Here is a 114,945-nt window from a genome sequence, read left to right on the forward strand (position 1 = left end):
GACCGCGCCGGTGAGGGGATCCGCGGTGTTGCCCGCGTGGATCGCGAGGGTCTCGAAGTGCTGACTGATGTGCCTGTCGCTCATGGGTACTGAGCGTAGTGCGCCCGGCCGAATGGTGGTGTCCCCCGCCCCCGGGCCGGCCCGGGGGCGGGGGCAGGGCGGGGCCGGGGGGACGGCCGGGACCGGGGTGCCCGCGGTCCGGCGGCGCGCGGGTCGTCCACGGGTCGGCGGTGGGCGGCCGGGTCCTCCACCGGTCCGGCCGCGGGGGTTGGCCAAGTGCCGGCGGCGTCTGGTTCGCTTGTGGCATGGCGATTCTCTGGCTGCTCGTGGCGGTGCTCATGGCGGGCTTCGTACTGCTCCCGGTGTTCCGGCGCGGGCGCGGGGCGGGCGGGCGGCCTCGCGCGGGCCACCGGGGCGCCCCGGACCCGGCGGCGTACGGGTTCGTCCGCCAGGAGGAGCTGGACGTGCGGATGCCCGGCCCCGACCAGGACCTGCTGGACGCCCTGGACGTGGTGCAGCGCACCCAGGACTACACCGCGGCTGCCCGGCTGCTGGCGGTCACCGGGGCCGGGGACGAGTGGCGCTGGCAGCGCGTGCAGGCGCTCGCCGGAGCCGCCGCCCTGGAGCTGCGGCAGCGGCCGGGCGGGGTGCACGAGACCCCGGGCGGCCAGTGGCTCAGGGTGTGGCGGGCCGAGCGGCCCAAGGACGCGGGCGGGACCGCGGTGCACGCCGAGTTCCTGGCGCAGCAGGCGTGGCGGACCTCCGCACCGGGCACGGACGAATTCCGGATCATCATGGAGGAGGCCCGCGAGGCCTGCGCGCAGGCCGCCCTGTGCGCGGCCCCCGACGACCCGGTCCCGTACCTGATCGAGCTGTCCGTCGCCCGCGGCCTCGCCTGTCCGCCGCCGGAGTTCGAAAAGCTCTGGCAGGACGTCACGGAGCGCGCCCCGCACCACATGGGCGCCCACCTGGCCGCGCTGCAGTACTGGTGCGAGAAGTGGCACGGCTCGCGCGCGCAGGCGTACGCCTTCGCCGAGGCCGCCGCCGCCCGCGCCCCCGAGGGCTCGCTGCTCGCCGCGCTGCCGCTGTTCGCGGTCTTCGAGCACCTGCCCGAGGTGAACCTGGTCGCCGGCTTCCACCGGAGCGAGGTCGTCACCAGGGCCGTCCACGGCGCGCTCCACGCGGTGCACACGGCCGACCCCGACGACCCGGTGGCCGCGCACGTCCGCCACCTGCTCGTCTTCTTCCTGGTGCGCGCCGAACGCTGGGCGGAGGCCCTGGACCAGCTGGTGCACGTCGACGGACACGTCGGCGCGCTGCCCTGGATCCTGGACGACGCCCCGGCCGCCGCGTTCGCCCGCTACCGCGCCCTGGCGATGGCCGGCTACGAGGCCGGCGGCGGCCGTCCGGTGCCCCTGCCCGGCTGACGGACCGGACCCGGACCACCCTGCTGGCCTGCGGCAGGGCGCACTCCGCGTGCCCCGGGCCCGGCCCGCAGGCGTGCTCGGCGCCCCTGCGCGCCCATTGGCCGCACCGGCCCACCGGTCGCGTGCGGGAAGGGAGCGGAACCCCGCCGCACGCGGCGTCGCCGAGCCGGCCGCGAAGCCGCCGCCGGCGCGCGTGACCGGCCGGCGGGAGCGGGGCGCCGCTGCACTCCGTGGCCTCCCCGGAGCCGGCCGGAATGCGGCAGCGGCCCCGGCCGTTGTACGAGTGCCGCCCGCCGCGGGGCCGGCGGCCCGCACCACGAGCCCGTTCCGCCATCCCCAGGAGACCCCATGCTCTTCGGCCGCACACCCCAGCTGCCCACCCCCGAGCAGGCGCTCAAGGGCCGCGCCGTGCCCGCCTTCGAGGTCCCCGACCGGCACACCGTCCTCGGCACCCCCCTCCTCGGCCCGTACCCGGAGGGTCTGGAGACCGCCGACTTCGGCCTGGGCTGCTTCTGGGGCGCCGAGCGCGCGTTCTGGCGGCTCCCGGCGGGCGTGTACACGACCCTGGTCGGCTACCAGGGCGGCTTCACCGAGAACCCCACGTACGAGGAGGTCTGTTCGGGCCTGACCGGCCACACGGAGGCCGTCCGCGTGGTCTACGACCCGGAGCTGCTCTCCTACGACCGCCTGCTGAAGACCTTCTGGGAGTCCCACAACCCGACCCAGGGCTTCCGCCAGGGCAACGACGTGGGCACCCAGTACCGCTCCGCGATCTACACCCACACCCCCGCCCAGGCCGCCGCGGCCGAGGCCTCCCGCGCCGCCTACCAGGAGGTCCTGACCTCCTCCGGCCACGGCACGATCACCACGGAGATCCTCCCGGCGCAGGACCGCCCCTTCTACCCGGCCGAGGACCACCACCAGCAGTACCTGGACAAGAACCCCGCGGGCTACTGCGGGCTGGGCGGGACCGGGGTCGAGCTGGGCGACCCGTTCGAGACGAACTGGGGGGCGTCCTGCCCGACGGGCGTCGCGCCGGCTCCGGAGCCGACCGAGAAGTGAGCGGCGGCCGCGCTCACGAGGTCTGAGCGGTCCCCCGTGGTCCCTGGTCGTCCGACCGGGGACCGCACGCGTTCACGTCGGACGCCGGCCGCGCCGGGATCCTTTTCGGTCGGCGGGCCAGGACCCAGCACGCGGTCCCCCACGTCCCGCCACTACGAAGGACACGGCGGCTTCGGGGGCAGGAGCAAGGGGCAGCCGGCCCGTCGTCCGGCAGCGGGTCCGCCGCGGCCCCCGCGATCAGCCGGGAGACCGTCAAGACCGGGTCTGTCAAACGAACGGTGTAACCAGGGTGGTGGGGGTTACTGACGGACTGCGGAGAGTGTCCGGTCCCGGTAGATGCTTGACACTTCGGTCCCAGCTGATGGTTGACGGTGGCCGTGTTCGGCTCTTCTCCTGTGCGCGTCGTTGCGGCGTGTGTGGGGAGGCCGGGATTGGCTCTGGTGGAGTTGTCGGTCGTCGAGCAGAGATATCGGGCTGTGCTTGCGGTGCTGGCGGGTGCGACGGTGACGGAGGTCGCCGCGTCGCTGGGGGTGTCGCGGCAGACGGTCAGCGGGTGGAAGTCGAGGTATGAGGCCTCCGGCCTGGCGGGATTGGTGGATCGTTCGCGTCGGCCGGCGTCGTGTCCGCATCGGGCCTCTGCGGAGGTGGAGGCGGCGGTGTGTGAGCTGCGGCGCAAGCATCCTCGCTGGGGTCCGCGGTGGATCGCGTTTGTGCTGGAGCGGGCCGGTCAGGTGGATCCGGTGCCGTCGCGGATGACCGTGTATCGGATCCTGGTCCGTCATGGGCTGGTGGTGCCGGGGGTGCGGCGGCGGAAGCGGTCGGATTACAAGTGCTGGCAGCGGGACCGTCCGATGCAGTTGTGGCAGATGGACATCGTCGGCGGCGTGATGCTGGTCGACCCGGTGACGGGCGAGTTGACCGAGGCCAAGGTCGTGACCGGGGTGGACGATCATTCCCGGTACTGCGTGATCGCATCGGTGGTCGAGCGGGCGACCGGGCGGGGGTCTGCTCGGCGTTCGTCCGGGCCTTGCAGAGGTTCGGGGTGCCGGAGGAGGTGCTGACCGACAACGGCAAGCAGTTCACCGACCGGTTCGGGCAGGGCGGTGAGGTGTTGTTCGACCGGATCTGCCGGGAGAACGGGATCGCTCACCGGCTCACCCAGCCTGCTTCCCCGACCACGACGGGCAAGGTCGAGCGGTTCCATCAGACGCTGCGGCGTGAACTCCTCGACGAGTGCGGCGCGTTTGAGAGTATCGAGCAGGCTCAGACGGCGCTGGATGCGTGGGTGGAGGAGTACAACTCCTCGCGGCCGCATCAGGCGCTGGACATGCAGTCCCCGGGAGACCGGTTCGCCTCGGTTGCCGAGGAGGAGCGGGACATCCTGGGCTTGAAGCTCCCTGGAGTGCTGGCGCTGGTGCCGCAGCAGCGGACACCTCGGGCGGGCCCGGATCCGGACCCGGGGGCGGCTCGGGCTGAAGAGCCGACTGTGTCTGCTGCTCTGCCTGAGGTGTCGGCGGTGGTGCCGGTGGAGCCCGGTGGGCCTGTGGAGTTCGAGCGGGTGGTGCCTGCGAGTGGGAATCTGCAGGTGGCGGGCAAGCAGTTCTGGCTCGGACCGGCCCGCTCAGGGCTGACTGTGACGTTCTGGGCGGACACGCAGGTGATCCATCTGCTGATCGCCGGGGCGCGGATCAAGACCGTGCGGTCGCACTTGTCGGTGGCGGATCTGGGACGGCTGGCCGCCCGGGGCGGACGTGCGGCCGGATTGGCCCCGCTTCCGGCCGGCGACGGGGCGGCGTTCGAGGTGGACCGGGTGGTGAACAACAGCGGCCTGGTGGGTCTGGGCGGGCACCAGGTGCTGGCGGCGGAGATCCTCGGAGGCCGCCAGGTGGGCATCCGGATCGACGGCGAGACGCTGTCGTTCTTCGACCTGTCCTCGCGGGAACTGCTGCGGGCGCGGCCCAACCCGCTGACCGGTGGGGAAGTGCGCAGGCTGCGGGGCCTGCGTCCGGCCGGACCGCCGCCGCGTCCGGGTATCGAGCCCGTGCGGGTGCAGCGGCGTGTCAGCGCGACAGGCACGATCATGGTCTGCCGCCAGGTCGTCTCCCTCGGCCGCCCCTACGCAGGCCAGACCGTGACCGTGCGCGTGTCGGACACGACGGTCAGCGTCGAGCTGGACGGCCAGGTCCGGGTGATCCGGCGCACGACCGACGTCCCTATCCGCAACGTGAAGGCGAACAAGCCCCACAAGGTTTCCGATGTTGTCTAGGCCCACCGTCAAGCATCACCCGGGACCAGAACGTCAGCCATCACCTGGGACTAGACACAGCGCGGACTGATCCACTTCCACGCCGTCATCCGCCTCGACGGCCCCGCAGGCACTTACACCCCGCCACCCGCATGGGCCACACCCGAACTTCTGGCCGACGCCATCCGGCTCGCGGCCACCCGTGCCCACATCGACGGGCCCGAGGTCAACGGCCGCGCCCGCTCCTTCGCGTTCGGCGAGCAGATCGACACCAGGATCATCCGGTCCACGGCCTTCCAGGCAGGGACCACAATCACGGAGGGCAAGGTCGCCGGATACGTCGCCAAGTACGCCACCAAGGGCACCGAAGCCGCGACCGGCACCCTCGACCACCGGCTGCAGAGGATCACCGTCCTCTGGTTCGAGTCCGTGCCCGAGCACGCCACCCGCATGATCCGCACCGCCTGGGCCCTCGGCGCCCGAGACAACCTCAAGCACCTGAACCTGCGCAAGTGGGCCCACATGCTCGGCTTCCGCGGCCACTTCTCCACCAAAACCCGCGCCTACTCCACCACCCTCAGCGCACTCCGGGCCGCCCGTGCCGCCTGGCACCGCCGCCACACACCGCCGACCTCTCCTACCACCCTCGTCCTCGCCCACTGGGCCTACGACGGCACCGGCCTCACCCCCGACCTCGAACGCCTCGCCGCCCTCATCCACGGCGGCCCGACACGGGAACAGGCGGTGACAGCTGGTGCGTGACGACGAACTCCTCACCGTCCCCGAGGTCATGGCCCGCCTCAAGATCGGCCGCTCCGCCCTCTACGACCTCCTGCGCACCCGCCGCCTGGCCTCGCTCACCATCGGCCGCGCCCGCCGCATCCCCACCCACGCCCTCGCTGACTATGTCCAGCGCCGCCTGGAAGAGGCCGCCTGATGACCGCCCCCAAGCGCAAGAAGGCCCGCGCCAACGGCGAAGGCACCATCTACCAGCGCAAGGACGGCCGCTGGGAAGCTGCCGGCTATGTCCTCGCCGCCAACGGCACCCGCAAACGCGTCCGCGTCTACGGCAGCACCCGGAGAGAAGCCGCCGACAAACTCGCCGAGAAGATCGCCGCCAGCAACCGCGGACTGCCCGTCGCCACCGCAGACAGCACCGTCGGCGACTACCTCACCTACTGGCTGAACGACGTCGCCGTCCACCGGCTCCGCGAGAACACCCACACGCGCTACGCCGCCTGTGTCCGCCTCCACCTCATCCCCGGACTCGGCACCAAGAAGATCGCCCGCCTCACCGCCAAAGAAGTCCGCACCTTCCTCGACCGCCTCCGCACCACCTGCCAGTGCTGTACCCAGGGCCTGGACACCGAACGGAAGAGGTGCTGCGCCATCGGCGAGTGCTGCCAGAAGCAGCTGTCCGCTTTGACCGTGACCTACGTGCACTCGGTGCTCAAGTCGGCACTGGAACACGCCGTCCGCGAAGACGAACTGCCCCGAAACGTCGCCCGCAACGTCAAGACCACCACGCACCAGCCCAGGCGCTTCCGTCCGCTCACCGCAGTAGAGGCCCGTCAGTTCCTCGACGCGGCCCGCGTCGACCCGCTCCACGCGCTGTATGAACTCGCCCTACGCACCGGCCTCCGCAAAAGCGAACTACTGGGCCTCCACTGGGAAGAGCTCGACCTCAACACAGGAACGGCCACCATCCGACACTCACTCCAGCGCACCCGCACCGGCGGCCTCACCCATCTGCCCACCAAGACCCGAGCGTCCGAGCGCCGCATCGCGCTTCCGACCGAATGCATCCACTCCCTCAAGAAGCACAAGGAACGGCAGGACAGGGAGCAGGGAGAGGCCGGGGTGGGATGGAAGGACAGCGGCCTCGTCTTCGCCACCCCGACCGGTGGACCTCTCGACCCGGCAAACCTCACTCGCCGATTCCGCAGCTTTCTCAACCGGGCCGGCCTCCGGCGCATCCGCTTCCACGACCTGCGGCACTCGACCGCCACCCTGCTCCTGGAGCAAGGCGTCGACCTCGTCGTCATCAAGGAACTCCTCGGCCACGCCCACATCGGCGTCACCGCTGGCGTCTACGCCCACGTCCGACTCCGCCTCCAACGCCAAGCCATCGACACCTTGGGCAGCGCCCTCGGTAGCAAGGCTGCCAGCCAGTAGCACTGCACTCATCCAGAACGGCCGACGGCCCCACGAGAAGACTCGTGGGGCCGTCGACGTCCGGCTGCGTTGCCGTCAGCGTTGCCGTCAAAGCAGCTCAGAGGACCGCTGGCGCAATGCCAGAAGACCATTGGCACGTTTGCTTAGCACGCCGTTCACGGTAGACCTATTCCGCCCAGCCCTGTGCATTCGACATTGATTCAATGGGGAATCCGCCGACCGTCACCATTTCACTGCAGAATTTCTTCTTGTAAACGCTAGGAGCGAGATAGAGAAGCCCCTCGGCGGCCTGGAAGAATGGCCTGACGAAACACGTGAACTCTGAGGTCGATCTCAAGACCGCATCGTACGCATCCCTGCCACCCAAGATGCACGCGCAACGCGCATACAGGAAGTGGTCACTTGTTTGCGGCAGCTCCAATCCAACCGCCAACACCACCGGGATCTCCACTAGCTCCCGCCTGTCAATCCTATAAAGAGCCTCATGCAGCTCTTCGGAAAACTTGACCAAATCGGTCGTATCCAGCCGATCAAGTCGCCCAGAGACCCGATCGAGAGCTGACCGCACATCGTCTCCCGACTGAGCGGGATTCGACCCGATGATGCTCCAGAAGTCGGTCACGCGATCCACCCTCACCAGAGCTCCAATTGCTGGAACCCTCTTTGTTGCAGTTACGCAGACGCCTCGCCAGACACTGCCTGACGGGGCGTCAAATTCGCTTGCACACATCGACAAGCAAATGGAAGTTCAACAAACAGCGACATCAATGCGAAATTCGCGCATAACCTCCATGATCGAGTAATAAATACCGTCTCACCGAAAGGGAGATTCCATCTTTCGCCACCGAGAACCTTCATCAGTGCAATGGGTGCCGTGTACCCGAATCTTTGCACCACGGATCCTGACAGTAGGAAGGTGTCACATCTGCCTGTCCATTCAGAGAGTGGTACGCGTCAAAGTCACCACGATCCCAGCAAATCGCCGTAGGCCTCTGACCGCTTCTTAGTTCGCAAAATTCCTCGACGGCCGCACGAATATCAGATATCGGCAGCGTATTGCGGGGCTCGAACAGCCTCCAATCGCCCAAATCAGCAACAACGTTTTGATCCAACGCCGGCGGTTCCGGATTCCTAGAGATCCATACACTCCTCGCAATCTCCCGATCCACTCGAACTACGGAATCCTCGGGAACTTGCCACCTCAATGCGCCATATCCTGTAAGCGGATTTGTCGAGACCTGAAGATAGCTGTCAAAATACCGATCTGATTTCATCGGATCCCTATGTGGCGCCAAGAGCACAAACGTTGCAAGAATGCCACCCTTTGGCTGTCCAACCACATCTGGCTCTCGGCCGGGCCCGCCGGTCACCAACTCGCCAATCAAGCGCCTAAGAATAGCTCCCGATGCTGCATGATATGTCATACCGCCAGTGAAAATAGTCAGAATCATTAATATCCTCCAACGTTCGCAGGTGAGGCGATGCGGAAAACTGAAATTAGACCGGCCCCACCCCGGAGGATTCTACCCCAGGGCAGGGCCGGCCAGATATTACACCTCTTGAGATTAACCGCCGCCCAGCATAGTTACCCCATGCCAGCCCTCTTCAGTGCGCCAAACGGATGTCAGGCTAGACCCTCTTGGTAGAATTGCAGACACCCCAGTCATACATGAATAAGGACCAGAACAAACCCCGTCAGAATTGTTGATTACGACTGTCGCCCTCTGAACGCCATTGCTTCTCATAGCCAAAGCGATCTTGGTTTCTACATGAGATGCGGCCGCGAACCCACCTGCAGCGTCGTGAGGCACGCCAGATTTTCTGAGCGCGTCCCTCACTTGCACGAATGAACCATTCTCACCGCTTGATACAGGAGCTCCGACTCTATTTCCAGCATCATCAACGACCTGACCAGTCGTAATCTTGCTGCCTGCCAACTCGTCCGCGATACCGTCGAGCGGATTGCAGTTGTGTACCAGGACCGGCGTGGCCCCCGCCAGCACATAGTACGTGTGCTACGCGGCCCCTCTCTATCTGCGTATTCGCAGATCAGCGGCGGTTTCGGGTTCCGCTGGTGTCCGTGGCTGTGCGGGGGAATCCGTGGGTGTTGCCGTCGCTACTGCCGTCAGGCGGTTCAGCCCAGGTACGGCTTCTCGCGGTGTTCCAGGAAGTGCTGGAGCCTGAGTCGTTGGGTGTGGTGCATCGGCAACTGCTCGATCTCTTCGGGCGGTACGAACCGGAGTTCGGTGGACTCGTCGGAGATCTCCAGTTGGCCGCCGGTGATGCGGGCGGTGAAGCAGACGTTGAACTGGCGGCGGACCTCGCCGTCGGTGTAGGCGATGACGTGTTTCGGGTCGGTGTAGGTGCCGACCAGACCGGTGATCTCAACGTCGAGGCCGGTCTCTTCCTTGACCTCGCGGACGGCCGTGCCGGGCAGGGAGTCGGTGAGTTCCATACCGCCGCCGGGCAGCGCCCACAAGTCGTTGTCTCGGCGGCGCTGGAGGAGGATGCGCCCGTGGTCGTCGGTGACGACGGCGGAGGCGGCGACGACCATGCTGTTCGGCTTGGGCGCGTTCGGGTCGTCGTAGTACTCGGTGCGGGCCACAGTCAGCCTTCCTCTCGTGCGGGCGTTGCCGTCGTCCACACAGCGTCGAAGCTCTCGGCGTAGGTGTCGAACATGCCGCCTGTCTCGTGTCGGCGAAGATGCCATACGGGGGCGGCGTAGGCGTTGACGCCCCAGACGTGTGCGTTGACGAGTTGCTGGTCGTCGGCGCGGTAGAGGGAGTTGTAGAGCGTGGTGGCGTGGGTGCGGACTTCGATGCCGGGGGTGCCGGCGAGTGGCCTGTAGTGCATGAGGGCGAGGCGGCAGCGGGATTCGATGCCGTGGCCGAACCGTTCCTCCTGGCCGCGGGCTTGGACGGTGTCGCTGTCGGCGTCTCCGATCGCGATGCGGACGGTGCAGCCTTGGGCGGCGCGTTCGGTGAGGAGTTCGTTCAGCCGGGGGTACGCCTCGTGGAGGAAGACGGCCGCGTAGACGAGGATGTCGATCCGTTCCCGGGCCTGGGCCATCAGGTCGGTGAACGCCGAGACGGGGATGTCGGCCCGCTGCTCGTAGAGCGCCACCAGCTCAGGGCTGATGGCGCGGGCGGGGCGGGCCTGGCGGAGCGCCGGCCAGAGTGCGTGCACGTCTTCTCCCAGGGCCTTGGCCGCCTGGAGGGCGGTGGCACGACGTGGGATACGCCCGAGGTTCACCCAGCGCTCGACCGACTTGGGGTCGACCTCGACCTGCTGAGCGAGTGCGGCGTACGTCCAGCCTCCCGCCGCCATGACGGCTCGTAGTCTCTCGTTCGGCACGAGTCTCCCCCTTCGTCTCAGGACGGCACTAGGGACGTTCTACACGGTGCAGGACGTCCCGAAGTGGGGTTTGGCGGAGGTTCCTTCGTCCCGGTGACCGGCGTGAGGATCGGTGCCGACCCTGTGGCACCAACAGGCCCAGGGGCACGCATCCACGCCGCCGAGGAGCGTCACCGTGCGAAAGAGCACCACGCCATGTGTTCCTGCCCTGCGACTGGACGCCCGGTCGCGCGCCGCCTCGCCGGGGTGGTCACGATGACGGCCCCCACCCCTGATGCCGACGGGCACACCGTCTCGCCCGATGCCGGCGCCCTGGTGGTCGACCGGCGGAGCGGCAAGGTGGGCGTGGTGATGGGGCATGTGGGGCCGCACGTGCAGCTTCGGCCGCCGCGCGGTGGCCGGGAGTGGGACGTGCCACCCGAGGACGTACGTACGCCGACTCCGACGGAGGAGTTGAGCGCGAAGGTGGCCGTGGCCAACCGGAGGTGGGGACGGTGACCCCTCGCTCGGTCCTGCGCTACGAGACCTGGACGCTCCAGCCCGACCGCGAGCCGGACGCGGAGCCGGTCCTGTACGCGATGCAGTGCGCCGTGGACGGAGAGACCTCACCGACAAGCGAGGACTTCGCCGAACCGCAGGACTGGGTGCTGCGGCACTGCGGTCAGAACCCGTCGCACCACACCTACCGGGAGATCATCACCCGCCCCTGGCGGACCTGGCGCCAGACGTGAGCCACTCTCCTCGCCCAGGCGCCGCACCGCGCTGACCCACCCGACTCCCGTCCCTGCCGGGCGCAGCCGATCGAGGCTCCCCCGCACTCGTCAGCCCCGGCAGGGACGGGCCCTCACCTGCGTGCCGGGCCCATGGTCATGAGGTTCTGGCCTCTGCCACAGAAAGTCAGCCACGACGGCGGGCGTGCCGACCGATCACCCGCCACGTGTGTCTCGCTCAACCCCGCACCGGCATCAGCCCAGTTATCTCCATCGTCACGGCCCCCAGCCAGGCAGCAAGCATGGGCGTCCGGGACGGCGCAAGCCCGCCGGGCGTCCTCTCAGGTGCCCGGCCAGTCTGCTGCTGAGCGGTCGGACCGGGGCTTCCGATTGGTAGTCCGGCCTACGCTCCCGGGCTCTGCGCGCCGAGTGGTCGGCGGCCGTCGCCAGCGGGGCGGCAGACAGGAGCGGGCGGCGGTCACCGACCGCCGACGCGCGGCGGCCCGCGTCAGCGGGACGCCCTTGATCAAGTAAAGAAACTCTGAACAGCTCACCCCGTCCAACCCACCGGCCGGGCTGCCGGGTCGCTGGTCAGGACCGCCGTTGCCGGCGCTTCTTCGATTCGGCCAGTGCGGCTTCGAGTTTCTCGCGCGGCGATGCGTCCGAGTCGGCGTCGGCGTCATGGAGGGGGGGCAGGAACAGGCCGCGTCGGCTTGTCTCGCGTTTGATCTTCCGGCGCTCGTTGAAGATCCGTTGGTGTTCCTCACGGATCGTGGCCCATCGCTGGTCGAGTTCTGCTTCCCGTGCCAGGAGCTCGTCATCGGTGAGGTCGGCGAAGTCGGCGGCGGCTGCGCGGGCCTCGCGGGCGATCTCTTCCCGTAGCAGGTAGTTCGTGATCGGCCCGTGGTGCTTGCCCGGTTCCGGGGTCTGGCGCACGAAGACACCGCGGCCCTTGACCGAGTACACGAGTCCTTCCTGCTTGAGGCTTCGGTAGGCGTTCTGCGCGGTGGAGTTGGCTACTTGGAAGCGCTCTTGGATCTCACGGGCGGGCGGGAGCTGGGAGCCCGGAGGGTAGGTGCCTTCTGCGATGTCGCGGCGGAGGAAGTCGGCGACCTGAACGTAGGGCGGGCGGCTGTCGTCGTTGCGGATGAGGTCGGCCGGCCAGTCCGGGCCTGACTCCTCTCCGTCTTCGTCCGCTGGGGAGTCCGGGGCATCGCTCCCGCTGTCCGTCGAGCTCACGAAGCTGCCCCGGCCGAGTTGGGAGTAGACCAGCCCTTCCTGTTTGAGGACCCGCAGGGCGTTCTGGACGGTGGAGCTGGAGACGCCGAACCGCTCGCCGAGCACGTTCGCCGAGGGCAGTCGCTCGCCCGATGTGAACTCGCCGGTCAGAATCGCGTCCCGCAGGGCAGCAGCGGCCTGGAGATACGGCGGTCGGGAGTCCTCGTCCAAGGGCAGGGTCATGACCCCACGGTATCGCCTGCCCGGTAGGTCGCTACGGACAGATCACTGTGCTTCCCGCCTGATCGCCCACCCACCTCATCGGTTTCACAACTTCATCGGGGTTGCAAGTTCTGCGATTATCTCCCTATGCTCATGCCGAGCCGATCAAGCGGCTCCATCGAACGAGGATGTGATGGCATGGCCATGACTCGAATCCGGGTTGCTCTGCTGCCGTCGGCGGTGTGCATCGCGGGCACCGAACCGGCGCTGAAGATCAAGGACCAGCAGACCGGGGAGGTCGCCACCGACCGGGAGACCGGCGCGTCGCTGTACACGGTGACCGTGATGCTCATGGAGGACGGTCGCGCCGAAGTCCTGAAGATCACCGTCCCGGAGACGGGCCTTGCGGCCGGGCTGAAGCCGGGGGCGATGGTGCGGCCGGTGGACCTTTTCGCGACCCCGTGGGCGCGGATCTTCAACGGTCAGCTCTCCGACGGCGTCGCCTACCGGGCTTCCCGCCTGGAACTGGTGACGGTGGAGGCGAACCAGTGACCCGCTTCGAACGCCACCTGTCGGAGCGGGAGTTGTCCTCGCTCCGGCCCCTGCCTGATACGGAAGGCAAGGCCACCTTCGCCGTCTCGGCTGCCGTGCTCGATGTCCTCGGCCTGGCCCCGGAACAGGCGGCCTACCTCGACCTGGGCGACGTGTTCCGCCTGATACGCGAAGAGGGGGCCTGACATGGAAGCCATCACGGGATACGCCTCGTACGCGCTGCCGATCACTACGGCGCTCATCGGTGTGTGGCTGGTGTGGACGGTGGTGCGCTACGTGCGGGCCGACAAGGGCACGCGGGTCAGCATGCGGCAGGCCGTCCGGGTCCGCTGGGGCTGGGTACGCCTCGCGCGGATGGCCGGACTGACGGTCACCGACAAGACCCCGAGCCTGCTCACGCAGATCACCGCCCAGAAGGACAGTCCCCCGCCCGCTCCCCGGATCCTGACGCCGAAGATCAAGGTCAAGCCCGACCAGTACGGCGTGATCGTGCAGGCCCGGACGCTGCCACAGGTCGGACTGGAGGAGTACCAGAAGTCGGCGCGGTTCCTGGCGGACGCCTGGCGGTGCACGCGGGTCTCCGTGCTGCCGGACGGCCCCGGCAAGGTGCTGATCCGGGGCGTGCGCTCCGATCCGCTGACCACGCCGACCCGCCATCGGCCCACCGGCCGCCCGCTCGCGGACCTGACGCGCTGGGAGCTGGGAGTGGACGAGTACGCCGCCCGGGTGTGCGTGTCCCTGGCCAACGTGCCCGGAGTGACGGTGGCCGGCGTCCCGGGTGCGGGCAAGACCTCGGGGGTCAACAAGTTCGTCTGCGACTTCGCACCGTCCCCGGCCGTGCAGATCGCGACTGCGGACGGAAAGGTGTCACGGGCCTCGGAGGGCGACTATGCCGACCTGGTCAAGCGGATGTTCGCGTTCTGCGGCGACGACCTCGACGAGGCGAACGCGCTGTTCAAGCGCCTGGTGGAGCTGCGCAAGCGGCGCTCGGCGACCATCCGGGACGTGCTGGGCGTGAAGAACATGTGGCACGTCGCCCCCTCTCCGGAGTGGCCGCTCACGGTCCTGATCATCGATGAGGCGCACACGTTCTTCCGCGAGTACAAGGGCAGCGACGCCACCACGAAGCGCTTGGCCGCGTTGACGGCGGAGAATGCCCGGCTGGTGGAGGACCTGGTCAAGAAGGGCCGCAGTGTCGGCATTCTGGTGATCCTGATCAGCCAGAAGACCACCGGGGATGCGATCCCCACCTTCATCCGCGACGTGTGCCCCATCGGGCTGTCCTTCGCGCAGAAGACGGTGGAGGCCGCGGTGGCCGCGCTGGGTGAGGACATCCGCAACTGGCCCGACGCCAGCCCGGTCACCTTGCAGGACCCCGCCTACGTCGGCGTCGCGGTCATGGCGATGCAGGGCCGCCCCGGCTACACCCGCATCCGCACCCCCTACGTCTCGGATGCCGATGCCGCCCGCATCGCCGAGGAGACCTCGCACCTGACCGCCGACCCGGATCTGTGCCTGGACGCCCTTCTCCGTAAGACCGGCCGGACGGCAGTGTCCACGCCCTCGCTCACCAAGTGATCCAGAACAGCACGCGACAGAAGGGAGGTTGAGGTCATGGCGGAGGAACGGTTCACCCGGCGCACCGTGACCGTGGTCATGGCGGTCATCGCGGCCCTGGCCTTCGTCTTCTCCTTCGGCAACGTCTGGGCGCTCGCCCTGCGCCTCGGTGTCCCCCGCCCGATCGCACCGCTGATCGCGCCCATGGTGGATCTGTCCGTCGTCGGGCTCCTGGTCGCCCTGCGGTTCCTGGCCATGCGCGGCGTACCCAAGGCGGAGTTGCGGTCCGGTACCCGGCTGCTGCACCTGTGCGGGCTGCTCACCCTCGCACTGAACACCGCCGAACCGCTGCTGACCGGACGCTACGGCCGGGCTTGCCTGGACACCGTCGCCCCGCTCCTGCTCCTCGGCTGGGGCCACGTCGGCCCCGCCTTCCTCGCCCAGTTCCACACCCCCACCCACCCCGTCCCGCAGCTGGAGGCCGTACCCACCACTGTCCCCAAGCCGGTGCCCGACGAGGCACCCGCCCCCGAATCGGCACCCCCGACTCTCATCCCGGACGTCGTTACCGCCCCGGCCGAGGAATCGCAGCCCGCCCCGGCTCCGGCCGCGGCTCTGCCCGTCACCGTCGCGAAGACGGCTCGACCCGCCTCTGGCCCGGCCCTGCCGACTGCCCTGCTGGACGCGGCCCGGCGCATCGCAGATACCCACCGCACCGAGCACGAAGCGCCGATCACAGCAGCCCAGTTGGGGACTCGCATGGGCGTCGCCCTGCCGGTGGCCACCGCCGCCCTCGCTCAGCTCTGAGCCCGGCCCTCACCAGCGGCACCCCCTCGCTCAGCCCCACGCCCGTCCATGGGCCTGGTTCGTCATGCCCCAAGCAGCACCAACACACCTCCGCACCTGGCTGGTTGCTGCTCGGGGCCGCCCACCCGAACTGAAGGGACACGCCCCGAATGGTCACCCTGGACCTGCGCCACGTGGCAAGCCCCGCCGTACGGGACCTGCTTCAGCTAGTCAACCAACCCGACTTCGACCGGACACGGCAGCAGATCGAACGCCTCGGCGGCTGCACCGAACCCGTCCGCCTGAACGGCCACACCACCACCCTCAACACGACGACCGGGGAGGTGCTGCGCTCCTACAGCTCCGCCGAGGAGCCCACGGGCAGTCTGCTCACCCCGTGCGGCAATCGCCGCTCCTCGCGCTGCCCGGCCTGCTCCCGCCTCTACGCCGCCGACACCTACCACCTCATCCGCGCCGGCCTCTCCGGCGGCAAGACTGTCCCCGACACCGTCCGCACCCACCCCCGCGTCTTCGCCACCCTCACCGCACCCTCCTTCGGCCCCGTCCACAACCGCCCCGACGCACGGCCCTGCCGCTGCGGCACCCGCCACGACTCAACGGATCCGCTGCTCGGTACGCCGCTCAATCCGGCGACGTACGACTACACGGGCGCAGTCCTCTTCAACGCCCACGCCTCCGCCCTGTGGGCCCGCTTCACCACCTACCTGCGCCGCGAGCTCGCCGCCCGGCTCGGCCTCACCCAGAAGGCCGCCCGCGCCGTACTGCGGGTGTCCTTCGCCAAGGTCGCCGAGTACCAGAAGCGCGGCCTGGTCCACTTCCACGCCGTGATCCGACTCGACGGCCCCGACGGCAGCACCCAGTCCCCGCCCCCGTACGCCACCGTCGCCGTGCTCACGGACGCCATCCGCGCCGCCGCGCCACGCGCCCGCATCTCCGTCGACTCCGACGCGGTCGGGGAACGCGAACTTGGCTGGGGCCAGCAGCTCGACGTGCGCGAGATCGCCGCCTTCGGCACCGACACCGAATTCAGCGATCAGGCCGTGGCCGCCTACGTGGCGAAGTACGCCACCAAGTCCGCCGACGCCTCCGGCACCCTCGACCGCGCCCTGTTCTGCCGCCCCTGCCAGGGACGCGGCGCCACCCTCCTGCCCCACGGGACCCCGCTTCCGTGCAGCGCGTGCGACGGCACCGGGCAGGCCCGGCCGTTGCCCCGCCTCGTCGTCGCCCGGCACGTCCGGCAGATGATCCGCACCTGCTGGGAGCTGGGCCGCCTGCCGGAGTTCGCCGATCTCAAGCTCTGGAAGTGGGCGCACATGCTCGGCTTCCGGGGTCACTTCTCCACCAAGTCCCGTTCCTACTCCGTCACGCTCGGCGCGCTGCGCGACGCCCGCCGCGCCTGGCGTACCGAACAGGCCCGCGCCCACGCCGGCCTTCCCGAACCCGACCCGACGACCACTCTCGTCATCGGCCACTGGGACTACCTCGGCTCGGGCTACAGCCCCGGCGCGAACCTCCTCGCCGCCGCTGTATGGCACCGCAGGGAACTGGACCGGCAGTTCACGGCCGAAGGGGGCTGCTGATGGCCTCGCCCCCGCCCGCCGTCCTCCACGCGGATGCGGGCCGGGCTCCGGAGTTGCTGACGGTTCCCCAGGTCATGGCCCGCCTCCAGCTCGGCCGCTCCGCCGTCTACGACCTTCTCCGCACCGGCCAGCTCGCCTCGATCACCCTCGGCCGCTCCCGTCGCATCCCCACCCACGCCCTCACCGACTTCATCCACGCTCGCCTCGAACAGGAAGCCGCCTGATGACCACGCCCCGCGACACCCCCGTCTCCCGCCGTACCCGAGCCAACGGAGACGGCACGATCTACCAGCGCAAGGACGGCCGTTGGGAGGCCGCCGGATACGTCCTCGCGCCGGGCAATACCCGTCGCCGCGTCCGCGTCTACGACACCACCCGCAAGGAAGCCCTGGCCAAGCTCACCGAGAAGATCGCGGCCAGCAACCGCGGCCTCCCCGTACCGTCCGCGCAGGGCAGCGTGGCCGCGTACCTGACGTACTGGCTGGAGAACGTCGCCATCCACCACCTGCGAGAGAACACGTACACCCGCTACACCGCAGTCGCCGGGCTCTACCTCATCCCCGGCCTCGGACGGAAGAAGGTCGCAAAGCTCACCGCCAAAGACGTCCGCACCTGGCTCAACCAGCTCCGCACCACCTGCCAGTGCTGCACTCGCCGCCTCGACGCCGGCCGAGATAAGCCCCGCTGCTGCGCCGCCGGAAACTGCTGTTCCAAGCGGCTCTCGCCCCTGACCCTGGCCTACGTCCACTCCGTCCTCAAGTCCGCCCTGGAGCACGCGGTACGAGAGGAGGAGATCCCGCGCAACGTCGCCCGCAACGTCCGCATCGGCACACCCCGGCCCCGACGCTTCGAACCCCTCACCGCCGGAGAAGCCCGGCAGTTGCTCGCCGCCGCCCAGGGCCACCGGCTGCACGCGCTGTTCGAACTCGCCCTCCACACCGGACTCCGCAAGGGCGAGCTCCTTGGCCTGCGCTGGGAGGACCTCGACCTCGACGCGGGCACCGCCGCCATTCGCCGCACCCTGCAGCGAACCGCCGCAGGCGGGCTCACCACGCTGCCCACCAAGACGCGGGCCTCCGAGCGCCGCATCGCCCTCCCCACCCGCTGCGTCCAGTCGTTGAAGCTCCACCACGAACAGCAGAAGCGCGAGCGTGAGGCCGCGGGCACCACATGGCAGCACGACGGGCACGTGTTCACCACAGCGCAGGGTCGACCGATCGACCCGACCAACCTCACCCGCGCCTTCATCACGGTCCTCCACAAGGCCGGCCTCCGCCGCATTCGCTTCCACGACCTCCGCCACTCGACCGCCACCCTGCTCCTGGAACAGGGCGTCGAACTCGTCGTGATCAAGGAACTCCTCGGCCACGCCCACATCGGCGTCACCGCCACCGTCTACGCCCACGTCCGACTCCGCCTCCAGCGCGACGCCATCAACACCCTCAGCACCGCACTCGGCAGCCCGGAGACCGCCGAGACGGCAAGCGGCGACGGCGACGAACCGCCGCCCTGCGCCGCCCTCGTCCGCTGACGTTGCCGTCAACTACTGCCGTCATGGCCCACGGGAGCCCCACCTACGGGGCTCCCGTTTTGCTTTAGCGATTTACAGGTCAACTCACGTCGACACCCGGCATGTAGCGCATAATGTCTCACATGAACTCTCTCGCTCCCACGGACAACCCGGGCCTGCTGCGATTTCTGCGGAGGTGGTACGGCGCCCCGCAATCACCCAATGTGAGACTGGGAGAATCACCTGAAGCGCCCAGGGAGCTTGTCGAGTGGCATGAAATCTCTGCCCAGTGGGGCGGGGAGATCACCTCGCACAACTACGCCATCCCCCTTTCGAAACTCGCGGTGGAAGACGGAAAGATTCCGTTCTGGGTTGAGAACCAAGGAACTTGGGTCTGGGCATTCGACCCGGCCAGTGAAGATCGCTCTGTGTACGAGCGAGAGCCGTCCGACGAACCGACCCCATGGCGACGGACTGACGAGCAGCTCTCAGATTTCTTGATTCATGCCACGATCCTAGAGGCAATCCTGGGGGCTCCTGCGACGAAAGTAGCGCAAGGAGTCCCGGCAGATTGGCTCTGGTCTCGGGAAGGAAGTCATGAGCTCCCCTTCCCTGCGTGGAACTGGCCAGCCAACGATTCGCGCATCCTCTTCGGCGAGAGCTGGCTGGCGCTCGTCCACCCGAGCGATGATCCCGACGAAGGTCATGACGTCACCCTGGCGGCGAGGGCGCCAGGCGATCTCTCCTGGGCGGATAATATGCCAGGAGTCAAGTGGCGCTCATACTCCGGCGCTCAGGACCACACAACCGATGAACCACTGCCCTGGTAGACAGGGAAACACGAATCGGCGGCCGATCCACCTGGATGGGCCGCCGATTCCTTTCCTAACTCAGTCAGGAAGTCCCGTGAATTTTTCAGTCCTACGCGGTGAGATCACCCACAGCTGAGCACCTTCGGGCAGCATGTCAGGCAATGTACTTCTGCATGTTCCGCAGGCCCCCGTCGGGTAGTCGATGTAGAGCACGGCCTTTCTGACACCCGGGTTCATACGCAAGAAAGCTGCTGCGTGAGTCTCCACGTGCTCCCCGTTGGCCTTCGTACGACCTGGGAGGTTCTTGAGGAGTCCAGACTGACCGCCTGGACCACTGATCATCGGCAGCTGATCGCCCCCGACATCAAGAATTCCCACAGTGCGCCGCGGGTAGTCCTTCTGCAAATCCTTCAGGGACGGGCCGCAGTTGCTGTTGTGAACAAGGACCGGAGTCTGCCCCGCCAGCACATAGTACGTGTGCTACGCAGCACCCCTCTACCTGCTTCTTCGCAGGTCAGCACCTGATTTGCGTTCCGCTGACGTCCGTGGATGTGCGGGGAAATCCGTGGCTGTTGCCGTCGCTACTGCCGTCAGGAGTCGGGCGGCGGTGCTGGTGCCATTCTCGCTCCGCCGGTCACCGCGAATTTTGTCGGGCCACCGTGTATGCGGTGGGGCCAGTAAGCCCTGTCCCTGTGCCGTCGAACATGTCCAGGACCTCGAAGCCCGCGCCCTCCGCATAGCGTTCCAGTTCGCGGGGGAACAGGACGCGTCTGCGGATCTCGTCTCGGGCCTCGTCGCCCGAGGGGAGACTCCAGTGCCGGTGCATGGTGTTGATCTGGGTCCGCAGGTCCCACGTGTGGCGGATGGTGACGGTCGCGGGTCCCCTCGGGGTGTCGACCGGGGCGGTGGTCGGCTCGGTCCGGGTGATCGGGGCGACGGGGGAACACAGCACGAGCAGCGCTCCTGGCCGGGCGTGGGCGGCGAAGGTGGCGAAGACCTGGCTGATCGCCTCGTTGTCGTGCACGTAGGCGAGGCTGTTGCCCAGGCAGGTCACCACGTCCATGCGGCTGCCGAGTCGTGCGGTGCGCATGTCGCCGGTGCGGATGTCCAGCCCTGGCCGGGCCTGGTGGGCGTAGTCGACCATGCCGGGCTGGAGGTCCACGCCGATGCACTCGAAGCGCTTGGCGAGGATCTCCAGGTCGCGGCCGGTGCCGCATCCGAAGTCGACCAGGGTCCGGGCGTCCGGCCTGTGCCGCTCGATCAGGGTCTGGCACATTCCGGCGCTCGTGCTGTCGGACTGGACCACGTCGTAGAGTGCCGGATCGCGGTACAGGAGGTTGGTGGCTTCCACGTGCTCGGCTTCCGTGTCGGGGCTGGTCACATGAGGCTTCGCAGTCCGACCTCCAGGGCGAGCACATCGCACAGCAGGTCGGGGACGACCGGCGCAGCGTCGGCGTCCCTCCGCGCCTTGGCGAGAGCCTTCCCATCAACGTAGCCGAGGTCCACGAGGATGGACTCTTTCAGCATGTCGTCCAGTACGGGCAGACCGTAGGAACGCAGGCCCTTTTCCAGAACGGCCAGGAAGTTCTCCGGTTCGGCCGGCGCGGCCACCCACTCGGGTAGCCCGGCCCGTCTGATCCGGTCGCGGAACAGCGCCTTGCCGCGCTTGTGCTCGCGCGGCAGTTGCTCCATGAACCGCACGATCCGCGGGTGCACGAGTGGGCTCACTGGCCAGATTCCGGCCCGGAGGAATCCGGGGTTGTGCATCCCGAACGCCATCAGGGTCGGTACGGGCAGTACCGGGATGGGCGCCAAATGCTCGTTCACCTCGGCGAGTGCTCGGGCTGCCTTGACTCCGAGCCACGGTACGGGTTCGGGTGTCGGCAGTTCGGCCTGGGTCCTGGAGTGGTGGGCGTTGATCTCGTCGCCGCCGCTGCCGGTGAACATGACCTCGCAGCGCCGGGCGGCTGCCTGCTCGCGCACGACATCGAACGCCTCCTGATAGAACGCTCCCGCCGGGTCGTGCGGCTTGCACAGATCGCGCACGCCTCCAGCGCAGAAGGGTGGGTGCTGCATGGCGGGGGTGGCCGTGTCCCGGAAGCCGCAGTGCTCCACAAGGACCCGCCGGCGCTCGCGCTGTTGCCTGCCGGTGCTTCCTCCCACCAGCAGGCCGAAGCTGTACACCTCGGGGAAGCGGGCCGCCTTGATGGCCAGGGCGACGTTCCCGGAGTCCGCGCCGCCGGACAGTTCGACGCCCACGCATCCGGTTGCTGTCGGCGCTTGGCGGGTTACGTCGGTCAGCAACTCGTCCAGAGCGGCGAGTGGATCAACGCCGGGACGCAGCGTACGTGGCTCAAGTACGTGTTCGGCGGGGTCGGGGTAGTGGATGCTGAGTCCCGAAGGGGTGAACGTGGCCGCTGCCCGTTCGGTGAGGCGGTAGACGCCTTGGAAGAGCGTCTCGGACGTGTAGCGGTGCTGCCTCGTCAGCGTGCGGGCGACGACACGCGGCACCAGGCGGTCGGCCTGCAGATGCGGTCGCAGCAGTGTCAGGTCCCACGAGGCGTGCAGTTCGCCGGCCTTCTCTGTCAGATAGAGCGGGGCTGTGCCGAAGACGCCCGCCGCCAGGCGGGCTTGTCCGGGCTCCATGGTGAGTTCGACGAAGTCGGCCTCGTCCCGCTTGCACTCCTTCACCCGGACCCGTACGCGCGGCGCTTGGTCGTCGTTGACCTCCATGACGAGAGTGGACACGTTCGCGGGCTCGATCCAGCTCTCGCCGTTGGTCCAACGGCCGCCCTGCGATCTCCACTTGGGCTCCTGGAGATCGGCCAGGCGCAGACGCATCGACAGCATGTCGTCCCTTTCCGATGTCGTGCGGCGGGGCGGGGCCGCGTACGGCCCCGCCCCGCCTGGCGTCAGCCCTGGATCACTTGCTGCAGTGGTCGCCGTTGTTGTCGCCGCCGCCCGGCATCTTGTCGAGCAGCGCGGCTTCGACGGCCGGGACGCCGGTGATCAGGTCGCCGGTGAACAACTCGTCCACGTTCATCGTTTTCTCCCTTACGGTTTTCAGTGGACTCCGCGGCGGACGCTGCGGAGTTGGACCCGTCCGGCTGCCGGACCCTTGCGAAGAAGGCAGCCGGACGGGGTGCCCACCGCTTCCGACGGCGGGCCCTCCCTCATCACAGGTGGGGAGCCTGGATGCGTGACGGGGAGGAGTCAGGTGGGGGTGGATGCGGCGGCGACGCCCAGGACGAAGCCGGCCGATCCCGAGATGGTGATGATCAGGAGTGGTCCGGCGTAGCGGCCGACGGCTGCGGCTAACCGGTTCACAGCCGCTCTCCGCGGCTGCGCTGGTTGGCCTCGCGTACTGCGACGCTCAGCTTCTCCGCGCCGTACTCGGGCGTGGCCCTGCCGTGCTGCGGGCAGAGACACGGCGAGAACCGGTTCGAACCCGGCGGCAGGTCCGCGCCCTCGTAGGAGTCGATCCTCAACACCCCGTCCGTGCCCCGCTCCTCGGTCATCCGAGCCAGACGGGCCCGTGCTTCACTTCTCATCCCTCAGCCCTTCAGACGACGGCTGCGGCGAGGACTCGCCGTTGCCTGCTGTCTCTACGCAACCGCACGACCACGCTCAGCGGTACCGTTGCCGCAGCACCAGGACTTGAAAGCCTTGAAAGTCCGCAAGGTCACGGGGAGTTGAGGGCATGGCCAAGCGTGAACCGAACGCGGCGCTCGGGCGCCTGCTCACCGAGAGCCGCTGGACTCACCGCCAGTTCGCACGGGCGGTAAACCGCGTCGGTACGGAGACCGGGATCCTCCTGCGTTACGACGAGTCGGCGGTGAGCCACTGGCTGGGCGGCACCGTCCCTCGGGGTGCGGTGCGCGGATGCATCCTCGAAGCTCTCTCCCGCCGCCTCGGCCGCCCCGTCACCCATGCCGAGGCTGGGCTGCCCGTTCCACGCAATCGCTCCTCCGCGGCTGCGGATACCGTGGAAGGGGTGATTGACCTGGGGAGGCTGGATATGGACCCGTCCCGCCGGAGTGTCCTGGGTGCCGGCCTGTTCTCCGTGGCCGTCACCATTCCCGGCTGGCCTGATGTAGTCGGGCGTGCCGATGCCATTCAGTCTGGCCGCACGAGTCGCATCGGTATGAACGAAGTGGACATGGTCATCGCCATGACCGAGCGTGTTTCGGAACTGGACGACGAGTTCGGCGGCCGTCACGCACGCCCCATGGCGGCCTCGTTCATGGTCAACACCGTGGCCTCCTACCTGCGCGCCGACGCACCCGAGGGCGTACGCAAGGCAATGCTGTCCGCCGCCTCGGACCTGCTCTACCTGACCGGCTACATGGCCGTGGACGAAGGTCTGCACGGTCTCGCGCAGCGCTACTACGTCAAGGCCCTGGAGCTGGCGGGCGCGGCGGAGGACCACCTGACGTACTGCACCACCCTGCGGGGCATGAGCGTCCAGGCGGTCGACCTCCGCCACGGGGCGAAGGCCATGGAGCTGGCCGACGCCGCTGCCGCCGCCTCCCCGAAGGCCGGCCCTCGGATGCTGGCCTTCCTCGTCGGCCAGCAGGCACACGCCGCCGCGCAGACCGGCGACCGTACGGGTGCGCTGCGCCGCATCCGGGAGGCCGAGGCGGCCATGGACCGTGCCGAGTCACGCGGCAAGGCGTTCGGCTCGTATGACCCCTCTTCGCTCAACTACCACGTCAGCCAGGTCCGTTACGAACTCGGTGACAAGGCCGGAGCCGTCGACGCCATGCAGCAGGCGGACCGGCTCCGCCCAAGCGTGTACCAGCGCACACGAGTACACCGTCGTGGCCTGTTGGCAGAGCGGCAGTTGGAACTCGGCCACCTGGAAGCGGCCTGCGCCACCTGGCACCAGGCCCTCGACGACTACCCCAAGGTGCAGTCCGGCCGCGCCGACGACCGCGTGAAGGCGATGTTCGGTCTCCTTCGCCCTCATCTGAAGAACGCGACGGCGCTCGACCTGTACGACCGAGCACGGACGATCGCACCACCGTCGCTGGTCGCCTGATCCCCGTCGCACCTTCAACCTCAGCCACAGAAAGTCAGCCACGACGGCGGGCGCGCCGAGAGATCACCCGCCACGTGTGCTTCCAGCAACCCCGCACCGGCCTCAACCACGCCTCTTCCTTCCGTCACAGCATCCGCCCCGCTCCGGCCTGGCCGCTCGGCAGCGGGATGGGCTGCTCGATCTGTGGCTTCGCCTGTGACCCACGCCGACGACGATCGATCGCGGCCTTCGGTTGCCGCAGCCTGACGTGGTGCTGTGCGGCGTTCGGCGAGTCGGCCTGGCGGCGCCGCTGCGGTTGCTTCAGGGATCGGAGTCGGCTCGCTTGTCTGCCACTGCGCGCCGAGTGGCCGGTGGCCGTCGCCAGCGGGGCGGCAGACAGGAGCGGGCGGCGGCCACCGGCCGCCGACGCGCGGCGGCCCGCGCAAGCGGGACGCCCTTCTTGATCAAGTAAAGAAACTCTGAACAGCTCACCCACTGGCCGAGCTGTCAGCCTGGTCGTCAGGGGCCCTGCTGGCGGTGCTTCTTCGCGTCGGCGAGTCTGTCTTCGAGTTCCTTGCGAGCGGCTGCGGGATCGTCGTGGAGCGGTGGCGCAAGTTGGCCACGGTGGGCCAGTTCGCGGGTGATCTTCCGGCCCTTCTCAAGCGCTGCTTGGTACGCCGTGCGGGCCTGGTTGAGCTCGTCATGGATTTGGTTGGCAAGCGCTTTGAGCTCGGCGTCGGAGAGGTGCGCAAATTCGCCGGCGGTTCTGCGGGCCTGGCGTTCGATCTCCTCGCGCTGGAGGTGCTGGACGACCTTGGAGCTGTAGTTCTTGCCGGGTGTCGGGGCGGTGCGGACGAAGACGCCGCGTCCCTTGACGGCGTAGATCAGCCCCTCGCTCTTGAGAAGACGAAGGGCGTTCTGCGCAGTGGAGTTGGCGATGGTGAACCGCTCTTGCAACTCACGAGCGGAGGGCAGCTTGCTGCCCGGGGGGAAGAGTCCTTCCTTGATCTCTTCGCGCAGGGTGTCCGCGGTCCGGACGAAGGGGGGGCGGTTGTCCTCTGCGCGGGCCGAACGCCACCCAGGAGGGAAGGGGCCGTCTCCTGCCGCGCCTTCGTCGCCGTCCTTTTCTTCGGTGTCCTGTTGGTCGAGGGGCAGGCTGACGTAGCTGCCCCGGCCGAGGACGGAGTGGACGAGCCCTTCCTGCCTCAGGACGCGCAGGGCGTTTTGGACGGTGGAGCTGGCGACACCGAACCGCTCTTGGAGATCGCGCGCCGACGGCAGGCGCTCGCCGGGCTGAAGCTCGCCGCTCAGGATGGCGGCCCGCAGCACTTCGGCGGCCTGGAGGTAGGGGGGCCGCGGGTCGTCGTCCAGGGGCAGGGTCATGGGCCAACCGTAGCGTCCGTAGCGCCTGCTGCACACGCCCGCACCACCGCCCTTATCGACCGTCCCACCTATGCGTGCGTTGCATCTGTATCGCCGTAGCGCTATGGTCATCGTCGAGTCGATCAAGCGGCTCCATCTCGAACGATGAGGATGTGATGGCATGGCCATGTCTCGAATCCGTGTTGCTCTGCTGCCGTCGGCGGTGTGCATCGCGGGCACCGAGCCGGTGCTGAAGATCAAGGACCAGCAGACCGGAGAGGTCGCCACCGACCGGGAAACCGGCGCATCGCTGTACACGGTGACCGTGATGCTCATGGAGGACGGCCGGGCCGAAGTCCTGAAGATCACCGTCCCGGAGACGGGCCTGGCGGCCGGGCTGAAGCCGGGCGTGATGGTCCGGCCGGTGGAGCTGTTCGCCACCCCGTGGGCGCGGATCTTCAACGGTCAGCTCTCCGACGGCGTCGCCTACCGCGCCGCCCGCCTGGAGCTGGTCGCGACGGAGGCCACCCAGTGACCGGCTTTGGCAGCCGGGGGCCGCAGCGGGAGCTGCATGTGCTGCGGCCCCTGCCGGGCACCGAGGGCAAGGCCACGCTCTCCGCATCTGGTGCGGTGCTCGGCTTGCTCGGCCTGACCTCGGCGGATGCGGCCTCGCTGGACCTGGCCGAAATCCTCCGCCTGATATCCGAGACCGAGGGGGACTGACATGGAGAACTTGACCGATCACATGCCGCAGGTACTGCTGGTCGTGGCCGTGCTGGCGGGCTCCTGGCTGTGCTGCGGCGTCGTGCGCTACGTGCGCGCCGACCGGGGCACGAGGGTCAGCATGCGGCAGGCGGTCCGGGTCCGCTGGGGCTGGGTGCGCCTGGCGCGGATGGCCGGGCTGACGGTCACCGACAAGACCCCCGGCCTGCTCGCGCAGCTCACCGCCCAGAAGGACGGTCCCGCCCCCGCGCCCCGGGTGCTGACTCCCAGGATCAAGGTGAAGCCGGACCGGTTCGGGGTGATCGTGCGGGCCAGGACGCTGCCGCGGGTCGGATTGGAGGAGTACCAGAAGGCGGCACGCTTTCTGGCGGATGCCTGGCGGTGCACGCGGGTCTCCGTCCTGCCGGACGGGCCCGGCCGGGTGGTGATCCGTGGCGTGCGCTCCGATCCTTTGACCACGCCGACCAAGCACCGGCCCACCGGCGGACCGCTGGAGGACGTGGCGCGCTGGGGGCTGGGCGTGGACGAGTACGCGGCGCCGGTGTGCGTGTCCCTGGCGAACGTGCCCGGGGTGACCGTGGCCGGCACCCCGGGTGCGGGCAAGACCTCGGGGATCAACAAGTTCGTCTGTGACCTCGCGCCGTCGGCGGCTGTGCAGATCGTGGGCTTCGACGGGAAGGTATCGCGGGCCGAAGAGGGCGACTACGCGGACCTGGGCAAGCGGATGTTCGCGTTCTGCGGAGACGACCTGAACGAGGCCAACGCGCTGTTCAAGCGCCTGGTGGCGCTGCGCCGACGGCGGTCCTCGGTGATCCGGGACGTGCTGGGCGTGAAGAACATGTGGCACGTCGGCCCCTCGCGGCTGTGGCCGCTCACGGTGGTGCTCATCGATGAGGCGCACACGTTCTTCCGCGAGTACAAGGGCAGCGACGCCGAGACGAAACGTTTGGCCGCGCTGACGGCGGAGAACGCCCGGCTGGTGGAGGACCTGGTCAAGGAGGGCCGCAGCGTCGGCATCCTGACCATCCTGATCAGTCAGAAGACCACCGGCGACGCCATCCCGACCTTCATCCGCGACGTGTGCCCGCTCGGACTGTCCTTCGCGCAGAAGACCGTGGAAGCCGCGGTGGCCGCGCTGGGCGACGACATCCGCAACTGGCCCGATGCCAGCCCGGTGACGTTGCAGGACCCCGCCTATGTCGGGGTCGCGGTGATGGCGATGCAGGGCCGCCCCGGCTTCACCCGCATCCGCACCCCCTACGTCTCCGACGCCGACGCCGCCCGTATCGCGGAAGCCACCTCCCACCTGACCGCCGACCCCGCACTGTGCCTGGACGCCCTCCTCGACACCGCCGACCACACGGGCCCCGGCGACGACGACGGCCCGGCCGTCTCCCTGGCCAAGCCCTGAACACCCCCGATCCCCACGCCCCGAGAGGAGGCCCCGCGCATGGCGGAGGAACGGTTCACCCGGCACACCGTGACCATGGTCATGGCGGTCATCGCGGCCCTGGCCTTCGTCTTCTCCTTCGGCAACGTCTGGGCGCTCGCCCTGCGCCTCGGCGTCCCCCGCCCGATCGCGCCGCTGATCGCGCCCATGGTGGACCTGTCCGTCGTCGGCCTCCTGGTCGCCCTGCGGTTCCTGGCCCTGCGCGGCGTCCCCGAGGCGGAGTTGAAGGCCGGCACCCGGCTGCTGCACCTGTGCGGGCTGCTCACCCTCGCCCTGAACACCGCCGAACCCCTGCTGACCGGACGCTACGGACGGGCCTGCCTGGACACCGTCGCCCCGCTCCTGCTCCTGGGCTGGGGCCACGTCGGCCCCGCCTTCCTCGCCCACTTCCACACCACAGCACATCCGGAGGCCACCACAGCCACCACAGCCCCCGCGCCCATCGCTGAGCCGGTGCCCACCTCCGCGCCCGCTCCCGAAACGGCAACCCCAGCCCCTGAGTCGATCCCCACCGCGACACCTACGCCGCCTCCGGCCGCAGTGCCTACCGTGCTCAAAGTCCCCGACTCCGCCTCCGCCCCGGCTGTCACCACGGCGCCTGCCACCGGCTCCCGCCCGGTCCTCCCCGCCGCACTGCTGAGTGCGGCCCGGCGCATCGCGGACACCCACCACGCCGAGCACGGAACACCAGTCACCGCCGCCCAGCTCGCAACCCGCATGGGCGTCGCCCTGCCGGTGGCCACCGCCGCCCTCGCTCAGCTCTGAGCCACCCCGGCCACCCGCCGGATCGCCTCTCCCCTGAAATCCACGCCCACCCGATGGGCCTGGTTCGTCATGCCCCGAGCAGCACCAACACGCCTTCGTGCCTGGCTTGTTGCTGCTCGGGGCCGCCCACCCGACAGAAGGGACACGCCCCGAATGGTCACCCTGGACCTGCGCCACGTGGCAAGCCCCGCCGTGCGGGACCTGCTCCACCTCGTCAACCACCCCGACTTCGACCGCGCACAGCAGCAGATCGAACACCTCGGCGGCTGCACCGAACCCGTACGCCTGACCGGCCACACCACCACCGTCGACACCATGACCGGTGAGGTGCTGCGCTCCTACACCACCTCCGACGAACCCACCGGCAGCCTGCTCACCACCTGCGGCAACCGCCGCTCCTCCCGCTGCCCCGCCTGCTCCCGCCTCTACGCCGCTGACACCTACCACCTCATCCGCGCCGGCCTCTCGGGCGGCAAGACCGTCCCCGACAGCGTCCGCACCCACCCCCGGGTCTTCGTCACTCTCACCCCGCCGTCCTTCGGCCCCGTCCACAACCGCCCCACCACCCCCGGCGGCGACATCCGGCCCTGCCGCTGCCGCAAGCTCCACGAGCCCACGGACGCCCTGCTCGGGACGCCGCTGAACCCGCAGACGTACGACTACGCGGGCGCGGTCCTCTTCAACGCCCACGCCGGAGCCCTGTGGGCCCGCTTCACCACCTACCTGCGCCGGGAGCTCGCCGCCCGGCTCGGCATGACCCAGAAGGCCGCCCACGCGGTGCTGCGGGTCTCTTTCGCCAAGGTCGCCGAGTACCAGCAGCGCGGCCTGGTCCACTTCCACGCCGTCATCCGACTCGACGGCCCGGACGGCACCAGTCAGCCCCCGCCGCCGTACGCCACCGTCGCCGTGCTCTCGGACGCCGTCCGCGCCGCCGCCTCGCGGGTCCGCGTCAGGGTCGAGTCGGACGCGGTCGGGGAACGCGAACTCTCCTGGGGCGAACAGCTCGACGTGCGCGAGATCGCCGCCTTCGGCACCGACACCGAATTCAGCGATCAGGCCGTGGCCGCCTACGTGGCGAAGTACGCCACCAAGTCCGCCGACGCCTCCGGCGCCCTCGACCGCGCCCTGTTCTGCCGCCCCTGCCAGGGACGCGGCGCCACCCTCCTGCCCCAGGGAACCCCGCTCCCCTGCACCGCGTGCGACGGTACCGGACAGGCCCGGCCCCTGCCCCGCCTCGGCGTCGCCCGGCACGTGCGGCAGATGATCCGCACCTGCTGGGAGCTGGGCAGGCTGCCGGAGTTCGCCGACCTCAAGCTCTGGAAGTGGGCTCACATGCTCGGCTTCCGGGGCCACTTCTCCACCAAGTCCCGCGCCTACTCCACCACCCTCGGCGCGCTGCGCGCCGCCCGCCGCGCCTGGCGCACCGAACAGGCCCGCGCCCACGCCGGCCTGCCCGAGCCGGACCCGGACACCACCCTCGTCGTCGGCCACTGGGCCTACCAGGGCTCGGGCTACAGCCCCGGCGCTGCCCTCCTCGCCGCCCACGTCTGGCACCGCAGGGAACTGGAACGCCGGTTCATCGCCGAAGGGGGCTGCGAATGAACGCGCAGGAACCCGCCCCGACCCGGCAGGGGCCGAGCACGCCGGAAGAACTGCTGACGGTTCCCCAGGTCATGGCCCGCCTTCAGCTCGGCCGCTCCGCCGTCTACGACCTGCTCCGCAGCGGCCAGCTCGCCTCGATCACCCTCGGCCGTGCCCGCCGCATCCCCGCCCGCGCGCTCACCGACTTCATCCGTGTCCGTCTCGAACAGGAAGCCGCCTGATGACCACGCCGCGCTCCTCCTCATTCCGCCGCACCCGCTCCCGCGCCAACGGCGACGGAACCGTCTATCAGCGCAAGGACGGCCGCTGGGAAGCCGCCGGGTACGTCCTCGCCCCCGGCAACACCCGCAAGCGCGTCCGCGTCTACGGCACCACCCGCAAGGATGCCCTCGCCAAGCTCACCGAGAAGATCGCCGCCAGCGACCTTGGCTTGCCCGTCGCGGCGGCCGACAGCACCGTCAGCACGTACCTGACGTACTGGCTGAACAGTGTCGCCATCCACCAGGTGCGGGAGAACACCCACACCCGCTACGCCGCCTGCGTCCGCCTCCATCTCAACCCCGGGCTCGGGGCAAAGAAGCTCGCCCGACTCACTGCCCGCGACGTCCGTACCTTCCTCGACCGCCTTCGCGTCGCTTGCCAGTGCTGCACCCAGGAACGCGACACCGACCGGCGCTCCTGCTGCGCCATCGGCCAGTGCTGCAGTAAGCGGCTCTCCCCGCTGACCGTGACCTACGTCCACTCGGTCCTCAAGTCCGCCCTGGAACACGCCGTCCGCGAAGACGACCTTCCCCGTAACGTCGCCCGAAATGTCAAGACCCCGGCGCCCCGCCCCCGGCGCTTCAAGCCGTTCACCGCGAGCGAGGCCCGGCAGTTCCTCCACGCAGCCAGCAGCGACCGGCTCCACGCCCTGTACGAACTCGCCCTGCGCACCGGGCTCCGCAAGGGCGAACTCCTCGGGCTGCACTGGGACGACCTCGACCTCAACACGGGAACCGCCGCCATCCACCGTTCCCTCCAGCGCACCCGCACCGGCGGCCTGACCGTCCTGCACACCAAGACCCGCGCCTCCGAACGTCGCATCGTCCTCCCCACCGAATGCGTCAACTCGCTGAAGACTCACCGGGAACGGCAGGAGGAAGCACGCCGGGCCGCGGGCACAAGCTGGTCGGACAACGGCCTCGTGTTCACCACCACCACCACCGGCAGCCCTCTCGAACCCGCGAACCTCACCCGCAGCTTCAGCCGACTCCTCAACGGCGCAGGACTTCGCCGCATCCGGTTTCACGACCTACGGCACTCGACCGCCACCCTGCTTCTGGAACAGGGCGTCGACCTCGTCGTGATCAAGGAACTCCTGGGGCACGCCCACATCGGCGTCACCGCCGGCGTCTACGCCCACGTAAGGCTCCGCCTCCAACGCCAGGCCATCGACACCCTCGGCAACGCCCTCAGGTCGACCGATGGCGACCACGACGACCCACCCGCCACAGCCGTCGTCCGCTGACGTTGCCGTCACCGTTGCCGTCAAACACCGCAGAAGCCCCGCCGGGACGAAATCCGGCGGGGCTTCTCGCGAATCCAATTAACGGTCAGACTCTGGCAATCCGAGCCCATCGCGATGGGCCCTCGCTAGAGCACCCTCTTCGATGCCGATTTTGCCTTCATCGGCAACACGAAGGAGAGCAACTCTCATGGACGCATAATCAACGTGCGGCGGCACATCGATTGCCCACAAGTACCCCGTCGTATCGATCTCCCAGGAACACTCAAAGCTGCGGAGCATGGCGTCAATCATGTCCCTCGCGTCGTCATCCTTGATGATGACGCGGACCGTCGAATGCCCGGCCTCCGACACGAACTCCTCGAACACGAACTCTCTTCGCTCGTGATCAGCTCTGACTCGCACAATGTCCCCGAAGGCGATTCCCTTCACGTAGAAGGGAGTGTTCCGAACTTGGACCTCCATCTGTACGGAGGTCTTCCCAGTCCAGAGACGTTCCGCAGAGGCGCGGGCCCAACCGGCAATCTCGTCAGGGAGGTCGAAGGCTACCCTGTACAGCCTCTCGGGCTTACTCGCCGGCACCGACTCACCGCCGCTAGGGGTCGAGGAAGTCTCTGAGCTCATCGTCCCAATCCTCCAAAGCCTTCGTGGATTTATCCCTGTTACATCGACGGCAGGCCACCGCTCCATTGTGGTCGCCGCCATGCCCACCACTGGCCTTCGGTTCTATGTGGTCGATCTGGGCATCGTCGGGCCTCCCCTTGACGGCGTTTCCATTAGCGTCTCGCGATGCGCGCCGCTCCACCGTCTGCCCACAGTAGTCACACTTGTACTCGCCGCCATTCTTCGCGGCGTTGGCGTCGTAAACCTTCTGCCTCTCAGCATCAGTGAAATCCAAACCGGCTCTGTTGCAGTTATGAACCAGGACCGGTGTAGTGCCCGCCAGCACATAGTACGTGTGCAGGGTGTCGACGGTGAGGTCGTAGGTCGTCTTGTGCTGGTGGAAGTTGTGGACCGTCTTGACGGTGACCGTCGTGCCATCGGGGCGGCGGAGTTCGGTGCCGGGGGTGAGGTTGTGGGCGTCGGTCCAGCGGTGGTGGCCGGCGTCCCAGAAGGGGTGATGCCAGGTGGTCGTCAGGGTCTGGGGCCGGTGCTTGCCGGTGTGGGGTGGGCCGCGGACTGGGGTGGTGTCCAGGGTGAGGGTGGTGAAGTCGCGGTCCGTGTGGGTGACGATGACCCTCTGAACCGTTTCCGGTGCGGTGATGCCGGTCTGCGGGTCGGTGGCGAGGACGGTGTCGCCTGGCTTGATGTGGCTGATCGGTCTGGAAGTGCCATCGGCCAGGCGGACGGCTGTGCTGGCGAGGAAGCTGTGCACGGCGCAGCTGGCGGCTTCTGTGCCGGCGCTCTCGATTTCTCTGGTCTCGGCGAGTGCGCGTTCGGCGTCCAGGGCGCCGTTGGCGATTTTCGCGGCTTCTTCGGCGTCCTTGACGGCGGTGTAGGCGCGGTCGAGGGCGCGCCAGACCTTGAAGGCCTCCACACCGACCTTGATGGCCTTGAAGACCTTCCCCCAGGGGACGGCGGTCAGGGCGGTGTTGATGCAGCCCATGACGTCGCCCTTGGTGAAGCAGTTGTAGGCGTCGGTGAGGCCGATGACGTCGGCGACCAGGTTGAGTATGTGGTGCTTGAGGCCGGAGATCTGCTTTTTCGCGGCGGCGGCCGACGCGTCCGCAGTGGCCTTGGCCCGTGCCAGGGCCTGGGATTCGGCCTGAGGGTCGTAGGTCTTCTTGCTGATGTTTCCGCCGCCCGCGCCGCCGCCCGCGCCGAGACGGTGGCCGTCGGTGCAGGAACCATGGTGGCAGTAGGCGTGGTTGGAGCCGCCGGGGTCGACGGGGCCGGTGTCGACGTAGCGCTTGGGGTTGTTCTTGCTGGTGCCGGTGCCGCCGATGGGGTAGCCGACGCCGCACTGGTCGGCCATGCACAGGCCGGAGGGGTCGGAGCTGGTGACGGGGGTGTCGTCGGCGTAGTCGTAGGCGTTCCAGGACTGCGGGTCGCCGGTGTCGAGCAGGGGGTCGGGGGCGAGGAAGCGGCCGATGGAGGGGTCGTATTCGCGGGCGCCGAGGTTGGTCAGGCCGGTGTTGTCGTCCTGGGTGCCGCCGACGTAGCCGCGCTGGCCTGCGCTCCAGATGCCCGTCTGGTCGCGTTGCTCGCCGAAGGGCTTGTACTGGCGGCGGGTGACGGCCTGGGTCTGGGAGTCGATGGCGAGGGTGCCGGTGCCCTGGCGGTCGGGGATCAGGTAGGTGAAGTGGCCGTCGGAGGAGTGGGTGGCCACGGTTTGGCCGGCGATGGAGATGTAGCGCAGGCCGTCGGCGCTGGAGGCGTCCTTCTTGACGGTGAGCTCTTCGTCACCGGTGTAGAGGGTGGTGGCGCCGGGGCTGCGGCGGATCAGCAGGTTGCCGTCGGCGTCGTAGAGGTACTTGGTGTCGCCGACACTGCTGGTGGAGGACAGTTCGGCGAGGTGGTCTTCGTCGTCGTAGGTGAAGGTGTCCGTGCCCGCGCGGGTGGTGCGGGTGAGGACGTTGCCGTTGTCGTCGTAGGTGTAGGTGCTGGTGGTGTTGGCGCTGGGGTCTGCCGGGGTGACCTTGTCCACCTGGGCGACGGCGTGGGCCGGCTGGCCCTTGCCCGCGGTCGGGAAGGGGCTGTAGGTGGCGGTGGTGTCGTGGGAGGTGTCGCCGGCGGGGTCGTGGTCGACCTGGGTCTGGCGGGCGCCGGTGCCGTCGTAGGTCCAGCTCTGCCAGTACGGGGAAGGGCCGCCGACGGTGGTGGAGGCGCCCGGCGCGGGGGTGGCGGAGCAGGCGTCGGTGGCCGTCCAGGCTGCCTTCAGGCGCTGTGCCCAGTCGTAGTCGAAGCACTGGGTGTCGGTCTGGCCGGTCTCCAGCTTGTCGGTGATCTTGGTGACGTTGCCGGAGGGCTGGTAGTCGTAACCGGTCTGGTCGGCGATCGCGCGGCCGGACTGGGTGACGGTGGTGGAGCCGGTCAGGCGGTGGGTCTGGTCGTCGTAGTTGAGGGTCTGCTGGGTGAAGTTGCCCGAGGTGCCGTAGGTGAACTGCTGGGGTTCGTCGAACTCGGTGTAGATCAGGCCGCTGACGTAGGCCCAGCCGTTGGTGTCGCCGCCCACGCCGATGGGGCGGTCGTAGGCGTCGTAGGTGTAGGAGACGGTCTCCTCGGGGAGCGCGATGGTGGCGGGGTCCTGGTCGGTGTAGCTGCTGAGCGTGCCGGTGAGCCGGTAGTGGTTCTGGTGGATGTAGGTGCCGGCCAGGGCGTGCTCGGAGGACGGCACGACGAGTTCTGTTGCCTGCGCCCAGCCGTGGCTGTCGTAGCCGAGGATCTTACTGGTGTAGGCGCTGCCGGAGGTGCCGCCCACGTACCGGGTCGAGGAGGTGGGCTTGCCCTTCTTCAGGGTGTCGTACGTCCAGGCCGCCAGCTCGTTGCTCGAGGAGGGGTCGGCGCCGCCGGTGGTGTCGTATTCGGCGGTCTTGCGGCCCATCTCGTCGTACTTGTAGGTGAGGGTCTTGCCGCGGTTGTCGGTGGTGGACTGCAGTTGGCCTGCGTTGTCGTAGATGGAGCTGGAGGAGCCGGTGTCCGGGTCGCTCTGCGAGGTGCGGCGGCCCAGCAGGTCGTATGTGCTGGTCCAGGAGTGGCCCTGGCCATCGTCCTGGCCGATCTGGTGGCCGGCCGTGTCATAGGAGTAGGTGACGGTGTCGGCGCCCCCGGTGGGAGTGCTGCCGTGGTAACGAAGCAGTTTGACCGTCTGACCACGCGCGTCGGTGAAGGCCGTGGTGGGCGTGGTGCCCTCGGGCGGGGTGACGTCGACGCGGTCGGAGCCGGGGTAGGCGGTGGTGGTGCGCCAGGTCTCCGAGGCGAAGCGGTAGGCGATGGAGGCGGTGACGCGTCCGGCGCCGTCGTAGAGGGTGCCGGTCTGGGAGGGCGTTTGGTTGTCGGGGGCGTCCACCAGTGTGCCGGTGGGGGCGCCGCTGTTGTAGTAGGGGCTGGAGCTGCTCACGGCCCAGCCGTGGCTGTCGTAGACGGTGTCGGTGATGACCCGGCCGCCGTCGACGGTCGCTGTCTGTGTCTCCCGTGGCCGCAGCATCGCGTCGTAGAGGGAGATGGAGGTGCGGTAGGTGTTGTTGTCGAGCAGGGTCTGGGTGGTGACCGTCGACGGTGTCTTGGGGTTGAGGTCGTAGCTGTACTTGGTGTTGGGATTGTTGCTGGTGGAGAAGCCCGGGTTCCACACCGCGGTGAGGCGGCCCAGCGGGTCGTAGGTGCTGGTGGTGGAGTAGCCGGCCGCGTCGGTGGTCTTCAGGTCCAGTCCGCGGGCCGGGTCGAGGGTGGTCGTGGTGGTGAACCCGGCGCTCTGGCCGGTGACCTTGGGCTGGGTGACCTTGATGGAGGTCGGTGCGGCGCCGGTGGTCGGGGTGTACGCCGTCGTGGTGGTACGGCCGTCGGCGTCCGTCTCGGTCAGTTCACGGCCGTAGGAGTCGTAGGTGGTCTTCAGCGCGGTGATGTAGTGGGCGGTGCCGTCACTGGCGACCGAGTCGGCCTTCTGCACCATCGTCACGTCGCCCTTGCCTGGCGGTGCGGTGTTGTCGGTGGAGTTGTCGAAGAACGTCAGGTCGTCGCTGATCAGGTCGTCCGGGTACTTCGGGGTGTCGGCGCAGGAGACGGCGACCTGCTGAACCCTGCGCGGGGTGGGCAGGGTGTTGCCTGAGGCGTCCTTGGAGTACCAGGTGCGGGTGCACTTGTCGTCTTTGGTAGTAGAGGTGTCGCCGCGGTCGTCGACGGAGGTGGGCAGGCCGGTGGCGTCGTCGATGGCGTAGTCGGTCTCGGTGCTGCGCTGAGTACCGTCCGCTTTGGTGGTGACGGAGCGGCTGCGCTTGGTGTTGACGCGGCGGGCGACCAGGCTATCCAGTCCTGCCTTCGTACGGGACTGGGTGGCCGTGGCCGGTGAGCTCCAGGGATCGGTGGTCTCGTCGGACAGCAGCGCGCCACCGTCCCCGTTGAAACCTTCGGTTTCGAAGGTCTGGCCCGCCAGCCAGTCCGAGTCCTTTTGGGGGTCGTCGCCGGCGTGGTCGTCGAGGGTGACGCTGCGGGTTCCGGAGGAGGTCTTGTCGCCGTCCATGCCCCGGAAGTACGTCTGCCGCAGCAGCGTGGTCTTCTCCGGTGAGGTGCCGGTACGCGTCTCCACCGTGCGGTAGCCGCGCCACTGGTTCCAGGTGCGGTATTTGGCCTGGGTGAGCGGGTCGTCGTTGAAGTGCCAGGCCGGGTCACCGACGTAGGTGTAGGAGGTCTGGACGGGCAGGCCGCCGGCGGTCGGGTCCTGGGTGGTCACCGAGTTGACGATGAATTTGTTGAACCAGTCCAGCTGCGGGGAGGTCTGGCCCGGCGGGGTCCAGTACGACGGGTAGCAGCGGTAGGTGTTGTCGTCGGCGCTGGAGGGCAGCACCGTGGTGCCCTTGCGGTGGCACTGCGGGCCGGAGTAGTTGACGGCGATCACTTCGCCTGACTCGGTGGTCACGGCCGTGAGCCGGTAGCGGGTGATCGGCTGGTAGCCGTCGAGGCCGTCGACTCGGTTCGCGAGTGCCTGTCCGGCGAACGTGACCGGGGGCAGGTCGAGGTTGCCGCCGTCCTGGCCGGTGTGGGTGATCGAGGACAGCCACAACGAGGGAGTGGTGGTGTCGCCGGTGGCGGGGAAGGTGTGGGTCAGTGACCAGGCGTCGACATCCTGGTAGGCGGTGCCGACCAGGACCTGGGTGCGGATGCCGGTCAGGCGCTTGGTGGTGAAGAAGGCCGGACCGTGGTTGTCGCAGGTGCCCGTCGAGGCGCAGGTCTGGTCGACGGGGACGTCGGGCCAGTGCGTGGCGTTGGCCGTCGTCATCTTCGAGGTGGCGCAGTCGAAGGTGGAGTCGGGCAGGCAGCGTTCGGCAGTGTCGAAGAAGACCTGTGCGGCGGCCGGAGCGTTGGTGGTGTCGTAGACCTTGTCCGCGAGCTGTCCGTACTGGATCTTGGCGAGGTATCCGCCGCGGGTGTACGGCGTGGCGGTGGTGGCGTTGTCGCGACCGTAGTAGCCGGTCTCCGGGGTGTACCAGTAGCTCATGGCGTTGCCATGGGCGTCGACGACGTAGTCGAGGTTCCAGCGGTAGCCCTGCTGGCACCAGGAGGCGGCGAAGGTGGAGGCGTGGCACGGCTCGTCGGTGTCGTTGCCGTACACGGGGGTGGTGAACACCGAGTTGGTGGTGGCGTTGCCCGAGGCCCAACCGGGCAGCCGGTTCAGGCCGAAGTAGTAGCGGGTGCCGTCGGCGGTGGTGACGACGAAGTACTCGTGGTCGTTGTCGTCGTTGACCGTGTCGGTCTTGATTTCGACTTTTTCGCCGTTGTCGTCCTGCGGGTGCCAGGTACCGGTCTTGTCGTCGTGGACGAGGGTGTTGGAAGAGCCGCCCAGGGACAGGGTGAGGGTCTGGACGGTGTCCGACCAGCACTCGTCTGAGGTCTTGGGTGTGCCGTTCGCCGCGTCGTCGGAGCAGGCCTGGTAGCTGCGTTCGACGAAGCCGGGCGAGTAGTCCCAGCCGTCGCCGATCCAGGAGGACTGGGCGTTGGTGGAGGAGGTGCGCCCGTCCACGCTCTGGGAGTTGTAGTTGAGGGTGACGGTGGGAGCCAAGCCGCCGGGGACGTCGGGCACAGTGATGGGGTAGGAGTAGCCGAAGGCGCCGCTGGAGCCGCCGCCGGACCACTGGCCGGACGCGGCCAGCGAGGTCGCCGCGTAGGAGCCGCCTCCGCCGGCCGTCCCCGCCACTGCCGCCAGGACCATCGGGTGGGCCGCGGCCTGGTGGGCGGTGGCGCGGGCCGGCAGGGTGAGGTCGGCGGAGACGTGTCGTGTCTTGGCGTCGTTGGTGGAGGGCAGCGGAGTCTGGGTACGGCAGGCGGGCTTGTCGGGGGTAATCAGTGCGCAGGCCGGCAGTCGCACGAGATGCAGGCGTCCGGACCAGTCGCCGCCGTAGGCGTCCTTGAACGCCGAGTAGTCCAGGCTGAGACGGGCGCTGCCGCCGGAGGTGTGGGTGTCCGGCTGGACGGTGAGGAGCACGCCGCGCACTGCGAGTTTCTGCGCGGCTTTCTGACCGGGCATGCGCACGTGCAGCTTGATGCCCGACGGTGCGCCGTGCCCGCTCCGGGCGGCCGCCAGCGTTACGGGCAGGTGGCCGGCGTGCTGAGCGCGGGCACCGCGGGCGGGTACGACCGCGTCGGCGGTTCCTGCCGCGGGCCAGGCCGCGCGAGCCTTGCCGGGGTTCCAGCGGGCCATGCGTGGTACTCGGGCGTGCTTGCCCCGGATCGGGCTGACCGGGACCGAGTGTTCCTTCTCCACCTTTACGAGGTGGTCAGGCCGGTGTCCGGCGGCGAAGGCTGCCTGGGGTGCGAGGAGACCGGCGAGGAGGCCGAGGGCCGTGATGGCGGCGACCCACAAGCCGGAAACTCTGCCTATGCGCATCGCTCTTCCGTAAATCCGCCACAGCGAATTCCGACGCATCTCTGACCCCCCAATTCAGCCTGACTGCCGAAGGGTTATTCGATCAGGGCGCAATCGACTTTCACAGGGCCTCCACGGTATGGATCACGCATAGACATCACCATGAACAACCCTTGAAACATTCAAGAGATGCCATGTGCGGCTTGAATTGGCTCATAGAATTGCGCGTTACCCCAAGAACTCCCCCAATGGGCCAGATCATTGGCAAGTTACACGTACCACGCGTCCGGCGAGCGAGTGCGCGGCGGTCGGTTTTCAGTGAGCAGTTGCCCATTTGACGCAGGCGCGGGTAGCCTCCTGGCGCCTATCGGCTCTTTTCTCATCGGACGCAACTTGGGGGGCAGATGTCCGGCCTTTTCCGCACACGCCACGTGGACAGATCATTGAAAAAGAAACCGATAATTCCCGGCCGGCTCCTCGCCACGGTCGCGGTCAGCGCGCTGGCGCTGTCCCTTGCGCCCGCCCTTCCGGCCGCGGCAGACAGCGGCAGCGGGTCGCCCATCTCGACGCCCGCGCCGCCATTGTCCCAGTCCTACCCGGACGGCCCCCTGGGCACCACGCGCGCCGCGGACGACTCCGGACTGACCAAGGACCAGCAGACAGCACTGGCCGCAGCACAGAGCAAAGCGGCCGCCACCGACAGCCCCGTTCAAGTGGCGGCGCTGACCAGTGAGACCGACACCGTTCAGGCCAACCCCTCGGGCACGGTCACCTGGACCACCAGTCTGCTGCCCGAACGCGTCCGTCAGAACGGCACGTGGGTGCCCGTCGACACAACGCTGAAGCAGAACGACGACGGCACCTACAGCCCCAGGGCATCGGCCGAGCCCCTGTCCTTCTCCGGCGGCGGCAGCACGCCGCTGGTGTCCATGACCAGTGGCAAGACGAAACTGGCCTTTTCCTGGCCGCAGACACTGCCGGCCCCGACCGTGTCCGGTGCCACGATCACCTACCCCGACGTTCTCAAGGACGTCGACCTCAAGCTGACGGCCAACACCCTCGGCGGGTTCTCCGAGCTCATCGTCGTCAAAACCTCCACGGCGGCCACCGACCCCGCCTTGGCCACCCTGAAACTGACCACCCACGCCAGCGGGGTGACGGTCTCCGACGACGGCCACGACAACCTGGAGGCCGCCACCAGCGCGGGCCAGGTGATGTTCAGCGCACCCCAGCCCCTGATGTGGGACTCCTCCACCGGCGCGAGCGCCACCCGTCTGCTCGCCGCATCCCGCGGCACGACCGGCGCGGCTGCCGCCGACAGCGCGAGTGACGGCACGTCCGGGCCCGGCATCGGCGCCCAGGTCGCCCGAGTCGCCGACGACGTCAGCGGCAGCACACTGTCCCTTACACCCGACCAGAAGCTGCTTGTCGGCTCCGCCACCCACTACCCGGTCTACATCGACCCCACCTGGAACCCGCACTACGCCTCCGGCAGCAAACAGCACTACGTGGAAACCCAGCAGGGCTGCCCCACGGCGAAGAACTACGACTCCACCCAGTACGGCGACCCGGGCGTCGGCTACAACAGCTGGTCAGGCTGCATCGGGGCCGAGCGCTCCTACTTCCAGCTCGGCATCCCCTCCACCGTGTGGGGCACCTACGTCGTGTCGGCCACGGTCGACGCCAAAGAGAACTACTCGGCCAGCTGCAGCCTCTCCTCCACGGTCAAGCTCTACCTCACCGGTGCCATCGGTTCCGGCACGACGTGGAACAACAAGCCGGGCCTGTCCAGCTACCTGACGGGCAAGAGCTTCGGTCCCGCCTGCAGCAGCGAGCCCTCCGGCGGCTTCGACGTGACCTCGACCATCGCCAAGAAGGCCGCCGCGAAGGACTCCAGCTGGACCTTCGCCCTGGTCAACAGCCAGGAATCAAACAGTGACGGCAACTACTTCAAGCGATTCGCCAACAACCCGTCGATGTCGATCGAGTACAACCACATCCCCAGCAAACCGGGCACCCTGGCCGCCAAGTTCGGCACGCACTCGGTCGGCTGCGGCACATCCACTCCCTACCCCGTCATCGGTAAGACCCTCGTCACCACACCACCCACGCTCAACGCCGTGGTCAGTGACGGCGACAAGGACGCCCTGGCGGCGACCTACAAGTACTGGGTCAACGGGGGCAGCTCCACCACGAGCACCAGCGCGACCGTCTCAAGCGGCCAGAACGCCCCCAAACAGCTGTCCTCCTCCTTCATGAGCGGGCTGAGGACCGGTGACACGGTGGGCTGGAACGTCACCTCCAGCGACGGCAAGGACACCAGCACCGCCTCCTCCACCTGCCACTTCACCATCGACCTCACCGCCCCGGCCGAGCCGACCGTCAAGGACAAGGACGGCACCTACCCCGAGGACTCCCCCGGCATCACGCCCGCCGGCACCCCGGGACACTTCACCCTCAGCACCAACAGCGCCACCAGGTTCCTCTACAGCCTCGACGTCACCCCACCCACCTCCAACACTCCCAGCAACGAGGTCGCCACGGCCTCCGGCAACACCGCGACGATCTCCGTCACCCCCACCGCTCCCGGGACGCACACCCTCTACGTGTACGCGGTTGACTCCGCCGGCAACATCTCCACCCAGCAGCAATACCAGTTCACCGCCCTCGGCCACACCGGCAAGACCTACCCCAGCCTGAAGGACGCCTTCAACAACACCGCCGTCACCGACAACGTCAACCAAGCGGCCGCCGACGCCGACGGAGTCGGCGCCACCCTCTCCCTGCAGGACCTCAAGGCCGCCGGCTGGCAGCCCGGCGGCAAGATCACCGTCGACGGCGCCACCTTCACCCTGCCCAGCTTCGCCTCCTCCACCGGCGACAACGTCATGGCCGCCAACCAGACGATCCAGATGAACGGCAGCGGCCACGCGCTGGTCTTCCTCGGCTTCTCCACCTACGGACTCGTCAGTTCACAACGCGCCGAGGACGACTACTCCAGCCCTGCCATTCCCGACGGCACCTCCGTCAGCGGCACCGAATGCACCCTCGGCAACGGCCAGTACGAAGACTGCCGCGCCGGCGGCCCCTACGGCTCCGTCACCTACGCCGACGGCAGCACCTCGGCCTACCACCTGACCGTCCCCGACTGGGTCTACGGCTCCAACGCCCTGGCCGCCGTCACCCTCCCACACCGCAACCACACCAGTGGTACCCAGGAAACACGAAGCAGCAATATCTACGCCTTCGCGGTCCCCCTCAAAACCGGCGCCCAGATCAGCTCCGTCACCCTGCCCGACCTCAGCAACACCGCCCGCCAGTACGTCCCCGGACTCCACCTGTTCGCCATGGCCGTCCGCGACACCACCACCGCACCCAGCGGCGCGCAATGGACCGGCGCCTGGAGCTCCCCCAACGAAGGCGCCTTCAACTACGAAGGCACCGACTACAAGAACCAGACCTTCCGGATCGCGGCCGACCCCAGCGTCGCCGGCTCCAGCGTCCGCATCCGCCTGTCCAACGCCCTCGGCCGCACCCCACTGACCATCGACCACACCACCCTCGCCACCCAGTCCTCCGGCGCCGCCGCCACCGGCACACCCACCGACCTCACCTTCAACAGTGGCAGCAAAACGGTCACCATCCCGGTCGGAGGCGAGGTCTACAGCGACCCGACCCCCTACACCGCCACACCCGGCAAACGCATCATGGTCAGCCTCCACCTGGCCAACACCACGCCCTACCTCGTGCAGCACAGCTGGGCAAGCGCCGCCGTGCAGTACGTCAGCGCCGTCGACTCCGGCGACCACACCACCGACACCAGCACCACCGCCTTCACCGGGACCGGCGTGCAATGGGGCGAATTCACCAACATCCTCACCGGCATCGACATCACCACCAGCGGCAACCAACCCACCGTCGCCGTCCTCGGCGACAACCTCACCGACCCCTTCGCCAGCAGTACCAAAGCCGGCCTGACCACCCCCCGCATCCCCGACGACCTGGCCACCGAGCTGCGCACCAACGATCAGCAGGTACCGGACTACGGCGTCATCGCCTCCGGTATCGAGAACAACCGCATCGCCACCGACCAGGACCAGGGCGGACCGGCCGTCCTCACACGCCTGGACCGCGACATCCTTCAGGAACCCGGCATCAGCACCGTCATCGTCGACGAGGGCCTCAAAGACATCACCGCCGGCACCGACGACATCAGCCTCGAGCAGGGCTACGACCAGCTACTCGCCCAGCTACGCGGCTGGGGCATCAAAGTCGTCCTCACCACCCTCACACCGTGCAAGGGCTACACGCCCTGCACCACCGCCGCAGACGCCAACCGCGCCGACGCCAACACCTGGATCACCGACCAGACCGACTACACCACCCCCACCGTCACCTACCTCGACGCCGAGGCAGCCGTAGCCACCCCCGACCCCACAAGCACCGCAGACCCCACACCCCTGATCCTCACCAACACCACCGCCCCCAACGACTACGACCCCGGCGACCACATCAACCTCACCACCGACGCCTACCAAGCCATCACCAACACCATCGACCTGACCACACTCGTCCCCGCCAACTGAGACCGCCCAATCACCAGCGTCTGCGCGGCAACCCGCGCGGGGGCGCCGCACAACCGAACACAGGCCCGAGAGTCGTTCCTCCGCGCGGTGGCTGCGGAGCAACGGCCCTCTGGCGTCGCTCCCACGATTGTCTGCCATGGCTGTCGCTCGAGGATCCGCCGGCCTGTCGCTTGATCCGCAATCTGCGGCAGTCGCCCTACAACTTGGATCCCGCCAGGACCTGTCCGGCCGATCATGTGCGGAGCCAGATGGCGAGGGCTGCGGCTGTCGCGGTGCCGAGGTAGACGTAGCCGCGCTTGGCGTAGCGGGTGGCCACGGCTCTGGCGTGCTTGAGCCGGTTGATCGCCCGTTCGACGGTGTTGCGTTTCTCGTAGCGCTCCTCGTCGAAGCCGGGTGGCCGTCCGCCGCGTGAGCCTTTGCGCAGGCGGGCGGCCTGGCTGTCGGTCTTCTCCGGAATCGTGTGCCGGATGCCCCGGCGCCGCAGGTGGTCGCGGCACGGGCCGTTGCTGTAAGCCTTGTCCGCCGCGAGGCTGCCAGGCTTCGTGCGTGGTCTGCCGGGCCCGATCCGCAGGACGCGGATTTGCTCCAGCACGGGCTTGAACTGTGTACAGTCCGCTCGCTGTCCCGGTGTGACGATCAGGGACAGCGGGCGGCAGCGGCCGTCCGCGCCCAGGTGGAGCTTGGTGGTGAACCCGCCCCGCGAGCGGCCCAGGCCCTCACCTCCCGCACCACCTCCACCAGTCGGCCGACGAGGCTTTGCCACGGGGTTTCGCCCTGGTGTTCTGCCGTTGGGTCCCCCTTCGAGGCGGGTGTCGGCGGTGGTTCGGTGCGGGCGCCGGCGACGTGCTGATGTGCCCGCACGATGGTGGAGTCGACCGAGATGTCCCAGTCGATCTCCCCAGCCGCGTCGGCCTCGCCTGGACCTGCTGGAGCAGGCGTTCCCAGGTTCCGTCCGCCGACCACGGACGGTGGCGTTCATGGACCGTCTTCCACGGACCGAACCGTTCGGGCAGGTCACGCCACTGCACGCCGGTCCGCACCCGGTGCACAATCCCGTCGATCACCTGCCGGTGATCCCGCCACCTGCCACAACGCCCGTTGCTGACCGGCAGGAACGGCCGAAGCCGTTCCCACTCGGCGCCCGTCAGATCACCCCGCCCCATGTCCACATCAACGACACGACCGCGGAGCAGTCACATGATCGGCCGGACAAGTCCTAGAAGACTGATGAAGATCTTGGTGAGGGGCTGTCCGGCCGGAGGCCGGATGGCTCCTCTTCGTTATGTGGCGGCTGGGGCGAGGTGCCAGGCGCCGTCGATGCGTGTGAGTTTGAGGTTGATCAGTCGGCGGAGGTTGAGGGCGGCGGCTCGGGTGTGGAGCCAGGTGTCGTTCTTGAGGGTGCCGCGGTAGCGCAGGCGGCGGTTGCCGTGGTGGACGAGCCAGGCGACGGCCCGTTCGACCGGTGGCCGCCAGCGGCGGTAGTCGGCCTGCCAGCCGGCGTCGGTGGCGGCCTGGCGGCGGGCGGCGGTCTGGAGGTCGTGGTGGGGTCGGATGGTCAGGATGCGTCCGGCCCTGGCTTTGGTGCACCGCTCACGCAGTGGGCATCCGGTGCACAAGGTGCTGAAAGAGGCTTTGCGCCGGTGGTGCTGCCCGCCGGGTTCGGACAGGGGGACGGTGTGTCCGGCCGGGCAGGTCACGACGGCGGCTTGGGTGTCGATGGCGAAGTCGTCGAGGGTGAAGCCGCCGGGGACGGCGGTCCGCAGCGGGGCGGGTTTGAGGAACAGCCGGTGCCCGGCCTCGTGGAGGGTCTGGCGGGCATCGCCGGTGGAGTAGGCGGTGTCACCGAAGACGTCCACCGGGGTGTTCTCGTCGGCGAGCAGCTCAAGACCCACGGCGGCCTCGTGGTGTTCGGCTCCGGCGTCGGGCCGCAGGGCGAGGGCGGTGTATAAGCCGGTCTCGGGCTCGATGACCAGGTGGGCCTTGAAGCCGTCCTGCCGGTGGCTGCGGGTCTTGTGGACGTGCCGTGCTTCGGGATCAACGGTGGAGACCATCCGGCCCGGGGCGGTGCCCCGGGTGATGCGCCAGCGTCCGTCGCGGCCGCCGGAGTCCTCGGCGGGCTCGACGTCCTGTCCGGCGACCAGGGCCAAGATGCCCACCGCGTTCGCGGCTTTCTCCCCCAGTGGCTGTTCGGGCAGGTGGCCCAGCAGCCGCAGCGCGTCCGTGACCAGCGCGTCGACCAGTTCGGCGCGGGCCTGCTCGTCGTTCCAGGCGATCTTCGGCTTGCCCGGGTCGGTGTAGTCGTGCGCGCTGCACTGCGCGATGGCGACCGCGTCGGCGCCGGGGACCTCGCGGATCACCGCGCGGACGGCGGCGATGAGCTGGGTGACGGTGTCCTGGGTGGCGACCGCGTCGTCCAGCACGGTGGAGTCCAGCGCCCCGCGGTGCTTGCCCTTGAGGACGCCGGTGGCCTTCACGACCTCGCGCACGGCGTCGAACACGCGGTTCGGGCGGGCGGAGCGGGCCGGCCGGCGGCGGAAGCAGGCCAGCAGCGACGGGTCGAAGGCCATGTCGTGCAGGCCCAGCCCGCATGCGGCCTTCCACCGCAGGTCGCACCGCAGTTCCTGGACCGTCTCGAAGTCCGACAGCCCGTGCAGGGCCTGCAAGGTGATCGCGGCGGCCAGGATCTGCGGCGGCATGCTCGGCCGTCCGTTCGCCGACGGATACATGTCCGCGACCATCCCAGCCGGGAACAGCCCGCCGCGATGCTCGGCCAGGAACGCAAACACACTCCCGGCCGGGATCAGACCCCGGCAGGTCTCCCACACGTCCGGCCCGATCGTCTCACCGACCCACTCACCCATCGCCACACAACGGGTCTGGCCCTGCCGCTGACGCGGCAGGGCCAGAACCCAACATCTTCATCAGTCTTCTAGGCGCCGGCGCCACGCCCCGGGGCCGGGTCCGGGGCCGCCACCGGGGTCACCTGCAGCCCGCTCGCCCCTCCCCCGCCGCCTTCGTCAGATCGTCGCCGCGTCGATCACGAAGCGGTAGCGGACGTCGCTGGCGAGGACCCGCTCGTACGCCTCGTTGATCTGCTCGGCGCCGATCAGTTCGATCTCGGCGTCGATGCCGTGCTCGGCGCAGAAGTCCAGCATCTCCTGGATTTCGCGGATGCCGCCGATGACCGAGCCGGCGAGCGTCCTGCGGCCGCCGATCACCGGGAACCGGTTGAGGGAGACGGGCTCCTCGGGGGCGCCCACGTTCACCAGCGCGCCGTCCGTCCGCAGCAGCGATAGGAAGGCGCCGAGGTCCAGCGGGGCGGAGACCGTGGAGACGATCAGGTCGAAGCTGCCGCGCAGCTCCTCGAAGGTCTTGGGATCGCCGGTGGCGTGGTAGGGGTCGGTGCCCAGCTTCAGCCCGTCGTCCTTCTTGCGCAGGGACTGCGACAGGACGGTGACCTCGGCGCCCATCGCGTGCGCGAGCTTGACGCCCATGTGGCCCAGGCCGCCGAGGCCGACGATCGCGACCTTCTTGCCGGGGCCGGCGTTCCAGCGGCGCAGCGGGGAGTAGGTGGTGATGCCGGCGCACAGCAGCGGGGCGGCCGCGTCGAGGGGGAATCCGTCGGGGATGCGGACGACGAAGTCCTCGTCCACGACGATCTTCTGGGAGTAGCCGCCGTAGGTGGGCTCGCCGTCCTTGCCGACGGCGTTGTAGGTGCCGACGCTGCCCCGGAGGCAGTACTGCTCCAGGCCCCTGAGGCAACTCTCGCACTCGCGGCAGGAGTCGACCAGGCAGCCGACGCCCACGCGGTCGCCGACCTTGAACCGGGTGACGCCGGGACCGACCTCGAAGACGACGCCCGCGATCTCGTGGCCGGGGACCATCGGGAAGATCGCCTCTCCGTAGCCCTCGCGGACCCGGTGGATGTCGGAGTGGCAGATGCCGGCGAACTTGATGTCGATCAGGACGTCGGACCCGCGGACCGCCCGCCGCTCGATGGTCGTCCGCTCCGGCGGGGCCTTGGCGGCGGGTGTGGCGTACGCAGCAACAGTGGTCGTGCCGGAGTTCTCCCTGCGGTGGTGTCCGTGCCCGGCGGCCTTCCGGCCGGGCACGGCACCCAGCCTGCCCGGGGCCCGGCCGGCCACCCAGACCACGCCTCTGCGCACGACCGGGGTGCCCGCCACCAGCGGGATCAGGCTGGGGCGGGTACGACCGTGAGTACTGGACACATGGACGTGGGTGCCGGAAGCGGAGACCGCCAGCCGGCCGCTGGACCGGCGGGCCGAGCTGAGCGAGTTCCTGCGCAGCCGGCGGGCCCGGCTGAAGCCGGAGGACGTGGGGCTGCCCGATCTCGGGCGACACCGCCGGGTGCTCGGGCTGCACCGGGAGGAGCCGGCCCAGTCGGCCGGGGCCTGGGTGGCGTACGACACGCGGCTCGAACAGGGCAATGGGCGGAACGTCTCGGCGCAGGTCCTGGACTCGATCGCCCGCGCCCTGCGGCTGACGGACGCCGAGCACGCCCATCTCACCCACCTGACAAAGCCGAAGGCGCACAAGAAGAAGCCGGCGGCCCGGCAGCAGCAGGTCCGCTCGGCGCTGCGCCAGCCACTGGACACGATGGACGGCGTGCCGGCGTACGTGGTGGGGCGCCGGGCGGAGATCCTGGCGTGGAACCGGATGGCGGCCGCGCTCTTCGGCGGCTGGGAGGAGCTGCCGGCCGGTGAGCGGAACCGGGCGCGGCCGGTGTTCCTGCGGCACGAGTACCGCGATCTCTTCGTGGACTGGGAACAGAAGGCGACCGACATCGTCTGCGCGCTGCGCATGGACGCGGGCTGCCACCCGGACGATCCGCGGCTGTCCGCCCTGGTCGGCGAGCTGTCGGTCAAGAACGAGGAGTTCCGCCGGCTGTGGGCCACGCACGGCGTGAAGGAGCAGAACCACGGCGTCAAGCGGCTGTGCCATCCGCTGGTGGGCGACCTGTCGCCGAACTTCGAGGGCTTCCGTCTGGCGAGCGACGCGGACCTGTCCCTGGTGACCTGCCACGCCGAGCCGGGTTCCCCCTCGGCGGAGTCCCCGCGGCTGCTGGCGAGCCGGGGCACGGACGCGGCCCGTGCGGTGCCGTCGGTGTGACCGGCGGCGGCGCGCACGCGGGCGGCCCGCCGGGAGCCGAGGCTCCCGGCGGGCCGCCCGGTCTGCTGCGGGCTACTTGCCGGAGTAGGCGTTGTGGACCGTGATCGTGGAGGTGTTGCCCTTCTTGTCGGTGATCTTCGCCCGGAAGGAGAGGGACTTGCCCTTCGCCGGGTTCTCGACGGTGATCCCGCCGCTGTGGACGGTGACCTTCTTGAAGGTCTTGCCGTCGTGGGCGACGTAGACGGAGAGGGACTTCAGGTTGCCGCCCGCGGCCGATCCCTCGACGCTCACCGGGAGGGTGACGGTCCTGCCGGCCGTGACGCGGCTGTCCAGGCCGGTGGTGGCGCCGAAGTGCAGGGTGGAGGCCGGGAGCTTGGCGAAGCCGCCGGGTTTCTTCGAGCGGAACGTCCAGGTCGCGTCGATCCGCGTGGACGCCCCGGCGACCTTGGCCGACCGTTTGACCGAGGTGGTCAGCTTGTAGGCGGCGCCGGCGGACGGGACCTTGAAGGCCTTCTCGCCGAACAGCGGGTCGTCGTTGGAGCCGACCTTGGTGCCGTTGCGGTACAGGGTCGTGGTCACCGAGGTGAACAGCGACGAGCCGGCGTGCCCGGCGCCGTCGGCGAACAGGGGCAGCGAGCCGTGGATCTGGTTGCCGTCCCGGTAGAGGCCGAAGTCGGCGTTGACGTGCGGGGCGAAGACCGCGGTGTTGAAGGTCTTCGTGTACGTCCTGCCGGCGGTGAGGGACTGGTTGCCCAGGCCGTAACCCGCTTCGGTGACGGGGAAGCCGTCCTGGTCGGCTCCGCCCGCCTGCTCGAACCGCAGGTCCCACGTCGCGCCGCCCCGGGCGGACAGGTGCAGGGTGCGGGTGCCGGGGAGCTTCTGGAGGAAGGACACGGAGGATGCGCCGGAGCCGGCGGTGTTGAGGATGTACGTGCCCCTGGGCACGCGCACCCTCACCGTGCCGGAGGCGTCGTACGGGTCGGGTTCCTGCCCTCGGGCCGGACCGGTCACGCCGGTACGGCGCCGACGGTGAGCGCGGCGTCCGCGCTGCCCGGCGAGCCGATCGACCGGGGGCCTCCGTTGCCCGCGGCGATCGCGAACAGGACGCCCTTGTCGGCGGAGAGCTTGTTGACCTCGGCCTCGAGCGGGTCGACCTCGGGGGTGTCGTACCCGCCGAGGCTCAGGTTGATGACATCGGCGCCCTGCCGGGCCGCCCATTCCATGCCGGCGAGGATGCCGGAGTCGTCACCGGAGCCGGTGTCGTCCAGGACCTTGCCGTTGAGGATCCTGGCGTCGGGCGCGACGTCCTTGTACTTGCCGCCCGACTTGGCGCCGGTGCCCGCCGCGATGGAGGCGACGTGGGTGCCGTGGCCGAAGTGGTCGGTGGCGTCGGCCGCGGTGGTGAAGTTCTTCGACTCGACGACCTGGTTCCTGAGGTCGGGGTGGGTGGTGTCCACGCCCGTGTCGAGGACGGCGACCTTCACGCCCTTGCCGGTGTAGCCGGCGGCCCACGCGGTGGGGGCGCCGATCTGCGGCACGGACTTGTCGAGGGCGGCCCTGCGCACGCCGTCGAGCCGGACGTGCGCGATGCCGGAGGCGGTCCGGTCGCCGTCGGTGACGGCGTGCCGCAGCTCGGCGGTGTCCTGGAGCGGGGTCTGCACGGCGTCCGCGTTCAGCGCCTTGAGGCTGCGGCGCAGGGTGCCGGCGTCCCGGACGTCGGTCCTGGTGGCCGTGGCGGTGCCGCGGTAGCCGACGATGACCTTCAGGCCGTTCTTTCGGGCCCTGCGGGTGGCGGCCCTGTTCAGTTCCGTGACGTCGAACAGCCGCTGGTCGAGCGTGCCGGAGGCGACGAGGCGGGCCGCGTCGGCGGGTACGACCAGTGTGTGGCCGTCGCTCCTGCGGGCCTGGAAGGGGACGTGCTCGCGCCCCTCGGCCCGCTGGAGGCCGACGACGCGGCCCTTGGCGTCGAGGTCGACGCGGTCACCGGTGATCAGGGTGACGTGGTGCCGGGCGGTGAGCGTGGCGGCGGGTGCGCGCTGCCCGGGCATCGCCGACGCCGGGCTGGTCATGCCCGCGGCGAGGGCGACGGCCGCGGCGGTGGCCACCGTGGCCGCAGCCGCTTTCTTCACTTGACTGCGCAAGTTCTCCCCCTGGAGATGGAGTACCGGGCGAATTCCCCGTTCACCCGGCCGGGGGGAGTCCCGCACACCTGCACGTCAACCCCCCGGATCCTGGAGTGTGCCGGGGGGTGATCAGGCGGTTCAACGGCGGAGGGGAAGACGGCGCAGTGTCCCCGGGGACTGTTACGCGCCGGACGGGACACCGTTACACGACCGCGAAGCCCCTTGTGAGCCAAGGGTGTTGTGGCACGTCAGGCGCCCGCGTTCTCCTTCACGGTGATCTTCCCCCTGCGGATCGTGGCCAGGCGCGGTGCCTTCCGCGCGATCGCGGAGTCGTGGGTGACCATGATGAAGGTCAACCCGTGTTCCTTCCACAGGCGTTCGAGGACGTCCATGATCTCGTCGCGCATGCCCTCGTCGAGGTTGCCGGTCGGTTCGTCGGCGAGCAGCACCTTGGGCCGCTTGACCAGGGCGCGGGCGATGGCGACGCGCTGCTGCTGCCCGCCGGACATCTCGGAGGGCAGGTGGCCCAGGCGTTCGCCGAGGCCGACCGACTCCAGCGCCTCGGCCGCCCGTTCGCGCCGCTCCCGCACCTTCACGCCGAGCGGGACGAGGGCGGTCTCGACGTTCTCCTGGGCGGTCAGCGTGGGGATGAGGTTGAAGGACTGGAAGACGAAGCCGATGTTCTCGCTGCGGACCCTGGTCAGCCGTCCCTCGGAGAGCCCGGCCAGGTCGGTGCCGTCGAGGGCGACCTCGCCGGAGGTGGGGCGGTCCAGGCCGCCGAGCATCTGCAGCAGGGTGGACTTGCCGCCGCCGGTGGGGCCCTGGATGACGAGGCGGTCGCCGTCGCCGATGGTGAGGTCGATGCCGTCGAGGGCGGTGACGGTGGACTTGCCGCGGGTGTAGCGCTTGGTGACGTTTCTCAGTTCGTACACGGTGGCTCCTGGAAGGTGGGGTTCGGGCGGGGTGCGCGTCGGTGGCCGCTGCGGGCGGGCGGGGGCCGGTCGCGCGCTGCCCCCGCGCCCCGTCGGGCCGGCACGCGGGTGCGTGCCGGCGGGCGGGCCGTGGCTCCGCTACTCCACGCGCCGCAGCGCGTCCGCCGGGCGCAGTCGCGACGCGCGCCAGCCGCCGAACGCGCCGGCGATCAGACCGCCGGCCACCGCCAGGCCCACGGCGAGGGCGATCGTCGTCACGCTGACGGGGGCGGTCAGGGCGACCTCCAGGGTCTTGGCCGTCTGGCGGCCGGGGCCGCCGAACCCGCCGCCACCGCCGGGGCCGCCGCCGAAGCCGCCGCCGGTCGTGCCGCCGAGCTGGGCCTGCAGGGTCGGGCTGACGGCCGTGACGGCGTACGCGCCCGCCAGGCCGAGCGCGATGCCGAGGACGCCGCCGACCAGGCCGTTGACGACGGCCTCGCCGACCACCTGCCGGGTCACCCGGCCCGACTTCCAGCCCAGCGCCTTGAGCGTGCCGAACTCGCGCACGCGGCGTGAGACCGCGGAGGAGGTGAGCAGGCCGGCCACGAGGAACGCGGCGATCAGGACCACGATGGACAGCCACCTGCCGACCTTGGTGGCCAGGGAGGAGGCGGTGGACAGCGAACCGGAGACCGTCTTGGCCAGGTCGGAGGACGTGGTGACCGTCGTGCCCGAGACGTTCTTCTGGATGGCGCTCTTGACGGAGTCGATCCGCTGGGAGTCGGTCGCCTTGACGTAGATCGTGGTGATCTTGTCCTTCTCGTCGGCGAGGGCCTGCGCCCGCCGGAGCGGGATGTACAGGTTGGCCGCCGAGTCGCCGCTGGTGGCGGTGGCGATGCCGATCACCGTGAACTTGGTGCCCTTGACGGTGACGGTGGAGCCGACCTTGTACTTCTTCTGCTTGGCGTAGGCCGAGTCGGCCACGGCCACCCCGGCGTCGGTCTCGGTGGTCCTGAAGGTGCGGCCGCTGGTGATCTTCGAGGAGGTCAGCGGGCCGAGCGCGGTCCTGGTGACGTCGGTGCCGAAGACCGTGTACTGGTTGACGTCGAAGTCGGCACCGCCGCCCTTGACCTCGCCCTGCGGCTGGCCGGTGCCGCCGCCCCGCTGGAATCCGCCGCCGTTCTGCTGGAACCGGCCGCGGGTGAACTGGCCGCTGACCTTCACCACGTCGAGGCTCAGCCCGCCGACGGCCTGCGAGACGCCCTGCTGGTCCGCGACCTTGGTGACGGTCGAGGAGGCCAGGGTGGTGAACCCCTGCACCCGGACCCGGTCGCTGCTCTGCGTGGAGCCGTCGTCGTCACCCTTGGCGTCGAACCGGAAGCGCGGCTGCTGGGAGCTGCCGGCGGTCGGCGTGGCCGCCTTGGTCACCGTCATGTCCGTACCCAGGCCGTACAGCGACTGCAGGACCTTGTCCTGGGCCTTCCCCATGCCCTGGGACACGGAGTTGACCACGATGACGAGGGCGATGCCCAGCGCGAGGCCGGAGGCGACGACGAGGGCCGCCTTTCTGCGGCGGCGCAGTTCGCGCCTCAAGTAGGTGAAGAACATGCGCCGCAAGGTAGGTACGGCGCGTGATGACTCGATAAGGCCGTCATAAGAGGAGCATGAGAAGGCCGTGCCGGAGCCGGAAGCACCGGTGCCGCCCCTGGAGGGGGGGCGGCACCGGGAGGAGCGTGGAGGGGCTGCGGGACGGGCGTCAGACGGCCGAACCGGCCTTCCACTGGGCCCAGTCCATGTTCCAGCCGTTGAGGCCGTTGTCCGGGGCGACGGTCTTGTCACCGGTGTGCTGGATGACGACCACGTCACCGACCAGGGAGTGCTCGTACATCCACGCGGCCGGGGTGCTCGGGTCGTTGGCGCCCTTGGTGTCGGACAGGCCGACGCAGCCGTGGCTGGTGTTGACGCTGCCGAAGATGGACTTCGCGCCCCAGTAGTTGCCGTGCAGGAAGGTGCCGGAGCTGGTCAGACGGATGGCGTGCGGCACGTCCTTGATGTCGTACTCGCCCTTGCCGTCGTCGTCGGTGAAGCCGACGGTCGCGCCGTTCATGCGCGTCTGCTTGAACTTCTCGGACATCACCATGACGCCCTCGTACGTCTTGTTGTCCGGCGAACCGGCGGAGATCGGGATGGTCTTGACGACCTTGCCGTCCTGGGTGACCTTCATCTGCTTGGTCTGCGCGTCGACGTAGGAGACCTGGTTGCGGCCGATGTGGAAGGTGACCGTCTTCTGCTGCACGCCGTAGACGCCGCTGGCACCCTCGACGCCGTCGAGCGCGAGCTTCAGCGTGACGGTGGAGCCCTCCTTCCAGTAGGTCTCCGGGCGGCAGTCCATGCGGTTGGCGCTGAACCAGTGGCAGACGACCTCCTGGCCGCTGGTGGAGGTGACCGTGACGCCCTTCTGGACGGCGGCCTTGTTGGTGATCGCCTTGTCGAAGTTGATCGACACCGGCATGCCCACGCCGACGGTGGAACCGTTCTCCGGCGTGAAGTTGCCTATGAAGCTGTTGGCCGGGGAGACCGTGGTGAAGGAGGCGTTCTCGTGGGCCACCCGGCCGTCGGAGTCCTTCGCCTCCGCGGCGACCTTGTAGGTGGTCGAGCGCTCCAGCTGGCCGCTGGGCTGCCAGCTCGTCCTGTCGGCGGACAGCGCGCCCGCGACGGCCTTGCCGTCGGCGGTGGTCATCGTCACGCCGGTCAACGTGCCCTTGGCGACCTTGACGGTGGCCGAGTTGTTGATGGAGGCGTTGTTCGAGCCGTCCTTGGGCGTGATGGTGATCTGGGCCTCGGACGCCTTCGTGGCAGCCGCCGCGTCGGCCTGTGCCTGCGAGGCGTCACCGCCGTCGGCCGCCTTCGCGTCGCCGCCGCCGGAACAGCCGGTGAGCACCAGAACACCACCGAGCAGTGCGGACGCGACCGTCAGGCCCTTGCGCCGCTTGCTGTCCGTCATCACACGCTTCTCCATCGTTGCCGATTAGCGAAAACTCCGGGAGTCCCCCGTCGAGAAACTTCAACGCTACGACCGGTTCGTCCCGTTCCACAGGGGTGGCGAATGTGGGCCGCACCACGTCCGCGTCGGCGCGGGCGGTGCGGGAACCGGCCGTACGTCCCCTGAGACGACAGAACCCCGGACGGCGGTTGCCGTCCGGGGTCACTGGTGCCCCGGGACGCTCAGCCGATGCCGTCCTCTTCCTGGTCGTGGCCGTCCCCATCATCCTCGTCCAGGTCCCACTCCGGCGAATCGGGGTCGTAGTCGATCCGCTCGCTGGACCAGGACGCCTGCTGCAGCTCGATCCCGGGCACCTCGCTGACCAGGTCGAACGGATCCACGAGATACGCGAGGGCCTCCGCGGTGTCTTCCGTCACAGCGCCCTCGGCCAAGGAGCGCTCCTCCGGCGGCAGCTCCGGATCGCCGGCGAGCCGGCGCAGCGCCGCCCCGGTCACCCGGCCCTCGTCGTGCACTTCGAGGATCAGCTCCGCCCGGATCCGCACAAACCGTGATGTCTCTTCGTCGCTCATGACGGGAGCGTACGGCCGAAACCTCTCGTGACTTTCCTGTGACCCGCGATTTTCACTACCATCGGCCCACACGGCCAATTCGCCAGCGTCACAAGGGGATCGATATTCCGTGTCATCCGCTCGCCGCCCGCTGCTGACCGCCACCGCCGCGGGCACCCTGCTGTGCGCCCTGTGGTTCGTCCCGTCCGCCAACGCCTCGCAGAACACCCCGGCCGGCGCGACCGCGCGGACGGTCTCGACGACGCGGGTCACCCAGCAGACCGCGGTGGTGTCCGGGACCGCCACCACGCAGGCCGCGGACGCCTCCGACGGCACCCGGCTCGCCGACACCGGCAGTTTCGACACCACTCCGTACGTCGTCGGCGGCAGCGCGTTCCTCGCCGTGGGCGCCGGGTTCGTGGTGTATTCGGTACGGCGGGAACGCCTCGAATTCTGATCCTTCCCGACGTTTCCCCGGCCGGGAACGCGCGGTCCGCCCATGAAGGGGTCACCGGGCGTGCGGCAGTGCGCCACCGCGGCTGTGGGCGTGCTGTCGCCCGCCCTCGTCACGGGCTGTTCCGGCGGGAAACCGAAGGACGCCGGGGACGGCGGGGGCGGCGGGACGGCACGGCGGCGAAGCCGGCCGCGGAGGCGCTGGACGATGGTCCGCAAGGCCTGCTCGGTGCCGGTCGCCGTCATCGGGGCCCAAGCGGCGGAGCCGGGTCGACGTCCCGGGGGCCCGGCACGGCGCCGGGCCCCCACCGGCCTCAGCGCAGCGGGCCGGTCACCTCCTCCACGGCGGCGACGAGTTCCCCGCCGCGCACGAACGCGTCGGCGGCGGCCAGGTCGGGCGCCAGGAACCGGTCCGGGCCGGGCCCCCGCACGCCCGCGGCGCGCACGGCGTCGATCACGGCCCGGGAGGCGGGCGCCGGGGCCAGGCCCTCGCGCAGCTCGATGGCGCGGGTGGCGGCGTACAGCTCGACGGCGATGATCCGGGTGAGGTTGTCGACGGCGGTGCGCAGCTTGCGCGCGGCCGACCAGCCCATGGAGACGTGGTCCTCCTGCATGGCGGAGGACGGGATGGAGTCGGCCGAGGCCGGCACGGCGAGCCGCTTCATCTCGCCGACCAGGGCGGCCTGCGTGTACTGGGCGATCATCAGGCCGGAGTCGACGCCGGCGTCGTCGGCGAGGAACGGCGGCAGGCCGTGGCTGCGGTTCTTGTCCAGCAGCCGGTTGGTGCGGCGTTCGGCGATGGAGCCGAGGTCGGCGGCGGCGATGGCGAGGAAGTCCAGCGCGTAGGCCACGGGCGCGCCGTGGAAGTTGCCGTTGGACTCCACCCTCCCGTCCGGCAGCACGACCGGGTTGTCGACGGCGGAGGCCAGTTCCCGCTCGGCGACCAGGCGGGCGTGCGCGAGGGTGTCGCGTCCGGCGCCGGCGACCTGCGGGGCGCAGCGCACCGAGTAGGCGTCCTGGACGCGGGGCGCGTCGTCCTGGTGGTGGCCGGTGAGCTGCGAGCCCCGCAGCACGGCGAGCATGTTCGCGGCGGAGTCGCCCTGGCCGGGGTGCGGGCGGACGGCGTGCAGCTCCGGGGCGAGCACCTTGTCCGTGCCGAGCAGCGCCTCCAGGCTGAGGGCGGCCGTGATGTCGGCGGACTTGTAGAGCGTGTCCAGGTCGGCGAGGGCCATGAGCAGCATGCCGAGCATGCCGTCGGTGCCGTTGAGGAGGGCGAGCCCTTCCTTCTCGCGCAGCTCGACGGGCCGTATCCCGTGCTCGGCGAGCAGTTCGCCGGCGGGGCGGAGGCTGCCGTCGGGGCCCTCCGCCTCGCCCTCGCCCATGAGCGTGAGGGCGCAGTGGGACAGCGGGGCCAGGTCGCCGGAGCAGCCGAGGGAGCCGTACTCGTGCACGACCGGGGTGATGCCGGCGTTCAGCACGTCGGCCATGGTCCGCGCGACCTCGGGCCGGACGCCGGTGTACCCGGAGCAGACGGTCTTGAGCCGCAGGAACATCAGGGCCCGTACGACCTCCCGCTCGACCCGGGGGCCCATGCCGGCGGCGTGCGAGCGGACGATGTTGCGCTGCAGTTGGGCGCGCAGGTCCTGGCTGATGTGCCGGGTCGCCAGGGCTCCGAAACCGGTGGAGACGCCGTAGACCGGTTCCGGCTTCGCGGCCAGCGCGTCCACGATCTCCCGGGCCGCCGAGAGGGCCGTCTCCGCCTGCGCCGACAGCTCGACGCGGGCACCGCCGCGCGCCACGGCGAGGACGTCGGACGCGGTGACGCCGGACGTCCCCACCACCACAGTGTGCATATCCATATTCAGGAGCGTACGCATTGAATGCGGGGAAGTCACTAGTGGGGGCGCCGGCGCCCCTTACCCTCGCCGCGCCCCGCCCCACTCCCCACCCGGCCGGTCCGGCCGCTCCCGTCCGCCCCCGGACGGCCGGCGGCCGCGGAAGCGGCGGCGCTCGTCGGCCCGGGCGGGCGGTGGCTCGTCGGCGAGCCGGACGACGGGGTCGTCCGGCCCCTCCCGCCCGGCCACCACGGGCCGGTCCGCGCGCATCGCCTTGGCCCGGTACTGGGCGGCGTCGGCCAGCCGGAACAGCCGGCGGGCGTCGCGCACCGGCCCGATCGGGTCCTCGGTCGAGGCGACCCCGCACGCCACGCCCTCGCCCAGCTCCAGTTCGGCGGCGCGGCGGCACAGCTCCCGCGCGGCCTCGACCACGCCGTCGGCGGGCGGGCCCACGGCCAGCAGGCAGAACTCGTCCCCGCCGAGCCGCGCCGCGAGCGCGCCGGGCACCATCGCCCCGCACAGCGACAGCACCGACCCGAAGCGTTCGAGGAGGCGGTCACCGACGGCGTGCCCGTGGGTGTCGTTGACCCGCTTGAGGCCGTTGAGGTCGCAGACGACGAGGCTGACGGCCACGCCCTCGGTGCGGTGCCGTTCGACGGCCTCCTCCAGGCGCACGTCCACGGCGCGGCGGTTGGCCAGGCCGGTGAGGGCGTCGGTGTAGGCGAGGCGGCGGGCCTCCTCCAGGCGCTCGGTCTGCGCGATGCCGGCGGCGACGACGGCGGCCAGGACGGTGGCGAAGTCGGCGTCGGCCCGCGCGAAGAGGTCGGCACCGGTCGCGCGGGCGACGTACAGCTCCCCCCACGCCCTGCCGTGCAGCACCACGGGGGCGACGACGCAGCAGCCGCGGCGCCGGCGGCGCAGGGCGGCGACGCGCTGGTGGAAGTACCCCGGGGTGCCGGCGGCCGGGCCCAGGGCGGTCTCCACCCAGGCGTTGGGGCCGCCGCCGCCGGCCCAGCGCTCGTGCAGGAACTCGGTGATCTCCGGGAACTGGTGCACCGGATAGGTCTCGTCCTCCGGGAACTCCTCCTCGCCCGGGGCGCGGTCCCCCACGTTGACGAGGACCCGCAGCCGGCCCAGCTGGCGCTCCCACACCGACAGCGCCGCGAAGCCGCCGTCCAGCGCCCGGCACGCGCCGAGCGCGGCGGCCCGCCAGCACTCCCGCGGGGTGTGCGCCGCCGCCATCCCCTGGGCCAGCGCCACGACGGCCGCGAGCCGGTTGTCCTCAACCATCCCTCCAGGCTAAGGAGCAATACGACAAATGGGGACATCGATGGGGCGATCAGGTGGATTGTGGGAGAGTCGGCCACGATTCCGGTCCACGGGGGTGTAAAGGCTCCGGGAACGGGGTGGCCGGGACTCACGGGACTCGGCGGCCACGCGGGCGGCGGTGTCGCGCGGGGCGGGGGCGGACGGGTGACCGCCCACATCCCGCCCCCTCGGGCCGACCGCCGCCGGCCCCGCCCCGGGAGCCGCCCCTCACTCCCCCGGCCACTGCGGCCTGCGCTTGTCGTTGAAGGCCGCCACGCCCTCCGCCCGGTCCCCGGAGAACGCCACCGAGCGCCACGCCGCGTCCTCGACCTCCAGGCCGGCCCGCAGATCCAGCCCGTGCCCGAGGCGCAGCGCCCGCTTCGCCGCCCGCAGCCCGACCGGCGAGTTCCCGGCGATGCGCGCGGCCAGCGCCAGCGCCTCCTCGCGGTCCCGCCCCTCTTCCACCAGCTGGTCCACCAGGCCCAGGGCGCGCGCCTCGGCGGCCTCCACCCGGCGCGCCGAGAAGATCAGCTCGGCCGCCCGGGCCGCTCCGACCCGCCGGGGCAGCAGCTGCGTGCCGCCGCCGCCCGGGATCACGCCCACGGACACCTCGGGCAGCCCCACCACGGCCGTGGGGTCGGCCACGATCAGGTCGCAGGACAGGGCCAGCTCGAAACCGCCGCCCAGCGCGAAGCCGTGCACGGCCGCGATCGCCGGCATCGGCAGCTCCAGCACCCCGGTGTACGCCCCGCGCGCCACCGGCCGCTGCCGGACCAGGTCCGCGTCGCTGAAGGAGTTCCGCTCCTTCAGGTCGGCGCCGACGCAGAACGCCCGTTCGTGCGAGGAGGTCAGCACGACCACCCGGGCGTCCCGGTCGGCGGCGAGCGCCGCGCACGCGGCCGTGAGGGAGCGGGCCATCTCCGTGGAGACCGCGTTCATCGCCTTGGGCCGGTCCAGCACCAGCTCCGCGACGTGCCCGTGCCGCCGCACCAGCACGAAGTCCCCGTACCGCTCCTCGCCCATGACACCCTCCGGTTAACGCGGGTTAACTCCCTGACGTCCCGATCATCGCAGCCGCGCCCCCTCTCCGGAAAGGGCCGCCCCGGCTCGCCGTCTACACCCGTTCGAGTGACATCCCGGCCGTCCCGCCCCACACCGCCCACAGTGGCGCATAACGTGCGCCCCGTCGTGCGCCCCGGGCGCGCGGCGGGGAGGGAACCCATGACACCGAAGCCGCCGAAGGCACCGAGCACGCCGATACCCACCCGGCCCCGGGCACACCCCGGCACGGCCGCGCCGGGGGCCCCGGCCTCCGCCGGGCGGGCCGCGTCCGTCCGGCGCACCGGACCACCGCACCCCCGCGAACAGGCCGGGCGGGCCGAACGGGCCGAGCCCGCCAGGGCCGCCGAGCCGCCCGAGCCGCCCGAGCCGCCCGAGCCGCCCGAGCCGCCCGAGCCGCCGAAACCGGTACCACCCGCCGGACGGGCCGGAACGGCCGCGCCCTCCGGGCCCCCGCGCCCCGCCGCCTCCCCCACCGGTCGTGGGCGGCACCGCAGGCCCCGGCGGGGCGGGGTGCTGCTCACCCTCGGCGGTCTCGCCCTCGCCGCCGGGGTGCTCGGCCTCGTCCGGGCCGCTCCGGAACCCGTGGTCGGTGCCCCGGGCACGGCGCAGGCCGGTCCGCAGCACGGTGCGGGCGGCGGCGGTGGCGCCGCCGACCGCGCGGCCGGCACCGCCGCCGCCGGCACCGCCGGACCCTCCCCCGCGCCCCCGGCCACCTCGGTCGGGGGCGCGGTGAGCGCCGCCCCGCCCGGCACGGGTGCCGCCGTCACGCCCCGGGCCGCCCCGTCCGCCCCCTCCGCACCGCCCGCAGCGACCCCGACCGCCCCGGCCGGAGTCCCGTCCGGTCCTGCGCCCCGCCCCCCGGCGACGGTTCCCGCGCCCACGGCACCCGCGCCCACCACCGCGTCCCCGTCCCCGAGCCGGAGCACGCCCGCGCCGGCGCCGGGTGGTGGCGGTGGCAGTACTGGTGGCAGTGACAGTGACAGGCTGTGCGTACCGGTGATCAGGCTGTGCCTGGATCTGCCGGGCCTCCCGGCGAAGGGCTAGGGTCTCCCGTTCGGGTCGGGCCGGATCGGGGGGCGGGGTCCGGTGCCGTGCACCGCGAGGCGGAGGAGGGCGTCACGGCGGAGCCGTGGCAGCCGACGACGCGGCGGGGTGCGGCGCGGTGCCGGGGCCCGCGAGCCCGGCACGATCCGGACGAAAGACCTCAGGACGGGCCGTCGCGGCGGCCCAGCAGCCACGGCTCGACCACGCCGAGCCCGCGGACCGGGCGCTGCCACATCGGCTGGAGCGCGAAGCGGTACGCCGGCGGCTCCTCGCCCCGCTTCTCCGCCTCGGCCGCCGCCTCGGCCGCCTCCGCCTCCGAGGCGGGCGCCTCGCCGGTGCGGATCAGCTCCTCGGCGAAGGCGCTGTCCAGCAGCACGGCGTCGCGCGGTGCTATGGAGGTCAGCCGGGAGGCGAGGTTCACGGTCGTGCCGAAGACATCGCCCATCCGGGTGGTCACGGTGCCGAACGCCATGCCCACGCGCAGCTCCGGCATCGTCTCGTCGTTCGCCAGCGTCTCGACCAGGCGCAGGGCGATGTCCGCGGCCGTGCCGGCGTCGTCGGCGACGTACAGCACCTCGTCGCCGAGGGTCTTGATGAGCCGGCCGCCGCGGGCGGCCACCAGGTCGGCGGCGGTGGTCTCGAACGCCTCGACCAGCTCGCCCAGCTCCTCCTCCTCCATGCGCCGGGTCAGCCGCGTGAACCCGACGAGGTCGGCGAAGCCGACGGCCAGCCGCCGGTCGACCATCTCCTCGTCGTCGGCGGTCTGCACGACCCGGCCGGCCGAGGCGGCGAGCTGGCGGCGCCAGACGTAGACGAGGAACTCCTCCAGCTCGGGCAGGAGCAGCTCGACGATCGGGTAGGTCACCTCGGTGCGGGTCATGCCCGGCTCGGGCGGCTCGGTCAGGCCCTCCAGGAAGGAGTCGATCTGCCATTCGGCCAGCCGTGCGGTGGTCTGGCCGGTGGAGCGGGCCACCTGTACGGCCATGGCCTCACTGAGCAGCCCCGCCTCGACCAGACCGGCCAGGCGGCGCAGCGCGAGCACGTCGGCCTCGGTGAGGGCCCTGGCCTGGCCGATGTCGGCGAAGCCCATGGCCCGCCAGAACCGCGACGCCAGCTCCATGGAGACACCGGCGCTGCGGGCGGCCTGGAAGGGGGTGTAGCGGCGCTCGGCGCCCAGGATGAGCTGTTCCAGGCGCAGGGCCGGCGGGTCGTCGCCGGGGTCGGCGGCGTCGGGATCCACCCGGCCGGCCGCGTCCGCGCCGGAACCCGTGTCGTCGACGGTCACGCCTGCTGCCCTTCCGATCTGTCACGGTCAGGTATCGACCGGCCTCAACTCTACGGCAGGTGTGCGCCAGCTCACTGCGCCGGACGGACCGGCGGCACCCGGCACGGTGCCGGGCCGGCGTCCCTCACGCGGGCCGCACGTGCACGATGTCCCCCGCCCCGACCGGCTCCTGCACGCCTTCCTCCGTGGCGATGACCAGGCGTCCGTCGCCGTCGACCGCCACGGCCTCCCCCACGATCGCCCGGTCGCCGGGCAGCTCGGCCCGCACCGTCCGCCCCAGCGTGGCGCACCCGGCGGCGTACGTCTCCTGCAGCCGGCTGGCCACGGGGTCCCCGCCGGCCGCCCGCCAGCGCCCGTACCACTCCTCCAGGCGGCGCAGCACCGCCCGCAGCAGCGGGTCCCGGTCCGTGCTCACCGCCCCGGCCAGCGCCAGCGACCCCGCCAGGGGCACCGGCAGCTCGTGCGCGCGCAGGGTGACGTTGATGCCGACGCCGACGACCACCGCGTCGTCCCCGGCCCGCTCGGCGAGGATGCCGCCGGCCTTGCGCTCCTCGCCGCCGACCGTCACCAGCAGGTCGTTGGGCCACTTCAGGGCCGTGTCCACGCCCGCCGCCCGGGACAGGCCGGTCGCCACCGCCACGCCGGTGAGCAGCGGCAGCCAGCCCCAGCGGGCCAGGGGGACCTCGGCGGGGCGCAGCAGGACGGAGAAGAACAGTCCGGAGCGCGGCGGTGCGGTCCACCGGCGGTCCAGGCGCCCGCGTCCGGCGGTCTGCTCCTCGGCGATGAGCACCGCGCCCTCGGCGACGCGCTCCCCCGCCGCCCGGGCCGCCAGGTCGGAGTTGGTGGAGCCGGTGCGCGCGACCAGTTCGACGTCCGACCACAGGCTGCCCTCGCGCAGCAGCCCGCGCCGCAGCGACGCGGCGTTCAGGGGCGGGCGGTCCAGGTCGGACCAGCGGCTGTCGTCTGATGCATTGTGCGGCGTCATGCAAGTCACCCTAGGTGTGGGAAACGCCGCACTGCTGACCGGCGACCCCGCCACTACGCTACGGATGAGTAATCGTCCCCCCTTTTGAGCAGGCAGGGAGCCGCGATCCCGATGTCCGAGCCGGAAGAGATCGACCTTCACACGACCGCGGGCAAGCTCGCGGACCTGCAGCGCCGGATCCACGAGGCGACGCACGCCGGCTCCGAGCGCGCCGTGGAGAAGCAGCACGCCAAGGGCAAACTGACGGCCCGTGAGCGCATCGAGCTCCTGCTCGACGAGGGGTCCTTCGTCGAGCTGGACGAGTTCGCGCAGCACCGGTCCACCCACTTCGGCCTGGAGCACAACCGCCCGTACGGCGACGGCGTCGTCACCGGGTACGGCACCGTCGACGGCCGCCCGGTCGCGGTGTTCTCGCAGGACTTCACCGTCTTCGGCGGGGCCCTCGGGGAGGTCTACGGGCAGAAGATCGTCAAGGTGATGGACTTCGCGCTGAAGACCGGCTGCCCGGTCATCGGCATCAACGACTCCGGCGGCGCCCGCATCCAGGAGGGAGTCGCCTCCCTCGGCGCGTACGGCGAGATCTTCCGCCGCAACACCCACGCCTCCGGCGTGATCCCGCAGATCAGCCTGGTCGTCGGCCCGTGCGCGGGCGGTGCGGTGTACTCGCCGGCCATCACCGACTTCACCGTCATGGTCGACCGGACCTCGCACATGTTCATCACCGGCCCGGACGTCATCAAGACGGTGACCGGTGAGGACGTCGGCTTCGAGGAGCTGGGCGGCGCCCGCACCCACAACACCGCCTCGGGCGTGGCCCACCACATGGCCGGGGACGAGAAGGACGCCATCGAGTACGTCAAGCAGCTGCTGTCGTACCTGCCGTCCAACAACCTCTCCGAGGCTCCCGTGTTCCCGGAGGAGGCGGACCTCTCCGTCACCGACGAGGACCGCGAGCTGGACACCGTCGTGCCGGACAGCGCGAACCAGCCGTACGACATGCACACGGTGATCGAACACGTCCTGGACGACGCCGAGTTCTTCGAGACGCAGGCCCTGTTCGCACCGAACATCCTCACCGGGTTCGGGCGGGTCGAGGGGCATCCGGTCGGCGTCGTCGCCAACCAGCCCCTGCAGTTCGCCGGCTGCCTGGACATCGACGCGTCGGAGAAGGCCGCGCGGTTCGTGCGCACCTGCGACGCGTTCAACGTCCCGGTGCTGACCTTCGTCGACGTGCCCGGCTTCCTGCCCGGCGTCGGCCAGGAGCACACCGGCATCATCCGGCGCGGTGCCAAGCTGATCTACGCCTACGCCGAGGCCACGGTCCCGCTGATCACCGTGATCACCCGCAAGGCCTTCGGCGGCGCCTACGACGTGATGGGCTCCAAGCACCTGGGCGCGGACCTCAACCTGGCCTGGCCGACCGCCCAGATCGCGGTCATGGGCGCCCAGGGCGCCGTCAACATCCTGCACCGCCGCACGATCGCCGAGGCCGAGGCCGGCGGCGACGCCGAGGCCACGCGGGCCCGGCTGATCCGGGAGTACGAGGACACCCTCCTCAACCCCTACGTCGCGGCCGGGCGGGGCTACGTCGACGCGGTGATCATGCCGTCCGACACCCGCGCCCACATCGTGCGGGGCCTGCGTCAGCTGCGCACCAAGCGGGAATCCCTGCCCCCGAAGAAGCACGGCAACATCCCCCTCTAGGCCTGTTGGGAGCCGTCATGAACATCAAGGTCGTACGGGGCAACCCGACCCCGGAGGAGTTGGCCGCCGCCCTGGCGGTGGTCCGCGCCCGCGCCGCGGCGGCCGCCGACCGGCCGTCCGGCGCGGCGGCTCCCCGTGACGCGTGGTCCGACCCGGCCCGCATCGCGGGCTCCCGCCTGCCCGGGCCGGGCCCGGTGTCCTGGGCCCGCACCTACTGGCCGGGCTAGACCGCGGGTTCGCCGGGCGCCGATCTGAGTACGCCTACTCAGGCGGGAGGCGCCCGGCGCACCGCACGCTGGGGGCATGCTGTGGTCGGACCCCGAGAACGAACCGCCCGAGGAACTGCGCGCCACGCAGGCGATGCTGCGGCGGCTCGGCCTCCTCGTGGCCCTGGCCATGGTGCTGGCGATGCTCGTGATCGGTCCGAGGTGAGCACGGCGGCGCCCCGCGGCTAATCTGGGCGCATGACCGCCGATCCGCGCCGCCGCCTCGTCCTCGCCTCCCAGTCCCCCGCCCGGCTGGGTCTGCTCCGCCAGGCGGGGCTCGCGCCCGAGGTGATCGTCAGCGGGGTCGACGAGGACGCCGTCACCGCGCCCACCCCGGCCGAGCTGGCGCTCGCCCTGGCCGAGGCCAAGGCCTCGGTGGTGGCGGCGCGGCCGGAGGTGCGGGGCGCCCTGGTGATCGGCTGCGACTCGGTGCTGGAGCTGGACGGACGGGCGCTCGGCAAGCCCGCGGACGCCGAGGAGGCCACCGCCCGCTGGAAGGCCATGCGCGGCCGGGCCGGCGTCCTGCAGACGGGTCACTGCGTCTGGGACACGGTGGCCGAGCGGCACGTGTCCGCGACCGCCTCCACCGTGGTCCGTTTCGGTGAGCCCACGGACGAGGAGGTCGCCGCGTACGTGGCCTCGGGCGAGCCCCTCCACGTCGCCGGGGCCTTCACCCTGGACGGCCGTTCGGCGCCGTTCGTCGAGGGCATCGAGGGCGACCACGGCAACGTGATCGGCATCAGCCTGCCCCTGGTGCGCCGGCTGCTGGCCGAGCTGGGCGTCGGCATCACGGAGTTGTGGGCGCCGACTCCGTGACCTGCGCGGGCACGGAGTCCTGCGGACCGTCGTCCCCGTCCCGCGGCTCGTCCCGGCGGCTGTGCGGTCCGTCAGCGGCCCGTGGGGCCTCCCGCGGCGCCGTCCCGGCCCGCGGGGCCCCGCCCTGTGCCGGGCCGCCCGGGGTGGCCCGCTCCGGGCCGCCCTCGCGGTCGTACGTCACCAGCAGCAGGACGATCAGCGCGAGCATGACCAGCATGAGGACGAACGCCAGCGGACCGACCGTGCTCAGGGCGAACGCGCCCAGCAGGGCGTGCACCACCGCGGCGCTGACCAGCACGACGCGTCCGAAGCCGGCGGGGGCCCGGTCGCGCACCGCGACGGTCGCGGCGACCAGGGCGCACAGGGCGAAGTAGAGGCCGAAGACCACCGCGCCGATCTTCGAGGACGTGGCCATCACGTCGGGGTCGAGGCCGGCCAGCGACATCTTCTGGCGGTCCACGACCACCGCGAGGAACCAGTTCAGCGCCGCGATGCCGCACGCCTCCGCCAGCAGGACGACCGCCACCACCCACGCCACCGGTCTGCGCACCACCGACCCCACCCACTTTCGCCCTCGGCCCCGAGCAGAGCTGCTGTTACCTGAAGTAAGCTCGATTTACCGCGCACGCTACAGGGAGGTCCCCCCTGCTCGTCAGAGCTTGTGGGAGGGTGGATCCCGGGGCAAGGGCCGGGGCCCGGGCAAAGATCCGTTGGGCCATTCGTAGGGACTCGACAAAGAAACGGAGTGGGCCGCAGCACGCCTTCACAGAGACCTTGACCACATGTCAGGGCTAGGGTTTCCCGGAGGAATCCTGCCGCGCCACGGTGCGACAAGGGTTTTCGCGGGTCGAGCGAGCCTCGCGTCACGCTCCGTGTGGGCAAGCTCACCAGTGAGGACGGGTCGATGCGCCGTGTCGGCAGTCCCTAAACTCTGCTTGTTCCAAGGAGGGAGCCTCAATCGTGCGCAAGGTGCTCATCGCCAACCGTGGCGAAATCGCTGTCCGCGTGGCCCGGGCCTGCCGGGATTCCGGGATCGCGAGCGTGGCCGTCTACGCCGACCCGGACCGGGACGCTCTGCATGTCCGCGCCGCGGATGAGGCGTTCGCCCTGGGCGGTGACACTCCGGCCACCAGTTATCTCGACATCGAGAAGGTGCTGAACGCCGCACGCGAGTCCGGTGCGGACGCCGTCCATCCCGGCTACGGCTTCCTCTCGGAGAACGCCGAGTTCGCGCAGGCGGTCCTCGACGCCGGCCTGATCTGGATCGGCCCGCCCCCGCAGGCCATCCGCGACCTGGGCGACAAGGTGGCGGCCCGGCACATCGCCCAGCGCGCCGGCGCGCCCCTGGTGGCCGGCACGCCCGACCCGGTGTCCGGCGCCGACGAGGTCGTCGCCTTCGCCGAGGAGAACGGCCTGCCGATCGCCATCAAGGCCGCCTTCGGCGGCGGCGGCCGCGGCCTGAAGGTCGCCCGCACCCTCGAAGAGATCCCGGAGCTGTACGACTCGGCCGTCCGCGAGGCGGTCGCCGCCTTCGGCCGCGGCGAGTGCTTCGTCGAGCGCTACCTCGACCGGCCCCGCCACGTGGAGACCCAGTGCCTGGCCGACAAGCACGGCAACGTGGTCGTCGTCTCCACCCGTGACTGCTCCCTGCAGCGCCGCCACCAGAAGCTGGTGGAGGAGGCCCCCGCGCCGTTCCTGTCCGAGGAGCAGGTCGCCGAGCTGTACCGCGCCTCCAAGGCCATCCTGAAGGAGGCCGGCTACGAGGGTGCCGGCACCTGCGAGTTCCTGGTCGGCCAGGACGGCACGATCTCCTTCCTGGAGGTGAACACCCGCCTCCAGGTGGAGCACCCGGTCACCGAGGAGGTCGCCGGCATCGACCTGGTCCGCGAGATGTTCCGCATCGCCGACGGCGAACCGCTCGGCTACGACGACCCGCCGCTGCGCGGCCACTCCTTCGAGTTCCGCATCAACGGCGAGGACCCGGGCCGCAACTTCCTCCCGGCCCCCGGCACGGTCACCAGGTTCGACCCGCCGGCGGGTCCCGGCGTCCGCCTGGACGCGGGCGTGGAGGCCGGCTCGGTCATCGGCCCGGCCTGGGACTCCCTGCTGGCCAAGCTCGTCGTCACCGGCCGCACCCGCAAGGAGGCCCTGGAGCGGGCCTCCCGCGCCCTGGAGGAGTTCCAGGTCGAGGGCATGGCGACGGCGATCCCGTTCCACCGCGTGGTGGTGAGGGACCCGGCGTTCGCCCCGGAGCTGACCGGCTCCAGCGACCCGTTCACGGTGCACACCCGCTGGATCGAGACGGAGTTCGTCAACGAGATCAAGCCGTTCGCCGCGGCCGCCGACACCGAGGCGGACGAGGAGACGGGCCGCGAGACGGTCGTCGTCGAGGTCGGCGGCAAGCGCCTGGAGGTCTCCCTCCCGGCCTCCCTGGGCATGACCCTGGCCCGCACGGGCCTGGCGGCCGGCGCCAAGCCCAAGCGCCGCGCGGCCAAGAAGTCCGGCCCGGTGGCCTCCGGCGACACCCTCGCCTCCCCGATGCAGGGCACGATCGTCAAGATCGCGGTCGAGGAGGGCCAGGAGGTCAGCGAGGGCGACCTGATCGTGGTCCTGGAGGCCATGAAGATGGAGCAGCCCCTCAACGCCCACAAGGCCGGCACCATCAAGGGCCTGACCGCGGTGGTCGGCGCCTCGGTGACGTCGGGCGCGGCCATCTGCGAGATCAAGGACTGAGCCCGGCACCGCCTCACACCGACGCCCGGTGGACCCGTAGGGTCGGCCGGGCGTCCGGCTCTCCCGGACGCCCTCCGCGGCGTCTCGCGGTGCCGGCCGCCCCCGGGGCCCCGCTACCGCCGGCGCAGGTCCGCGACGCGTCCCCGTTCGGTTCCCGCGGAGGGCTGTTCCGACAGCACGCCCCGCAGCGCGCCCCCGGGCACCTGTCCCCGCCGGGGGCCGGGCAGGGCCCGCTGCTGGCGTGCCGTGGGCCCCGGCTCACCCCCGGGGTTCCCGCCGGCCCCCGCCACGGCGATCTGCACCCCCTGGTCGGCGAGGGCCTGCAACTCCGTGGCGGCCCGGTCGTCGTGGGCCGGGGGTTCGTCGGTGACCAGGCGGGCGATGAGGTCGGTCGGCACCGTCTGGAACATCGTGTCCGTGCCGAGCTTGGTGTGGTCGGCGAGGATCACGACCTCGGCGGCGGCCTGGACGAGCGCGCGGTCCACGGACGCGGAGAGCATGTTGGACGTGGACAGCCCGCGCTCGGCGGTCAGGCCGCTGCCGGAGAGGAAGGCCCTGGAGACCCGCAGGCCCTGCAGGGACTGCTCGGCGCCGGAACCGACGAGGGCGTAGTTGGAGCCGCGCAGGGTGCCGCCGGTCATCACGACCTCCACCCGGTTGGCGTGGGCCAGCGCCTGGGCGACCAGGAGGGAGTTGGTGACGACGGTCAGGCCGGGGACGCGCGCGAGCCGGCGGGCCAGTTCCTGCGTGGTGGTGCCCGCGCCGACCACGATGGCCTCGCCCTCTTCGACGAGGCCCGCGGCGAGGTCGGCGATGGCCGTCTTCTCGGCGGTCGCGAGATGGGACTTCTGCGGAAAGCCGGACTCCCGCGTGAACCCGCCGGGCAGCACCGCACCACCGTGCCGGCGGTCGAGGAGTCCTTCTGCCTCCAGTGCGCGCACGTCCCGCCGTACGGTCACTTCGGAGGTCTGGACGACGCGGGCGAGTTCACGGAGCGACACGGCCCCGTTCGCTCGCACCATTTCGAGGATCAATTGGCGACGTTCTGCAGCGAACACGAAACTGACAGTAACGCCAACGACCATCTACTTTCAGCGGTTTGCACCGAATAGCAGAAGTTGTTCACATGACGGGGCGGAAAGTGGTATAGCACCCGTTCCGCCCCGCCGTGCCGGTCGGTGATCAGACAACTCCCCGCAACCGACGGGGAGTTGGCGCCGCCCGGGCCGGGTCAGCCCTCCGCGCCCGCCTTGCTCGTGTGCAGCTGCCGGGCCACCTCGGCGATCGATCCCGAAAGGGAGGGGTAGACCGTGAAGGCGCTCGCGATCTGCTGGACCGTCAGGTTGTTGTCGACGGCGATCGAGATGGGGTGGATGAGTTCCGAGGCGCGCGGGGCCACGACCACACCGCCCACGACGATCCCGGTGCCCGGGCGGGCGAAGATCTTGACGAAGCCGTCCCGGATGCCCTGCATCTTCGCGCGCGGGTTGCGCAGCAGCGGCAGCTTGACCGCGCGCGCGTCGATCCTGCCGGCGTCGACGTCGGCCTGCGTGTAGCCGACGGTGGCGATCTCGGGGTCGGTGAAGACGTTGGAGGAGACCGTCTTCAGGTCCAGCGGGGTCACCGCGTCGCCGAGGAAGTGGTACATGGCGATGCGGCCCTGCATGGCGGCGACGGACGCGAGGGCGAAGACACCGGTGACGTCACCGGCCGCGTACACGCCGGGAGCGGTCGTCCGCGAGACCTTGTCGGTCCAGATGTGACCGGACTCGCGCACCTTGACGCCGGCCTCCTCCAGACCGAGGTTCGCGCTGTTCGGGATGGCACCGACGGCCATCAGGCAGTGGCTGCCGCCGATCACGCGGCCGTCGGCGAGGGTGACCTCGACCCGGTCGCCGACGCGCTTGGCGGACTGCGCGCGGGAGCGGGCCATCACGTTCATGCCGCGGCGCCGGAAGACGTCCTCCAGGACGGCGGCGGCGTCCGGGTCCTCGCCCGGCAGCACGCGGTCGCGCGAGGAGACGAGCGTGACCTTGGAGCCGAGGGCCTGGTAGGCGCCGGCGAACTCGGCGCCGGTCACGCCGGAGCCGACCACGATCAGCTCTTCCGGCAGCTCGGTGAGGTCGTAGACCTGGGTCCAGTTCAGGATGCGCTCGCCGTCGGGCCGGGCGTCGGGCAGCTCGCGCGGGTGGGCGCCGGTGGCGATGAGGACGGCGTCGGCGGTGAGGATCTCCTCGGTGCCGTCGGCGGCGGTGACCACGACCCGGCGGGAGCCGTCGAGGGCCTGCATGCCGTCGAGCCGGCCGCGGCCGCGCATGACCCGGGCGCCGGCGCGCGTGACCGAGGCGGTGATGTCGTGGGACTGGGCGAGCGCGAGGCGCTTGACCCGGCGGTTCACCTTGCCGAGGTCCACGCCGACCACCCGGGCCGCCTGCTCCAGCGGCGGGGTGTCGTCGGCGACGATGATGCCCAGTTCCTCGTAGGAGGAGTCGAAGGTGGTCATCACCTCGGCCGTGGCGATGAGGGTCTTCGACGGCACGCAGTCGGTCAGCACCGACGCCCCGCCCAGTCCGTCGCAGTCCACGACGGTCACCTCCGCGCCGAGCTGAGCGGCCACCAGCGCCGCTTCGTATCCGCCGGGTCCGCCACCGATGATCACGATCCGAGTCACGTACCCCATTGTCCCGCACGGCGCGAGGTGCCACGGCCCGGGGGCACACCCCTGTGACGCACGGGGCCCGTGGGAGCCGAGTGACACGCGGTGGACTGCCGTACCCTCTCCCCATGTCGCTCTATGCCGCCTACGCCGGCAACCTCGACGCCCGGCTGATGTCCCGCCGCGCCCCGCACTCCCCGCTGCGTGCCGTCGGCTGGCTGAGCGGCTGGCGGCTGACCTTCGGCGGCGAGCAGCTGGGCTGGGAGGGCGCGCTGGCCACGATCGTCGAGGAGCCCGGGGCCCAGGTCTTCGTCGGCCTGTACGACCTCGCCCCGCTGGACGAGGAGTCGCTGGACCGCTGGGAGGGCGTCGGCCTCGGCATCTACCGGCGGGTCCGGGTCCGCGCGCACACGCTGGAGGGCGAGGAGCCGGCGTGGGCGTACGTGCTGAACGGCTACGAGGGCGGCCTGCCCTCGGCCCGCTACCTCGGCGAGGTCGCCGACGCCGCCGAGTCCGCCGGGGCGCCCCACGACTACGTGATGGAACTGCGCAAGCGCCCCTGCTGAACCGCGCCGGGTGCCCGGCGGGGCCGCGCGGCAGCGGTCGGCGGGGGCCCGGTGGGCGCGCCGGCGGGCCCCGGCGGGGCGTGCCGACGGGGCTTTGCGGCGGTTCGCCCCGCCGGTCGCGGGGAACGACAAGACAACGATCGCATTCCCGTGGACTCTCTCATCTACGCGCGTAGGCGAAGACCAGCTACCCTCATCGGCGTGAACGCATCTCTTCTTCCGGACGACATCCAGGGCGACCCCTACGCCGCCGCCGACGCCGCCGCCGCGCGCCTGCGCGAACTCACCGGCGCCGAGACCCACGACGTCGCCCTCGTGATGGGCTCCGGCTGGGCTCCGGCCGTCGACGCGCTGGGCGCCCCCGACGCCGAGTTCCAGGTCACCGAGGTGCCCGGCTTCCCGCCGCCGGTGGTCGAGGGGCACGGCGGCAAGATCCGCTCGTACTCCTCCGGTGGCAAGCGCGCGCTGGTGTTCCTGGGCCGCACGCACTACTACGAGGGACGCGGCGTGGCCGCCGTGGCGCACGGCGTGCGCACCGCCGTCGCCGCCGGCTGCAAGACCGTGGTCCTCACCAACGGCTGCGGCGGCCTGCGCCAGGGCATGCGCCCCGGCCAGCCGGTGCTGATCAGCGACCACATCAACCTGACGGCGACCTCGCCGATCGTCGGCGCCAACTTCGTCGACCTGACGGACCTGTACTCGCCGCGGCTGCGCGCCCTGTGCAAGGAGATCGACCCCACCTTGGAGGAGGGCGTCTACGCGCAGTTCCCCGGCCCGCACTACGAGACCCCGGCCGAGATCCGCATGGCCCGTGTGATCGGCGCCGACCTGGTCGGCATGTCCACGGTCCTGGAGGCCATCGCCGCGCGCGAGGCGGGCGCCGAGGTGCTGGGCATCTCCCTGGTCACCAACCTCGCGGCGGGCATGACGGGGGAACCCCTCAACCACGAGGAGGTCCTCCAGGCCGGCCGCGACTCGGCGGCCCGGATGGGCTCGCTGCTGGCCCGGGTACTGGACAAGCTGTAACCGCGACCGCGCCCGGCCGGACCGGACCGGTGGCGGGGCGAACGGGCGGAACGGGGGTCCGGGGGCGGGGTCCCCGGGTACCGCACACGGACAAGGAGAGGTTGACCACGACGTGCACGACGATCTCATCGCCAGGGCCACCGCATGGCTCGCCGAGGACCCCGACCCGGAGACCCGCGACGAACTCGCCGGGCTGATCCGGGCGGGGGACGCCGGCGAACTCTCCGCGCGCTTCGGCGGCACCCTCCGGTTCGGCACCGCGGGCCTGCGCGGGGAACTGGGCGCCGGCCCGATGCGCATGAACCGCGCCGTCGTCATCCGCGCCGCCGCCGGCCTGGCCGCGTACCTGAAGAAGGACGGCCGGACCGACGGACCCGTCGTCATCGGTTACGACGCCCGCCACAAGTCCGCCGACTTCGCCCGGGACACCGCGGCCGTGATGACCGGCGCGGGCCTGCGCGCGGCGGTCCTGCCCCGCCCGCTGCCCACCCCCGTCCTGGCCTTCGCCGTCCGGCACCTGGGCGCGGTCGCGGGCGTGGAGGTCACCGCCAGCCACAACCCGCCCCGCGACAACGGCTACAAGGTCTACCTGGGCGACGGCTCCCAGATCGTGCCGCCCGCCGACGCGGAGATCGCCGCCGAGATCGACGCCATCGCCTCGCTGCACGACGTGCCCCGCCCGGACGGCGGCTGGGAGACCCTGGACGACGCGGTCCTGGACGCCTATCTGGCCCGCACGGACGCCGTGCTGGCCGCGGGCTCCCCGCGCACGGCCCGTACCGTCTACACGGCGATGCACGGCGTCGGCAGGGACGTCCTGCTGGCCGCCTTCGCCCGCGCCGGCTTTCCCGAGCCGGTGCTGGTCGCCGAGCAGGCCGACCCGGACCCGGACTTCCCGACCGTCGCCTTCCCCAACCCGGAGGAGCCGGGCGCGATGGACCTGGCGTTCGCGCGGGCCCGGGCGGCGGACCCCGACCTGGTCATCGCCAACGACCCGGACGCGGACCGCTGCGCCGTCGCCGTCAGGGACGGGGACGACTGGCGGATGCTGCGCGGCGACGAGGTGGGCGCGCTCCTCGCCGCCCACCTGGTGGACCGCGGGGCGACCGGCACGTTCGCCGAGTCGATCGTCTCCTCCTCCCTGCTGGGCCGCATCGCCGGGAGGGCGGGACTGCCCCACGAGGAGACGCTCACCGGCTTCAAGTGGATCGCCCGCGTGCCGGGCCTGCGCTACGGCTACGAGGAGGCCCTCGGCTACTGCGTGGACCCCGAGGGCGTGCGCGACAAGGACGGCATCACGGCGGCCCTGCTGATCACGGAACTGGCCTCGCGGCTGAAGGAGGAGGGCCGCACCCTCCTCGACCTGCTGGACAACCTCGCCGTGGAGCACGGTCTGCACGCCACCGACCAGTTGTCGGTCCGCGTCCAGGACCTCTCCGTCATCTCCGACGCGATGCGCCGCCTGCGCGAGCACCCGCCGGCCGTGCTGGCGGGCCTGCCCGTCACCCGCTCCGAGGACCTGAGCCTGGGCGCCGGCGCCCTGCCGCCGACTGACGGCCTGCGCTACACCCTGGACGGCGCCCGCGTGATCGTGCGCCCCAGCGGCACCGAGCCGAAACTGAAGTGCTACCTGGAGGTCGTCGTGCCGGCCCCCGCCCACGCCGACCTCCCGGCGGCCCGCATCCGGGCGGCGGAACTGCTCGCCGCCGTCAAGCGGGACCTCGCCGCGGCCGCGGGCATCTGAGCGCCGGGGTGCCCCCCGCCCGGGGGCGCCCCGCGCCGCGGGGGCGGAGCCGCGTGCAGCGCCGCCCCGGGGCGGAACCTCAGCCCGTGGCGAGCAGGACCGCCAGCAGGACCGCCCCCGCGACCGCCGGCGCGACCACCTCGTACGCCCAGCGGACCGTGACCTCGCCCCGGGCCGTCTCCGTCCCGCCGCGGCGCTCCAGCAGGTCGCGCAGGTCGGTCATGATCTGGTCGGACTCCGCGCGGGCCGGGCCGGCGAAGGCGTCGGAGGTGCTGTAGCCGCCGGGGATGCCGAGGCCGTCGCGGCCGAACCCGCCGCGGCTGCCGCTCCGCAGCGTGGCCGCCGCGCGGGTCTGGCGGCGGGCCGCCTTCCGGCGGGCGCGCAGCGAGACGGGGACGGCCCACAGCTGGTACTTGGCGCCGGACCGGGTGACGACCTCGTTGGTGTAGCGGGAGCGCAGGGACGCGATCTCGCCCCAGGGCAGGACGATCACCCGGAAGGGGTTGCGGATCCGCAGCCGGTCGACGCCGGCGAAGACCGCCGGCCGGAAGGTGAAGGCGATCACCAGCGGCACGACGAGGATCAGGCCGGCGAGCGCCAGCCACGGCGTGCGCCCGTGGCCGCGGAACAGCGCGTCGAAGCCGAGCCAGCCGACGAGCACGAGCAGCAGTGCACCGGCCACGAGCGCCAGGGGCGAGCGGTAGATCCGGTCCTTGGCGGTGGGCACCGGGGGCGGTGGCGCGGGTGACTGGTGGTCCGGGGTCGTCATGGGTTCGATTCTGCCCCACGGCCGCGACCGCGGGCCGACCCGCCCGGGGCCGGTGCGGAGCGCCGCCCGCGCGGGCGGCGGACCGCTTCCCGGGGTGTACAGCCGCTACGCGCGTAGATATGCTCGTCTGGTGACCATGTCCACCACCGCACCCCACTCACTCGCCGACGTCACCGCGTCCGACGGCACGCTGCGCCGCTTCCTCCACGGGCTGCCCGGCGTCGACGCGGTCGGCCTGGAGGCACGCGCCGCGTCCCTCGGCACCCGTTCCATCAAGACCACCGCGAAGGCCTACGCCATCGACCTCGCCATCTCGATGGTCGACCTGACGACGCTGGAAGGCGCGGACACCCCGGGCAAGGTCCGGGCGCTCGGCGCCAAGGCGGTGCGTCCCGACCCGACGGACCGGACGGCCCCCGCCACCGCGGCCGTCTGCGTCTACCCCGACATGGTGGCCGTCGCCAAGGAGGCCGTCGCCGGCTCCGGGGTGAAGGTCGCCTCGGTCGCCACCGCCTTCCCGGCCGGCCGCGCCGCCCTCGGCGTCAAGCTGGCCGACGTGCGCGACGCCGTCGCCGCGGGCGCCGACGAGATCGACATGGTCATCGACCGGGGCGCGTTCCTTGCGGGCAGGTACCTGAAGGTCCACGACGAGATCGTCGCCGTGAAGGAGGCCTGCGGCACCAGTGCCCGGCTGAAGGTCATCTTCGAGACCGGCGAGCTGTCGACGTACGACAACATCCGCCGGGCGAGCTGGCTGGGCATGCTGGCGGGCGCCGACTTCATCAAGACGTCCACCGGCAAGGTCGCCGTCAACGCGACGCCCGCCAACACCCTGCTGATGCTGGAGGCGGTGCGCGACTTCCGCGCCCAGACCGGCGTCCAGGTCGGCGTGAAGCCCGCGGGCGGCATCCGCACGAGCAAGGACGCGGTCAAGTTCCTGGTCCTGGTCAACGAGACCGCGGGCGAGGACTGGCTGGACGACCACTGGTTCCGCTTCGGCGCCTCCTCACTGCTCAACGACCTGCTGATGCAGCGTCAGAAGCTGGCCACCGGCCGCTACTCCGGCCCCGACTACGTGACGGTGGACTGATCACCATGGCATCCGCATTCGAGTACGCGCCGGCACCCGAGTCCCGGTCCGTCGTCGACATCGCCCCCTCCTACGGCCTGTTCATCGACGGCGAGTTCGCCGAGGCGGCCGGCGGCCAGGTCTTCAAGAGCGTCTCGCCGTCCACCGAGGAGGTCCTCTCGGAGGTCGCCCGGGCCGGCGCCGAGGACGTCGACCGCGCGGTGCGCGCCGCCCGCGCGGCGTTCGGGAAGTGGTCGGCGCTGCCGGGCGCCGAGCGCGCCAAGTACCTGTTCCGCATCGCCCGCATCGTCCAGGAGCGCAGCCGTGAGCTGGCCGTCCTGGAGACGCTGGACAACGGCAAGCCGATCAGGGAGACCCGCGACACGGACCTCCCGCTGGTCGCCGCGCACTTCTTCTACTACGCGGGCTGGGCCGACAAGCTCGACCACGCCGGTTTCGGCCCGCACCCGAAGCCGCTGGGCGTGGCCGGCCAGGTCATCCCGTGGAACTTCCCGCTGCTGATGCTGGCCTGGAAGGTCGCCCCCGCGCTCGCCACCGGCAACACGGTCGTCCTGAAGCCGGCGGAGACCACGCCCCTGTCCGCGCTCTTCTTCGCCGACGTCTGCCGCCAGGCGGGCCTGCCGAGGGGCGTCGTCAACATCCTCCCCGGCTACGGCGACGCGGGCGCCGCGCTCGTCGCCCACCCGGACGTGGACAAGGTCGCCTTCACGGGCTCCACGGCCGTCGGCAAGGAGATCGCCCGCACGGTCGCGGGCACGCGGAAGAAGCTCACCCTCGAACTGGGCGGCAAGGGCGCCAACATCGTCTTCGACGACGCCCCGGTCGACCAGGCCGTCGAGGGCATCGTCGACGGCATCTTCTTCAACCAGGGCCAGGTCTGCTGCGCGGGCTCGCGCCTGCTGGTCCAGGAGTCGGTCCACGACGAGGTGCTGGACGCCCTCAAGCGCCGCCTGTCCACCCTGCGCCTCGGCGACCCGCTGGACAAGAACACCGACATCGGCGCGATCAACTCCGCCGAGCAGCTGGCCCGGATCACCGCGCTCGCCGACCAGGGCGAGGCGGAGGGCGCCGAACGCTGGTCCCCGGCCTGCGAACTGCCCTCCTCCGGCTACTGGTTCGCACCGACGCTGTTCACGGGCGTCACCCAGGCGCACACCATCGCCCGCGACGAGATCTTCGGCCCGGTGCTGTCCGTCCTGACCTTCCGCACGCCCGACGAGGCGGTCGCCAAGGCGAACAACACCCCGTACGGCCTGTCGGCGGGCATCTGGACGGAGAAGGGCTCCCGCATCCTGGCCGTCGCGAGCAGGCTGCGCGCCGGTGTCGTCTGGTCCAACACGTTCAACAAGTTCGACCCCACCTCGCCGTTCGGCGGCTACAAGGAGTCGGGCTTCGGCCGCGAGGGCGGCCGCCACGGCCTGGAGGCGTACCTCGATGTCCGATAAGACGGAAAAGATCGAAAAGACCGGGCGGCTCTCCGTCCCCAAGACCTACAAGCTGTACGTCGGCGGGAAGTTCCCGCGTTCCGAGAGCGGCCGGGTGTACGAGGTGACGGACTCGCAGGGCAAGTGGCTGGCCAACGCGCCCCTCTCCTCCCGCAAGGACGCCCGGGACGCGGTCGTGGCCGCGCGCAGGGCGTTCGGCGGCTGGTCCGGCGCGACGGCGTACAACCGGGGCCAGGTCCTGTACCGGGTCGCGGAGATGCTGGAGGGCCGCCGCGACCAGTTCGTGCGCGAGGTGGCCGCCGCGGAGGGCCTGTCGAAGCCGAGGGCGGCGGTGGTCGTCGACGCGGCCGTGGACCGCTGGGTCTGGTACGCGGGCTGGACCGACAAGATCGCGCAGGTGATCGGCGGTGCCAACCCGGTCGCGGGCCCGTTCTTCAACCTCTCCTCCCCGGAGCCGACCGGCGTGGTCGCCGTGCTGGCCCCGCAGGAGTCGTCCTTCCTCGGCCTGGTCTCCGTCGTCGCCCCGGTGATCGCCACCGGCAACACCGCGGTCGTCGTGGCCTGTGCGAAGGCCCCGCTGCCCGCCCTCTCCCTGGGCGAGGTGCTGGCCACCTCCGACGTCCCCGGCGGCGTGGTCAACGTCCTGTCCGGGCGCACGGCGGAGATCGCCGCACCGCTGGCCGCGCACCAGGACGTCAACGCGATCGACCTCGCGGGCGCCGACGAGGCGCTGGCGAAGGAACTGGAGATCGCGGCGGCGGACAACCTCAAGCGGGTCCTGCGCCCACAGGCCGTGGACTACTTCGAGACGCCCGGCACCGAGCGCATGACGGCGTTCCTGGAGACCAAGACGGTCTGGCACCCGACGGGGGCGCTGGGCGCCTCGGGTTCGTCGTACTGAGCGCACCGGGTTCGTCGTACCGCGGCGCGCCCGCCGGGGCTGTTGTCCCGAGCGGGCGCCGGCCGCGGGAGCACCGGAGGCCGCCGCCGGCGGCCCGGGGTCCCCGGCCGGGCGCCCTCAGCCGGCCGGCGTCCCCAGCAGCCGCCCGGCCACCGGCACGCTGCCGAACGACGGCGCCTGCGCCACGGGGCCCGTCAGCATCCGGGACGTCACCGGCTTGAAGTCGGCGACCTGGGTGCCCACCTCGTTGTCCAGCGGGTCCACGCCGGTGCCCGCGAGCGGGTTCGGCTTGAGGCCGGCGACGGGTCCGGTGACGTGGCCCACGGCGCCCCCCAGGGCGCGCGTACCCGCCCGGGGGCCGGTGTGGCCGGTGCCCAGGGGGCCGTGGTCCACGCCCGCGGCCGGCAGCGGGTCGGCGGACGCCGTCGCCGCGCCCGCCCCCAGGGCGGCCGCGGCCGCCGCGAGGGCGATCAGGGCGCGCCGCGCGGTCGGGTGCGGGGAGGAAGTGTGTCGGGCCATCGCTGGTGCCACCTTCTGGTGCGCAGGGTGATGAGGTCGACACGAAGGGTAGTTGAGGTGGGGCTCACGCTCAAAAGCCGACCCGCGGGGTCGGCAGGCGGGCCGCCATGCGTCAAACTGGTGTTCCGTGAGCCTTCATCTCCCGTCCTCCGCCCGCGTCGTGCTGCTGTGCGGCCCCTCGGGCTCGGGCAAGTCCCTCGTCGCCGCCCGTTCCGGGCTCCCCGTGCTGCGCCTCGACGACTTCTACAAGGAGGGCGGCGACCCGACGCTGCCACTGGTGGACGGGAGTTCGGACATCGACTGGGACCATCCGCTGTCGTGGGACGCGGACGTCGCGGTCGAGGCGATCACCCGGCTGTGCGCCACGGGATCGACGTCCGTGCCGGTGTACGACATCGCGCTCAGCGCCCGCACCGGCGCGGAGACGCTGAGCATCGGCCGCACCCCGCTGTTCATCGCGGAGGGCATCTTCGCCGCGGAGATCGTCGGGCGCTGCCGGGACCTCGGGGTGCTGGCGGACGCGCTCTGCCTGACCCGCGGACCGGTCACCACCTTCCGCCGGCGCTTCCTGCGGGACCTGAAGGAGGGCCGCAAGTCGGTGCCCTTCCTGCTGCGCCGCGGCTGGCGGCTGATGCGCGCCGAGCGCACGATCGTCGCCCGCCAGGTCTCCCTGGGCGCCCACCCCTGCGACCGGGACGAGGCGCTGGACCGGCTGGCGGCGGCCGGGCGGCGCGCCCCCGGACACGCCCCCGGGCGGGCGTCCGAGCAGGCACCGGCGCAGGCGTCGTAGCCGTGTGACGGCCGTGCACGGCGCAGCGGGACCGGTCGGCCCCCGGCCCACCGGTCCCGCTGTCGCGCTCCCCCGTTCTCCCCCGTGGGCCCACCCTCCGGTGGTCCCCGCTCCCCCGCTTCCCCCGTACCTTCAGGCGACCAGTTCGCCGAAGGCGTCCTCCTCGTCACGGCCGAAGCTGAGGACCTGGTCCTCGCGCAGCCGGCGCAGCGAGCGCCAGATGCTGGACTTCACCGTGCCGACGCTGATGCCGAGTATGTCCGCGATCTCCGGGTCCGTGCGGCCCTCGTAGTAGCGCAGGACCAGCATGGTGCGCTGCGGCTCGGGCAGCCGGGCCAGCGCCTGCCACAGGACCGCGCGCAGCTCGGTGCCGCGCATCGCGTCCGTCCCGCCGGGCGTCTCCGGCAGTTCCTCGGTCGGGTACTCGTTGAGCTTGCGCCGCCGCCAGGCGCTGATGTGCAGGTTGGTCATGGTGCGGCGGAGGTATCCGCCGACGGCCGCCTTGTCGCTGATGCGGTCCCACGCCCGGTAGGTCGAGAACAGCGCGCTCTGCAGCAGGTCCTCGGCCTCGAAGCGGTCACCGGTCAGGTGGTAGGCGGTGGCGTACAGGGAGGCGCGGCGTTCCTGGACGTAGGCGGTGAACTCCGCCTCCGCCTGCGAACGGCGCTCCCCCGGGTCCTCCCCGTACGCGGTTCCCTCGTGCGTCCCCTCCGTCTGCGCGTCGACCACCGTCATGCAACCGGTGTGCTGACGCCCGGTACCGCGGGCGCACCCCCGTCCCGCGCCGGGCTCCCGGCCCCGCTCGATCAGGGAGGTGCTCCCACCGGTGCCGGCCTTCTCGGGCCCCCGGTGCACGTCGTGCAGACGCGTGACCACTGCGCTGGTGCTCATGCCGTGCGGCGTGTTCATCTCGCGCTCCCCGTGGTCGACTTCCGGCGTCCGGCCTGCTCGGTGCTGCTTGCCCGCCCGTGCCGAAAAGCTTGCCGACCGACCTTCATGGCCGTGTCCGCCGACTGTCACAGACCTGTCACAGGGGCCCGGTCCGGGCGTGTCACGGAGGGCGCACAGGAACGGCCGGCGGCGGCGGTGGCGCCGCACAGGTCGTACGCAAGCGCGTGCATGGGCCAGAATGAGCCCGTGCCTTCCCTGTTGCTGATCGAGGACGACGACGCCATCCGTACGGCCCTGGAGCTCTCCCTGACGCGCCAGGGGCACCGGGTGGCCACCGCTGCCAGCGGTGAGGACGGTCTGAAGCTGCTGCGCGAGCAGCGGCCGGACCTGATCGTGCTGGACGTGATGCTGCCCGGCATCGACGGGTTCGAGGTGTGCCGGCGCATCCGGCGCACCGACCAGTTGCCGATCATCCTGCTGACCGCGCGCAGCGACGACATCGACGTGGTGGTCGGGCTGGAGTCCGGCGCCGACGACTACGTCGTCAAGCCCGTGCAGGGCCGGGTGCTGGACGCCCGGATCCGGGCGGTGCTGCGGCGCGGGGAGCGCGAGTCCAGCGACTCGGCGACCTTCGGCGGCCTCGTCATCGACCGCTCCGCGATGACCGTGACCAAGAACGGCGAGGACCTGCAGCTCACGCCGACCGAGCTGCGGCTGCTGCTGGAGCTGAGCCGGCGGCCCGGACAGGCGCTGTCGCGGCAGCAGTTGCTGCGGCTGGTGTGGGAGCACGACTACCTGGGCGACTCGCGTCTGGTGGACGCGTGCGTGCAGCGGCTGCGCGCCAAGGTGGAGGACGTGCCCTCCTCCCCGACCCTGATCCGCACCGTCCGCGGGGTCGGCTACCGCCTGGACGCGCCTCAGTGACCGACACGCAGGAGGACTCGCGCGGCCGGGCCGCGGGGCGCGGGGGGAGTCTGTCGCGGCTGCGCCTGACCAGCCTCAGGCTGCGGCTGGTCGTGGTGTTCGCGCTGGTCGCGCTGACGGCCGCGGTGTCGGCGTCGGCCATCGCGTACTGGCTGAACCGGGAGGCGGTGCTCACCCGCGCCCAGGACGCGGTGCTGCGCGACTTCGAGCAGGAGATGCAGAACCGGGCGGGCGCGCTGCCGGTGCACCCCACGCAGGACGAACTGCAGCGCACGGCGGGCCAGATGGCGGTCAGCAGCCAGCGCTTCAGCGTGCTGCTGGCCGGCCGGGACGCGAACGGCAAGACGGTGTACGGCAACTCGGGGGCCCTGAACGGGTTCTCGCTGGGGGACGTGCCCGCGTCGCTGCGCACCGCGGTGAACAGGCGGCAGGAGGTGACCGGGAGCAACAGGTCGCCGTACCACCTGTACTGGCAGCGGGTGGACGACCACGGCACGCCCTACCTGGTGGCCGGCACCCGGCTCGTCGGCGGCGGTCCGACGGGCTACATGGCCAAGTCCCTGGAGCCGGAGGCGAAGGACCTCAACTCGCTGGCCTGGTCGCTGGGCATCGCCACCGCCCTCGCGCTGATCGGCGCCGCGCTGCTCGCGCAGGCCGCCGCCACGACCGTGCTGAAGCCGGTGCACCGGCTCGGGGTGGCCGCCCGGCGGCTCGGCGAGGGCCGGCTGGACACCCGGCTGAGGGTGTCGGGCACGGACGAACTCGCCGACCTGTCCAGGACGTTCAACAACGCGGCCGAGGCGCTGGAGAAGCGGGTCGCCGACATGGCCGCGCGCGACGAGGCCTCCCGCCGGTTCGTCGCCGACATGAGCCACGAGCTGCGCACGCCGCTGACCGCCATCACCGCCGTGACGGAGGTGCTGGAGGAGGAGCTGGAGTCCGAGGCCGGGGGCATCGACCCGATGGTCGAACCGGCGGTGCGGCTCGTCGTCAGCGAGACCCGGCGGCTGAACGACCTGGTCGAGAACCTGATGGAGGTCACCCGCTTCGACGCGGGCACCGCCCGCCTGGTCCTCGACGACGTCGACATCGCCGACCAGATCACCGCGTGCATCGACGCCCGCGCCTGGCTGGACGCCGTCGAACTGGACGCCGAGCGCGGCATCCATTCCCGGCTCGATCCGCGCCGCCTGGACGTCATACTGGCCAACCTGATCGGCAACGCGCTCAAGCACGGCGGATCGCCGGTGCGGGTGTCGGTGCGCATCGACGGCGACGACCTGGTCGTCGCGGTGCGCGACCACGGGCCCGGCATCCCCGAGGACGTCCTGCCGCACGTCTTCGACCGCTTCTACAAGGCCAGCGCCTCCCGGCCGCGCTCCGAGGGCAGCGGCCTGGGCCTGTCCATCGCCTTGGAGAACGCCCACATCCACGGCGGCGGGATCACCGCCGCCAACTCCCCCGACGGCGGTGCCGTGTTCACGCTGCGGCTGCCGCGGGACGCCGCGCGGCTGGCCGAGGGGGGCGGGGAGGCCGGCGACGACGGCACGGACGGCCGTCACGGCCAGGACGCCCGGCTCCCCCGGCACGACGGCCGCGGCGGACACGGGGAGGACGGGGGCGCCGGCCGGGCCGGGGCCCCGGGGGAGGAGGGGACGTGACCGTACGCCGAACGCGGCGCCTCCGGCGCCTGCCGGTGCTGCCTCTCCTGGGCGCGCTGCTCACCGGGTGCGGGATCCAGGCCACCGAGGTGCCCACGGACTTCGGCGGGGCGCCGTCGCGGGTGCCGTGCTCGCCGTCCGGGCCGTCCGACGCCTCGGCGCAGTCCTCGCGGGGGGTGCCCGTGCAGGTCTTCCTGCTGTGCGGCTCGTCCCTGGTGGCCGTGGACCGGACGGTCCGCGTGCCGGACGGCACCCCGGACGCGCGGCGCCGGGTGTTCGTGGCCCAGGGCCTGCTGGACCTGCTCGCCGCCTCCCCGTCCGCCGCCGAGAAGGCGGCCGGCTACACGACGTACGTGCCGGGCGGCCTGGGCGCGGCCGGGCCGGACCCGGGGGACCCGGACGACACCCTGCGGCTGGGCACCGCGCCGGACCGGCTCGCCCCGTACGCCCTCGCCCAGCTGGTGTGCACGCTGTCGGACTCGGCGGCGACGGAGGGCGACGGCTCGGTGATCCTCGGTGGCCCGGCCGGCGGGGCCCTGCGCCGCTACGAGTGCACCGACGACGTCCGCGACCACCCGGGCACCACCGAGCCGCCCTCCAGCGAGGCCGCGAAGGGCTGAGGGGACCCGCGGGAGGGGGCACCGCGGGCGCGCGCCGGGACGGTGGTGTGGCGGACGCCTCACGGGCCGTTGCGCGACCGGCCGGAACCGTCCGCGCGCGGAGGTGCGTCTAGGGGGGCGTGCAGCGTCAAGGCTCCATCGGCGGCAGCGCCGCGATCCGCGTCCGTGCGACAGGGGGTGTCCTCCTCGTCGCCCACCTGGCGCTCGTCGCCTGGCTGACGCTGCGGCCCCTCGACGTGCCCTGGGTGATGCCCGCCAACCTGCGCCCGCTGGCCGGCGTCCGCGCGGACCTGGCACTCGGCTGGCCGGCGGCGGCCGGACCGCTCGGCGAGGGGCTGGGGCTGCTCGCCCCGCTCGGCGTGCTGCTGCCGGTGGTCCACGGCAGGCTCGCCGCCTCCCCGCTGTCCTCCCTGATCCGCACGGCGGCTGCGGGGGCGCTGCTCTCCCTGGGCATCGCCCTGCTGCAGAGCGGCGTGCCGGGGCGGGTGGTGGACGTCGACTCGCCGCTGCTGAACACGGCCGGCGTGGTGCTGGCCCACCTGGCGGTGGTGCCCGCGGGCCGCGCCCGACTGCGGCGGCGGCTGCGGCGCGGGCCTCGTCCGGCGCGCGGGGCCGTGACGCCCACCGTGCAGGAGGAGCCGGTTCAGGGACGGACCCCGACGATTCCCAGGGTTGGAATCGCCCCTTAGAGTGATGCTTCGTCCCGTTCTTCTCCGTACCGTGGAACGCAGACGGGGTCGCCGGCAGGGGCCTCGCACCGACTCACGGAGGAGCCGCAGATGTCCAGCCTCGCCCGCCCCACCAACGGCCGCATGATCGGCGGAGTGTGCGCCGCGCTGGCCCGCCGCTTCGGCACGTCCGCGACGACGATGCGGGTGGTCTTCCTGCTGTCGTGTCTACTTCCCGGCCCGCAGTTCGTGCTCTACATAGCACTGTGGATCCTGCTGCCCACCGAGGACGGGACGCGCTCCGCCTGGTAGGCCCGGACCGGGGGACGCCGTTGGAGCGCACCTGGAAGTGCCCGGGCCTCCAACGGCGGGTCCGGGGGTCAGCCGAGTGAAACGCCGTTGACCGACACGCCGCGCGTGGGCAGGCCCTGCACCGGCAGGCCGCCGAGGAGCCCGGTGACGGGCGTGACCCGGCCGTGGGCGAGGGCGCTCTCGGCGGTCGGCACCACGGTGGCGACGCCCTTGGCGACGACCGGCTGCGCGGCGACGACACCCCGCTCGGCCACGGGCTCGACGCGGTTCAGCGTCTCGGTGCCGGACAGCACCTCGACGACCTTCTCCGACGGGAGCGTCCTGGTGACGGTGTCCAGCGCCTGGGCGGCGTCCGGGGCGGCCGGGGCCGCGTTGGCCGCCCCCGCGCCTGCGGCGGCGAAAGCGGCGCCGAGGGCGGCGACACCGAGGGTCTTGGCGGCAGACTGCTTCATCGTGAATGCGTCCTTGAATGCGGAGACGGGTGATCGCAAACGATCCGAGCGGTCCCCGACCGTAAACATGCCGGGCTGTCCGCCGCAAACACGCACATGCGGGCGGCCGGCGTGAGCCCGTCCGCACTCCGCCCGCCGGACCAAGGGTTTTCTAGCCGCGCGAATCCGTGGAACCGCTGGTGGAGGCGGTCTGCTGGAACAGCCATTCGGATTTCAGTTCCGCGTATCCGGGCTTCAGCACGTCATTGATCATGGCAAGTCTTTCGTCGAAAGGAATGAACGCTGATTTCATCGCATTGACGGAGAACCACTGGAGATCGTCGAGCGTGTAACCGAACGCCTCGACAAGGTGCTCGAATTCCCGGCTCATGCTGGTGTGCGACATCAGCCGGTTGTCGGTGTTGACGGTCGCCCGGAAGTGCAGTCGGCGCAGCAGCCCGATGGGGTGCTCGGCGTACGAGGACGCGGCCCCGGTCTGCAGGTTGGAGCTGGGGCAGAGTTCCAGCGGGATCCGCTTGTCGCGCACGTACGCCGCCAGCCGCCCGAGCCGTACCGAACCGTCCCCGCCGACCTCGATGTCGTCGATGATCCGCACGCCGTGCCCGAGCCGGTCGGCGCCGCACCACTGCAGCGCCTGCCAGATGGAGGGGAGCCCGAAGGCCTCGCCGGCGTGGATGGTGAAGTGGTTGTTCTCCCGCTTGAGGTACTCGAAGGCGTCCAGGTGCCGGGTGGGCGGATAGCCGGCCTCGGCACCGGCGATGTCGAAGCCGACGACGCCCGAGTCCCGGTGGCGGTTGGCCAGTTCGGCGATCTCCAGGGAGCGTGCCGCGTGCCGCATGGCGGTCAGCAGGGCGCCGACGCGGATGCGGTGGCCGTTGTCGCGGGCACTCCGCTCGCCCTGCCGGAAGCCCTCGTTGACCGCCTCGACGACCTCTTCGAGGCTCAGTCCGCCCTCCAGGTGCTGTTCGGGTGCGTACCGCACCTCGGCGTAGACGACCCCGTCCCCGGCGAGGTCCTCGGCGCACTCCCGGGCGACGCGGACGAGCGCGTCGCGGGTCTGCATCACGCCGACGGTGTGCCTGAAGGTCTCCAGGTACCGTTCCAGCGAGCCGGAGTCGGCGGCCTCGCGGAACCAGACGCCCAGTTTCTCGGGATCGGTCTCGGGGAGCGAGGGGTAGCCCGTGTCCCGGGCCAGTTCGACGACGGTCGCGGGACGCAGACCGCCGTCGAGGTGATCGTGCAGCAGAACCTTGGGCGCCCGGCGGATCTGGTCCGGCGTCGGGACGCGCGTCTGAACGGTCCCGGTCGGTGCAGTCTGGCTCGTCATCTGCGCACTCTAACGCCTACGCGCGTAGAGCGCCCGGTGGACGCGACCGCGCGCGGGTGTACGTTTCCGTCGATATGTAACGGTGACCGCCCGGACGGGTTTCGTACACCGCGGCTTCTGACACTGTTCTGTCATGCGACAGCAAGCGACGCCGGTCCGAACGGCCGGGCTGGGCAAGGCAGTCGGTACGGAGCCGACGGCGGTCAGTGGAGCGGTGCTGCTGCTCCCCGGCGGGGAGGAGGTCTCCGCCCGCAGACCCTCCCCCGTGCCGGCGGCGCCCTTCGTCCGCTCCCTCGGCCGCAGGTTCGCCCGCGCGGGCCGCGGGGAGGGGCTGGCCGTCCACGCCGTGCACTACCGCTACCGCGGCTGGAACGGCAGCGAAGCGCACCTGGCACAGGACGCGTCCTGGGCCGCCGACGAGGTGGTACGGCGGTACGGGGACGTCCCGGTGTGCCTGGTGGGCGTGGACATGGGCGGGCGGGCCGCGTTGCGGGCCGGGGGCCACGAGGCCGTCAACTCCGTGGTGGCGCTCGCCCCGTGGCTGCCCGAGGAGGACGTGGCCGCGTCCCCCGAGCCGGTGAAGCAGCTGGCGGGGCGGCGGGTGCTGGTCGTGCACGGCACGAACGACACCCGGACCGATCCGGAGCTGTCCTTCCGGCTCGCGGCCCGGGCGAAGAAGGCGAACCGGGAGGTGTGCCGGTTCGAGGTGCACTCCGACGGCCACGGGCTGCGCCAGCACCGCGACGAAGTGCTGTGCCTGACGGTGGACTTCGTGATGGGCGCGCTGTTCGGCCGCCCGGTGTCCCGGCCGGTCGAGGACGCCCTGGCCGCTCCGCCGCCCATCGGCCTGCGGATGCCGCTGGCCGCGGGGTTCGGCAGGTCGCTCCGCAGGAGGCTGTGAGGCGGGTCGCCCTCCGGGGCGGCTCGTACGCGCACGCCCGGCCGGGGCCGGGCGTGCGCGTACGACGGGCCGATCGGGCGCCATCGCGGGGGGCGAGGCCCCTCGGCCGCGGGCGCTGCCGTCCGGTGCGCCGCCGCGCCCGGGGCGACGGCTCAGGCGGGCAGCAGGCTGCCCCGCCTGGACAGCAGGAACCTCTTGAAGGCGGCCACGGGCGGGGTGTCCGGGCGGTCCGCCAGCCAGGCGACGCCGATCTCCCGTACCGCCCGGGGGGCCGTGACCGTCAGCTCCGCCACCCCCGGGCGCGGGACGGTCGGGGGAGGGAGGAGGGCGACCCCCAGTCCGGCGGCCACCAGGCCGCGCAGGGTCTCCGCCTCCTCGCCCTCGAAGGCCACCTTCGGGCGGAAGCCGGCCTGTCGGCACAGGTCGTCGGTGATGCGGCGCAGGCCGTAGCCGGGTTCGAGGGTGACGAAGGTGTCCTCGGCGGCCTCGGCGAGGCGGACGCGCCGGCGGCCGGCCAGGCGGTGGTCGGCGGGGACGACCAGGCGGAGCTTCTGCTCGTCCAGGCGGCGGGCGACCAGGTCGGGGGCGTCCGGGACCGGGGAGGTCAGGCACAGGTCCAGCTCGCCCGCCCGCAGCCGTTCCAGCATCGCCTCGCCGTAGTTCTGCACGAGGCTGAAGCGGACGCGCGGGTGGTCGGCGCGGAAGGCGTGCAGGAGACCGGGTACGGTCTCGGCGCCCATCGTGTGCAGGAAGCCGAAGGCGACCTTGCCGGTGGCCGGGTCGGCGTCGGCGCGGACCTCCTCGGCGGCGCGCCCGATCTCGGCGAGGGCGCGTTCGACGGAGGCGAGGAAGGTGCGGCCGGCGGTGGTGAGGGAGACCGTGCGGCCGTGCCGGGCGAACAGGCCGACGCCCAGGTCCCGCTCCAGGCGGGCCATCGCGCGCGAGAGGGTGGACTGGGGGACGTTCATCTCCAGCGCGGCCCGGGTGACGTGCTCGGTGCGGGCGACGCCGGCGAAGTACGCCAGCCGCGGCGCGAGCGACAGCGCCATGTCTTCTGCGTCACCGGACGGTGACAGGCGCGCTCGTGACCTGTGCTCATGCTCCATGGGAACGATTATGGCGATTTCCTGCATTGGACGGATGAGCGGGCGCGTCCGTAGCGTCGGGTGCATGACTCCCGCCAGTACCGGGGCGTCCCCCCGCGTGGACGCCGGCCCGCCCGCCCCCTCCTCCGACACCGCGCCCCCGGTGCCCCCCGGGTCCCCCGTCCGCGACACGCGCCTGGCTCCCGGCGGTCCCGGTTACCGCCGGATGAGCTTCGCCCTGTTCCTCGCGGGGGTCGCGACCTTCGCACTCCTGTACTCCACGCAGGCCCTGCTGCCGCTGATCTCCGGGGACCTCGGGGCCTCGGCGGGCGAGGCGAGCTGGACGGTGGCGGCCGCGACCGGTGGTCTGGCGCTGTTCGTGCTGCCGATGAGCGCCCTGTCGGAGCGCTTCGGCCGCCGTACGGTGATGACGGCCTCGCTGGCGGTCGCGGTGGGCGTGGGGGTCCTGGTGCCGTTCGCGCCGTCGCTCGGCACGCTGGTGGCGCTGCGGGCGGTGCAGGGGGCCGCGCTGGCCGGGCTGCCGGCCTCGGCGACGGCGTACCTGGCCGAGGAGGTCCGGCCCAGGGCGCTGGTGACGGCGATCGGCCTGTTCGTGGCGGGCAACAGCGTCGGCGGGATGAGCGGCCGGGTCGTCACCGGCTGGGTCGCGCAGGAGTGGGGCTGGCGGGTCGCCGTCGGGGTGATCGGCGCGATCGCGGTGGGCTGCGCGGTGGCGTTCCGGCTGCTGCTGCCGGCGCCGCGGCACTTCACCGCGGGTTCGCTGCGCCCGCGCGTCCTGCTCGGCACGGTCCGCGACCACCTCGCCGATCCCCTGCTGCGCCGCCTGTACGCGATCGGCGCGCTGTTCATGACGGTGTTCGGCGGCGTGTACACGGTGATCGGCTACCGCCTGACGGAGGCGCCCTTCTCGCTCCCGCAGGGCATCGTCGGCTCGGTCTTCCTGGTGTACCTGGTCGGTACGGTGTCCGCGTCGGCGGCGGGCCGCCTGGTGGGCCGCCTCGGCCGCCGGGGCGCGCTGTACCTGGCGGGCGGCACGACGGCGGCGGGCCTGCTGCTGTCCCTGGCCGGCCCGCTCCTCCCGGTCCTGCTGGGCCTGCTGCTGATCACGGCCGGGTTCTTCGCCGGGCACGCGGTCGCCTCCTCGGCGGTCGGCAAGACGGCCGCCCACGGCCGTGCCCAGGCCGCGGCCCTCTACCAGTCCGCGTACTACATCGGCTCCAGCGCCGGCAGCACGGTGGGCGCCACGGCCTTCCGCGCGGTCGGCTGGTCCGGCACGGTCGGCGTCGGCGTCCTCGCGGTCCTCGGGGTCGTGGCGGTCACGGCGCTCGACAGCAGGGCGGCCAGGGCCGCGGCCCGGCGGGAGCCGGCGACGGCGCACTGACCCGGCGGCGGTCCCACCGGGCCTCTCCCCCGCTCCGGGGGCCGTTGTCGGTGGGCTGCGGTAGCTTCCGGAGTGCTGGGGCGCGGCGGCGCGCGAACAGGACGGCCACAGGGGTGGGTGGACGATGGGCGGCGGCACGGCGACGGCGGGTCTCGACGTCGTACTGGAGAAGCACCGGACCGAGCTGACCGGGTACTGCTACCGCATGCTCGGCTCCTCCTTCGAGGCCGAGGACGCGGTGCAGGACACCCTGGTGCGGGCCTGGCGGAGCCACGGGAAGTTCGAGGGCCGCTCCAGCCTGCGTTCGTGGCTGTACCGGATCGCGACCAACGTGTGCCTGGACATGCTGACGGCCGGCAACAGGCGGGCCCGCCCGATGGACCTCACCGAGGCCACACCGCTGGCCCGGGCGGCGCTCTCCCCGCGCCCGGACAGCACCTGGCTGGAGCCGGTGCCGGACGCGCGGGTGCTGCCCGCGGCCGAGGACCCGGCGGAGGCCGCCGTCGCCAAGGAGTCGGTCCGGCTCGCCTTCACGGCCGCGCTCCAGCGGCTGCCGCCCAGGCAGCGCGCGGTGCTGATCCTGCGCGAGGTGCTGGCCTGGCGGGCGAGCGAGGTCGCCGAGCTGCTGGGCACCTCGGTCGCCTCGGTCAACAGCGCCTTGCAGCGGGCACGGGCGACGCTGGCCGAGCGCGGGGATGCGGGTGCCGGCGGCGCGGTGTCCGATCCGCTGGACGAGGGGCAGCGAAAGCTGCTGGAGCGCTATGTGAAGGCGTTCGAGGGGTACGACATGACCGCGCTGACGGCGCTGCTGCACGAGGACGCCGTCATGACGATGCCGCCGTTCGACCTGTGGCTGCGCGGCCCGGCCGACATCACCGGCTTCATGACCACCCTGGGCGCCTCCTGCGCCGGCTCCCGTCTGGTGCCGGTCCGGGCCAACGGCCTGCCGGGGTTCGCGCACTACAAGCCGGACGAGGACGGCGGCGGCTTCAGCCCCTGGGCGGTGCAGGTGCTGGAGATCTCAGCGGGCCGCATCACCGGGTTCCACTGCTTCCTCGACACCCGGCGCTGGTTCCCCCTGTTCGACCTGCCCCTCCACCTGGAGGCGGAGGCCGACGAGACCGAGGAGGGCGCGTAGCGCCGGGTCGGGTCCGCGCAGCCGGATCCGCCCGCCGGACCGGCGGGCGGCCAGCTCCAGCCGCGCGAGCAGGTCGACCGTGGCGAGCCCCGGCGGCCCCGGCCCGCCCACGTCGCACACGACGGCACCGGCCGCCCCGCCGGCCCGCAGCAGCGCCCGCACGTCGTCGCACAGCCCCGCCACCTCGTCCGGGGTGAGCGGACCGCGCGGCACGGGCACGGCCGGTGTCTTGTCGTCCACGCCCGGTGGACCGCCGGACCGCCCCCGACTCATCGCGCCGTCCCCGGGTCCGCCGGAGGGCCGCGCCGGCGCACTGCCGCCGGCCGGTCCGGCGGGTGCCCGCCCGCGGACGCGGGGACGGGACCGGCGCAGGTCACCGGTCCCGTTCGCCCGGGCGTGCGGGGCGCGGGTCAGGCGATGCGTTCCAGGACCACCGGTGACGGCGTGAAGTCCGTCCCCGCGGGGGCGACGTCGTAGGAGCCCGCCACCGCCTGCAGCGCGTAGTCGAAGCGCTCGGGGGTGTCCGTGTGCAGGGTGAGGAGCGGCTGGCCCGCGGTGACCGTGTCGCCCGGCTTGGCGTGCATCTCCACGCCCGCCGCCGCCTGCACCGGGTCCTCCTTGCGGGCGCGGCCGGCGCCCAGGCGCCAGGCGGCGATGCCGATGTCGTAGGCGTCGAGGCGGGTCAGCACGCCCGTGGACGGCGCCGTGACGACGTGCTGCTCCCGGGAGGTGGGCAGTTCGGCGTCCGGGTCGCCGCCCTGGGCCGCGATCATGCGGCGCCACACGTCCATCGCCGAGCCGTCGGCCAGCGCCCTGGCCGGGTCGGCGTCCCGCACGCCGGCCGCGTCCAGCATCTCGCGGGCCAGGGCGACGGTCAGCTCCACGACGTCCGCGGGGCCGCCGCCGGCCAGCACCTCGACCGACTCGCGGACCTCCAGGGCGTTGCCCGCGGTCAGACCGAGGGGGGTCGACATGTCGGTCAGCAGCGCGACCGTCCGGACGCCGTGGTCGGTGCCGAGGCCGACCATCGTCGACGCCAGCTCGCGGGCGTCCGCCAGGGTCTTCATGAAGGCGCCGCTGCCCACCTTCACGTCCAGGACCAGGGAGCCGGTGCCCTCGGCGATCTTCTTCGACATGATCGAGGACGCGATCAGCGGGATCGCCTCGACCGTGCCGGTGACGTCGCGCAGGGCGTACAGCTTCTTGTCGGCCGGGGCCAGCCCGTCACCGGCCGCGCAGATCACCGCGCCGACGCCGTCCAGCACGGACAGCATCTCCTCGTTGGACAGCAGCGCGCGCCAGCCCGGGATCGACTCCAGCTTGTCCAGGGTGCCGCCGGTGTGGCCGAGGCCGCGCCCGGACAGCTGCGGGACGGCCGCGCCGCAGGCCGCCACGAGCGGCGCGAGCGGCAGTGTGATCTTGTCGCCGACGCCGCCCGTCGAGTGCTTGTCGGCGGTCGGACGGGACAGCGACGCGAAGTCCATGCGCTCGCCGGAGGCGATCATGGCCGCCGTCCAGCGGGCGATCTCGCGGCGGTTCATGCCGTTGAGCAGGATCGCCATGGCGAGCGCGGACATCTGCTCGTCGGCGACCTCGCCGCGGGTGTACGCGTCGATGACCCAGTCGATCTGCTCGTCGGTCAGTTCGCCGCGGTCCCGCTTGGTGCGGATGACGGAGATGGCGTCCATGGCCATGGTGTTCCTTCCGGAGGTGCGAAGGTGCACGGCCCCCCTGGCATGAGGTCAGGGGGGCCGTACGGGACTTACGGGGTTACGGGGTTACGGGGTTACGGGGAGAGGTGCTCGGGGCCGAAGGCCTGGGGCAGCATCTCGGAGAGCGGGAGGACGCCCGCCGGGGTGTCCAGGAGCAGGCCGGGTCCACCGAACTCGTACAGCAGCTGGCGGCAGCGGCCGCACGGCACGAGCAGGGCGCCCGTGCCGTCCACGCAGGTGAAGTGCGTGAGCCGGCCGCCCCCGGTGCGCTGCAGCTGGGAGACCAGGCCGCACTCGGCGCACAGGCCGAGGCCGTAGGAGGCGTTCTCGACGTTGCAGCCGGTGACCGTGCGCCCGTCGTCGACCAGGGCCGCCACGCCGACCGGGTAGCCCGAGTAGGGGGCGTAGGCGTGGGACATGGCCTCGCGCGCCTCGGCGCGCAGTGCTTCCCAGTCGACGCCGGGGGCCGGAACGGTCACTTGCCCTGTCCCTTCCGGTACGGCAGGCCGTCCGCCTTCGGCATCCGCAGCTTCTGCGCGGACAGCGACAGGACGAGCAGCGTGACGATGTACGGCGTGGCGGTCACCAGCTGGCGCGGGACCTCGTGGGTGGTGGCGTGCCAGAGGAACATCAGGGCCGCGACGACGACGGTGACGACGGCGGGGACGTACTTCTTCCGCCACGCCAGGTAGGCCGCGCCGAACACCAGCAGGATCGCCAGCAGCAGGATCAGCGCGTGGACGTTCACGGTGCCGCCGCGCAGGTTGAGGCTGTCGGTGTAACCGAACAGGCCGGCGCCGAGGGCGAGGCCGCCCGGCATCCAGTTGCCGAAGATCATCGCGGCGAGGCCGATGTAGCCGCGGCCGGCCGTCTGGCCGTCGAGGTACACGTTCGAGGCGACGATGGACAGGAAGGCGCCGCCGAGGCCGGCGAAGCCGCCGGAGATGACCACGGCGATGTACTTGTACTTGTAGACGTTGACGCCGAGGGACTCGGCCGCCACCGGGTTCTCGCCGCACGAGCGCAGGCGCAGGCCGAAGGCGGTGCGCCACAGCACCCACCAGGTCAGCGGGACCAGGGCGACGGCGATGACGGTCAGCGGGGACAGGTCGGTGACCAGGCCGCCGAGCAGGCCGCCGAGGTCGGAGACGAGGAACCAGTGCTTGCCGTTGAGGGTGTCCAGCCAGTCGGACAGGCCGGGGACGCTGAAGGTGCCCAGCGAGCCGATCGGCGGGGACTGCTTGGAGGAGCCCTGCGGGGCGTTCTCGAAGGTGAACTTCGACAGGTAGCGCGTGGTGCCGAGGGCGAGGATGTTGAGCGCCACACCGGAGACGATGTGGTTGACGTTGAAGGTGACGGTGGCGACGGCGTGCAGGACGGCGCCGAGCGCGCCGCCGACGATGCCGAGGACGACACCGGCCCACGGGCCCCACTGGTAGCCGGCCCAGGCGCCGAACCAGGTGCCGAGGATCATCATGCCTTCGAGGCCGATGTTGACGACGCCCGCGCGCTCGGCCCACAGGCCGCCCAGGCCCGCGAGGCCGATCGGCACCGCGAGCTGCAGTGCGGTGGACATCTGGCCGGTCGAGGTGATGCCGTCCGCGCCGGTGATCAGGCGGACGATCGAGGTCAGCACCAGCACGCCCGCGATGATCAGCAGGAGTACCGGGAGCGACATGCGGCGGCCGCCCCTGCCGGGCTGCTCCGCCTGCGGCTTGGCGATGGTCGCGGTGGACATCAGGCCGCCACCTCCTTGTCGGTGTTCTGAGCGGCGGCCGCTGCCAGCTCGGCGCCGACCCGGCTCTGCTGGCGGCGCAGACCCCACTGCCGTACGGCCTCGTACGAGATGACGACCGCGAAGACGATCAGGCCCTGCATGATCGTGGCTATCTCCTTCGGGTACGCCACCGGGGTCGCGTAGTCCAGGGCGGGCGAGGCCTTGTCGAGGAAGGCCCACAGCAGGGCGGCCAGCGCAATGCCGCCGGGGTTGTTGCGGCCGAGCAGGGCGATGCCGATGGCGGTGAAGCCGAGGCCGGCGGGGAAGCTCAGGCTGTAGGTGTGCGTGTCGCCGAGCAGCAGCGGCAGGCCCGACAGGCCGGCCAGGGCGCCGGAGATCAGCATGGAGACCAGCACCATGCGCTTGGCGTCGACGCCGGAGGCCGCGGCGGCGGTCTCGGAGGCGCCGGTGGCGCGCAGGTCGTAGCCGAAGCGGGTGCGGTTGAGGACGACCCAGTAGCCGATGCCGAGCAGGACGGCGAGGAAGACCAGGCCGTAGATCTCACCGACGTCGGAGCCGAGGTCGATGCCCGGGAACCAGCCGGACCTGTGCATCACGCCGGTGGTCATGTTGTCGCCGACCGGCACGCCCCAGACGTTGGAGAGGGTGACGTAGCCGATGACGGCGGTGGCGATCGAGTTCAGCATGATCGTGGCCACGACCTCGCTGACGCCCCGGGTGACCTTCAGGACGCCGGCGACGCCGGCCCAGAGGGCGCCGGTGCCCATGGCGACGACGAGCAGCAGCGGGATCTGCAGGAAGCTCGGCAGCGCCACGTTGGCGCCGACGACGGCGGTCATCACCACGGCGAGGCGGTACTGGCCGTCGACGCCGATGTTGAACAGGTTCATGCGGAAGCCGAGGGCGACCGCGATGGCGGCGATGTAGTACAGCGTCGCCTGGTTGATGATCAGCACCTGGACGTCGGAGAACGTCGCCTGCTGCAGCATCAGGCCGTAGGGCTCGAACGGGTTCTTGCCCGACGCCAGCAGGACGATCGAGGTCAGCACGACCGCCAGGACGAGCGCGATGACCGGTCCGGCCACCGCGACGAGCACCCGCTCCTTGTCGAACTTCTTCATCGGGCCTCGTCCTCCGGACCGGCGTTGTCGTCGCCCTCGGGCGCGGTCGTTTCGTGCTCCAGGTGGCCGGACGCGGCTCCCGTCATGGCCGAGCCCAGCTCTTCGGGGGTGATGGCGGCCGGGTCGGCGTCCGCGACCAGCCTGCCGTCGTAGATGACGCGCAGGGTGTCCGACAGCCCGATCAGCTCGTCCAGGTCGGCGGAGATCAGCAGCACGGCCAGGCCCTCGCGGCGGGCCTCGCGGATGCGGTCCCAGATCTGCGCCTGGGCGCCGACGTCCACACCGCGGGTCGGGTGGGCGGCGATCAGGAACTTCGGGTCGTGGCTCATCTCGCGGCCGACGATCAGCTTCTGCTGGTTGCCGCCGGACAGGGAGGCGGCGGTGACGTCGATGCCGGGGGTGCGGACGTCGTACTCCTCCACGATCCGGCGGGTGTCGGCCTGGGCGCCCTTGATGTCCAGCCAGAAGCCCCTGGCGTTGGGCTTCTCGGTGACGTGGCCGAGGATGCGGTTCTCCCACAGCGGGGACTCCAGCAGCAGGCCCTGACGGTGGCGGTCCTCGGGGATGTAGCCGACGCCCTGCTCGCGGCGCCTGCGGGTGGACCAGGGGGTGATGTCCTCGCCGAGGAAGACGATCCGGCCGGAGTCGGCGTGCCGGGTGCCGATGAGCGCGTCGATCAGTTCGGTCTGGCCGTTGCCCTCCACACCGGCGATGCCCATGACCTCACCGGCGTGGATGGTGAAGGAGACGTCGTCCAGGACGCGCTTGGCCTCGCCGGCGGCCGGGTCGGTGAGCAGCACGCCGGTGGGGCCGCTCGCGGCGGGCTCGCCCCCGCTGCCGAGGGAGGCGCCGGCGGCGTGGACGGTGAGGTTCTCGACCTGCAGGACGGGCCGGTCGGTGACGGTGGACTCGGCGGTCTCCGGGGTGGGCAGCTCGCTGCCGACCATCATCTCGGCGAGCTGGCGCGGGGTCGTCTCGGACGGGATCGCGGTCCCGACCGTCGTACCGCGCCGGATGACGGTGATGTCGTCGGCGACGGACAGCACCTCGCCCAGCTTGTGGGAGATGAAGATGACGGACAGTCCCTCGGACTTCAGCTCGCGCAGGTTGGCGAAGAGCGCGTCGACCTCCTGCGGGACGAGCACGGCGGTCGGCTCGTCGAGGATGAGGGTGCGGGCGCCCCGGTAGAGGACCTTGACGATCTCCACGCGCTGGCGGTCGGCGACACCGAGGTCCTCGACCAGGGCGTCCGGGCGGATGCCCAGGCCGTAGCGGTCGGAGATCTCCCCGATCCTCCTGCGGGCGCCGCCGCCGATGCCGTGCAGCTTCTCGCTGCCGAGCACCACGTTCTCCAGCACGGTCAGGTTGTCGGCCAGCATGAAGTGCTGGTGGACCATGCCGATGCCGCGGGCGATGGCGTCGCCCGGGGACGCGAAGGCGACCTGCTCGCCGTCGACCGCGATGGTGCCCTCGTCCGGCTTCTGCATGCCGTAGAGGATCTTCATCAGGGTCGACTTGCCGGCGCCGTTCTCGCCGACGAGGGCGTGCACGGTGCCCTTGCGGACCGTGAGGTGGATGTCGTGGTTGGCCACGACACCGGGGAACCGCTTGGTGATGCCCGCGAGCTCCACCGCGACTGTCGACGGAGCGGTGAGCGGAGGGCTGCTGGACGCGTCGATGGCGCACTCTCCTCGGGAAAGGGGTCGCTCTACGCGCGTAGCGCCCCTGCTTTAAATAGTGCCCGGACCCGATCGTTCCTGCCGCGGGGCGAACAGGCGCTCGATCCGTTCCGAGCATTCTGCCGCGCGAACGGGGCGCGGAGAGACCATCCTCACCGCACCCCGTTCCGCGGCCGTAACGCTGCCATTACAGCGCCCTCCGGCCAAGACCTCCGACGCGGACGTCCGCGATCGTCAAGAGGTCTTCACCGTGATGCTGCCGTTCCTGATGCCGTCCTCGGCCTTCTTCACCGCGGCCTGGATGTCGGCGTTGCCCTTGAAGGCCGGGTTGGCGTCGGACAGGCCCACGCCGCCGTTCTCCAGCGAGCCGCGGATCTCGCCGCTCTGCGGCTTCTTGTCCTTGATGACCGACTTGGCCAGGTCGTAGACCGCGCCCTGCACGTTCTTCAGGGCCGAGGTCAGGATGGAGTTCTTGTAGGCCGCCAGCGCGGTCTGCTTGTACTGGTCGGAGTCGACGCCGATGGCCCACACCTTATGCGCGGCGGCGGACTTGATCACGCCCTGGCCGGAGAGGCCGGCGGCCGCGTAGATCACGTCGGCACCCGCGTCGATCTGGCCGTTGGCCGCGTTCTCGCCCTTGTCGGGGCTGGAGAAGCCGCCCTCCTGGGCCGTCTGGGTCAGGTACTGCGACTCGATCCTGATCTTCGGGTTGACCGACTGCGCGCCCTGCTTGAAGCCCGCCTCGAACTTGTGGATCAGCGGGATGTCCACACCGCCGATGAAGCCGACGTGGTTCTTCTTGGTGGCCTTCGCGGCGGCGACGCCGGCCAGGTAGGAGGCCTGCTCCTCGTGGAAGACCAGGTCGGCGACGTTCTTCGCGTGGATGGTGTTGTCGTCGACGATGCCGAAGGTGACCTTCGGGTACTTGGCGGCGACCTGCTTCACGGCCGGGGCGTAGGAGTAGCCGACGCCGATGATCGGGTTGTAGCCCGCCTTGGCCAGGGTCTCCAGGCGCTGCGCCTTGTCCGCGTCCGACTCGCCGTCCTGCGGCTCGATGTCCCGGCCGCCGACGCCGAAGTCCTTCTCGGCCTTCTGGTAGCCGGCGTAGGCTGCGTCGTTGAAGGACTGGTCACCCTTGCCGCCGACGTCGTAGGCCAGGCCGATGCCCTTGGACTTGCCGTCGCCCGAGGAGGACGAGGTGGACGAGCTTCCACAGGCGGAAACGGTGAGGGCGAGCGCTGCGGTCGCAACGCCTGCAATGGTGATACGGGACACCCGGCGCATGGAACGTGACTCCTTTGTGCAAGCGCCCAAACCAGGCGCTGGTTCCGCGGCAGCGTAACGCGCGTAGACCGGACGGAAAACCCCCAATGTCCGGTCCGTTATCGAGCTGTGGCCACCGTCACGGCCAAGGTTACGGACAGCAGCGCGCCCCTCGCACGAGGCAAGGGGCGCACCGTCGCGGCGGGCCGGTGCACGGCCCCGGCCGGCCCGGGACCACGGCAGGAGTCGCCCGGTGCCGACGGCGATCCTGCCGTCGGCGACCGCCCGCCGGTGCCGCGGCCTACGGCGCCTCGAGCAGTGCTGCGGCCGTGAACAGCTCCACGCCGACCGTGATGGCGTTCTCGTCGGCGTCGAAGTCGCCCTGGTGCAGGTCGCGCACCCCGCGGTCGCCGGGGGCGCGCACGCCGAGCCGGACCATGGCGCCGGGCACCTGCTCCAGGTACCAGGAGAAGTCCTCGCCGCCCAGGCTCTGCTCGGTGCTCTCCACGGACTTCATGCCGCGCCGGGCGACCATGGCCCGGCGCAGCAGTTCGGTGGACTCCCGGTCGTTGACGACGGGCGGCACGCCCCGCAGGTAGGTGATCTCCGACTTGGCGCGGTGCAGGGCGGCGACCTCGTCGATGGCCGCGTGCACGATGTCGGGGGCCTGCCGCCAGGCGTCCAGCTCCAGGCAGCGGATGGTGCCGGACAGCTCGGCGTGCTGCGGGATGACGTTGGGGGCGTGACCGGACTCGATCCGGCCCCAGGTCACGGCCAGGCCGCTGCGGCTGTCGATCCGCCGGGCGACGACCGCGGGCACGTCGACGGCGATCCGGGCGGCGGCGGTGACCAGGTCGGTGGTCAGGTGCGGGCGCGCGGTGTGGCCGCCGGGGCCGTCGAGGGCGATCTCCAGGCGGTCGCAGGCGCTGGTGATGGGGCCGTGCCGCAGCCCGATCCGGCCGACCTCGACCTTGGGGTCGCAGTGCGCGGCGAGGATGCGGCCCACGCCGTCGAGCACGCCGTCCTCGATGGCGCCGAGGGCGCCGCCGGGCAGCACCTCCTCGGCGGGCTGGAAGATCAGCCGCACCGGCCGGGACAGCAGGCCCTTGGCGTGCAGGTCGGCCAGGACGAGGCCGGCGCCGAGCATGACGGTGGTGTGCATGTCGTGGCCGCAGGCGTGGGCGCGGTCGGGCACGGTGGACCGGTACGGGCAGTCGGTCTTGGTGTCCGGGATGGGCAGGGCGTCGATGTCGGCCCGCAGGGCGAGCAGCGGCACGGCGGACCGCTGCCCCGGGGGAGCCCGATGTCGCAGACGAGTCCGGTCCCGCTCGCCAGGACGCGGGGGCGGAGCCCGGCGCGCTCCAGCCGCTCCTTGATCGCGGCGGTCGTACGGAACTCCTGGTTGCCCAGCTCGGGGTGCATGTGCAGGTCGCGGCGGAAGGCCACGAGTTCGGCGTGCAGGGACTCGCTGAGCACGCCGGGGAGCACTCCCCCGGGAAGGCCTGCCTCGGACTCTCGGGACATCAATTGGTTCACCCTCTGAAGGGTAGGACGGCCGACCGGTCAACTGACCCTCGATCAACAAAAGTTCAGCCCGTTAGGGGAAGAAAATCTGACCGGCGGACGCATGGCAGCGGACTCTGATGGGTAAAACACTTGTTTCCTCCTCCACGCATACCATGCCTTCCCCTCCGGATGCGCGTCGTGTCCACGAACCGGGACCGGCGTCCGGCGGCGGCCCCGGACACGTCGGCGCCCGCGCGGGCGGGCCCGGAACCGGTGGCCACGGGGTGCGGCGGTCGCACGGGCAGGAGACCCGCCCCGGGCGTTCCTGCCGGCCGGCGGGTTCCGGCCGCCGCGGGCGCGGCCGGCCGCGAGGTGCCCACGGCCCGGACCGGCAGGGCGCCGACCGCCGTTGAAAGCGGCGATCTCGGGCACGCGTAGACGAGTGACCCCGTTGTCGCCCTCCGGAAGGAAGCGGAATGACCGTACCCTCGGGACCCGTCCGGCGCATGGACCGTGAGCGGCGCTTCGACCTGCGCACGACCGCGCTGTTCTTCCTTCTGCTCGCGATCCTCCTGTGCGTCCTGGCGTTCGTGGTCCGCACCGCGGCGGACATCGTCGAACGCCGCCCGTTCTGGGCCGGCTCACTCCTGGTGATCGGGGTGGCCGCCGCGCTGCTGGGCCGGTCCAGGTGGCGCCGCTTCTCCGCCGCGCGGTGCGCGCGGCGTGCCGCCGAGGCGCTGGAGGAGGCGGCCGAGCGGGCGGCCGACGGCCTCGGCGGCACGACGGCGTACGAGGCGGCGCCGGCCGGTGCGCCGCAGGCCGGCGCCGTGCCGGTGGGCGCCGTGCCCGGGCAGCGGCGCCCGGTCGCGGACGCGGCGTGGGGCGCCGGCGCGCCGCCGGTGCCGGACGGGGTGGAGCCGACCGTCGTCCTCGACCACCCGGTGGACTACACCGAGCTGGACCCCGACGGCTTCGAGCAGGCCATAGCCGACCTGTGCGCCCGTGACGAGTGCCGGGAGGTGGAGGTGGTGGGCGGAGCGTGCGACCTGGGCGCCGACGTCGTGGCGGTCACCCCCGACGGACGGCGCGTGATCATCCAGTGCAAGCGCTACGGCGACGCCAACAAGGTCGGCTCGCAGGACATGCAGCGCTTCGGCGGGACGTGCTTCACCGTCCACGGGGCCGACGTCGCGGCGTTGGTCACGACGAGCGACTTCACCGCTCCCGCCCTCGACTACGCGCAGCAGTGCGGAATAGTGTGCGTGAACGGCGAGGAGCTGGCCGCGTGGCGCGACGGGAGCGGGCCCAGCCCCTGGGAGCGGGCGGGCGTCGGCGCCTGACCGGGGTCACCGGGCGGCGGACCCGCGGGAACGTCCGGCCCGGTCGGACCGGGACCCCGGGGCCGCCGCCGTTCACCCGGGCCGACGGCCCCGCGGGCCCGGCCCGGCCCGGGCGGAAGACCCTAGGCCAGGCCCACCGCCGCCAGCCGGTGCACGTCCCGGGCCGTTCCCGTCACGCCCGACAGGAAGCCCGCGGCGCGGGGGGAGGCGTTCTCGGTCAGCCAGCCCGGGTCGATGTCGCAGACGGCGACGCGGACACCCGTGCCGGCCAGGGCCAGCGGGAGGGTGTGGACGACCGTGGAGGGGAAGCTGAGGATCGTGCGGCCCACGGGCCCGCGGCGGGCGATCAGTTCCAGGGGGAGGTCCGGGCGGACGACCTCCAGGCCGGTCTCGGCGGCCAGGCGGTGCAGCTTGCCGGCGCTCTCGCGGCGGTGGGCGAAGTAGCGCGTGGCGCCGTGGGCCTCGGCCAGCGCGCGGACCGCTTCCAGGTAGCGCTCGCCGTCCACGACCCCGGTCTCCACCAGGGACGTGCCGACCATGTCCGCGCTCTGGGTGATGCGCGGGGGGCCGAAGCGGGCGCGGGTCCAGGTGAAGTCGTTGGCGGTGACCGTGACGCCCTGCGGGGTCTGCGTCACCGGCATGGAGGAGAAGACCTCCACGCTGCGTCGCCCGCTGGGCGTCAGCCTGCGGCGGGCGGAGGAGGACACCGGCGCGAAGAGCAGGTCGCGGGGGCCGGGCCGGCCGCCCTTGCGGTGCCAGCGCACCAGGCGCTCACCGCGGGCGAGCTGGGCGACGAACTCCATGGTCGCCGTGCCGTCGTCCACGACCACCAGGTCGCGGGCGCGGGTGATGGTCAGCAGGAGCTGGACGTAGCGGGAGAAGGGGTCGCCCATGACGATGCGGTCCGCCCGGCGCAGCGGTCCCGCCAGGCCGCCGATGGTGTGGAAGGGCGCGGTCGTGCCGCCCCGCGCCTCCTCCCAGCGCACCCGGTGGCCCTCGTCCCGGGCCAGGTCCGCCATGCGGCGCAGCTGGCCCCGGGTCATCGGGTCGGTCGGGGACAGGACGACGACGGTGAGCTCCGCGCCGGGCGGCGCCGGGGCGCCGACCGCGGGCCGCCGCGCCTGCGCGGGCGCCGCCGGCCCGGCCGGCTCGGCGGCGCCGCACAGGCCGTGCAGGTGGGCCCACTCCAGCACGTTCAGCAGCTGTACCGGGCTCTCCACGAAGGCGAGCGTGCGGGCGGGGTGGCCGGCGTGACCGGCTCGGGGGCTCATCGGCGTGCGACCGTCCCGTCGTAGGGCAATCCGTCGGGCAATCAGGGTGCTCAGACCGCGACCGGCTCACCCGCCGCCGCCGCGATCTCCGCCTCGGCGACGACGCCGGAGACGCGGCGCAGCTTCTTCATCGGGCCCAGCTCGGAGTCGTAGACCTTCTTGACGCCGTCGCCGAGGGAGGCCTCGATGGTGCGGATGTCGCGGACGAGGCGGGTGAGGCCCTGCGGCTCCACGGAGGCGGCCTGGTCGGAGCCCCACATGGCGCGGTCGAGGGTGATGTGGCGCTCGACGAAGGTGGCGCCGAGGGCGACGGCGGCGAGGGTGGTCTGCAGACCGGTCTCGTGGCCGGAGTAGCCGATCGGGACGTTCGGGTACTCCTTCTCCAGCGTGTTGATCACGCGGAGGTTCAGCTCCTCGGCCTTGGCCGGGTAGGTGGAGGTGGCGTGGCAGAGCAGGATGTTCTCGCTGCCCAGGACCTCCACCGCGTGGCGGATCTGCTTGGGGGTCGACATGCCGGTGGAGAGGATGACCGAGCGGCCGGTGGCGCGCAGGGCGCGCAGCAGCTCGTCGTCGGTGAGGGAGGCCGAGGCGACCTTGTGGGCGGGGACGTCGAACTTCTCCAGGAAGGCGACGGCCTCGGTGTCCCACGGGGAGGCGAACCAGTCGATCCCCTTCTCCTTGCAGTACGCGTCGATCCGGCGGTACTCGTCCTCGCCGAACTCCACGCGGTGGCGGTAGTCGATGTAGGTCATCCGGCCCCAGGGGGTGTCGCGCTCGATGTCCCACTGGTCGCGCGGGGTGCAGATCTCCGGGGTGCGCTTCTGGAACTTCACGGCGTCGCAGCCGGCCTCGGCGGCCACGTCGATCAGCTTGAAGGCGTTCTCCAGCTCACCGTTGTGGTTGATGCCGATCTCGCCGCAGATGTAGACGGGGCGGCCGGGGCCGACCTCACGCGAACCGAAGGTGCGCAGACGGGAGTTGGTGCTCATGGCAGGGGATGTCCTTACTGGGGGAGGGAGTCGAGGGAGGGGCCGAGGATCCAGCCGGCGATCTCTCGGATCGCGCCGTCGCCACCGGGGACGGTGGTGACCGCGCGTGCGGCACCGCGTACGACGTCGTGGGCGCTCGCGACCGCCACGGGCCAGCCCACGAGGGCGAAGCACGGGAGGTCGTTGACGTCGTTGCCGACGTAGAGCACGCGCTCCGGCGCGATGCCCTGCTCCTCGCACCACTGCTTGAGGGCGAGGTCCTTGCGGTCGACGCCGTGCAGCACCGGGAGCTTCAGCTTCCGGGCCCGGGCGGCGACCACCGGGTTCTGTTCCGTGGACAGGACCAGCATCTTCAGGCCGCTCCTGCGCAGGGCTGCGATGCCGAGTCCGTCTCCGCGGTGCACGGCGACGAACTCCCGTCCCTCGGAGTCGACCAGCACCCGGTCGTCGGTCTGGGTGCCGTCGAAGTCGAGCACGACGGCGTCGATGTCGTCGTGGGTGGGGAGCGAACCGGGCCGGTCCGCGTCGAACAGGGGCGCGAGCGCGCGCGCCCGGGCCAGGTCGTGCGGGTCGTCGATCTCCAGCACGCGGGCCGGGTCGGTGCGGACCAGTTCGGTGCGGCCGAAGAAGCGGTGCCGGTGCTCGCGGAAACCGGCCGCGTCCATCGCGTAGGCGGCACCGGTCTCCAGCAGGTCCTGGGGGCGGTCCTGGCGGCGGGGGCGGAAGGACTTGTCGTGGTTGACGCCGTGGCCGCCGGCCGCTTGCGCCCGGTCGGCCCCGTCCGCCGCGTCCGCCCCGTCCGCCCCGTCCCGCCACAGGAAGCCGTGGAAGGGGGCCACGGTCACGGCGGTGTCCGCGCCGCCCTCGACGAGGGCCGCGGCCACGGCGTCGACGTCCTCGCGGACGACGAACGGGCTGGTGCACTGCACGAGCAGCACCACGTCGGCCGGTGCCCCGTGCAGGGCCTCGTGGGCGTCCATGGCGTGCAGGACCGCGGCCTCGGAGGTGGCCGTGTCGCCGGCGATGGCGGCGGGCCGCAGCACGACCTCCGCACCGGCCTGCCGGGCGGCGGCCGCGATGGCCTGGTCGTCGGTGGACACGACGACGTCGCTCACCAGCCGGGCCGCCCGGCACTCGCGCACCGCGCGCGCCACCAGCGGGACGCCGCCCACGGGCGCGAGGTTCTTGGCGGGCACGCCCTTGGAGCCGCCGCGCGCGGGGATCACCGCGAGGACCCGGTGCGCCGGGGCGCCCTGGCCCGCTTCCGAGTGGGGCATGGTCTCTTCTCCTTGACGTGGGACCCGGTCGCTCACAACTCGCCCATCCGCCGGATCACCGGGGCGACCCGCTGGACTCCGTGCCGGTAGGCGCCGCGCGCGGCCCGGCGCACGATCTGGCGGACCGGCCCGGGCGCCCTGTCGGCGGCGGGCGCGCCGGGCAGCGGGGCGCCGTCGGGGCCGAGGTGGTGGCGGGCGAGGATGCCGGGCAGGTAGCCGGGCGCGGTCTCGGGGGTGTAGTAGGGGTTCAGGGGCGGCAGGCCGCCGGGGCGGTCCAGCAGCCCGGCGATGCGTGCGCGGGCCGCGTCGAAGGCGGTGGCGTAGGAGCCGTCGGCGGCGACGCCCTGCCGGGCCAGCCACCCGGGGTCGGCCACCGGGCGGTGCCCGGCGTCGAGCTGGTCCCAGGAGGCGAGGCACCCGGAGCCGGTGAAGTGGTGGTTGCCGAGCGCCTCGCGCACCCCGAGGTCGGTCAGGACGACCGTGGGGATGCGGCGGTGCAGGGCTTCCAGGGCTGCCGTGGAGCTGACCGTGACGAGCAGGTCGGTGCGGTCCAGCACCTCGCCCATGTGCCCGTACACCAGGCGGAAGTTGGCGGGCGTGTCGGTGCCCTGGACCAGCTTCTGGTAGGGCAGTTCCTCGATGTGGGTGGTGTGTTCGCCGGGTTTGGAGCGCAGTTTCAGCAGCACCTCGCGCCCGGGGTGCCGGCGGGCGTGCGCGATCAGCCGGTCCAGCAGGTAGGTGCGGTCCCTGCGGTTGTCCGGGACGGAGGGCTGGGCGGCGAACACCACGGTGTACGGGTCGTGCTCGCCGGTGTACGGCGCCCCGCCGAGGAAGGGGAGGGCGACCTCGGTGACCGCGGCGGCGTCGGCGCCCACCCCCTCGTACACGGCCCGGAACCGGTCCGCGTCGTGCCGGGAGTTGGCGAGGACGAGGTCGGCGCCGTGCCGCAGCAGCAGTCCGTCGGCGAGCTTCTCGTAGACGACGCCGACGTAGCCGGTGACGACCACGGGGCGCCTCCCGGAGCCCCAGGCGTTGCGCAGCCCGTGCAGCATGGCCTGGACACCGCCGCCGACCAGGGCGAGGACGAGGACGTCGTAGGACTCCTCGGTCATCGCGCGCAGGAACCCGGCGCCGGTGACCTCGTGGAGGGAGTCGGCCCGGACGCCGACCTCGTTCAGCTGGCGGGGGGTGGGAGTGGCGCGGCCCCGCAGGAGGTAGCCGTCGAGCCGGATCCCGGCACCCGCCGGAGCGAGGCGCTGCGCGGTGAGCGCGCCCCACTTCCACCGGGTGTCGGAATCCGCGAGGACGGCGACCCGCAGGGACTTCGTAGCACTTGCTGGCACGTCCAAGACGCTAGGAAGGCATTCCGATGTTCCGCCCAACCCGAATGCAACAAACGGTTAACAGCACATCGCCGAATGGCTAATCGGGCCGGGAACGGCCCGGGAAAAGTCCTGGTTCACGGCTTCGCCACGCGTCGTTCACCTGGCATCAAGGCGACCGTCAGAACGAATGACGGGCATCGCACTAACGTCCCCTGCGTGGTCAAGCTCTCCGTCATCGTGCCGTTCTACAACGTGCAGCAATACGCGCCCGACACGCTCACGAGCCTGCGGGCGAATGCGCGTGACGACTTCGAATTCATTCTCGTCGACGACTGTTCGCGCGACGGGACACCAGAGATCCTCGCGCGCGCGGAGCGCGAGCTGCCCGGCGCGGTGCTGGTCGGGCACGAGCGGAACGGAGGGCTGGCGACCGCCCGCAACACCGGTATCGACCGGGCGCGCGGCGAGTACCTGACCTTCCTGGACGGCGACGACTGGCTCGCCCCCGGCTACTACCCGAAGCTGGTCGCCGCCATCGAGGAACTGGGCTGCGACTTCCTGCGCACCGACCACGTGCAGTGCACCGCACGGGCGCGCACCGTGCACCGGGTGCCGGTCGGCCGGCGCAACGTGGTCATGAACCCGCGGGAGGCGATCCTGCCCGCCGACCGGTCCACCTCGGTGGACTACGCCTTCGCCTGGGCGGGCGTCTACCACCGCCGGCTGGTGGACAGGGGCCTGCTGCACTTCACCGACGGGCTGCGCACGGCCGAGGACCGGCCGTGGATCTGGAAGCTGCACCGGGAGGCCGAGTCCTTCGCCGCGGTGAGCCTGCTGGGTGTGTTCTACCGGCGCGGGGTCGCCTCGTCGCTCACCCAGATCGGCGATGTCCGGCAGCTCGATTTCATCCGCGCCTTCGACCGGGTCATCGCGGAAACCGCCGCGGACCGGGAGGCGGACGTCCTGTTGCCCAAGGCCGTCCGCACGTACTGCGCCATCATTTCCCATCACCTGGGATCCATCGAAAGGTTCGAGCCCGCGGTGGCGAAGCAACTGAGATCACTGAGCGCCGCCGCCCTGCGGCGCATGCCCCAGCACGTGCTGGACGAGGCGCTGGACTCCATGGACCTGCAGCGCGCCACCAGGCTGCGCCGGCTGCGCCGCCGCCCCGCCCCGGCGGGGGCCGCCGCGTGACCACCCAGATCTTCCAGGCGTCGACGCTGTACGGCATGGCCACGCTCGCCGCCGCCCTCGACTCCGGCTGCTTCCGCCCCGCCGACCGGCGCGTCCTGCTGGTCTGCAACAACGCGGCCACCCCCGAGACCACGCCCGGGCTAGAGGAGATGCCCGGCTTCGAGCAGCTGCGCGACCGTTTCGACGACGTCCTGTCGTACAACGAGACGATCTTCCCCTTCCACCCCGGCGGCTGGGCGCCCCGGGTGGACGACATGCCCCTGTGGGAGCGGTACCTGCGGCACGAGTGGCGGCTCGCCGACGACGACGTGGAGCTGGCGGTCGAGTCGATCCAGGTCAACCCGTCGCTCGCGCTCGCCCAGATCTTCCACGGCGCCCCGGTCACCGTCTACGCCGACGGGCTGATGAGCTACGGCCCCACCCGCAACAAGATCGACCCGCTGGTGGGCACCCGGGTGGACCGGGTCCTCCACCTGGACCTGGTGCCGGGTCTGGAGCCCCTGCTGCTCACCGAGTTCGGCGTGCCGGCGCAGATCGTGCCGACGCCGGCCTTCACCAAGGTGCTGGCCCAGCTCCTCCCGGCCGGCGACGGCCTGCCGGAGGTCGAGGAGCCCGCGCTGCTGCTCGGCCAGTACCTCTCCGCGCTGGGCATCCTCTCCGCCGAGGAGGAGGAGGACCTGCACGTGGCGATGGTCAGGGGCGCCGTCGCCCTCGGCCACACGAAGGTGGTGTTCAAGCCGCATCCCACCGCCCCGGCCCGCTTCACCCGCCGCCTGGAGCAGGAGGCCGCGAAGCTCGGTGCCGAGGTGACCGTGCTCGACACGCCGGTCCTGGCCGAGGTGCTGTACCAGCGCACGCGTCCCGCACTGGTCGTCGGCTGCTTCTCCACCGCGCTGCTCACCGCCTCCGCCCTGTACGGCCTGCCGGTGGCCCGGGTCGGCACCGAACTGCTGCTGGAGCGGCTGACCCCGTTCGAGAACAGCAACCGGATCCCGGTCACCGTGGTCCACGCGCTGCTGCCGGACCTGGCCGACCGTGCCGCGGTGACCGGGCAGCGCCGGGGCACGGACGTGGCGGGGCTGGGGACGCTGGTGCGCGCGGTGGGCTTCGCGATGCAGCCGAAGATCCTGCCCCGGCTGCGCGGGGAGGCGGAGCGGTACCTGGCCGCGAACCCGGACGAGCGGACGCTGCGGTACTTCAAGAAGCGGCGGCTGACCGCGCTCGGCCTGCCGGGCGGCGTCCCCGGTGGCCTGATGTTCCTGCCGCGCAACTCCACGGCGCGCAGGGTCGTGCGACGCGCCAGGGCGCTGCGGAAGGCGGTGCGCCGCTGAACCACGGCGGCCGGGACGGGGCGGGGCCGGCCGCCCCCCGCCGGGGGCGGGGGAAGACTGCGGGAAACCTGTCCGACAGCCCGGTGAACCCTTGGGGAGCGCTGGACGAAGGGCGCTTCCCTCGAAGCAGAAGTCCCCGGGGCGACACCTAGGCTGCCGGTGGACGCCTCCCCGCCGGCCCGGGCGGCCGGGAGCGCGCACGGCAGAACCCGCGGCGTACTGCGAGGGGTACCAGCGTGACCGAGACGGTCGTGAGCACGACGAAGCCGCAGTCCGCCACGACTGCGTCCGCGCGGGGGCCAGGCGTCCCCGCCCCGCCCCCGCCGGCCGCCCGCGGGGGCGGCAGGCTCCGGGCCCTGGACGGACTGCGGCTGGTCGCCGCGCTGATGGTGGCGCTCTACCACTACGGCGGCCGCGGCGGTCCCGTCAGCGAGGCCTGGGGCACCTCGCCGCAGCAGCAGTTCCCCACGCTGCACACGCCGTTCGCCTACGGCTGCCTGGGCGTGCAGATCTTCTTCGTCATCAGCGGCTTCGTCATCTGCATGAGCGGCTGGGGCCGTTCGCTGCGCTCCTTCTTCGCTTCCCGCGTCTCCCGCCTGATGCCCGCCTACTGGGCGGCCGTCCTCCTCGTCGCCGCGGTGTTCGCGCTGCCGGTGGTCGCCTACGAGACGGTCCCGCCGAGCGACGCGCTGGTGAACCTGACGCTGCTCCAGCAGCCGCTGGGCGTGGACCGGGTGCTGGGCGTGGACTGGACCCTGTGGGCGGAGATCCGCTTCTACGCGCTGTTCGCCCTCGTCGTGGTCCTGCCGGGCGCGAACCGGCGCAGGGTGATCATGTTCTGCGCGTGCTGGACGCTGGGGGCGGCGATCGCGCAGGGGGTACGGGAACCGCTGCTGGACCTCGTGCTGATGCCGCAGTACGCGCCGTTCTTCATCGGCGGGATGGGTCTTTACCTGGTCCACCGGGACCGCGGGGACGCCCACGCGTGGGGCATCGTCGGCGTCGGTTTCCTGGTCGGCCAGCACTACGCCGTGCGCAGCCTGTGGAACGCCTCCGACCCGCACGCCTTCGCCCACCGCACGTCCTGGGGCGTCGTCCTCGTCGTCGCCCTCGGCTTCCTCGCGGTGGCCGCGGTCGCGCTCGGCCGGCTGGACTGGGCGAACTGGCGCTGGCTGACGGTGGCCGGGGCGCTGACGTACCCGTTCTACCTCGTCCACGAGCACCTGGGCTGGGTGGTGATCCGCGCCCTGCACCGGGGCGCGCACCTCCCGTCGGCGGCGGCCTTCGCCCTGACGCTCGCCCTGATGCTGACGCTGGCCTGGCTGCTGCACCGCTTCGTCGAGCGGCCGCTGACGCCGCGGCTGCGCGGGGCGCTGAGCAGGGTGCGCTGACGTCCGCCCGCCCCCGCGCCGGGCGGGCGCCCCCGTCCGGACCGGCGGTGCGGGCCCGGTCTCAGCCCAGTCCGTACCGCGCCCCCACCCCCGCGACCACCAGGGCCAGCCCCTCCTCGAACTGGGCGTCGTAGCCGTCGAAGAGCAGGTGGCCGGCGGCTGCCGCGAGGGGGAAGCCCGCCATGCGGTGGGCGCGTTCCTCCACGTCGAAGCCCTCCCGGCGCTCGCCCGGCAGGGGGCGCACGCCCTGTTCCTCGGTGACGAAGCCGACGGTGTACGCGGTCGCGGTCCGGCCCGCGTGCACCGCCTGCGCGAGGGTGAGGCCGGCGCCCGTCAGGACGCGCAGGTCCGCCTCCATGTGGCGGGCGTGGTCCAGGCCCGTGAAGCGTGAGCCGCTGAAGACCTTGGCGCCGTCGCGGTAGCCCAGCAGGGCGGTCCGCAGCCCCCGGTTGACCTTGAGCAGCCGCTCCCGCCAGGTGTCGGCGGGGTCGAGCGAGGTGCCGGCGACCATCCGCCGGTACATCTCGGTCGCCATCTCGTCCAGCAGCGCCTGCTTGTCCTTGAAGTGCCAGTACAGCGCCGGCGCCTTGACGTCCAGCTCCCCGGCGATGGCCCGCAGGGTCAGGCCGTCCAGGCCGGTCTCGTTCAGCAGCCGCAGCGCCGTCTCCGCGACCCGCCCGCGGTCCAGGGGCGCCCTTCGTTCCGTGCTCACGCTTGACAGCTTAACAACGTTAAGGGCAACCTCTCGGACAGCGGTACTTAACGTCGTTAAGGGGAATTGCGATGGATGTCCAGACTGATGTCCTCGTCGTGGGCGCCGGCCCGACCGGTCTCACCCTCGGCGTCGACCTCGCGCGGCGCGGGGTGGACGCGCTCCTCGTGGAGCGGGCCGACGCCCTGTTCCCCGGATCGCGCGGCAAGGGGATCCAGCCGCGCACCCAGGAGGTCTTCGACGACCTCGGCGTCCTCGGCGCGATCCGCGCGGCCGGCGGCCCCTACCCGGTGCGGATGGTCTGGGAGGACGGCGAGCGGGTCGGCGAGCAGCCGATGTTCGAGCCGGTGGAGGCGGACGGGGGCGCGCCGTACACCGAGCCGTGGATGGTCGCGCAGTGGCGCACCCAGGAGGTGCTGCACGCGCGGCTGACGGAGCTGGGCGGCCGGGTCGCCTTCGGGCGCGGGCTGACGGACCTGGAGCAGGACGCCGGAGGAGTGACCGCGCGGTTCGCCGACGGTTCGGCCGTCCGGGCGCGGTACGCGGTCGCGGCCGACGGCGGCCGTTCGGCGGTCCGGCGCGCGGTGGGCGTGGGGATGACCGGCGAGGCGGTCGACCCGGCGCCGTTCCTCGTGGCGGACCTGCGGCTGCGCGGGCTCGACCGGGAGCACTGGCACGCCTTCCCCGCGGCCGGCGGCACCGGCGCCATGCTGTGCCCGCTCGCCGGCACGGACGACTTCCAGCTGACGGCACGGCTCCCGGAGGGCACCGGGCCCGAGCCGACCCTCCAGGGCGTCCGCGAGGTGGTCGCCGCGTACACGCACCTCGCCCCCGAGGACGTCACGGAGGTGCGCTGGGCCTCCGGCTTCCGGCCCCGGGCGGCGCTGGCCGACCGGTTCCGGGCGGGCCGCGTCCTGCTCGCGGGCGACGCCGCGCACGTCCACTCGCCGGCCGGTGGGCAGGGCCTGAACACCAGCGTCCAGGACGCCTACAACCTGGGCTGGAAGCTGGGCGCGGTCCTGCTCGGCGGGGCGCCCGACGCCCTGCTCGACACCTACGGGGAGGAGCGGCGCGCCAACGCCGCGGCCGTGCTGGACCTGTCGACGGGCGTGCACCGCGGGGAGGTGCGGCGCGGGCGGGCGACGGCGCAGCTCGGACTGGGGTACCGGGAGTCGTCCCTGAGCCGGGAGCGGCGCACCACGCCGTCGGGGGTCCGGGCGGGCGACCGCGCCCCGGACGGCAGGGTGGACGGCGTCCGGCTCTTCGACGCGTTCCGGGGACCGCACTGGACGCTGCTGGGCGCGGCGCTCCCCCTTCCCGGGGTCCCGGAGGTCCCCGGGGTCCCGGGGGTCCCGGGGGTCCGGGCGCTGCCGGCCGCCCCGGAGTCGTACGGCCCCGGCGTGTTCCTGGTCCGCCCGGACGGCTACGTCGGCTGGGCGGGCGACACGGCCGCGGGACTGGGGGCGTACCTGCGCCGGGTGGGCGTCCGGGGGGCCGCGGACGGCGTCCCGGCCGCGGCCCCCGGGGCGGAGTGAGCGACCGGCTCAGTGCGCGTCGCCCGGCACGAAGGTGCCCCACACCTCCCGCAGCGCGTCGCAGACCTCGCCCACCGTCGCCCGGGCGCGCAGGGCCTCCTTCATGGGGTACAGGACGTTGTCCCCGCCCTGCGCGGCCCTCCTGAGCGCGTCCAGCGCCGAGCCCACCGCCCCCCGGTCACGGCCGGCCCGCAGCGCCGCCAGCCGTCCGGTCTGACGGGCCTCGACGGCCGGGTCCACCCGCAGGGGCCGGTACGGCTCCTCCTCGTCCAGCCGGAAGCGGTTGACACCCACCACCACCCGCTCGCCGGAGTCCGTCTCCCGGGCGATGCGGTAGGCGTTGCGCTCGATCTCGGTCCTCTGCAGGCCCCGCTCGATCGCCGCGACCGCACCGCCCAGGTCCTCGACCCGGCGCATGAGGTCCAGCGCGGCCTCCTCCACGTCGTCGGTCAACCGCTCCACCGCGTAGGAGCCCGCGAAGGGGTCCACCGTCGCCGGCACGTCCGTCTCGTGCGCGAGGACCTGCTGCGTGCGCAGCGCCAGCCGGACGCTCCTGTCCGTCGGCAGGGCGAGCGCCTCGTCGAAGGAGTTGGTGTGCAGGGACTGGGTGCCGCCGAGGACCGCGGCGAGGGCCTGGACGGTGACGCGGACCAGGTTCACCTCCGGCTGCTGGGCCGTCAGCTGGACGCCCGCCGTCTGGGTGTGGAAGCGCAGCATGCGGGACCTGGGGTCGCGCGCGCCGAACTCCTCCTTCATGACCCGTGCCCAGATCCGGCGGGCCGCGCGGAACTTGGCGACCTCCTCCAGCAGGGTCGTGCGGGCCGCGAAGAAGAAGGACAGGCGGGGTGCGAAGTCGTCCACGTCCATGCCCGCCGCCACCGCCGTGCGGACGTAGGCGATGCCGTCGGCGAGCGTGAAGGCGACCTCCTGCGCCGGGGACGCGCCCGCCTCCGCCATGTGGTAGCCGGAGATCGAGATCGTGTTCCACTTCGGGATCTCGGCCCTGCAGTACCGGAGGACGTCGGCGGTCAGGCGCAGCGAGGGCCGGGGCGGGAAGATGTAGGTCCCCCGCGCGATGTACTCCTTCAGGACGTCGTTCTGGACCGTGCCGGTGAGCCGGTCGGCGCTCACCCCCTGCTCCTCCGCCACCAACTGGTACAGCAGCAGCAGGAGGGCCGCCGGGGCGTTGATCGTCATCGAGGTGGAGACCCGGTCCAGCGGGATGCCGTCGAACAGCGCCCGCACGTCCTCGACCGAGTCGACCGCCACGCCCACCCTGCCGACCTCGCCGCGCGCGAGGGGCGCGTCGGAGTCGTGGCCCATCTGGGTGGGCAGGTCGAAGGCGACGGACAGACCGGTGGTGCCGTGGGCGATCAGCTGCCGGTAGCGGGCGTTGGACTCGGCCGCCGTGCCGAACCCTGCGTACTGGCGCACGGTCCAGGGGCGGCCGGTGTACATCGTCGGGTGGATCCCGCGGGTGTACGGGTAGGCGCCCGGTTCGCCCAGCTTCCCCGCCGGGTCCCAGCCGGTCAGGTCCTCCGGTCCGTAGACCGGCTCGATCGGCCGCCCCGACTCCGACTCACGCGCCATGGCCGCCTCCGCAGGACGTTCGCTCCCCCCACCATGCCCCGTAGTTCGGCGGCGGTCACGCGGGGAAGCATCCCCGGCATGAGGATCCCGGGGAGACCTGCCGCCCTGCTCGCCTGCG

98 protein-coding genes and 5 pseudogenes (2 of these 103 only partly in view) are annotated in these 114,945 nt (G+C 71.6%); 53 read left to right on the plus strand and 50 right to left on the minus strand.

Features of this window, described 5'->3' with window-relative positions; translation table 11 throughout:
- Positions 1-84: pseudogene (locus tag QQY24_RS11420) on the minus strand (cystathionine gamma-synthase) (it extends 1,073 nt beyond the left edge of the window).
- A gap of 221 nt (positions 85-305) precedes the next feature.
- Between QQY24_RS11420 and QQY24_RS11425 the strand changes: the two are divergent.
- The 6 genes and pseudogenes from QQY24_RS11425 to QQY24_RS11450 all read left to right on the plus strand — a co-directional run bounded on the left by QQY24_RS11425 (position 306) and on the right by QQY24_RS11450 (position 6,909).
- Entirely contained in the window at positions 306-1,427 is a 1,122-nt protein-coding gene (locus tag QQY24_RS11425) for a hypothetical protein (protein WP_301972563.1), read from the plus strand.
- A 348-nt stretch (positions 1,428-1,775) separates the two neighbouring features.
- Positions 1,776-2,489: a peptide-methionine (S)-S-oxide reductase MsrA gene (gene msrA, locus QQY24_RS11430; RefSeq protein ID WP_301972564.1), complete on the plus strand. Its 714-nt coding sequence runs from the start codon at positions 1,776-1,778 to the stop codon at positions 2,487-2,489.
- 446 nt (positions 2,490-2,935) lie between these two features.
- Positions 2,936-4,755: pseudogene (locus QQY24_RS11435) on the plus strand (IS481 family transposase).
- A 69-nt stretch (positions 4,756-4,824) separates the two neighbouring features.
- The gene (locus tag QQY24_RS11440; protein WP_367658046.1) at positions 4,825-5,496 is read left to right on the plus strand and encodes a replication initiator; all 672 of its coding nucleotides are present in this window, start codon (positions 4,825-4,827) and stop codon (positions 5,494-5,496) included.
- Positions 5,489-5,671, plus strand: coding sequence for a helix-turn-helix domain-containing protein (locus tag QQY24_RS11445; protein ID WP_301972565.1), 183 nt, complete (start codon positions 5,489-5,491; stop codon positions 5,669-5,671). Before QQY24_RS11440 ends, QQY24_RS11445 begins: the two co-directional genes overlap by 8 nt.
- On the plus strand, positions 5,671-6,909 hold the full coding sequence (locus QQY24_RS11450; RefSeq protein ID WP_301972567.1) for a site-specific integrase: 1,239 nt from the start codon (positions 5,671-5,673) through the stop codon (positions 6,907-6,909). Before QQY24_RS11445 ends, QQY24_RS11450 begins: the two co-directional genes overlap by 1 nt.
- Before the next feature lie 166 nt (positions 6,910-7,075).
- Here QQY24_RS11450 and QQY24_RS11455 read toward each other — a convergent pair whose 3' ends face one another.
- The 5 genes from QQY24_RS11455 to QQY24_RS11465 form a co-directional block, all read right to left on the minus strand.
- On the minus strand, positions 7,076-7,531 hold the full coding sequence (locus QQY24_RS11455; RefSeq protein ID WP_301972568.1) for a DUF4240 domain-containing protein: 456 nt from the start codon (positions 7,529-7,531) through the stop codon (positions 7,076-7,078).
- Between the two features lie 235 nt (positions 7,532-7,766).
- Positions 7,767-8,360 carry an Imm1 family immunity protein gene (locus tag QQY24_RS34750; protein WP_367657989.1) on the minus strand — a complete coding sequence of 198 codons (594 nt, stop codon included), beginning with the start codon at positions 8,358-8,360 and terminating at the stop codon, positions 7,767-7,769.
- Positions 8,361-8,474: 114 nt separating this feature from the next.
- Entirely contained in the window at positions 8,475-8,912 is a 438-nt protein-coding gene (locus tag QQY24_RS34755; RefSeq protein WP_367657990.1) for a DddA-like double-stranded DNA deaminase toxin, read from the minus strand.
- Positions 8,913-9,043: 131 nt separating this feature from the next.
- On the minus strand, positions 9,044-9,514 hold the full coding sequence (locus tag QQY24_RS11460) for an NUDIX domain-containing protein (protein ID WP_301972569.1): 471 nt from the start codon (positions 9,512-9,514) through the stop codon (positions 9,044-9,046).
- A 2-nt stretch (positions 9,515-9,516) separates the two neighbouring features.
- Positions 9,517-10,236, minus strand: coding sequence for a helix-turn-helix transcriptional regulator (locus QQY24_RS11465; protein ID WP_301976215.1), 720 nt, complete (start codon positions 10,234-10,236; stop codon positions 9,517-9,519).
- Between the two features lie 273 nt (positions 10,237-10,509).
- On the opposite strand from QQY24_RS11465, the gene QQY24_RS11470 reads away from it, so the two are divergent.
- Together QQY24_RS11470 and QQY24_RS11475 are read left to right on the plus strand one after the other, a co-directional pair.
- Complete coding sequence (locus QQY24_RS11470) at positions 10,510-10,761, plus strand: hypothetical protein (protein ID WP_093554521.1); 252 nt, start codon at positions 10,510-10,512, stop codon at positions 10,759-10,761.
- The gene (locus tag QQY24_RS11475; RefSeq protein ID WP_004000830.1) at positions 10,749-10,994 is read left to right on the plus strand and encodes a hypothetical protein; all 246 of its coding nucleotides are present in this window, start codon (positions 10,749-10,751) and stop codon (positions 10,992-10,994) included. The genes QQY24_RS11470 and QQY24_RS11475 overlap by 13 nt, the downstream gene beginning before the upstream one ends.
- Positions 10,995-11,564: 570 nt before the next feature.
- Here the strand turns inward: QQY24_RS11475 and QQY24_RS11480 are convergent.
- Positions 11,565-12,434 carry a winged helix-turn-helix domain-containing protein gene (locus QQY24_RS11480; RefSeq protein ID WP_301972570.1) on the minus strand — a complete coding sequence of 290 codons (870 nt, stop codon included), beginning with the start codon at positions 12,432-12,434 and terminating at the stop codon, positions 11,565-11,567.
- A gap of 177 nt (positions 12,435-12,611) precedes the next feature.
- Between QQY24_RS11480 and QQY24_RS11485 the strand changes: the two genes are divergently transcribed.
- The 8 genes from QQY24_RS11485 to QQY24_RS11520 all read left to right on the plus strand — a co-directional run bounded on the left by QQY24_RS11485 (position 12,612) and on the right by QQY24_RS11520 (position 19,249).
- Positions 12,612-12,965: a hypothetical protein gene (locus QQY24_RS11485; protein ID WP_301972571.1), complete on the plus strand. Its 354-nt coding sequence runs from the start codon at positions 12,612-12,614 to the stop codon at positions 12,963-12,965.
- Entirely contained in the window at positions 12,962-13,150 is a 189-nt protein-coding gene (locus QQY24_RS11490) for a hypothetical protein (RefSeq protein WP_301972572.1), read from the plus strand. The genes QQY24_RS11485 and QQY24_RS11490 overlap by 4 nt, the downstream gene beginning before the upstream one ends.
- A gap of 1 nt (position 13,151) precedes the next feature.
- Complete coding sequence (locus QQY24_RS11495; protein WP_301972573.1) at positions 13,152-14,543, plus strand: cell division protein FtsK; 1,392 nt, start codon at positions 13,152-13,154, stop codon at positions 14,541-14,543.
- Between the two features lie 36 nt (positions 14,544-14,579).
- A complete protein-coding gene (locus QQY24_RS11500; protein ID WP_301972574.1) occupies positions 14,580-15,329 on the plus strand; it encodes a DUF2637 domain-containing protein in 750 nt (249 codons plus the stop codon).
- 149 nt (positions 15,330-15,478) lie between these two features.
- Positions 15,479-16,909: a replication initiator gene (locus QQY24_RS11505; protein ID WP_301972575.1), complete on the plus strand. Its 1,431-nt coding sequence runs from the start codon at positions 15,479-15,481 to the stop codon at positions 16,907-16,909.
- Positions 16,909-17,133, plus strand: coding sequence for a helix-turn-helix domain-containing protein (locus tag QQY24_RS11510; RefSeq protein WP_301972576.1), 225 nt, complete (start codon positions 16,909-16,911; stop codon positions 17,131-17,133). Before QQY24_RS11505 ends, QQY24_RS11510 begins: the two co-directional genes overlap by 1 nt.
- Positions 17,133-18,440, plus strand: coding sequence for a site-specific integrase (locus QQY24_RS11515; RefSeq protein WP_301972577.1), 1,308 nt, complete (start codon positions 17,133-17,135; stop codon positions 18,438-18,440). The genes QQY24_RS11510 and QQY24_RS11515 overlap by 1 nt, the downstream gene beginning before the upstream one ends.
- A 122-nt stretch (positions 18,441-18,562) precedes the next feature.
- Positions 18,563-19,249, plus strand: coding sequence for a hypothetical protein (locus tag QQY24_RS11520; RefSeq protein ID WP_301972578.1), 687 nt, complete (start codon positions 18,563-18,565; stop codon positions 19,247-19,249).
- Positions 19,250-19,309: 60 nt separating this feature from the next.
- Here the strand turns inward: QQY24_RS11520 and QQY24_RS11525 are convergent, their stop codons facing one another.
- The 4 genes from QQY24_RS11525 to QQY24_RS11540 all read right to left on the minus strand — a co-directional run bounded on the left by QQY24_RS11525 (position 19,310) and on the right by QQY24_RS11540 (position 22,782).
- Positions 19,310-19,573 (minus strand): DddA-like double-stranded DNA deaminase toxin, encoded by a 264-nt coding sequence (locus tag QQY24_RS11525; RefSeq protein ID WP_234016890.1) that lies wholly within the window; start codon positions 19,571-19,573, stop codon positions 19,310-19,312.
- Positions 19,574-19,865: 292 nt separating this feature from the next.
- Entirely contained in the window at positions 19,866-20,612 is a 747-nt protein-coding gene (locus QQY24_RS11530; protein WP_301972579.1) for a trans-aconitate 2-methyltransferase, read from the minus strand.
- On the minus strand, positions 20,609-22,081 hold the full coding sequence (locus QQY24_RS11535; RefSeq protein WP_301972581.1) for an asparagine synthase-related protein: 1,473 nt from the start codon (positions 22,079-22,081) through the stop codon (positions 20,609-20,611). Before QQY24_RS11535 ends, QQY24_RS11530 begins: the two co-directional genes overlap by 4 nt.
- A gap of 473 nt (positions 22,082-22,554) precedes the next feature.
- Entirely contained in the window at positions 22,555-22,782 is a 228-nt protein-coding gene (locus tag QQY24_RS11540; RefSeq protein WP_301972582.1) for a hypothetical protein, read from the minus strand.
- A 149-nt stretch (positions 22,783-22,931) separates the two neighbouring features.
- Here QQY24_RS11540 and QQY24_RS11545 point away from each other — a divergent pair, with 149 nt between their 5' ends.
- Positions 22,932-24,272, plus strand: a complete 1,341-nt coding sequence (locus QQY24_RS11545) for a tol-pal system YbgF family protein (protein WP_301972583.1) — start codon at positions 22,932-22,934, stop codon at positions 24,270-24,272.
- A gap of 498 nt (positions 24,273-24,770) precedes the next feature.
- On the opposite strand, the gene QQY24_RS11550 is transcribed toward QQY24_RS11545, so the two are convergent.
- Positions 24,771-25,634, minus strand: coding sequence for a GntR family transcriptional regulator (locus QQY24_RS11550; RefSeq protein ID WP_301972584.1), 864 nt, complete (start codon positions 25,632-25,634; stop codon positions 24,771-24,773).
- 160 nt (positions 25,635-25,794) lie between these two features.
- Here QQY24_RS11550 and QQY24_RS11555 point away from each other — a divergent pair, with 160 nt between their 5' ends.
- From QQY24_RS11555 to QQY24_RS11585, 7 genes are all read left to right on the plus strand, one after another.
- Positions 25,795-26,148 (plus strand): hypothetical protein, encoded by a 354-nt coding sequence (locus tag QQY24_RS11555; protein WP_301972585.1) that lies wholly within the window; start codon positions 25,795-25,797, stop codon positions 26,146-26,148.
- A complete protein-coding gene (locus QQY24_RS11560) occupies positions 26,145-26,336 on the plus strand; it encodes a hypothetical protein (RefSeq protein WP_301972586.1) in 192 nt (63 codons plus the stop codon). Before QQY24_RS11555 ends, QQY24_RS11560 begins: the two co-directional genes overlap by 4 nt.
- A gap of 1 nt (position 26,337) precedes the next feature.
- Entirely contained in the window at positions 26,338-27,747 is a 1,410-nt protein-coding gene (locus tag QQY24_RS11565) for an FtsK/SpoIIIE domain-containing protein (protein WP_301972587.1), read from the plus strand.
- Between the two features lie 39 nt (positions 27,748-27,786).
- The gene (locus QQY24_RS11570; RefSeq protein ID WP_301972588.1) at positions 27,787-28,551 is read left to right on the plus strand and encodes a DUF2637 domain-containing protein; all 765 of its coding nucleotides are present in this window, start codon (positions 27,787-27,789) and stop codon (positions 28,549-28,551) included.
- A gap of 153 nt (positions 28,552-28,704) precedes the next feature.
- A complete protein-coding gene (locus QQY24_RS11575; protein WP_301972589.1) occupies positions 28,705-30,153 on the plus strand; it encodes a replication initiator in 1,449 nt (482 codons plus the stop codon).
- Complete coding sequence (locus QQY24_RS11580; protein WP_301972590.1) at positions 30,150-30,374, plus strand: helix-turn-helix domain-containing protein; 225 nt, start codon at positions 30,150-30,152, stop codon at positions 30,372-30,374. Before QQY24_RS11575 ends, QQY24_RS11580 begins: the two co-directional genes overlap by 4 nt.
- Positions 30,374-31,660 carry a site-specific integrase gene (locus QQY24_RS11585; RefSeq protein ID WP_301972591.1) on the plus strand — a complete coding sequence of 429 codons (1,287 nt, stop codon included), beginning with the start codon at positions 30,374-30,376 and terminating at the stop codon, positions 31,658-31,660. The genes QQY24_RS11580 and QQY24_RS11585 overlap by 1 nt, the downstream gene beginning before the upstream one ends.
- 78 nt (positions 31,661-31,738) lie before the next feature.
- On the opposite strand, the gene QQY24_RS11590 is transcribed toward QQY24_RS11585, so the two are convergent.
- Together QQY24_RS11590 and QQY24_RS11595 are read right to left on the minus strand one after the other, a co-directional pair.
- Positions 31,739-32,281: a DUF4265 domain-containing protein gene (locus QQY24_RS11590; RefSeq protein ID WP_301972592.1), complete on the minus strand. Its 543-nt coding sequence runs from the start codon at positions 32,279-32,281 to the stop codon at positions 31,739-31,741.
- Positions 32,253-39,194, minus strand: a complete 6,942-nt coding sequence (locus QQY24_RS11595) for an RHS repeat-associated core domain-containing protein (RefSeq protein ID WP_301972593.1) — start codon at positions 39,192-39,194, stop codon at positions 32,253-32,255. The genes QQY24_RS11590 and QQY24_RS11595 overlap by 29 nt, the downstream gene beginning before the upstream one ends.
- 422 nt (positions 39,195-39,616) lie before the next feature.
- Between QQY24_RS11595 and QQY24_RS11600 the strand changes: the two genes are divergently transcribed.
- A complete protein-coding gene (locus QQY24_RS11600) occupies positions 39,617-43,759 on the plus strand; it encodes a hypothetical protein (protein WP_301972594.1) in 4,143 nt (1,380 codons plus the stop codon).
- A gap of 232 nt (positions 43,760-43,991) precedes the next feature.
- Here QQY24_RS11600 and QQY24_RS11605 read toward each other — a convergent pair.
- The 3 genes and pseudogenes from QQY24_RS11605 to QQY24_RS11615 all read right to left on the minus strand — a co-directional run bounded on the left by QQY24_RS11605 (position 43,992) and on the right by QQY24_RS11615 (position 47,871).
- A pseudogene (locus QQY24_RS11605) lies at positions 43,992-44,922 on the minus strand (IS5 family transposase).
- Between the two features lie 117 nt (positions 44,923-45,039).
- Positions 45,040-46,620 (minus strand): IS1182 family transposase, encoded by a 1,581-nt coding sequence (locus tag QQY24_RS11610; protein WP_301972595.1) that lies wholly within the window; start codon positions 46,618-46,620, stop codon positions 45,040-45,042.
- Positions 46,621-46,776: 156 nt separating this feature from the next.
- Positions 46,777-47,871, minus strand: coding sequence for an NAD(P)-dependent alcohol dehydrogenase (locus QQY24_RS11615; protein WP_301976216.1), 1,095 nt, complete (start codon positions 47,869-47,871; stop codon positions 46,777-46,779).
- 127 nt (positions 47,872-47,998) lie between these two features.
- On the opposite strand from QQY24_RS11615, the gene QQY24_RS11620 reads away from it, so the two are divergent.
- Positions 47,999-48,889 (plus strand): helix-turn-helix transcriptional regulator, encoded by an 891-nt coding sequence (locus QQY24_RS11620; protein ID WP_301972596.1) that lies wholly within the window; start codon positions 47,999-48,001, stop codon positions 48,887-48,889.
- Between the two features lie 72 nt (positions 48,890-48,961).
- Here QQY24_RS11620 and QQY24_RS11625 read toward each other — a convergent pair.
- The 5 genes and pseudogenes from QQY24_RS11625 to QQY24_RS11645 all read right to left on the minus strand — a co-directional run bounded on the left by QQY24_RS11625 (position 48,962) and on the right by QQY24_RS11645 (position 55,496).
- Positions 48,962-50,958, minus strand: a pseudogene (locus QQY24_RS11625) (S8 family serine peptidase).
- Between the two features lie 302 nt (positions 50,959-51,260).
- Complete coding sequence (locus QQY24_RS11630; RefSeq protein WP_301972597.1) at positions 51,261-51,944, minus strand: ABC transporter ATP-binding protein; 684 nt, start codon at positions 51,942-51,944, stop codon at positions 51,261-51,263.
- A 138-nt stretch (positions 51,945-52,082) separates the two neighbouring features.
- The gene (locus QQY24_RS11635; protein ID WP_301972598.1) at positions 52,083-53,531 is read right to left on the minus strand and encodes an ABC transporter permease; all 1,449 of its coding nucleotides are present in this window, start codon (positions 53,529-53,531) and stop codon (positions 52,083-52,085) included.
- 148 nt (positions 53,532-53,679) lie between these two features.
- On the minus strand, positions 53,680-54,927 hold the full coding sequence (locus QQY24_RS11640) for an Ig-like domain-containing protein (protein ID WP_301972599.1): 1,248 nt from the start codon (positions 54,925-54,927) through the stop codon (positions 53,680-53,682).
- A 221-nt stretch (positions 54,928-55,148) separates the two neighbouring features.
- Positions 55,149-55,496 carry a hypothetical protein gene (locus QQY24_RS11645; RefSeq protein WP_301972600.1) on the minus strand — a complete coding sequence of 116 codons (348 nt, stop codon included), beginning with the start codon at positions 55,494-55,496 and terminating at the stop codon, positions 55,149-55,151.
- A 109-nt stretch (positions 55,497-55,605) separates the two neighbouring features.
- Between QQY24_RS11645 and QQY24_RS11650 the strand changes: the two genes are divergently transcribed.
- Entirely contained in the window at positions 55,606-55,932 is a 327-nt protein-coding gene (locus QQY24_RS11650; protein WP_301972601.1) for an LAETG motif-containing sortase-dependent surface protein, read from the plus strand.
- Between the two features lie 310 nt (positions 55,933-56,242).
- Here QQY24_RS11650 and hutH read toward each other — a convergent pair whose 3' ends face one another.
- The 5 genes from hutH to QQY24_RS11675 all read right to left on the minus strand — a co-directional run bounded on the left by hutH (position 56,243) and on the right by QQY24_RS11675 (position 63,447).
- Positions 56,243-57,781 carry a histidine ammonia-lyase gene (gene hutH / locus QQY24_RS11655; RefSeq protein ID WP_301976217.1) on the minus strand — a complete coding sequence of 513 codons (1,539 nt, stop codon included), beginning with the start codon at positions 57,779-57,781 and terminating at the stop codon, positions 56,243-56,245.
- Between the two features lie 63 nt (positions 57,782-57,844).
- Entirely contained in the window at positions 57,845-59,053 is a 1,209-nt protein-coding gene (locus QQY24_RS11660) for a GGDEF domain-containing protein (protein ID WP_301972602.1), read from the minus strand.
- A 246-nt stretch (positions 59,054-59,299) separates the two neighbouring features.
- Entirely contained in the window at positions 59,300-60,094 is a 795-nt protein-coding gene (locus QQY24_RS11665) for an enoyl-CoA hydratase/isomerase family protein (RefSeq protein WP_301972603.1), read from the minus strand.
- 1,243 nt (positions 60,095-61,337) lie between these two features.
- Positions 61,338-62,462, minus strand: a complete 1,125-nt coding sequence (locus tag QQY24_RS11670) for an adenylate/guanylate cyclase domain-containing protein (RefSeq protein WP_301972605.1) — start codon at positions 62,460-62,462, stop codon at positions 61,338-61,340.
- Positions 62,463-62,586: 124 nt separating this feature from the next.
- Positions 62,587-63,447: a biotin--[acetyl-CoA-carboxylase] ligase gene (locus QQY24_RS11675; RefSeq protein WP_301972606.1), complete on the minus strand. Its 861-nt coding sequence runs from the start codon at positions 63,445-63,447 to the stop codon at positions 62,587-62,589.
- A 111-nt stretch (positions 63,448-63,558) separates the two neighbouring features.
- Between QQY24_RS11675 and QQY24_RS11680 the strand changes: the two genes are divergently transcribed.
- From QQY24_RS11680 to QQY24_RS11695, 4 genes are all read left to right on the plus strand, one after another.
- Positions 63,559-65,151: an acyl-CoA carboxylase subunit beta gene (locus QQY24_RS11680; RefSeq protein ID WP_301972607.1), complete on the plus strand. Its 1,593-nt coding sequence runs from the start codon at positions 63,559-63,561 to the stop codon at positions 65,149-65,151.
- A 17-nt stretch (positions 65,152-65,168) separates the two neighbouring features.
- Entirely contained in the window at positions 65,169-65,378 is a 210-nt protein-coding gene (locus QQY24_RS11685) for an acyl-CoA carboxylase epsilon subunit (protein WP_301972608.1), read from the plus strand.
- A gap of 76 nt (positions 65,379-65,454) precedes the next feature.
- On the plus strand, positions 65,455-65,583 hold the full coding sequence (gene mmpB / locus QQY24_RS11690) for a morphogenic membrane protein MmpB (protein ID WP_301972609.1): 129 nt from the start codon (positions 65,455-65,457) through the stop codon (positions 65,581-65,583).
- Between the two features lie 32 nt (positions 65,584-65,615).
- Complete coding sequence (locus QQY24_RS11695) at positions 65,616-66,233, plus strand: nucleoside triphosphate pyrophosphatase (protein ID WP_301972610.1); 618 nt, start codon at positions 65,616-65,618, stop codon at positions 66,231-66,233.
- Here the strand turns inward: QQY24_RS11695 and QQY24_RS11700 are convergent.
- Positions 66,205-66,786, minus strand: a complete 582-nt coding sequence (locus QQY24_RS11700; RefSeq protein ID WP_301972611.1) for a hypothetical protein — start codon at positions 66,784-66,786, stop codon at positions 66,205-66,207. The two genes, QQY24_RS11695 and QQY24_RS11700, sit on opposite strands and share 29 nt — an antisense overlap.
- 407 nt (positions 66,787-67,193) lie before the next feature.
- Here QQY24_RS11700 and QQY24_RS11705 point away from each other — a divergent pair, with 407 nt between their 5' ends.
- Positions 67,194-68,966: a biotin carboxylase N-terminal domain-containing protein gene (locus QQY24_RS11705; protein WP_301972612.1), complete on the plus strand. Its 1,773-nt coding sequence runs from the start codon at positions 67,194-67,196 to the stop codon at positions 68,964-68,966.
- A 113-nt stretch (positions 68,967-69,079) separates the two neighbouring features.
- Here QQY24_RS11705 and QQY24_RS11710 read toward each other — a convergent pair whose 3' ends face one another.
- Both QQY24_RS11710 and QQY24_RS11715 read right to left on the minus strand, forming a co-directional pair.
- Positions 69,080-70,051, minus strand: coding sequence for a DeoR/GlpR family DNA-binding transcription regulator (locus QQY24_RS11710; protein WP_301972613.1), 972 nt, complete (start codon positions 70,049-70,051; stop codon positions 69,080-69,082).
- A gap of 146 nt (positions 70,052-70,197) precedes the next feature.
- The gene (locus tag QQY24_RS11715) at positions 70,198-71,646 is read right to left on the minus strand and encodes an NAD(P)H-quinone dehydrogenase (RefSeq protein ID WP_301972614.1); all 1,449 of its coding nucleotides are present in this window, start codon (positions 71,644-71,646) and stop codon (positions 70,198-70,200) included.
- A gap of 104 nt (positions 71,647-71,750) precedes the next feature.
- Between QQY24_RS11715 and QQY24_RS11720 the strand changes: the two genes are divergently transcribed.
- The 3 genes from QQY24_RS11720 (at position 71,751) to QQY24_RS11730 (ending at position 74,958) form a co-directional block, all read left to right on the plus strand.
- Positions 71,751-72,188, plus strand: a complete 438-nt coding sequence (locus tag QQY24_RS11720) for a gamma-glutamylcyclotransferase (protein WP_301972615.1) — start codon at positions 71,751-71,753, stop codon at positions 72,186-72,188.
- A gap of 201 nt (positions 72,189-72,389) precedes the next feature.
- Positions 72,390-73,214 (plus strand): purine-nucleoside phosphorylase, encoded by an 825-nt coding sequence (locus QQY24_RS11725; RefSeq protein ID WP_301972617.1) that lies wholly within the window; start codon positions 72,390-72,392, stop codon positions 73,212-73,214.
- A gap of 112 nt (positions 73,215-73,326) precedes the next feature.
- Positions 73,327-74,958, plus strand: coding sequence for a phospho-sugar mutase (locus tag QQY24_RS11730; RefSeq protein ID WP_301972618.1), 1,632 nt, complete (start codon positions 73,327-73,329; stop codon positions 74,956-74,958).
- A 79-nt stretch (positions 74,959-75,037) separates the two neighbouring features.
- Here the strand turns inward: QQY24_RS11730 and QQY24_RS11735 are convergent, their stop codons facing one another.
- Positions 75,038-75,727, minus strand: a complete 690-nt coding sequence (locus QQY24_RS11735) for a PH domain-containing protein (protein WP_301972619.1) — start codon at positions 75,725-75,727, stop codon at positions 75,038-75,040.
- A gap of 136 nt (positions 75,728-75,863) precedes the next feature.
- Between QQY24_RS11735 and deoC the strand changes: the two genes are divergently transcribed.
- From deoC to QQY24_RS11750, 3 genes are read left to right on the plus strand one after another with little or no spacing between them, the layout of a single operon-like run.
- Positions 75,864-76,817, plus strand: coding sequence for a deoxyribose-phosphate aldolase (deoC, locus tag QQY24_RS11740; protein WP_301976218.1), 954 nt, complete (start codon positions 75,864-75,866; stop codon positions 76,815-76,817).
- Positions 76,818-76,822: 5 nt separating this feature from the next.
- Positions 76,823-78,262, plus strand: a complete 1,440-nt coding sequence (locus QQY24_RS11745) for an aldehyde dehydrogenase family protein (RefSeq protein ID WP_301972621.1) — start codon at positions 76,823-76,825, stop codon at positions 78,260-78,262.
- Positions 78,252-79,163 (plus strand): aldehyde dehydrogenase family protein, encoded by a 912-nt coding sequence (locus QQY24_RS11750; RefSeq protein WP_301972623.1) that lies wholly within the window; start codon positions 78,252-78,254, stop codon positions 79,161-79,163. Before QQY24_RS11745 ends, QQY24_RS11750 begins: the two co-directional genes overlap by 11 nt.
- Positions 79,164-79,280: 117 nt before the next feature.
- On the opposite strand, the gene QQY24_RS11755 is transcribed toward QQY24_RS11750, so the two are convergent.
- A complete protein-coding gene (locus QQY24_RS11755) occupies positions 79,281-79,682 on the minus strand; it encodes a hypothetical protein (protein WP_301972624.1) in 402 nt (133 codons plus the stop codon).
- 127 nt (positions 79,683-79,809) lie between these two features.
- On the opposite strand from QQY24_RS11755, the gene QQY24_RS11760 reads away from it, so the two are divergent.
- Positions 79,810-80,472 (plus strand): uridine kinase, encoded by a 663-nt coding sequence (locus tag QQY24_RS11760; protein ID WP_301972625.1) that lies wholly within the window; start codon positions 79,810-79,812, stop codon positions 80,470-80,472.
- Between the two features lie 132 nt (positions 80,473-80,604).
- Here QQY24_RS11760 and QQY24_RS11765 read toward each other — a convergent pair whose 3' ends face one another.
- Complete coding sequence (locus tag QQY24_RS11765) at positions 80,605-81,381, minus strand: SigE family RNA polymerase sigma factor (protein WP_301972626.1); 777 nt, start codon at positions 81,379-81,381, stop codon at positions 80,605-80,607.
- A gap of 228 nt (positions 81,382-81,609) precedes the next feature.
- On the opposite strand from QQY24_RS11765, the gene afsQ1 reads away from it, so the two are divergent.
- The 5 genes from afsQ1 to QQY24_RS11790 all read left to right on the plus strand — a co-directional run bounded on the left by afsQ1 (position 81,610) and on the right by QQY24_RS11790 (position 85,548).
- On the plus strand, positions 81,610-82,287 hold the full coding sequence (afsQ1, locus tag QQY24_RS11770) for a two-component system response regulator AfsQ1 (protein WP_107069296.1): 678 nt from the start codon (positions 81,610-81,612) through the stop codon (positions 82,285-82,287).
- Positions 82,284-83,948 (plus strand): cell wall metabolism sensor histidine kinase WalK, encoded by a 1,665-nt coding sequence (locus QQY24_RS11775; protein ID WP_301972628.1) that lies wholly within the window; start codon positions 82,284-82,286, stop codon positions 83,946-83,948. Before afsQ1 ends, QQY24_RS11775 begins: the two co-directional genes overlap by 4 nt.
- Positions 83,945-84,568: a hypothetical protein gene (locus QQY24_RS11780; protein WP_301972629.1), complete on the plus strand. Its 624-nt coding sequence runs from the start codon at positions 83,945-83,947 to the stop codon at positions 84,566-84,568. Before QQY24_RS11775 ends, QQY24_RS11780 begins: the two co-directional genes overlap by 4 nt.
- A gap of 119 nt (positions 84,569-84,687) precedes the next feature.
- On the plus strand, positions 84,688-85,257 hold the full coding sequence (locus tag QQY24_RS11785; RefSeq protein ID WP_301972630.1) for a VanZ family protein: 570 nt from the start codon (positions 84,688-84,690) through the stop codon (positions 85,255-85,257).
- Between the two features lie 90 nt (positions 85,258-85,347).
- On the plus strand, positions 85,348-85,548 hold the full coding sequence (locus QQY24_RS11790; protein ID WP_301972631.1) for a PspC domain-containing protein: 201 nt from the start codon (positions 85,348-85,350) through the stop codon (positions 85,546-85,548).
- 68 nt (positions 85,549-85,616) lie between these two features.
- On the opposite strand, the gene QQY24_RS11795 is transcribed toward QQY24_RS11790, so the two are convergent.
- Both QQY24_RS11795 and QQY24_RS11800 read right to left on the minus strand, forming a co-directional pair.
- Positions 85,617-86,000 (minus strand): ATP-binding protein, encoded by a 384-nt coding sequence (locus QQY24_RS11795; RefSeq protein ID WP_301972633.1) that lies wholly within the window; start codon positions 85,998-86,000, stop codon positions 85,617-85,619.
- Between the two features lie 151 nt (positions 86,001-86,151).
- Complete coding sequence (locus tag QQY24_RS11800; protein WP_301972634.1) at positions 86,152-87,327, minus strand: adenosine deaminase; 1,176 nt, start codon at positions 87,325-87,327, stop codon at positions 86,152-86,154.
- Positions 87,328-87,460: 133 nt separating this feature from the next.
- Between QQY24_RS11800 and QQY24_RS11805 the strand changes: the two genes are divergently transcribed.
- On the plus strand, positions 87,461-88,228 hold the full coding sequence (locus QQY24_RS11805; RefSeq protein WP_301972635.1) for an alpha/beta fold hydrolase: 768 nt from the start codon (positions 87,461-87,463) through the stop codon (positions 88,226-88,228).
- A 152-nt stretch (positions 88,229-88,380) separates the two neighbouring features.
- Here the strand turns inward: QQY24_RS11805 and QQY24_RS11810 are convergent, their stop codons facing one another.
- Positions 88,381-89,334 (minus strand): LysR family transcriptional regulator, encoded by a 954-nt coding sequence (locus QQY24_RS11810; RefSeq protein WP_301972636.1) that lies wholly within the window; start codon positions 89,332-89,334, stop codon positions 88,381-88,383.
- Positions 89,335-89,398: 64 nt separating this feature from the next.
- On the opposite strand from QQY24_RS11810, the gene QQY24_RS11815 reads away from it, so the two are divergent.
- Both QQY24_RS11815 and QQY24_RS11820 read left to right on the plus strand, forming a co-directional pair.
- Positions 89,399-90,715 carry an MFS transporter gene (locus tag QQY24_RS11815; RefSeq protein WP_301972637.1) on the plus strand — a complete coding sequence of 439 codons (1,317 nt, stop codon included), beginning with the start codon at positions 89,399-89,401 and terminating at the stop codon, positions 90,713-90,715.
- A gap of 124 nt (positions 90,716-90,839) precedes the next feature.
- Positions 90,840-91,853, plus strand: coding sequence for a sigma-70 family RNA polymerase sigma factor (locus tag QQY24_RS11820; RefSeq protein ID WP_301972638.1), 1,014 nt, complete (start codon positions 90,840-90,842; stop codon positions 91,851-91,853).
- Here QQY24_RS11820 and QQY24_RS11825 read toward each other — a convergent pair.
- The 8 genes and pseudogenes from QQY24_RS11825 to QQY24_RS11860 all read right to left on the minus strand — a co-directional run bounded on the left by QQY24_RS11825 (position 91,737) and on the right by QQY24_RS11860 (position 100,890).
- Complete coding sequence (locus QQY24_RS11825; protein ID WP_301972639.1) at positions 91,737-92,126, minus strand: STAS domain-containing protein; 390 nt, start codon at positions 92,124-92,126, stop codon at positions 91,737-91,739. The two genes, QQY24_RS11820 and QQY24_RS11825, sit on opposite strands and share 117 nt — an antisense overlap.
- 137 nt (positions 92,127-92,263) lie before the next feature.
- A complete protein-coding gene (locus tag QQY24_RS11830) occupies positions 92,264-93,547 on the minus strand; it encodes a thymidine phosphorylase (RefSeq protein ID WP_301972641.1) in 1,284 nt (427 codons plus the stop codon).
- Positions 93,548-93,639: 92 nt separating this feature from the next.
- Positions 93,640-94,044: a cytidine deaminase gene (locus QQY24_RS11835; protein WP_301972642.1), complete on the minus strand. Its 405-nt coding sequence runs from the start codon at positions 94,042-94,044 to the stop codon at positions 93,640-93,642.
- The gene (locus tag QQY24_RS11840) at positions 94,041-95,303 is read right to left on the minus strand and encodes an ABC transporter permease (protein WP_301972643.1); all 1,263 of its coding nucleotides are present in this window, start codon (positions 95,301-95,303) and stop codon (positions 94,041-94,043) included. The genes QQY24_RS11835 and QQY24_RS11840 overlap by 4 nt, the downstream gene beginning before the upstream one ends.
- A complete protein-coding gene (locus QQY24_RS11845) occupies positions 95,303-96,424 on the minus strand; it encodes an ABC transporter permease (RefSeq protein ID WP_301972644.1) in 1,122 nt (373 codons plus the stop codon). Before QQY24_RS11845 ends, QQY24_RS11840 begins: the two co-directional genes overlap by 1 nt.
- Positions 96,421-98,103: an ABC transporter ATP-binding protein gene (locus QQY24_RS11850; protein WP_301976219.1), complete on the minus strand. Its 1,683-nt coding sequence runs from the start codon at positions 98,101-98,103 to the stop codon at positions 96,421-96,423. The genes QQY24_RS11845 and QQY24_RS11850 overlap by 4 nt, the downstream gene beginning before the upstream one ends.
- A gap of 234 nt (positions 98,104-98,337) precedes the next feature.
- Positions 98,338-99,387, minus strand: a complete 1,050-nt coding sequence (locus tag QQY24_RS11855; protein ID WP_301972645.1) for a BMP family protein — start codon at positions 99,385-99,387, stop codon at positions 98,338-98,340.
- A 280-nt stretch (positions 99,388-99,667) separates the two neighbouring features.
- Positions 99,668-100,890 (minus strand): annotated as a pseudogene (locus QQY24_RS11860) (amidohydrolase).
- A 458-nt stretch (positions 100,891-101,348) separates the two neighbouring features.
- On the opposite strand from QQY24_RS11860, the gene QQY24_RS11865 reads away from it, so the two are divergent.
- A complete protein-coding gene (locus tag QQY24_RS11865; RefSeq protein ID WP_301972646.1) occupies positions 101,349-102,212 on the plus strand; it encodes a restriction endonuclease in 864 nt (287 codons plus the stop codon).
- A 122-nt stretch (positions 102,213-102,334) separates the two neighbouring features.
- On the opposite strand, the gene QQY24_RS11870 is transcribed toward QQY24_RS11865, so the two are convergent.
- Genes QQY24_RS11870 through QQY24_RS11885 form a run of 4 tightly spaced genes read right to left on the minus strand, consistent with a single transcriptional unit; the run spans position 102,335 to position 107,092 of the window.
- Positions 102,335-103,483, minus strand: coding sequence for a hypothetical protein (locus QQY24_RS11870; protein ID WP_301972647.1), 1,149 nt, complete (start codon positions 103,481-103,483; stop codon positions 102,335-102,337).
- A gap of 50 nt (positions 103,484-103,533) precedes the next feature.
- Positions 103,534-104,472, minus strand: coding sequence for an N-acetylneuraminate synthase family protein (locus QQY24_RS11875; protein WP_301972648.1), 939 nt, complete (start codon positions 104,470-104,472; stop codon positions 103,534-103,536).
- Between the two features lie 14 nt (positions 104,473-104,486).
- The gene (locus QQY24_RS11880; protein WP_301972649.1) at positions 104,487-105,749 is read right to left on the minus strand and encodes an N-acylneuraminate cytidylyltransferase; all 1,263 of its coding nucleotides are present in this window, start codon (positions 105,747-105,749) and stop codon (positions 104,487-104,489) included.
- 32 nt (positions 105,750-105,781) lie between these two features.
- Complete coding sequence (locus tag QQY24_RS11885; RefSeq protein WP_301972651.1) at positions 105,782-107,092, minus strand: DUF6716 putative glycosyltransferase; 1,311 nt, start codon at positions 107,090-107,092, stop codon at positions 105,782-105,784.
- 198 nt (positions 107,093-107,290) lie between these two features.
- Between QQY24_RS11885 and QQY24_RS11890 the strand changes: the two genes are divergently transcribed.
- The 3 genes from QQY24_RS11890 (at position 107,291) to QQY24_RS11900 (ending at position 110,990) form a co-directional block, all read left to right on the plus strand.
- Positions 107,291-108,268, plus strand: a complete 978-nt coding sequence (locus tag QQY24_RS11890; protein WP_301972652.1) for a glycosyltransferase family 2 protein — start codon at positions 107,291-107,293, stop codon at positions 108,266-108,268.
- Positions 108,265-109,599, plus strand: a complete 1,335-nt coding sequence (locus tag QQY24_RS11895; protein WP_301972653.1) for an alpha-2,8-polysialyltransferase family protein — start codon at positions 108,265-108,267, stop codon at positions 109,597-109,599. The genes QQY24_RS11890 and QQY24_RS11895 overlap by 4 nt, the downstream gene beginning before the upstream one ends.
- 236 nt (positions 109,600-109,835) lie before the next feature.
- The gene (locus QQY24_RS11900; RefSeq protein ID WP_301972654.1) at positions 109,836-110,990 is read left to right on the plus strand and encodes an acyltransferase; all 1,155 of its coding nucleotides are present in this window, start codon (positions 109,836-109,838) and stop codon (positions 110,988-110,990) included.
- A gap of 61 nt (positions 110,991-111,051) precedes the next feature.
- Here QQY24_RS11900 and QQY24_RS11905 read toward each other — a convergent pair whose 3' ends face one another.
- On the minus strand, positions 111,052-111,702 hold the full coding sequence (locus QQY24_RS11905) for a TetR/AcrR family transcriptional regulator (RefSeq protein WP_301972655.1): 651 nt from the start codon (positions 111,700-111,702) through the stop codon (positions 111,052-111,054).
- A gap of 71 nt (positions 111,703-111,773) precedes the next feature.
- Between QQY24_RS11905 and QQY24_RS11910 the strand changes: the two genes are divergently transcribed.
- On the plus strand, positions 111,774-113,237 hold the full coding sequence (locus QQY24_RS11910; protein WP_301972656.1) for an FAD-dependent monooxygenase: 1,464 nt from the start codon (positions 111,774-111,776) through the stop codon (positions 113,235-113,237).
- A 9-nt stretch (positions 113,238-113,246) separates the two neighbouring features.
- Here QQY24_RS11910 and QQY24_RS11915 read toward each other — a convergent pair whose 3' ends face one another.
- A complete protein-coding gene (locus tag QQY24_RS11915) occupies positions 113,247-114,827 on the minus strand; it encodes a methylmalonyl-CoA mutase (protein WP_301972657.1) in 1,581 nt (526 codons plus the stop codon).
- Positions 114,828-114,905: 78 nt separating this feature from the next.
- Between QQY24_RS11915 and QQY24_RS11920 the strand changes: the two genes are divergently transcribed.
- Positions 114,906-114,945, plus strand: the beginning of a protein-coding gene (locus QQY24_RS11920; RefSeq protein WP_301972658.1) for a L,D-transpeptidase family protein. It continues 782 nt past the right edge of the window; the window shows 40 of its 822 coding nt (coding positions 1-40); its start codon is at positions 114,906-114,908; its stop codon lies off the right edge, out of view.

The sequence above is a fragment of the Streptomyces sp. TG1A-8 genome, from assembly GCF_030499535.1.
Lineage (GTDB): Bacteria > Actinomycetota > Actinomycetes > Streptomycetales > Streptomycetaceae > Streptomyces.

Coding starts and splice junctions, on each gene's coding strand:
- QQY24_RS11425 (WP_301972563.1), top strand. CDS start 306: ATGGCGATTCTCTGGCTGCTCGTGGCGGTGCTCATGGCGGGCTTCGTA.
- msrA (WP_301972564.1), top strand. CDS start 1,776: ATGCTCTTCGGCCGCACACCCCAGCTGCCCACCCCCGAGCAGGCGCTC.
- QQY24_RS11450 (WP_301972567.1), top strand. CDS start 5,671: ATGACCGCCCCCAAGCGCAAGAAGGCCCGCGCCAACGGCGAAGGCACC.
- QQY24_RS34750 (WP_367657989.1), bottom strand. CDS start 8,360: ATGATTCTGACTATTTTCACTGGCGGTATGACATATCATGCAGCATCG.
- QQY24_RS11465 (WP_301976215.1), bottom strand. CDS start 10,236: ATGGCGGCGGGAGGCTGGACGTACGCCGCACTCGCTCAGCAGGTCGAG.
- QQY24_RS11480 (WP_301972570.1), bottom strand. CDS start 12,434: ATGACCCTGCCCTTGGACGAGGACTCCCGACCGCCGTATCTCCAGGCC.
- QQY24_RS11485 (WP_301972571.1), top strand. CDS start 12,612: ATGGCCATGACTCGAATCCGGGTTGCTCTGCTGCCGTCGGCGGTGTGC.
- QQY24_RS11495 (WP_301972573.1), top strand. CDS start 13,152: ATGGAAGCCATCACGGGATACGCCTCGTACGCGCTGCCGATCACTACG.
- QQY24_RS11500 (WP_301972574.1), top strand. CDS start 14,580: ATGGCGGAGGAACGGTTCACCCGGCGCACCGTGACCGTGGTCATGGCG.
- QQY24_RS11505 (WP_301972575.1), top strand. CDS start 15,479: ATGGTCACCCTGGACCTGCGCCACGTGGCAAGCCCCGCCGTACGGGAC.
- QQY24_RS11510 (WP_301972576.1), top strand. CDS start 16,909: ATGGCCTCGCCCCCGCCCGCCGTCCTCCACGCGGATGCGGGCCGGGCT.
- QQY24_RS11515 (WP_301972577.1), top strand. CDS start 17,133: ATGACCACGCCCCGCGACACCCCCGTCTCCCGCCGTACCCGAGCCAAC.
- QQY24_RS11520 (WP_301972578.1), top strand. CDS start 18,563: ATGAACTCTCTCGCTCCCACGGACAACCCGGGCCTGCTGCGATTTCTG.
- QQY24_RS11525 (WP_234016890.1), bottom strand. CDS start 19,573: ATGATCAGTGGTCCAGGCGGTCAGTCTGGACTCCTCAAGAACCTCCCA.
- QQY24_RS11535 (WP_301972581.1), bottom strand. CDS start 22,081: ATGCTGTCGATGCGTCTGCGCCTGGCCGATCTCCAGGAGCCCAAGTGG.
- QQY24_RS11540 (WP_301972582.1), bottom strand. CDS start 22,782: ATGAGAAGTGAAGCACGGGCCCGTCTGGCTCGGATGACCGAGGAGCGG.
- QQY24_RS11545 (WP_301972583.1), top strand. CDS start 22,932: ATGGCCAAGCGTGAACCGAACGCGGCGCTCGGGCGCCTGCTCACCGAG.
- QQY24_RS11550 (WP_301972584.1), bottom strand. CDS start 25,634: ATGACCCTGCCCCTGGACGACGACCCGCGGCCCCCCTACCTCCAGGCC.
- QQY24_RS11555 (WP_301972585.1), top strand. CDS start 25,795: ATGGCCATGTCTCGAATCCGTGTTGCTCTGCTGCCGTCGGCGGTGTGC.
- QQY24_RS11565 (WP_301972587.1), top strand. CDS start 26,338: ATGGAGAACTTGACCGATCACATGCCGCAGGTACTGCTGGTCGTGGCC.
- QQY24_RS11570 (WP_301972588.1), top strand. CDS start 27,787: ATGGCGGAGGAACGGTTCACCCGGCACACCGTGACCATGGTCATGGCG.
- QQY24_RS11575 (WP_301972589.1), top strand. CDS start 28,705: ATGGTCACCCTGGACCTGCGCCACGTGGCAAGCCCCGCCGTGCGGGAC.
- QQY24_RS11580 (WP_301972590.1), top strand. CDS start 30,150: ATGAACGCGCAGGAACCCGCCCCGACCCGGCAGGGGCCGAGCACGCCG.
- QQY24_RS11585 (WP_301972591.1), top strand. CDS start 30,374: ATGACCACGCCGCGCTCCTCCTCATTCCGCCGCACCCGCTCCCGCGCC.
- QQY24_RS11590 (WP_301972592.1), bottom strand. CDS start 32,281: ATGAGCTCAGAGACTTCCTCGACCCCTAGCGGCGGTGAGTCGGTGCCG.
- QQY24_RS11595 (WP_301972593.1), bottom strand. CDS start 39,194: ATGCGCATAGGCAGAGTTTCCGGCTTGTGGGTCGCCGCCATCACGGCC.
- QQY24_RS11610 (WP_301972595.1), bottom strand. CDS start 46,620: ATGGGTGAGTGGGTCGGTGAGACGATCGGGCCGGACGTGTGGGAGACC.
- QQY24_RS11635 (WP_301972598.1), bottom strand. CDS start 53,531: ATGTTCTTCACCTACTTGAGGCGCGAACTGCGCCGCCGCAGAAAGGCG.
- QQY24_RS11640 (WP_301972599.1), bottom strand. CDS start 54,927: ATGACGGACAGCAAGCGGCGCAAGGGCCTGACGGTCGCGTCCGCACTG.
- QQY24_RS11645 (WP_301972600.1), bottom strand. CDS start 55,496: ATGAGCGACGAAGAGACATCACGGTTTGTGCGGATCCGGGCGGAGCTG.
- hutH (WP_301976217.1), bottom strand. CDS start 57,781: ATGCACACTGTGGTGGTGGGGACGTCCGGCGTCACCGCGTCCGACGTC.
- QQY24_RS11660 (WP_301972602.1), bottom strand. CDS start 59,053: ATGGTTGAGGACAACCGGCTCGCGGCCGTCGTGGCGCTGGCCCAGGGG.
- QQY24_RS11665 (WP_301972603.1), bottom strand. CDS start 60,094: ATGGGCGAGGAGCGGTACGGGGACTTCGTGCTGGTGCGGCGGCACGGG.
- QQY24_RS11675 (WP_301972606.1), bottom strand. CDS start 63,447: ATGACGCCGCACAATGCATCAGACGACAGCCGCTGGTCCGACCTGGAC.
- QQY24_RS11680 (WP_301972607.1), top strand. CDS start 63,559: ATGTCCGAGCCGGAAGAGATCGACCTTCACACGACCGCGGGCAAGCTC.
- QQY24_RS11685 (WP_301972608.1), top strand. CDS start 65,169: ATGAACATCAAGGTCGTACGGGGCAACCCGACCCCGGAGGAGTTGGCC.
- mmpB (WP_301972609.1), top strand. CDS start 65,455: ATGCTGTGGTCGGACCCCGAGAACGAACCGCCCGAGGAACTGCGCGCC.
- QQY24_RS11695 (WP_301972610.1), top strand. CDS start 65,616: ATGACCGCCGATCCGCGCCGCCGCCTCGTCCTCGCCTCCCAGTCCCCC.
- QQY24_RS11710 (WP_301972613.1), bottom strand. CDS start 70,051: ATGGTCGTTGGCGTTACTGTCAGTTTCGTGTTCGCTGCAGAACGTCGC.
- QQY24_RS11715 (WP_301972614.1), bottom strand. CDS start 71,646: ATGGGGTACGTGACTCGGATCGTGATCATCGGTGGCGGACCCGGCGGA.
- QQY24_RS11720 (WP_301972615.1), top strand. CDS start 71,751: ATGTCGCTCTATGCCGCCTACGCCGGCAACCTCGACGCCCGGCTGATG.
- QQY24_RS11735 (WP_301972619.1), bottom strand. CDS start 75,727: ATGACGACCCCGGACCACCAGTCACCCGCGCCACCGCCCCCGGTGCCC.
- deoC (WP_301976218.1), top strand. CDS start 75,864: ATGTCCACCACCGCACCCCACTCACTCGCCGACGTCACCGCGTCCGAC.
- QQY24_RS11745 (WP_301972621.1), top strand. CDS start 76,823: ATGGCATCCGCATTCGAGTACGCGCCGGCACCCGAGTCCCGGTCCGTC.
- QQY24_RS11750 (WP_301972623.1), top strand. CDS start 78,252: ATGTCCGATAAGACGGAAAAGATCGAAAAGACCGGGCGGCTCTCCGTC.
- QQY24_RS11755 (WP_301972624.1), bottom strand. CDS start 79,682: ATGGCCCGACACACTTCCTCCCCGCACCCGACCGCGCGGCGCGCCCTG.
- QQY24_RS11765 (WP_301972626.1), bottom strand. CDS start 81,381: ATGAACACGCCGCACGGCATGAGCACCAGCGCAGTGGTCACGCGTCTG.
- QQY24_RS11790 (WP_301972631.1), top strand. CDS start 85,348: ATGTCCAGCCTCGCCCGCCCCACCAACGGCCGCATGATCGGCGGAGTG.
- QQY24_RS11795 (WP_301972633.1), bottom strand. CDS start 86,000: ATGAAGCAGTCTGCCGCCAAGACCCTCGGTGTCGCCGCCCTCGGCGCC.
- QQY24_RS11800 (WP_301972634.1), bottom strand. CDS start 87,327: ATGACGAGCCAGACTGCACCGACCGGGACCGTTCAGACGCGCGTCCCG.
- QQY24_RS11805 (WP_301972635.1), top strand. CDS start 87,461: ATGCGACAGCAAGCGACGCCGGTCCGAACGGCCGGGCTGGGCAAGGCA.
- QQY24_RS11810 (WP_301972636.1), bottom strand. CDS start 89,334: ATGGAGCATGAGCACAGGTCACGAGCGCGCCTGTCACCGTCCGGTGAC.
- QQY24_RS11815 (WP_301972637.1), top strand. CDS start 89,399: ATGACTCCCGCCAGTACCGGGGCGTCCCCCCGCGTGGACGCCGGCCCG.
- QQY24_RS11820 (WP_301972638.1), top strand. CDS start 90,840: ATGGGCGGCGGCACGGCGACGGCGGGTCTCGACGTCGTACTGGAGAAG.
- QQY24_RS11825 (WP_301972639.1), bottom strand. CDS start 92,126: ATGAGTCGGGGGCGGTCCGGCGGTCCACCGGGCGTGGACGACAAGACA.
- QQY24_RS11830 (WP_301972641.1), bottom strand. CDS start 93,547: ATGGCCATGGACGCCATCTCCGTCATCCGCACCAAGCGGGACCGCGGC.
- QQY24_RS11840 (WP_301972643.1), bottom strand. CDS start 95,303: ATGTCCACCGCGACCATCGCCAAGCCGCAGGCGGAGCAGCCCGGCAGG.
- QQY24_RS11845 (WP_301972644.1), bottom strand. CDS start 96,424: ATGAAGAAGTTCGACAAGGAGCGGGTGCTCGTCGCGGTGGCCGGACCG.
- QQY24_RS11855 (WP_301972645.1), bottom strand. CDS start 99,387: ATGCGCCGGGTGTCCCGTATCACCATTGCAGGCGTTGCGACCGCAGCG.
- QQY24_RS11865 (WP_301972646.1), top strand. CDS start 101,349: ATGACCGTACCCTCGGGACCCGTCCGGCGCATGGACCGTGAGCGGCGC.
- QQY24_RS11870 (WP_301972647.1), bottom strand. CDS start 103,483: ATGAGCCCCCGAGCCGGTCACGCCGGCCACCCCGCCCGCACGCTCGCC.
- QQY24_RS11875 (WP_301972648.1), bottom strand. CDS start 104,472: ATGAGCACCAACTCCCGTCTGCGCACCTTCGGTTCGCGTGAGGTCGGC.
- QQY24_RS11880 (WP_301972649.1), bottom strand. CDS start 105,749: ATGCCCCACTCGGAAGCGGGCCAGGGCGCCCCGGCGCACCGGGTCCTC.
- QQY24_RS11910 (WP_301972656.1), top strand. CDS start 111,774: ATGGATGTCCAGACTGATGTCCTCGTCGTGGGCGCCGGCCCGACCGGT.
- QQY24_RS11915 (WP_301972657.1), bottom strand. CDS start 114,827: ATGGCGCGTGAGTCGGAGTCGGGGCGGCCGATCGAGCCGGTCTACGGA.